Annotated in this window: 92 protein-coding genes and 14 tRNA genes; 19 read left to right on the forward strand and 87 right to left on the reverse strand. The window is 40.8% G+C overall.

The genetic code is table 11. The annotated features are described in order from the left end of the window. Together AC59IL_RS35500 and AC59IL_RS35505 are read left to right on the forward strand one after the other, a co-directional pair. A partial coding sequence (locus AC59IL_RS35500) for a hypothetical protein (protein WP_496557005.1) occupies positions 1–192 on the forward strand: 192 nt, incomplete at its 5' end. A 590-nt stretch (positions 193–782) separates the two neighbouring features. After that, positions 783–1,859, forward strand: coding sequence for a hypothetical protein (locus tag AC59IL_RS35505; protein ID WP_496557006.1), 1,077 nt, complete (start codon positions 783–785; stop codon positions 1,857–1,859). 130 nt (positions 1,860–1,989) lie between these two features. Here AC59IL_RS35505 and AC59IL_RS35510 read toward each other — a convergent pair whose 3' ends face one another. Further along, a complete protein-coding gene (locus AC59IL_RS35510) occupies positions 1,990–2,697 on the reverse strand; it encodes a DNRLRE domain-containing protein (RefSeq protein WP_496557007.1) in 708 nt (235 codons plus the stop codon). A gap of 548 nt (positions 2,698–3,245) precedes the next feature. Here AC59IL_RS35510 and AC59IL_RS35515 point away from each other — a divergent pair. Further along, complete coding sequence (locus AC59IL_RS35515; RefSeq protein WP_496557008.1) at positions 3,246–6,764, forward strand: gliding motility-associated C-terminal domain-containing protein; 3,519 nt, start codon at positions 3,246–3,248, stop codon at positions 6,762–6,764. 4 nt (positions 6,765–6,768) lie between these two features. Beyond that, positions 6,769–7,791 (forward strand): PorP/SprF family type IX secretion system membrane protein, encoded by a 1,023-nt coding sequence (locus AC59IL_RS35520; protein WP_496557009.1) that lies wholly within the window; start codon positions 6,769–6,771, stop codon positions 7,789–7,791. Between the two features lie 7 nt (positions 7,792–7,798). Here the strand turns inward: AC59IL_RS35520 and AC59IL_RS35525 are convergent, their stop codons facing one another. Continuing rightward, positions 7,799–8,005, reverse strand: coding sequence for a hypothetical protein (locus tag AC59IL_RS35525; protein WP_496557010.1), 207 nt, complete (start codon positions 8,003–8,005; stop codon positions 7,799–7,801). 4 nt (positions 8,006–8,009) lie between these two features. Between AC59IL_RS35525 and AC59IL_RS35530 the strand changes: the two genes are divergently transcribed. Next, complete coding sequence (locus AC59IL_RS35530; protein ID WP_496557011.1) at positions 8,010–9,680, forward strand: LamG-like jellyroll fold domain-containing protein; 1,671 nt, start codon at positions 8,010–8,012, stop codon at positions 9,678–9,680. Positions 9,681–9,777: 97 nt separating this feature from the next. On the opposite strand, the gene AC59IL_RS35535 is transcribed toward AC59IL_RS35530, so the two are convergent. Beyond that, positions 9,778–18,198, reverse strand: a complete 8,421-nt coding sequence (locus AC59IL_RS35535) for a LamG-like jellyroll fold domain-containing protein (RefSeq protein ID WP_496557012.1) — start codon at positions 18,196–18,198, stop codon at positions 9,778–9,780. A 618-nt stretch (positions 18,199–18,816) separates the two neighbouring features. On the opposite strand from AC59IL_RS35535, the gene AC59IL_RS35540 reads away from it, so the two are divergent. Then, a complete protein-coding gene (locus tag AC59IL_RS35540) occupies positions 18,817–19,674 on the forward strand; it encodes a hypothetical protein (protein WP_496557013.1) in 858 nt (285 codons plus the stop codon). Positions 19,675–19,676: 2 nt separating this feature from the next. Here the strand turns inward: AC59IL_RS35540 and AC59IL_RS35545 are convergent, their stop codons facing one another. Beyond that, positions 19,677–20,036: an ADP-ribosylation/crystallin J1 gene (locus AC59IL_RS35545; protein ID WP_496557014.1), complete on the reverse strand. Its 360-nt coding sequence runs from the start codon at positions 20,034–20,036 to the stop codon at positions 19,677–19,679. A gap of 195 nt (positions 20,037–20,231) precedes the next feature. On the opposite strand from AC59IL_RS35545, the gene AC59IL_RS35550 reads away from it, so the two are divergent. The 3 genes from AC59IL_RS35550 (at position 20,232) to AC59IL_RS35560 (ending at position 22,470) form a co-directional block, all read left to right on the forward strand. Further along, complete coding sequence (locus AC59IL_RS35550; protein ID WP_496557015.1) at positions 20,232–20,477, forward strand: Atu4866 domain-containing protein; 246 nt, start codon at positions 20,232–20,234, stop codon at positions 20,475–20,477. A gap of 43 nt (positions 20,478–20,520) precedes the next feature. Then, on the forward strand, positions 20,521–21,420 hold the full coding sequence (locus tag AC59IL_RS35555) for a helix-turn-helix domain-containing protein (RefSeq protein WP_496557016.1): 900 nt from the start codon (positions 20,521–20,523) through the stop codon (positions 21,418–21,420). Positions 21,421–21,630: 210 nt separating this feature from the next. Beyond that, a complete protein-coding gene (locus tag AC59IL_RS35560; protein WP_496557017.1) occupies positions 21,631–22,470 on the forward strand; it encodes an SDR family oxidoreductase in 840 nt (279 codons plus the stop codon). Positions 22,471–22,532: 62 nt separating this feature from the next. Here the strand turns inward: AC59IL_RS35560 and AC59IL_RS35565 are convergent, their stop codons facing one another. Both AC59IL_RS35565 and AC59IL_RS35570 read right to left on the reverse strand, forming a co-directional pair. Continuing rightward, positions 22,533–23,225 carry a hypothetical protein gene (locus AC59IL_RS35565; protein WP_496557018.1) on the reverse strand — a complete coding sequence of 231 codons (693 nt, stop codon included), beginning with the start codon at positions 23,223–23,225 and terminating at the stop codon, positions 22,533–22,535. A gap of 60 nt (positions 23,226–23,285) precedes the next feature. Continuing rightward, positions 23,286–24,113, reverse strand: coding sequence for a DUF6597 domain-containing transcriptional factor (locus tag AC59IL_RS35570; protein ID WP_496557019.1), 828 nt, complete (start codon positions 24,111–24,113; stop codon positions 23,286–23,288). 87 nt (positions 24,114–24,200) lie between these two features. Between AC59IL_RS35570 and AC59IL_RS35575 the strand changes: the two genes are divergently transcribed. Next, positions 24,201–24,458, forward strand: a complete 258-nt coding sequence (locus AC59IL_RS35575) for a hypothetical protein (RefSeq protein ID WP_496557020.1) — start codon at positions 24,201–24,203, stop codon at positions 24,456–24,458. Between the two features lie 116 nt (positions 24,459–24,574). Here the strand turns inward: AC59IL_RS35575 and AC59IL_RS35580 are convergent, their stop codons facing one another. From AC59IL_RS35580 to AC59IL_RS35590, 3 genes are all read right to left on the reverse strand, one after another. Continuing rightward, on the reverse strand, positions 24,575–29,386 hold the full coding sequence (locus tag AC59IL_RS35580; protein ID WP_496557021.1) for an FG-GAP-like repeat-containing protein: 4,812 nt from the start codon (positions 29,384–29,386) through the stop codon (positions 24,575–24,577). Positions 29,387–29,734: 348 nt separating this feature from the next. Beyond that, a complete protein-coding gene (locus tag AC59IL_RS35585; RefSeq protein WP_496557022.1) occupies positions 29,735–31,207 on the reverse strand; it encodes a T9SS type A sorting domain-containing protein in 1,473 nt (490 codons plus the stop codon). A gap of 172 nt (positions 31,208–31,379) precedes the next feature. Continuing rightward, positions 31,380–31,877 (reverse strand): Lrp/AsnC family transcriptional regulator, encoded by a 498-nt coding sequence (locus AC59IL_RS35590; RefSeq protein WP_496557023.1) that lies wholly within the window; start codon positions 31,875–31,877, stop codon positions 31,380–31,382. Between the two features lie 123 nt (positions 31,878–32,000). Here AC59IL_RS35590 and AC59IL_RS35595 point away from each other — a divergent pair, with 123 nt between their 5' ends. Next, complete coding sequence (locus AC59IL_RS35595; protein WP_496557024.1) at positions 32,001–33,359, forward strand: MFS transporter; 1,359 nt, start codon at positions 32,001–32,003, stop codon at positions 33,357–33,359. Between the two features lie 48 nt (positions 33,360–33,407). On the opposite strand, the gene AC59IL_RS35600 is transcribed toward AC59IL_RS35595, so the two are convergent. After that, the gene (locus tag AC59IL_RS35600; protein WP_496557025.1) at positions 33,408–36,635 is read right to left on the reverse strand and encodes a TonB-dependent receptor; all 3,228 of its coding nucleotides are present in this window, start codon (positions 36,633–36,635) and stop codon (positions 33,408–33,410) included. 403 nt (positions 36,636–37,038) lie between these two features. Here AC59IL_RS35600 and AC59IL_RS35605 point away from each other — a divergent pair, with 403 nt between their 5' ends. Beyond that, complete coding sequence (locus tag AC59IL_RS35605; protein ID WP_496557026.1) at positions 37,039–37,524, forward strand: hypothetical protein; 486 nt, start codon at positions 37,039–37,041, stop codon at positions 37,522–37,524. A 113-nt stretch (positions 37,525–37,637) separates the two neighbouring features. On the opposite strand, the gene AC59IL_RS35610 is transcribed toward AC59IL_RS35605, so the two are convergent. The 6 genes from AC59IL_RS35610 to AC59IL_RS35635 form a co-directional block, all read right to left on the reverse strand. Next, on the reverse strand, positions 37,638–38,345 hold the full coding sequence (locus AC59IL_RS35610; RefSeq protein ID WP_496557027.1) for a LytR/AlgR family response regulator transcription factor: 708 nt from the start codon (positions 38,343–38,345) through the stop codon (positions 37,638–37,640). Beyond that, positions 38,342–39,379 (reverse strand): sensor histidine kinase, encoded by a 1,038-nt coding sequence (locus AC59IL_RS35615; RefSeq protein ID WP_496557028.1) that lies wholly within the window; start codon positions 39,377–39,379, stop codon positions 38,342–38,344. The genes AC59IL_RS35610 and AC59IL_RS35615 overlap by 4 nt, the downstream gene beginning before the upstream one ends. A 325-nt stretch (positions 39,380–39,704) precedes the next feature. Then, positions 39,705–42,644, reverse strand: a complete 2,940-nt coding sequence (locus tag AC59IL_RS35620; protein WP_496557029.1) for an FAD-binding and (Fe-S)-binding domain-containing protein — start codon at positions 42,642–42,644, stop codon at positions 39,705–39,707. Between the two features lie 325 nt (positions 42,645–42,969). After that, positions 42,970–43,248 carry a GNAT family N-acetyltransferase gene (locus tag AC59IL_RS35625; RefSeq protein ID WP_496557111.1) on the reverse strand — a complete coding sequence of 93 codons (279 nt, stop codon included), beginning with the start codon at positions 43,246–43,248 and terminating at the stop codon, positions 42,970–42,972. Between the two features lie 11 nt (positions 43,249–43,259). Then, complete coding sequence (locus AC59IL_RS35630; RefSeq protein WP_496557030.1) at positions 43,260–43,394, reverse strand: hypothetical protein; 135 nt, start codon at positions 43,392–43,394, stop codon at positions 43,260–43,262. 162 nt (positions 43,395–43,556) lie between these two features. Then, positions 43,557–43,835 (reverse strand): hypothetical protein, encoded by a 279-nt coding sequence (locus AC59IL_RS35635; protein ID WP_496557031.1) that lies wholly within the window; start codon positions 43,833–43,835, stop codon positions 43,557–43,559. Between the two features lie 318 nt (positions 43,836–44,153). On the opposite strand from AC59IL_RS35635, the gene AC59IL_RS35640 reads away from it, so the two are divergent. Further along, positions 44,154–44,372, forward strand: coding sequence for a helix-turn-helix domain-containing protein (locus tag AC59IL_RS35640; RefSeq protein WP_496557032.1), 219 nt, complete (start codon positions 44,154–44,156; stop codon positions 44,370–44,372). A gap of 559 nt (positions 44,373–44,931) precedes the next feature. Here the strand turns inward: AC59IL_RS35640 and idi are convergent. The 41 genes from idi to AC59IL_RS35845 all read right to left on the reverse strand — a co-directional run bounded on the left by idi (position 44,932) and on the right by AC59IL_RS35845 (position 87,989). After that, positions 44,932–45,477: an isopentenyl-diphosphate Delta-isomerase gene (gene idi / locus AC59IL_RS35645; RefSeq protein WP_496557033.1), complete on the reverse strand. Its 546-nt coding sequence runs from the start codon at positions 45,475–45,477 to the stop codon at positions 44,932–44,934. 485 nt (positions 45,478–45,962) lie between these two features. Then, positions 45,963–46,544 (reverse strand): RNA polymerase sigma factor, encoded by a 582-nt coding sequence (locus AC59IL_RS35650; protein ID WP_496557034.1) that lies wholly within the window; start codon positions 46,542–46,544, stop codon positions 45,963–45,965. Between the two features lie 133 nt (positions 46,545–46,677). Beyond that, positions 46,678–47,556: a MerR family transcriptional regulator gene (locus tag AC59IL_RS35655; protein ID WP_496557035.1), complete on the reverse strand. Its 879-nt coding sequence runs from the start codon at positions 47,554–47,556 to the stop codon at positions 46,678–46,680. A gap of 193 nt (positions 47,557–47,749) precedes the next feature. Beyond that, positions 47,750–48,547, reverse strand: coding sequence for a transglutaminase domain-containing protein (locus AC59IL_RS35660; RefSeq protein ID WP_496557036.1), 798 nt, complete (start codon positions 48,545–48,547; stop codon positions 47,750–47,752). A 403-nt stretch (positions 48,548–48,950) separates the two neighbouring features. Further along, positions 48,951–49,691: a tyrosine-protein phosphatase gene (locus tag AC59IL_RS35665; RefSeq protein WP_496557037.1), complete on the reverse strand. Its 741-nt coding sequence runs from the start codon at positions 49,689–49,691 to the stop codon at positions 48,951–48,953. A 45-nt stretch (positions 49,692–49,736) separates the two neighbouring features. After that, positions 49,737–50,675 (reverse strand): GDP-L-fucose synthase, encoded by a 939-nt coding sequence (gene fcl / locus AC59IL_RS35670; RefSeq protein ID WP_496557038.1) that lies wholly within the window; start codon positions 50,673–50,675, stop codon positions 49,737–49,739. A gap of 27 nt (positions 50,676–50,702) precedes the next feature. Beyond that, a complete protein-coding gene (gmd, locus tag AC59IL_RS35675; RefSeq protein ID WP_496557039.1) occupies positions 50,703–51,818 on the reverse strand; it encodes a GDP-mannose 4,6-dehydratase in 1,116 nt (371 codons plus the stop codon). Continuing rightward, complete coding sequence (locus tag AC59IL_RS35680) at positions 51,806–52,567, reverse strand: glycosyltransferase family 2 protein (protein WP_496557040.1); 762 nt, start codon at positions 52,565–52,567, stop codon at positions 51,806–51,808. The genes gmd and AC59IL_RS35680 overlap by 13 nt, the downstream gene beginning before the upstream one ends. A 21-nt stretch (positions 52,568–52,588) precedes the next feature. Then, complete coding sequence (locus AC59IL_RS35685) at positions 52,589–53,326, reverse strand: holo-ACP synthase (RefSeq protein ID WP_496557041.1); 738 nt, start codon at positions 53,324–53,326, stop codon at positions 52,589–52,591. A gap of 4 nt (positions 53,327–53,330) precedes the next feature. Further along, positions 53,331–54,647: a 2-oxo acid dehydrogenase subunit E2 gene (locus AC59IL_RS35690; protein WP_496557042.1), complete on the reverse strand. Its 1,317-nt coding sequence runs from the start codon at positions 54,645–54,647 to the stop codon at positions 53,331–53,333. Then, the gene (locus tag AC59IL_RS35695) at positions 54,647–56,593 is read right to left on the reverse strand and encodes a dehydrogenase E1 component subunit alpha/beta (RefSeq protein WP_496557043.1); all 1,947 of its coding nucleotides are present in this window, start codon (positions 56,591–56,593) and stop codon (positions 54,647–54,649) included. The genes AC59IL_RS35690 and AC59IL_RS35695 overlap by 1 nt, the downstream gene beginning before the upstream one ends. An 18-nt stretch (positions 56,594–56,611) precedes the next feature. Beyond that, positions 56,612–57,205, reverse strand: coding sequence for a TylF/MycF/NovP-related O-methyltransferase (locus AC59IL_RS35700; RefSeq protein ID WP_496557044.1), 594 nt, complete (start codon positions 57,203–57,205; stop codon positions 56,612–56,614). Positions 57,206–57,343: 138 nt separating this feature from the next. Further along, positions 57,344–57,904 carry a WcaF family extracellular polysaccharide biosynthesis acetyltransferase gene (locus tag AC59IL_RS35705; RefSeq protein ID WP_496557045.1) on the reverse strand — a complete coding sequence of 187 codons (561 nt, stop codon included), beginning with the start codon at positions 57,902–57,904 and terminating at the stop codon, positions 57,344–57,346. After that, a complete protein-coding gene (locus tag AC59IL_RS35710; RefSeq protein ID WP_496557046.1) occupies positions 57,901–59,055 on the reverse strand; it encodes a glycosyltransferase family 4 protein in 1,155 nt (384 codons plus the stop codon). Before AC59IL_RS35710 ends, AC59IL_RS35705 begins: the two co-directional genes overlap by 4 nt. Before the next feature lie 45 nt (positions 59,056–59,100). Next, positions 59,101–60,960: an asparagine synthase (glutamine-hydrolyzing) gene (gene asnB, locus AC59IL_RS35715; RefSeq protein ID WP_496557047.1), complete on the reverse strand. Its 1,860-nt coding sequence runs from the start codon at positions 60,958–60,960 to the stop codon at positions 59,101–59,103. Between the two features lie 44 nt (positions 60,961–61,004). Beyond that, entirely contained in the window at positions 61,005–61,802 is a 798-nt protein-coding gene (locus AC59IL_RS35720) for a hypothetical protein (RefSeq protein ID WP_496557048.1), read from the reverse strand. Positions 61,803–62,285: 483 nt separating this feature from the next. Next, positions 62,286–63,272: a glycosyltransferase family 4 protein gene (locus tag AC59IL_RS35725; RefSeq protein ID WP_496557049.1), complete on the reverse strand. Its 987-nt coding sequence runs from the start codon at positions 63,270–63,272 to the stop codon at positions 62,286–62,288. Positions 63,273–63,285: 13 nt separating this feature from the next. Beyond that, complete coding sequence (locus tag AC59IL_RS35730; RefSeq protein ID WP_496557050.1) at positions 63,286–64,710, reverse strand: hypothetical protein; 1,425 nt, start codon at positions 64,708–64,710, stop codon at positions 63,286–63,288. Positions 64,711–64,761: 51 nt separating this feature from the next. Further along, entirely contained in the window at positions 64,762–65,892 is a 1,131-nt protein-coding gene (locus AC59IL_RS35735) for a glycosyltransferase family protein (RefSeq protein ID WP_496557051.1), read from the reverse strand. Continuing rightward, positions 65,864–66,910, reverse strand: a complete 1,047-nt coding sequence (locus AC59IL_RS35740) for a CgeB family protein (protein ID WP_496557052.1) — start codon at positions 66,908–66,910, stop codon at positions 65,864–65,866. The genes AC59IL_RS35735 and AC59IL_RS35740 overlap by 29 nt, the downstream gene beginning before the upstream one ends. Positions 66,911–66,929: 19 nt before the next feature. Continuing rightward, complete coding sequence (locus tag AC59IL_RS35745) at positions 66,930–68,126, reverse strand: glycosyltransferase family 4 protein (RefSeq protein WP_496557053.1); 1,197 nt, start codon at positions 68,124–68,126, stop codon at positions 66,930–66,932. 10 nt (positions 68,127–68,136) lie between these two features. Continuing rightward, positions 68,137–68,904 (reverse strand): FkbM family methyltransferase, encoded by a 768-nt coding sequence (locus AC59IL_RS35750; RefSeq protein ID WP_496557054.1) that lies wholly within the window; start codon positions 68,902–68,904, stop codon positions 68,137–68,139. 3 nt (positions 68,905–68,907) lie between these two features. After that, positions 68,908–70,029, reverse strand: a complete 1,122-nt coding sequence (locus tag AC59IL_RS35755) for an acyltransferase family protein (RefSeq protein ID WP_496557055.1) — start codon at positions 70,027–70,029, stop codon at positions 68,908–68,910. 7 nt (positions 70,030–70,036) lie between these two features. Further along, entirely contained in the window at positions 70,037–71,050 is a 1,014-nt protein-coding gene (locus AC59IL_RS35760; protein ID WP_496557056.1) for a hypothetical protein, read from the reverse strand. Between the two features lie 4 nt (positions 71,051–71,054). Further along, positions 71,055–72,107, reverse strand: a complete 1,053-nt coding sequence (locus AC59IL_RS35765) for an NAD-dependent epimerase/dehydratase family protein (protein ID WP_496557057.1) — start codon at positions 72,105–72,107, stop codon at positions 71,055–71,057. Between the two features lie 3 nt (positions 72,108–72,110). Continuing rightward, positions 72,111–73,097, reverse strand: a complete 987-nt coding sequence (locus AC59IL_RS35770; protein WP_496557058.1) for a glycosyltransferase family 2 protein — start codon at positions 73,095–73,097, stop codon at positions 72,111–72,113. Next, positions 73,094–74,248, reverse strand: coding sequence for a hypothetical protein (locus AC59IL_RS35775; protein WP_496557059.1), 1,155 nt, complete (start codon positions 74,246–74,248; stop codon positions 73,094–73,096). The genes AC59IL_RS35770 and AC59IL_RS35775 overlap by 4 nt, the downstream gene beginning before the upstream one ends. Beyond that, positions 74,245–74,874 (reverse strand): NeuD/PglB/VioB family sugar acetyltransferase, encoded by a 630-nt coding sequence (locus tag AC59IL_RS35780; RefSeq protein WP_496557060.1) that lies wholly within the window; start codon positions 74,872–74,874, stop codon positions 74,245–74,247. The genes AC59IL_RS35775 and AC59IL_RS35780 overlap by 4 nt, the downstream gene beginning before the upstream one ends. A 24-nt stretch (positions 74,875–74,898) precedes the next feature. After that, positions 74,899–75,990 (reverse strand): DegT/DnrJ/EryC1/StrS family aminotransferase, encoded by a 1,092-nt coding sequence (locus AC59IL_RS35785; RefSeq protein ID WP_496557061.1) that lies wholly within the window; start codon positions 75,988–75,990, stop codon positions 74,899–74,901. Between the two features lie 31 nt (positions 75,991–76,021). Beyond that, positions 76,022–77,206 (reverse strand): glycosyltransferase, encoded by a 1,185-nt coding sequence (locus AC59IL_RS35790; RefSeq protein ID WP_496557062.1) that lies wholly within the window; start codon positions 77,204–77,206, stop codon positions 76,022–76,024. A 16-nt stretch (positions 77,207–77,222) separates the two neighbouring features. Then, positions 77,223–78,125 (reverse strand): NAD-dependent epimerase/dehydratase family protein, encoded by a 903-nt coding sequence (locus AC59IL_RS35795; RefSeq protein ID WP_496557063.1) that lies wholly within the window; start codon positions 78,123–78,125, stop codon positions 77,223–77,225. Between the two features lie 5 nt (positions 78,126–78,130). Continuing rightward, on the reverse strand, positions 78,131–78,760 hold the full coding sequence (locus tag AC59IL_RS35800; protein ID WP_496557064.1) for an acyltransferase: 630 nt from the start codon (positions 78,758–78,760) through the stop codon (positions 78,131–78,133). Positions 78,761–78,794: 34 nt separating this feature from the next. After that, positions 78,795–79,415 (reverse strand): acyltransferase, encoded by a 621-nt coding sequence (locus AC59IL_RS35805; RefSeq protein WP_496557065.1) that lies wholly within the window; start codon positions 79,413–79,415, stop codon positions 78,795–78,797. After that, complete coding sequence (locus AC59IL_RS35810) at positions 79,408–80,667, reverse strand: ABC transporter ATP-binding protein (protein WP_496557066.1); 1,260 nt, start codon at positions 80,665–80,667, stop codon at positions 79,408–79,410. Before AC59IL_RS35810 ends, AC59IL_RS35805 begins: the two co-directional genes overlap by 8 nt. 5 nt (positions 80,668–80,672) lie before the next feature. Beyond that, complete coding sequence (locus AC59IL_RS35815; protein ID WP_496557067.1) at positions 80,673–81,491, reverse strand: ABC transporter permease; 819 nt, start codon at positions 81,489–81,491, stop codon at positions 80,673–80,675. A gap of 52 nt (positions 81,492–81,543) precedes the next feature. Beyond that, positions 81,544–83,934, reverse strand: a complete 2,391-nt coding sequence (locus AC59IL_RS35820; RefSeq protein WP_496557068.1) for a GumC family protein — start codon at positions 83,932–83,934, stop codon at positions 81,544–81,546. 4 nt (positions 83,935–83,938) lie between these two features. Next, positions 83,939–84,790, reverse strand: coding sequence for a polysaccharide biosynthesis/export family protein (locus AC59IL_RS35825; protein WP_496557069.1), 852 nt, complete (start codon positions 84,788–84,790; stop codon positions 83,939–83,941). A 68-nt stretch (positions 84,791–84,858) separates the two neighbouring features. After that, positions 84,859–85,923, reverse strand: a complete 1,065-nt coding sequence (locus tag AC59IL_RS35830; RefSeq protein ID WP_496557070.1) for an NAD-dependent epimerase/dehydratase family protein — start codon at positions 85,921–85,923, stop codon at positions 84,859–84,861. Between the two features lie 65 nt (positions 85,924–85,988). Next, positions 85,989–86,450: an acyltransferase gene (locus AC59IL_RS35835; protein WP_496557071.1), complete on the reverse strand. Its 462-nt coding sequence runs from the start codon at positions 86,448–86,450 to the stop codon at positions 85,989–85,991. Beyond that, positions 86,447–87,457: a Gfo/Idh/MocA family protein gene (locus AC59IL_RS35840; RefSeq protein WP_496557072.1), complete on the reverse strand. Its 1,011-nt coding sequence runs from the start codon at positions 87,455–87,457 to the stop codon at positions 86,447–86,449. The genes AC59IL_RS35835 and AC59IL_RS35840 overlap by 4 nt, the downstream gene beginning before the upstream one ends. 22 nt (positions 87,458–87,479) lie before the next feature. Further along, the gene (locus AC59IL_RS35845; protein WP_496557073.1) at positions 87,480–87,989 is read right to left on the reverse strand and encodes a UpxY family transcription antiterminator; all 510 of its coding nucleotides are present in this window, start codon (positions 87,987–87,989) and stop codon (positions 87,480–87,482) included. Between the two features lie 590 nt (positions 87,990–88,579). On the opposite strand from AC59IL_RS35845, the gene AC59IL_RS35850 reads away from it, so the two are divergent. Further along, a complete protein-coding gene (locus AC59IL_RS35850; protein WP_496557074.1) occupies positions 88,580–89,758 on the forward strand; it encodes an acyltransferase family protein in 1,179 nt (392 codons plus the stop codon). A gap of 11 nt (positions 89,759–89,769) precedes the next feature. On the opposite strand, the gene AC59IL_RS35855 is transcribed toward AC59IL_RS35850, so the two are convergent. After that, positions 89,770–90,303 (reverse strand): hypothetical protein, encoded by a 534-nt coding sequence (locus AC59IL_RS35855; protein ID WP_496557075.1) that lies wholly within the window; start codon positions 90,301–90,303, stop codon positions 89,770–89,772. Between the two features lie 238 nt (positions 90,304–90,541). Between AC59IL_RS35855 and AC59IL_RS35860 the strand changes: the two genes are divergently transcribed. After that, positions 90,542–91,645, forward strand: coding sequence for a metallophosphoesterase (locus AC59IL_RS35860; RefSeq protein ID WP_496557076.1), 1,104 nt, complete (start codon positions 90,542–90,544; stop codon positions 91,643–91,645). A 62-nt stretch (positions 91,646–91,707) separates the two neighbouring features. Here AC59IL_RS35860 and AC59IL_RS35865 read toward each other — a convergent pair whose 3' ends face one another. The 23 genes from AC59IL_RS35865 to AC59IL_RS35975 form a co-directional block, all read right to left on the reverse strand. Further along, positions 91,708–93,171, reverse strand: a complete 1,464-nt coding sequence (locus tag AC59IL_RS35865; RefSeq protein WP_496557077.1) for an RtcB family protein — start codon at positions 93,169–93,171, stop codon at positions 91,708–91,710. Positions 93,172–93,213: 42 nt separating this feature from the next. Beyond that, positions 93,214–94,362: an AAA family ATPase gene (locus AC59IL_RS35870; protein ID WP_496557078.1), complete on the reverse strand. Its 1,149-nt coding sequence runs from the start codon at positions 94,360–94,362 to the stop codon at positions 93,214–93,216. Positions 94,363–94,458: 96 nt separating this feature from the next. After that, positions 94,459–95,013, reverse strand: coding sequence for a hypothetical protein (locus AC59IL_RS35875; RefSeq protein ID WP_496557079.1), 555 nt, complete (start codon positions 95,011–95,013; stop codon positions 94,459–94,461). A gap of 448 nt (positions 95,014–95,461) precedes the next feature. Further along, a tRNA-Pro gene (locus tag AC59IL_RS35880) sits at positions 95,462–95,531 on the reverse strand. 458 nt (positions 95,532–95,989) lie between these two features. Then, the gene (locus AC59IL_RS35885) at positions 95,990–97,510 is read right to left on the reverse strand and encodes a TROVE domain-containing protein (protein WP_496557080.1); all 1,521 of its coding nucleotides are present in this window, start codon (positions 97,508–97,510) and stop codon (positions 95,990–95,992) included. A 30-nt stretch (positions 97,511–97,540) separates the two neighbouring features. Further along, a complete protein-coding gene (locus AC59IL_RS35890; protein ID WP_496557081.1) occupies positions 97,541–98,800 on the reverse strand; it encodes a PcfJ domain-containing protein in 1,260 nt (419 codons plus the stop codon). 159 nt (positions 98,801–98,959) lie between these two features. Further along, entirely contained in the window at positions 98,960–99,442 is a 483-nt protein-coding gene (locus AC59IL_RS35895) for a ribonuclease H-like YkuK family protein (protein ID WP_496557082.1), read from the reverse strand. A gap of 26 nt (positions 99,443–99,468) precedes the next feature. Beyond that, positions 99,469–100,542, reverse strand: a complete 1,074-nt coding sequence (locus AC59IL_RS35900; protein ID WP_496557083.1) for an AAA family ATPase — start codon at positions 100,540–100,542, stop codon at positions 99,469–99,471. A 176-nt stretch (positions 100,543–100,718) separates the two neighbouring features. Then, positions 100,719–100,793: transfer RNA gene (locus AC59IL_RS35905), tRNA-Phe, on the reverse strand. Positions 100,794–100,931: 138 nt separating this feature from the next. After that, positions 100,932–101,003, reverse strand: a tRNA-Asn gene (locus AC59IL_RS35910). A gap of 26 nt (positions 101,004–101,029) precedes the next feature. Then, a tRNA-Glu gene (locus AC59IL_RS35915) sits at positions 101,030–101,102 on the reverse strand. Between the two features lie 135 nt (positions 101,103–101,237). After that, positions 101,238–101,309: transfer RNA gene (locus tag AC59IL_RS35920), tRNA-OTHER, on the reverse strand. Positions 101,310–101,325: 16 nt separating this feature from the next. Further along, positions 101,326–101,396, reverse strand: a tRNA-Met gene (locus tag AC59IL_RS35925). 5 nt (positions 101,397–101,401) lie between these two features. Then, positions 101,402–101,474 (reverse strand) — tRNA-Ile (locus tag AC59IL_RS35930). Between the two features lie 4 nt (positions 101,475–101,478). Continuing rightward, positions 101,479–101,551, reverse strand: a tRNA-Ile gene (locus AC59IL_RS35935). 6 nt (positions 101,552–101,557) lie between these two features. Next, positions 101,558–101,629: transfer RNA gene (locus AC59IL_RS35940), tRNA-Val, on the reverse strand. Positions 101,630–101,638: 9 nt separating this feature from the next. Next, positions 101,639–101,710: transfer RNA gene (locus AC59IL_RS35945), tRNA-Arg, on the reverse strand. A 19-nt stretch (positions 101,711–101,729) separates the two neighbouring features. After that, positions 101,730–101,802: transfer RNA gene (locus AC59IL_RS35950), tRNA-His, on the reverse strand. 5 nt (positions 101,803–101,807) lie between these two features. Then, positions 101,808–101,880 (reverse strand) — tRNA-Gln (locus AC59IL_RS35955). A gap of 8 nt (positions 101,881–101,888) precedes the next feature. Then, a tRNA-Asp gene (locus AC59IL_RS35960) sits at positions 101,889–101,960 on the reverse strand. Between the two features lie 4 nt (positions 101,961–101,964). Next, positions 101,965–102,036: transfer RNA gene (locus AC59IL_RS35965), tRNA-Gly, on the reverse strand. Between the two features lie 207 nt (positions 102,037–102,243). After that, the gene (locus AC59IL_RS35970; protein WP_496557084.1) at positions 102,244–103,224 is read right to left on the reverse strand and encodes an RNA ligase (ATP); all 981 of its coding nucleotides are present in this window, start codon (positions 103,222–103,224) and stop codon (positions 102,244–102,246) included. Between the two features lie 84 nt (positions 103,225–103,308). After that, positions 103,309–103,446, reverse strand: a complete 138-nt coding sequence (locus AC59IL_RS35975) for a hypothetical protein (RefSeq protein WP_496557085.1) — start codon at positions 103,444–103,446, stop codon at positions 103,309–103,311. A gap of 1,002 nt (positions 103,447–104,448) precedes the next feature. Between AC59IL_RS35975 and AC59IL_RS35980 the strand changes: the two genes are divergently transcribed. Beyond that, positions 104,449–107,259 carry a TonB-dependent receptor gene (locus AC59IL_RS35980; protein WP_496557086.1) on the forward strand — a complete coding sequence of 937 codons (2,811 nt, stop codon included), beginning with the start codon at positions 104,449–104,451 and terminating at the stop codon, positions 107,257–107,259. Between the two features lie 167 nt (positions 107,260–107,426). Here the strand turns inward: AC59IL_RS35980 and AC59IL_RS35985 are convergent, their stop codons facing one another. From AC59IL_RS35985 to AC59IL_RS35995, 3 genes are all read right to left on the reverse strand, one after another. Then, positions 107,427–108,098, reverse strand: coding sequence for a response regulator (locus tag AC59IL_RS35985; protein ID WP_496557087.1), 672 nt, complete (start codon positions 108,096–108,098; stop codon positions 107,427–107,429). Between the two features lie 26 nt (positions 108,099–108,124). Next, positions 108,125–108,871: a sensor histidine kinase gene (locus AC59IL_RS35990; RefSeq protein ID WP_496557088.1), complete on the reverse strand. Its 747-nt coding sequence runs from the start codon at positions 108,869–108,871 to the stop codon at positions 108,125–108,127. 671 nt (positions 108,872–109,542) lie between these two features. Further along, the gene (locus AC59IL_RS35995; protein WP_496557089.1) at positions 109,543–110,055 is read right to left on the reverse strand and encodes a hypothetical protein; all 513 of its coding nucleotides are present in this window, start codon (positions 110,053–110,055) and stop codon (positions 109,543–109,545) included. A 326-nt stretch (positions 110,056–110,381) separates the two neighbouring features. On the opposite strand from AC59IL_RS35995, the gene AC59IL_RS36000 reads away from it, so the two are divergent. Next, positions 110,382–110,669, forward strand: a complete 288-nt coding sequence (locus tag AC59IL_RS36000; protein WP_496557090.1) for a tudor domain-containing protein — start codon at positions 110,382–110,384, stop codon at positions 110,667–110,669. Here AC59IL_RS36000 and AC59IL_RS36005 read toward each other — a convergent pair. From AC59IL_RS36005 to AC59IL_RS36015, 3 genes are all read right to left on the reverse strand, one after another. Further along, positions 110,658–111,767, reverse strand: a complete 1,110-nt coding sequence (locus AC59IL_RS36005) for a PA0069 family radical SAM protein (RefSeq protein WP_496557091.1) — start codon at positions 111,765–111,767, stop codon at positions 110,658–110,660. The two genes, AC59IL_RS36000 and AC59IL_RS36005, sit on opposite strands and share 12 nt — an antisense overlap. 253 nt (positions 111,768–112,020) lie before the next feature. Beyond that, positions 112,021–112,632, reverse strand: a complete 612-nt coding sequence (locus AC59IL_RS36010; RefSeq protein WP_496557092.1) for a 2'-5' RNA ligase family protein — start codon at positions 112,630–112,632, stop codon at positions 112,021–112,023. 29 nt (positions 112,633–112,661) lie between these two features. Continuing rightward, the gene (locus AC59IL_RS36015) at positions 112,662–113,276 is read right to left on the reverse strand and encodes a 2'-5' RNA ligase family protein (RefSeq protein ID WP_496557093.1); all 615 of its coding nucleotides are present in this window, start codon (positions 113,274–113,276) and stop codon (positions 112,662–112,664) included. 71 nt (positions 113,277–113,347) lie between these two features. Between AC59IL_RS36015 and AC59IL_RS36020 the strand changes: the two genes are divergently transcribed. Further along, positions 113,348–113,782: a LexA family protein gene (locus AC59IL_RS36020; protein ID WP_496557094.1), complete on the forward strand. Its 435-nt coding sequence runs from the start codon at positions 113,348–113,350 to the stop codon at positions 113,780–113,782. Positions 113,783–114,058: 276 nt separating this feature from the next. Next, positions 114,059–115,342: a Y-family DNA polymerase gene (locus AC59IL_RS36025; RefSeq protein WP_496557095.1), complete on the forward strand. Its 1,284-nt coding sequence runs from the start codon at positions 114,059–114,061 to the stop codon at positions 115,340–115,342. Position 115,343 lies beyond the last annotated feature (1 nt).

The following is a 115,343-nucleotide window of genomic DNA, read 5'->3' on the forward strand; positions in this document are numbered from 1 at the left end:
ATACAATTTTTGTTTTATTGTATAGTTATATTAGGACGGGTCAACCTGACCTACAGACGAAGCTTTATTATCCGTATTCATAACATAACCGGTAATGCGCTTAAAGAATTCTTTAATAACTATACCCAAACAGGCTATGAGCGAATTCGCTTTAGCTATGCCTATAACATAACCGGTAACGCTAACAAGTAATTTTGTAAGGCCCGCAACAAAACAGAAGATGGCCTCAACAAATTTGTTTTTTTCAATTTCAAATTAGAAACGGGCATTTCATTTTTAAAATTGGAAATTTTACATCAAAATGAGGACGTCACCTTTCCTAATGAATGTATCACAAACCATATAATGGCCTTTGAAGTACTTATTACTTGAATTTTAGGATACAAAATCGCTAAAACAACTTTACAATGACCGTTACAATTTTAAAAAGTGGTTGTAACCGGTTTGATGGAGAGCATCAGCTTGTTTTCGATGGCTATTGCGTAAAATGTTATGCCCATAAAAGTTTTGCTTTTTGCATTTTCAAATTGTCAATGGCCATAACATGTTTTGCAATCCTGAATTTCAAATTTGAAACGGGAATTTCATTTTTGAAATTTGAAATTTTAAATCAAAATGGGCGCTGTTATAATCTACAAAGAGTGTGCATCAACTGCGTCACAATATTTATGTTGTACAAAAAATAACCATCAGGAAAACAGGCATTTTACACTGTACTCTTGATTAATCAGATCGCTTATAATATATTTACCGCTATTTTGCCCTAATAAAACCAGCAGACATTGAAAAACTATTCACGTTGTTCTTCGTTCCGGTCTTTCGCATTCATTAGCCTTTTATTTTTTCTTCATACAGCGGTAAATGCCCAAACATCAGTTACTGAATTAAAGCTGAAAGGAAAAGTAAAATTTCGTGCCCAAAAACAATATTTTGGCACCTATATCAATGGCAGATTTACCGGCAACCCTGCCACCGAAACCTTCGACAGAATTTATTTTGATACCGCCGGAAATGCCACTGCAAGAACAACTCAAAAACCGGGCAAAACCGATAGCTTCACTTATTCCTATAACAGCGAGGGGAAAATTGTTGCCGAACAGATCTATGCAAACAACAAACTAACAGAAAACACCGTGTATGATTATGATGATACATTACGCACAGAGAAAAAATCAACAACCCGCGATACAGTCCACTACTATACACTTAAAAAATACGACAACTTAAACAACTGTATCTACGAAGAAAGTTTCTATCCTCCATATCCCGTTACTGTAAAAAAACATCAATACAAAGGTAATCTGTTACAATCAACCAGTACCTTTAGAGGCGAACAGCCTGAACTGATAGAACTTTTTTATTACAATAAAGCAGGAAAGCTAACCGAACAAAAAGATCTGGAGCCCGACTCAACATTCAAAACCTCTACATTATATGTGTATGGGCCCGATCAAAAGACCTTACTAAAGGAATACCAGAAAGACCAGGGCGGGAAATACCTAAGCAAAAGCTATGAAGTTAAAGACAATGGCAAAACAATAACTGAAAGAGAATATAACATAGATGGTTCCGTGCATTCTATTTCAATAGTAAGAGTTGATAATTTCAACAATGAAACAGGAGATGAATTTATTAAGCCCAAAGAAAATTATCATTCTAAAGTAACGTTCAAAAACACCTATAACGCCGTCAACCAGTTAATCGAAGTAAGAGACATCACCACCGAATTGCCTTCGAAAAACATCACCTACGATTTTCTGTGGAAATACGTTTATGATAGTCATGGTAACCTGATTAAACAATATAAGATCGCAGGCAACCAGTTTCAGGCCTGGGAATTTGAAATAAAATACTACTGAGGGTAAGAACCGGCTGGAACTTCATTCATTTTTACATGGACCTTTATAACAGGGAAACGACAAGGTGGTTGGCCTTGTCATTTCCTTTGCCGGACGCATTATTTAATTCTGTTTTTCCACTCCACTCAAATCAAAAGTTAATAGTCAATGTGGGGCGTTTTGAAGGATCGGAATAGTAAGCAGAACAGAATATCCTCGAGTTATACTTCACCTCATTCTGCAACTGGATCATAAAACCATCCCCTCCGTAAAGGTACTGGTCCCGCACCAGTTGTGTAACATCAATATTGATCAGATCAAGGAACGAAGAACTGGTATGCGGAATATTTACCTGATTCTGTGTAGTGGTGGCCGGCTGGTTAAACCAGTTGGTAGATGATGCAGACCACAGAGCAGTAACCCGGCGGATATAACATGCATTGTTAGTGCCATAATTTGCATGCACCAGATCGCCGTTGTTGGGTGTAGGATTAGAGTAAAGCGTTAGATAGGCAGATGTTGGAGGCACCTCCCCTCCGTCGGTCGGAACCCCTCCAAACTTAAATAAACCTCTCGTGATAACAGGTTTTCCGCTTATTGTCCAGGCAAGAGCATTCATCTCACCTGTGGTAGAAGAAGAATAGTCTGCACCATTGTAAACACCTAAAATCATTTGCACGTCTGGTGCTGCACGCACCACAACCGTTTTGTGTTCCTGTGAAGTACTGCCGGCTGTAACTGAACTCTTATTTACATCGCCGGAAGAGAGAGAAGCGGCATCTTTTTTACAGCTTGTTACAATAATAAAAAGTGCTAAAGCCAGTAATACCGGCATTCTGAAGAAAAGATAAGGTTTCATAAAATAAACTTTTTTGGTTAACAATAAATACAGATTTTAAACGATGGCATCCGGCATATTTCTGTGATGCAACTGAAGCCTGGGAAAGTCACAAAGCGCGATAATTAATAATTATATAACGATTATTGATTTACGTTACCTTTCAGATCACTAATTTAATAAGGGTCTTTAATACGCCGGCATATTATCTGAGATGAATTGATAACCGCGTAGTTTTGCCAATAAACGCGTTGATTTTTACAATAACCGTGTTATTTTGGTATTAGTCAGAAGCATTATACATTGCTTTGAGCATTTATCGTGGCCAATGCCCGCATTGTAAATAAACGGGGCCCGGACAGCAACCTAAACAACAAACCGCTTATGAAAAGCAGGATCATTAACCGTTTATTAACCCCTGTTCTATATATAGGGAATTTCTCATTTCCGGAAATAAATGGTAAATTACACAGTTAACTGACTGCAGATATCTTCCTGTGTATCTATATAGTTTTTCCCAATATATACCGTGAACTTTTTTGCAGGCGATCCAAACCAACTAATAATCCATGATTACCCGGCTGCGTACAGCGCTTGTAATGATTGCTTTTTGCCTTGGTCCTTGTCTGAATGCTCAGGATTTTTCTAATAAAGGAAAAGACTTTTGGATTGGATATGGCAATCACGTGCGCATGTTTAACGGCACCCCGCCCGAACAAATGCAGTTGTACATTACTTCCGACGTAGCTACCACCGGCAAGGTCACTATTTCAAGCGTTGGCTTTTCGCAAAGTTTTTCAGTTACTCCCAATCAAATTACAACTATAAATATTCCGCGATCGGCAGCATTAACCGACGACGGATTGTTTAACCACGGTATACATGTTACAGCCGATAAGCCGGTAGTAGTTTATAGTTTTATATATGTAAGCGCTATTTCGGGCGCCACCGTTTGCCTGCCTACAGCCACATTGGGCAGAGATTATTATTCGGTGAATTATAAACAGGTATCGAACGAAACGGATTCCTATTCTTACTTTTTTGTAATTGCGGCCGATACCGGAACTACTACGGTAGAAATAACACCATCGGCAAACACCAAAGGCGGCAAACCTGCCAACACTCCCTTTTTGGTCACTTTACAACAAGGCCAGATTTACAATGTTATGGGCACCACTTCGGGCAACACCGGCGATGATCTTACCGGCTCAAGGATCCGTTCAATGAACAATGGTTCAGGATGCAAGCGAATTGCTGTTTTTTGCGGAAGCGGAAAAATCTCCATCGGCTGCGCAGGGGCAGGTACATCCGATAACCTGTATCAGCAAATGTATCCTACAGCCACCTGGGGCAAAAAGTATATTACCGTACCCAGCTTAACCAACAGCAATAATATTTTCCGAATTGTTAAGTCAGATCCTGCAGCCAATGTTACACTCAACGGAACAGCCATACCTGCCACCAGTTTTGTGAACAATTTTTATTACGAATTTTCGAACAACACACCCAATGTAATAGAATCAGATAAGCCGGTTCTTGTAGCACAATATTTAACCACACAAAACTGTAATGGCAACTCGGGTCCCGGCGATCCTGAAATGATTTATTTGAATCCCGTTGAACAAACTATTGCTGCCGTTACATTAAACTCAATGCAGCCGGCGGGTATCAATGTAAATACGCATTACCTGAATATTGTTTTGAAAAACAACGTAGCCGCCATTGGCAGTTTTAAGATCGACGGCGCAGCATTCAAAAATTTTACACCTGTGCCAGGCGATAACAATTATGTTTACGCACAACTGCAAACTGTTGCCGGCACGCATAATATAACCTGCGATACAGGTTTTAATATTATTGCCTATGGTTTTGGCAATGCCGAATCGTACGGATTTTCGGGAGGCACCAATTTGAAAGATCTTTACCAGTTTATTTCTATAAGGAACAAATACTCAATTGTAGATTATCCTGCTACCTGCACCGATGCGCCATTCGAATTTTCCATGACCTTTCCCTATATGCCTGCCAAAGTGCAATGGGTATTTAATGGTTTATATACAGATGAGCTGATCAATTCACCGGTACCCGATTCAACCTGGATAAAGAATGGTAAACAGATTTACCTTTATAAAATTCCAAAAACATATATAGGTCCACCGGCTGGTGTTTACCCGATTAAGATCTTAGCCACCAACCCTACCGTTGATGGTTGTACGGGCGAACAGGAAATCAGTTTCGATTTACAGGTATATCCCAAACCCCTGGCTGGTATTGGTATTGCCACCGGCGGTTGTTTGGGCGACAGTACACTCTTCACCGATGAATCGGTAACAGGAGGCAACGTGCCTATTAAATGGTTCTGGAACCTGGGCGATGGTACCTTGTCATCAGATAAAAATCCTCCTTACCTGTACAAAAACACCGGCTCCTATACAGTTTCTTTAACTGCTATAACCATGGTGGGCTGTATTACCGATACGGCAACAAAAGTAGTAGAGATTAGTCCTTTGCCTGTTGCTTCGTTTCAATTGCCCGCACCTTATTGTGTGGGCCGCGATATTATCGTGAAAGATGCATCTTCGATATCCTCCGGCGCCATCACTAAATGGACATGGGACATGGGCGACGGACAAACACTTTCCAAAACAACCGGTAGTGAATTTAATTATCAATATGACTCAACAGGAAATTACACCATAAGCCTGATTACCGAAAGCGATAAAGCCTGCAAAAGCAAACCGGTGAGCCAGTCAATTGATATAAGCGCTATTCCTGTAGCAGGATTTACATTGCCCGAAAACTGTTTGGCAGATCCATACTCGAAATTTACCGATACCAGCACCATTGCCGATGGCACGCAAAATTTACTTCAGTATAAATGGAACTTTGGCGACCCCAATGCTACACCTGCCAATAATATATCGAACGCAAAAGACCCGCAGCACAAGTATACAGCCACCGGCAATTATAATGTATCATTACTGGTTACATCCAATAAGGGTTGTGCCGATTCGGTAAAACAGGTATTTACCATAAACGGTTCTGTACCGCAATCGATATTTGTCATTGACAATGGTACTGAAGCATGCAGCAACAAAACCATTGCCTGCACCAATAATTCAACAGTTGATTACGGTAAAATTGTTCAGCTCGAAATTTTCTGGGATTACACCAACGATCCTACCAACAAAACGATAGACGAAAATCCAATGCCCGGAAAAAAATACGATCATCAATATCCTGTATTGTACAGTCCGGTTTCAAAAAACTATACCGTGCAGGTGGTGGCATATTCAGGCGAAAATTGCCTGAGCACTTCTACCAAAATAATCACTATAAAAGCGATACCGCAGTTGCAGTTCACTGCCGTTGATCCCGTTTGTGCCGATGTGACTCCTTTTCAGCTTACACAGGCTTCGGTTGTAAACGGTCTTCCCGGCACTGGTGTTTTTACAGGTAATGGCGTAACCGGAACAGGATTGTTTTCTCCTGCCCTGGCAGGCGCAGGCATCGATTCGATACAATTTACTTTTACTGCTGCCGATAATTGTGTGGGATCAATAAAACAGGGCATTGAGGTGTATGCCTTACCGGTAGTTAATGCGGGGCCCGACAGTTATTTGCTCGAAGGTAATGTACTTACCTTACCAGCTACTGCCACCGGCAATAACCTGGGCTATGCCTGGTCACCCGCCACTGCTTTAAACAACACGGCCATATTACAGCCACAGGCTTCGCCTGTTGATGATATCACCTATAAATTAACGGTAACCACCGGGGATGGATGCAAAGCTTCCGATGCAGTTGCAATTACCGTATTAAAAATGCCGCGCATACCCAATGCCTTTTCGCCAAACGGCGATGGCATTCACGATCGCTGGGAAATTAAATACCTCAATACCTATCCGGGCGCTACCGTAGAAGTGTATAACCGGTATGGTCAGCTGGTGTATAAGTCGGCCGGCTATTCGCAGGCATGGGATGGTACGTTCAATGGAAATCCGCTGCCGGTGGGCACGTATTATTATATCATCAATCCGAAAAACGGCCGCGGGCAGATGTCGGGTTATGTAGATATTATTCGTTAGTTATATGAAAAAACTGTACGCACTTTTGTTGTTGGTGTTTAGTATACCGGTTGTGCAGGCACAGCAAAAGCCCCATTATACCCAATACATACTCAATAACTATATTTTAAATCCTGCGCTCACCGGTATTGAAAATTATTACGACCTTAAAATAAGCGGCAGAGATCAGTGGGTAGGTTTATCCGGCGCACCACGAACAACCTATTTAACCATACACGGACCCATAGGTAAAGAAGATACCAAAACCACTCCTACTTCATTCGACATACCAGGCGGTAACCCACGTGGCGAAGCCTATTGGGAAAGCTATACTCCTTCAAAACCACATCATGGTATAGGATTGATGGTAGTAAATGATCATACGGGCAATTTTAATAATCTTACTGCCAATGTTACCTATGCCTATCACATAGGATTAACGCCCACCACCAACCTTGCTGCAGGTTTTGGTGCAGGTATAAATCAATTGCACAGAGACCTTTCAAAAACCGATTTCGGCGACGGCGTTACAACCGACCCTGCTCAAACCAGTAGTAACGTAAACCAGTTAAAGCCCGACTTCAATGCGGGACTGTGGCTGTATTCACGCGATTTTTTTGTTGGACTTTCAGCACAACAGATCATTCCGCAAACCATTAGTTATGGCAATAGCACCGCGCCGGTACAGGGCAAAGAAGTTCCACATTTTTTTGCTACTGCCGGATATCGTTTTTTGCTGAACGATGATATAAATGCCTTACCCTCAGTGATGGTAAAATATATTTCGGGTACACCCACCAATCCGCAATTTGATTTTAATATAAAGCTGCAATACCTCGATCTGTTATGGGCAGGCGCCAGCTACCGCTGGCAGGATGGCTATGCAGGTATGGTAGGATTAAACGTTGGCAACACCTTTAACTTCGGGTACGCGTACGATTATACCAAAACAGCCCTGAACACTACCAGCAAAGGCACTCACGAACTCATCATCGGTTTTTTGATCGGCAACCGGTATAAAGACACATGTCCCAGAAATGTTTGGTAGGCTGCACTCACATACAAAATAATTTAATATCGGCAACAGAGATAACTACTCCCGCATCTTCATCAAAAACAGCTCCTTTTTCTTTTAGCCATAATAGCTCCATACAGTGTAACGTTTGTAAAGACATAGGTAAAGCAACCCGGCTACACACCCTTATTATACATACTTTATAAACGTTATCTTTCATTTTAATCACCATTAAAATCTGACTCATGACAATGCAACGTACTCTTTACTGTATGGCTATTGTTGTATCAGTTACCGGTTGCCTAAGGAATATCGAAATTCAGGATAGCAAAACCGAAAATGCTGAAACAACTGCCACCGGCAATAAAGGCATGTTCACTTATTCGATGAATGCAGCGCTAAGTCCTTACGACAATATGGTGCTGGCCGATCAGCCGGCTGCCTTCTTCAACGATGCATTGGCAACTGATATTTCGGGCCATACACATACTGCAGCTGCGTTAAATAATCCCTTGGCCACCGCATTACCTAATGGCGATCGTTCATGGTTGTTCAATGGCACCAACCAGTATGTTGAAGTAAACAATGCAGCCGATCTTTCGGTTACTGCTACCGGTATAATTACCCTCGAAGCATGGATTCGGCCCGATGTGCTCGACTTTCCCGATATGGATGGAACAGGATATGTGAACTGGATGGGCAAAGGCGAAAGCGATCAGCATGAATATGTTTGCAGAATGTTTGGAGAATCCCCTACCGGCAATGATGCAGGCCGGGGTAACCGTATTTCGGGTACCGTTTTTACGCTGAGCGGACAAACAGCCGGAGGATCTTATTATCAACCCACATCCGAATGGCCGGTAACTGCCGGTGAATGGCTACATTATGTTTTTGTTATAAACACCACAGCAGTTTCTATACTTTATCCGCACGGTTATACAAAACTATATGTTCAAAGAAGAAACAGCAACGGCTCGCTGATTACTTTCGAAAATCAATATTTGCTGAATGCAAATACACTTGCCGCAGGCACTGCACCTTTTCGTATAGGCACCCGCAACTTCGGTTCGTATTTCAAAGGGGCAATCGGTAAAGTAGCAATTTATAATCATGAACTGGATAGTAACACCATTGCAGCGCATGGTAATAAAATGTTCGACTACGACTACCTTGTTTTATCTGCCAATCCCATTGCTTACTGGAACACAGCAGCCACAGATATTACCGGTAATAACCACCCGGGAACTATTTATAACAATCCAGCTGTAACTACTATGCCCAATGGCGACGCATCGTGGGTATTTAACGGCACTACACAATATATTGAAGTGGCCGATAAACCTGAGTTATCAATTCCTGCTACCGGTATTCTTACACTCGAAGCATGGATACGTCCCGATGTGCTTGACTTTGAAAAAATGGATGGAACCGGTTATGTACACTGGATGGGTAAATGCACGAACGGACAATCTGAATACGTTTCAAGAATGTACGGCACTAACCCGGTGCGGGATGATACAGGACGTACCAACAGAATATCGGGCTATGCTTTTAATTTACAAGGCGGCAAAGGAGCAGGATCCTATTATCAGGCAGCCGCTGACTGGCCCATACAAACCGGCGAATGGATTCACTATACGCTGGTACTAAATACTGTTGACGTATCATCTGGTTACCCAACCGGGTATACGAAATTATATATACATCGCAAAAACAGCAGTGGAACCATTGTTACCTTCCAGGATAAGGATGCATTGATCAATTATTCCATTATTCCGCAGGATGGCACAGCGCCCTTCAGAATTGCCACAGCCGACGGCGGTTCCTTTTTTCATGGCAGCATTGGTAAAGTAGCTATGTATAATTATGAGCTAAGCGCCGAACAATCGCTGAAACATGCGCAGAAAATTTTAAATCCCTGATCAAAAACATTTACACCTGATTAAATACAAAAAAGTCCCGCAAAAATGCGGGACTTAACATTACAATGGTTTAATAGTCTAACGATTTCCTTTTGACCTATCTTTTAATAATCAGCTTTTCAGTTTTCGATTTACCATTTGTAATTATTTTAAGAATATATACACCTGTTGCGCAATTGTCGAGGCTTATGTGCTCAGTTTGTTTATCAGCCGAAACAACAATTGATTTTTGCAGCAATAGTCTTCCGTTTCCATCCATAACAATTATGGCAGCTTTGCCGGCATTGAATCCCTGCAGTTTAACTACAAACTGACCGGCAGAAGGATTCGGATATATCGAAATTTCCGGTGTAACTGTAACTGTTTGTCCGTCGGTAGCATTCGTAGCCATTCTGGCGTTGCAGGCACCAAGATGATCGCCATGGCCCAGGTGATCCTGAACCGCAGCTGAGGCCACGCAAATGGTATGGTTGTTATGGCAAACAGCAACCTTATCGTTGTTATTGCCACATCTTACATCCAGCACTTTAATTATAATAGACGCTGACCTTGTACAACCCTTTGCATCTGTAACTACTACCGTATAGGTGCCTGCCGAACTTACACATATTGATGCGGTGGTTGCTGCTGTATTCCAGCTATATGTGTAGGGCGCGGTGCCACCGGCAACTGTTGCCGTTATTGTAAGTGTTGCCGGACCATAACCAAGGTAAATGGTGTTCTTCGCATCTACAGCCGGGTTCATGGCATATACATCGGCAATGGTCGCCGTAACCGGTGTATTAATGGTAACTACTGTGCTTGCAGTTGTTTGATTTCCGTGCACATCCGTTACTACCCATGTTACGGTAGAAGCGCCTGTGTTAAACAAGCCACTTGCATCGGCGCCTGTTCCGCTACGTGATGTAACGCCTGTTACGGTATAGGTAACAGAAGCAATACCACAATTATCATAGGCAGCAATGGCCGGAATAGTATAACTGGCGCCATTGTAACAGAAGAATTGGGTTGATGCAACATTTACAACCGGTGCTTGAATATCAACTACAGTTATTGTAGCTATAGCAGTACCCGAATATCCTTTGGCATCGGTACCTGTAAGTGTTACGGTAACCGGTGAGCCGATATCAGAACAACTGAATTGGGTTCTGTCGAGCGTTAATGTCAATGCTCCATTGTAGCTTATCGAACCATTATTCACCTGTGCAGTGGTAATAGTAGCGTTGCCGGCACTATCAAGTTGTATCTGCAGATTTTGTGCTGTTACAACCGGAGGAATGAACACACTCAGTTGCTGGTTCACCGAAGCAGCTGCAGCATAAACATTGTTTCCTGCCTGCGAAGCGGTAATGGTAGCCACACCTCCGCCAACAATATGAACGTTTCCATCCTGCGAAACCTCTACAACTGTAGAATCTGATGTGCTGAATGTAACAGGTAAACCCGAAGATGATGAAGCGCTTAGCTGGAAGTCGGCATCACCCGTTTTTTTATCGGGCAGTGCACCGAACGTAATGGTTTGCACTTTTTTCACTACGGTGAGGGTTTGTGCAACCGGTGCAGCAGCATTATAAATACCATTACCTTCCTGTGAAGCGGTGATAGTTACAGTACCTGCAGCTACTATGTGAATGTTTCCATTTATTATGGTAGCAACCCCTTCATTTGAACTGCTGTACGTAACAGCAAGACCTGATGAACTGGTAGCGCCTGCGGCGAAGTCGCTATCGTCAACTAATTTATCGGGCAGTGCACCAAACGTAATGGTTTGTTCTTTTTTCACCACAGTTAAAGTTTGTGCAACCGGTACAGCTGCATTACAGGTATCATTACCGGCCTGTGATGCGGTGATAACAGAAGTACCTGCTCCAACTATATGAATGTTGCCATTTACTATGGTAGCGACTGATGCATTGGAACTGATGTAGCTAACAGCCAGACCCGCTGAGCTGGTGGCTCCTGCAGCGAAGTCGCTGTCGCCCGGGTTCTTTTGTGTAAACGCAGGGAAAGTAATTACCTGGTTACGTTTGATGGCGATTTTTACTGAATCTGTTACTGTACCCATGGCATTGGTAGCCGTAATTACCACGGTAAATGTTCCTGTAACAGCAGGAGCGCCTGAAATTACACCACTGCCAGTATTTACCGATAAACCATTGGGTAATCCCGTAGCGGTAAACCGGTAGGCCGAATTGGTGGCAGTGATCTTATAATTAAATGATGAATCGGTAATAGCCGTTGTGTTCTTAACACTTGTAATAGCCGGCAGCGCCGTAGCAAAGCTAACTGTATCGAACACAGCCTGTGTAATTACGCTGGTGTTATGGCTGCAAACTGCCAGACCAATATACACATTCGAGGCAAGCGTTGTATAGGTTTGCGAGCCAATGCTTGTCCAGGTAACGCCATCGGCACTACGGTAAGCAGTAAGTATATTACCCGACCGCACCATTTTTACCCAATGAGGAGCGGTAATACCTGTGTTGGAAGTCGATGAGCTTGATCCGTTAACGGCGGTTCTGCGTAAAAACTCAACACCTACCGAAGGCGTTACATCCACTACTCCATGACGCCCACCGGCTGCAAGCGTTTCGCGCACCATAACACCTGCTTTTGCATTGCCACTGATAGCTGTAGTGGTACCATAGTTTAACAAGCTGGCAACGCGGGCCACAATGGCGCCATCGCCGCTTAAAGTCTGATATGTATAATGAAATGCATCGGCATTGCCCCAGATATCGGCGCCTGAACCGTATTGTGTAATACCATTGGCATAACCGGCATTACCACTTATTACGGTTGAACCGATATCGGCGTGCGACCACATGTTTACAACTGGCGTGCTGATGGGTGTAGCAGTAACAACTGTTCCCGATACACCTGTACCTGCTGTATTGATCGCCTGAACCATATATGAATAAGCAACTCCATTTGTAAGCGCCGTATCGCTGTACGTAGTGCCGGTAATGGTTGCCACTGTTGCTGTATCAGTTCCTTTTATTCGCTTCAGTATATAACTGGTTGCACCTGTTGATGCTCCCCAGCTTACATCAACCCGGTTGTTCCAGCTGGTAGCGATGATATTCACCGGCGCAAAGGGTGGCAGCAAGGCAGATACTTCGTTCGAAGGAGCGCTTTCGAACAATCCTGAACGCGCTGTTACAATATAATAATAAGGACCGCCTGAGCTGATGGTGGTATCGGTATAAGTAACAGCAGTAACACCGCTTGCTACGTTTGTATAAGAGCTACCGCTTACGATTGAACGTTTAATGGTATAGGAAGCGCCTGCAGTGCCTGTCCAGTTTAATTGAACATTTTTAGGCGCTGCTGTTATGGTTAAGCTGGTCGGCGCAGCCGGAGCAGTGGCATTCACGATAGCAACAATTTCTGATGCGCTCAGTTTGCGGTTGTATATTCTGATATCATCCAAAGTACCGGTTAATCTTGGGTCGGCTGAATATTGTGAACGGCCGAACCAGTTTTGGGTGGTACTGCCCAGGCTCGATGGCTTCAGCGTCATGCTGGTGTTGCGACCAACTTCTACCCCATTCATATATAATATACCGGTATTACCACTCCAGGTTACAGCAACGTGCGTCCACACGCCGGTTGAAATGGCAATGTTACTGTTGATGCCCTGTTCGCCCGAGCCGCCGCCGGTAGTAATGGCATAGCGCAGGAGGCCGGTGTTGTTTCGTGCCAGGAACATATAACTGGTAGTGCTGCTTCCGAAATCGAATATCCTTGCCCAGTTGGCAGCTACATCCAGTTTTACCCAACCCGAAAAAGTAAAGTCGGCCAGTGAGCTTACAGCACCTGTAGGCAATGTTGCATAGCCATTGGTGGTACCATCTAACTTAATGCCGGTTTTAATGGCACCTGTTGCGCGTGTAATGCCTGAACTCAGTGTGGCATTACGGCTGCCCCAAACGTCGATCGCCGTTGTGCTGCTGGTGTCGTTAAAGTCCCAGTAGCTGTAAGCACCGGTAGTAGCAACAGCCGCTACAGGCGTACTGCCCGCAAACTCACCAGTGCTGTCTGCTGCAGCAACAACATAGTAATATGTTGTGCCGCTGGTTATCGCAGTATCGGTGAAATAAGTAATTGTTGTATTAGCAATAGTAGTAAACGGACCTGCCACTGCAGTTGACCGTTTTACGCGATAGCTAAGATTCAATACAGGGTTCCATTCAATGGTATTTTTATTGGTACCGGCAATGGCAACAACACTATCTACTACGGTTTTCTGTATTATCAGGTTCAGGGTAGCAGTACCTGTGCTGGTATCGTTGTACGCTTTCAAAGCAACAGCATAGGAACCCGCTGTTGTTGGTACACCTGAAATTTGTGCGGTTGAAGCATTGAAGGTTAAACCTGCCGGCAAACCGGTAGCCGCAAAACCGGTGGGCGATTTAATGGCAGTTATTGTATAGCTATATGACCTGCCAACAAGCGCCGTATCTGTTAATTTGCTGCTGATAGTTACAGGCATTGTGCGTTCATCTATCAGTACCACATCATTACCTGTACCACCTCTATAGGTAATACGGAAATTATAACCGCTCACGGTAACCTGTGCCAGTTCGGGCAGGTTTTTAAATGTTCCGGTTACGTTATCGCTGCCGGTATTATTAATGATTACAAATGAAGCACCTGAAACCAATGCCCCCGAATCTACATCGGTAATTGCCAGCACCGGATTGTTAAGAGTTACACTGGTTGCGTTGATAGCATCAGCAGTATCTTTATTGCTGCTCATCTCCAGTTTATATGTTCCATTGGCGTTCATGGTAAGAGCGCCTGCTGTTATGGTACCAATACCGTTGTTTCCGGGCTCCAGCGTTGCGCCTGTGCCCGATCCGGTACCAATGGTAACCGATCCGGTACTTCTTCCTGTTCCGCCAAAAGCACCTGATTCGGCTATCACCGCACTGGGGAATGAACCGGTAGAAGAATTGTTGTTCAGCTGGAATTTTCCGGCTTTGATAGTGGTTGTTCCTCCGTAGGTATGGTTACCGGTAAATGTTAATGTTCCGGTACCTACTTTTATTACGTTTACATAATTAACAATGGTTCCGCCAAAACTGGTAGACATATTGAGCGCGCCAATACTGATAGTGGGTGAACCACCTGCATCGTTACGGATATAACCCCGGCCCATAAGCGCTCCAAAATGAATGGTGCCCGAGCTGAACTGAAGGCTTTGGCAATCCACCCCATTTGCATCGAGGTTCCAGATGGCATTGGCGCTTCCTGCTTCGGGTACTTCAAAACGTAACCGGTTATTACCGCTGCGTAGTTTTGAAACAAAGGTGCCGGTAAAGCCGCTGTTATCGCCAAACAAATGCAAACCGGCGTACGTATTTCCATCCTGCCAGATGGCACCACTACCTGTAAGGTGGCCCATTAAATAAATGGCATTCGATGTTTGATATATATAGCTCGTGGTGCCGGCTACTGCTTCAATATCGTTGTATAAAGTAGCATCGGAGCCTGAAGAGAATAACGCACCTCCGTTCATCATGATCTTACCGGTTCCCAATGGTCCCGATGTAGGTGCACCTGAAGTACCAGTTCCGGCGCCGCCAATGGCAATAGCTCTTACCGGCGGCCAGCTTTGAACCGTTCCGTTAATAGTGGTATTGCCCGAATAAGTATTGGTTCCTGTAATATATAATATACCATTACCGGTTTTCAGTAAGCTACCGGTTCCACTGATAGTACCCGAAAGTGAAACACCTGCTGTATTTGTATTCACATTCAACTGCTCATTTAATACCACTGGTGTGCTCACCGTTTGGAAATTTGATGAATTGTTCACCAGATCACTCTTCATGGTAACACTATTGCCGCTAATGGTATAGGCGCCGGCAGTAGTATCAAACAGCATCCTCGATACTTCCAAACCGGTCATATCGTTTGTGATAACCGTATCGGCAGATTCTTTGAAAGTGATAATCGCCGGACTTGCAGGCACACTTCCTTCAACCCAGTTGGCAGCATCATTAAATACGGCTGTTGGTGCGCTGGTATTCCAGGTAACACCGGTTGAACCAGGCACACCAAATGCTTCAATAGAATTGGCGCTCTCGAGTGTGTTGCCTACCGAAGACAAAACATAATAATAGCCGGTTCCATTTACAACACCAGTATCGGAGTAACTTGTTGTTGAAACCTGCGCAATAACAGTATACGGACCGCCGCTCACTAAAGCGCGCTTAACCTTATATGTTAAAGCACCTGAAGCAGCGGGCCAGCTGAGAACAATTTTATTATTGCCGTTTACTACAACTGGTTTGGCAGGAACATCGGGCGGCACCGATTTAAATACTTCATTCGACACACCGCTTTCGAGTGAACCTGTTAATGCAGTTACTACGTAATAATTGCTTGCTTCGGGTACAGGACTTGCATCAGTAAAAGTAGTGCCCGTTACGCCAGCCATAATAGTGGTATAAGGTCCGCCGGATGTTAACGAACGTTTTACTGTATAACTGGTAGCGTTGGCAGCGGCAGTCCACGAAAGACTTATCTGCGTATTGTTTACAACCGCAGCCGTTAACGCAGTTGGCGCCGCAGGGCTTGTGTTGCCGTTCACGGTTATAATCAGCGTAGCGCGGCCTGTTCCGTTGGCATTGGTGGCGCTTATTGTAACAATTGATGTGTCCTGTGCAGTAGGTGTACCCGAAATTATGCCGGTAGCCCCGTCAATACTCAAACCATCGGGCAAACCGGTTGCACTGTACGAGGCAGGACTTGCCGTTGCTGTAATGGCATAATTAAATGCCGTACCAACAGTACCTGTAACCGAAGTGGCACTGGTTATGGCCGGTGCGCCTGTTCCGGCGGTATTGGTAATTGATACATTGCTGAATATGGTGGTGTTTAAGGCAGAAGTATTGCCTGAAAGTGTGAATAAGCCAACATATGCATCAGTAGCAATGGAAGTAATAATGCACGAATGATTGCTCCAGCTTACGCCATCAACCGAATGATAGGAGAATACCCTGTTACCAATACGTTCTATTTTCAGCCACCAGGGTGTTTTGGGGGCATAATGCGTATAACCTGAAACGTTTCCATTTACCGATGTATTCACCGATCCATTGTACAAATTCACCGCAATATTATTGGCGCCGGTAGCAAGCGTTTCGCGCAACATCAATCCGGCAATAGCCGAACTAATAGAATTGCTTTCTACTTTGGCAATAATCATGAAGTCGCCGCTCACCGGTTTAAAAGTATAGTTCACCGCATTCGACACCGAATTACCGGCGCCGGTTTGCGTCCACACGCCATTATTATAGCTGGCGCTACCAGCGATACCAAGATTGCCGATATCCAAATTAGTCAACAAACTAACAGGTTCGGTAGTGGGAAATGTTATCGCTGTTGGAGGAACTGCTGTAGATATATCGGAAGATTTCAAATACAAAAACGAAAAACCGCCTTCGCCTACAGCTGCACGCATTTGCTCGGTATATGGCGTGGCAATGCCTTTGCGCAGTGAATAAGCGGCTTTTATAATATTGTTGAAGGGATCCTGTTTACGCGTACCGGGTGCAATGCCCCAGTTCGTCCAATAATTGGCGTAACCGCCAAAGGGAATAAACTTCATGGTGTCGCCAACAAAAGCATATTTATTGTACAGCTCACCTATGGCCAATAAACGATTGCCATATTCTGAATATAAATCAACCCCTTGTTTAAAGGCAACTTCGGCGCCCCACATTAATGCCTGCGCCTGTACAAACCAGTGGTCGTCGCGACCGGCATCACCAACTTCACCATTGGGCAGGCTGCAACGCAAACCGGCGCCGGCATCGAGGCGATACTCTTCAATAGCCTGGTCCCATTTTGTTTTATCATCTAAAAAGGCTGCTACGCTTAACGCTATTCTTAATTGAAGCGCGCCTTTGTTATTATCTCTTGGAACCCAGGGTACCCATGAAGTTGGATAAATAACGTTGGCAAAATAATTTTTTACATGGATGGTGTTTGAGTCGGACCAGCCCGGGAAAGTTCCGCGCAGGATATCGGCGCCTGTAACAAAATAAGGTACATAGTCGCCAATGTCGAGCATGTTTTCACCACCCGACCATACGGTATTGGTAACGGCCCATGCATCTAATATATTAGTTGCTTTGCGGGCATAGGCACTGTCGCCTGTAAATATCCACATGAATGCCAGGTTATGAATGGCAATCATATCATTCTTCCACGGACCGCGATTTAAATCTGGTGCACGGCCCACCTCGGTAAAGGGCCCCTGCATTGAATAAGTTGATTGTGATCTGTAATCGCCTTTTAAGGCATTATACCCGGTTAACCAGGGCTCCTGGGTAATATTTGCCTTTAACTGATCAAGATCATACTTTGTAAATGGTATCGACGGGTGTACAAACCGTTGCGCCTGTACATGTGCCGTAAACAGCATACAAAGCAGTACGGCGAATAAAACACAAATCCTTTTTCTCCTTAAGCATAGGGAGCAGTTAGTCAGGATTTTTTTCATGTGGCAAATTTTGGTTGATTTAAAAAGATCAGGAACAGAATGTTATCGTTAGATAACCTATCAGATTATGAACAACAAAGCTTTTTGGAGGAAGCCACCAGCAGGCAATCGTTTTCATAGTTGGCACCGTTAATAGTACCTGACCAAACGAAGCTGTAATGGAGCTTTATAAAAATTGAGATAATAAAAGAGGTGTGTAAAAATGAAGTGCATCATACGGCAGTTTAAATCGTTATAAATCAAATTAGGTTCTCCCAAAATGGAGAGGATATGCAAAATACTCCCTGTTATAAATCAGCAAAGGGGGGTGAAATTTCAAAAAAGGGGGGCAAACAGGTCAATAAATGATTTATGGAGATATAGTTGAAGCTTCTGTTTAAAAATCAGGGGTCATCATTCAAAACAGGCGATTTTAATAACCCAATAAAACAGTTATGTATCACATATGGTTAGTGTAAACTTATTCACAATCTAAAAAAAAGCATTTTAAAAAAGCAACAAAGTGTTATTTTAGAGAAGATTCATTTCGCAGCACATTGCAACCTCCCTTACCTCTCCGAACCGGAAACAAACTGCAATAAGAAATCAAACATATTCCAGAGTTTTTAAATTCAGCTAATGGGCACTATTTTAAAAAGTTTATTAGCCGACAGTAAAAATGAACACATCTGGCAGGCTATTGCAGACAAACGGCTTGAATATGCAAGAACTTCCATTTTGAACAGGATGCTTGTTCAGCACAAACCGTTTTGGGGATTTTTAAAGAAGCCCCAAACAAACGACGATCATACTTTATTGCAGCTGGCCCTTGATATACTTTCTTCGGGCCCCGATACAAAACCACCTCAAATAAAGTTATTGCTGAATAAAAACGGTAGCGACCATTTTGCCGAACTGATACGATTGTTATTCGTATTTCACTACAACGGGTATTTTGGTTCGCAGGTAGCTACTGTAAAACAAATGACACTCGATATATTAAGCGATCTCACCAAACAGGTAAGCAGCGGCGCAGGCAATTATCCCAATAATAGTATTGCGGGATATGTTTGGACAGGCGGCGCTTCGATACGGGAATGGTGCGAACCGCTTGCTTTGTTTTTTGAACAAACCAATGATTTAACACGCAAAGCCGAAGTGCTGGAATACAAATGCGGCATTACGCTTTCGATCATGAATCATTATCCCTACACGCTGGGGCCCGATATGATAGAAACCGGCCGGGCCAAAGAAGCCGCCGGGCAAACCAGTCATGCAAAGCGATATTACGCCGCAGTGATCAAATGCCTTGAGCAAATTGTAAGTGAAATTCAACGATACCCCGAAGAAGAGGTTTGGGAAGAACAAATTGTTTGTTTGCAATCGCTCAGGCAGGCATACGAAAATACCGACAGGCTCAATAATACCACCCAATACATCAGTCAGATTTTAGCAGTTGAGAATATTATTAAAAGAGGGGTGAGCACTGTAGTGTAGGATTATTTTTCAGCGGCAGGATAAAACGACTTTGTTACTTCAATCAATCCTACAATATAACTATTAAATTCTTCCAACTCTTCGGCCGGCACCCACAGTTCGTTATGAATTTCACCACCCACATTTTGCACTTCGAATTTTTTCAAATAGTCGGCATTGACCGAAAACCGGGTCACAAAACCTGAACCTGATGCCGGTACATTCCAGTCGCGGGCAATCTGAATGGCATATTCTTCATTCATTACCGGATAAAATATTGGTTGCCAGGAAAGCCGTGGAGGAAATTTTTTCCATCCCAATTGTTCAATTAAAGCCAGTTCTTTAGGACCTACAGGTCTGAATAAGGTAATAGTGTTTGTCATGGGTTACTTTATTGTTGAAAAATACAAAGAATGCCCGAAAACCGTCATGGGACACTTCGGAAAATATTCCCGTAATTCTCTATTGTTTGAATTTTGCAAGTTTCCGTTTGATTCGTATAAACAAACCAGGGTATTTGGGCAGTAAATTTGGTAAATAAATAGGGGCGGCAGCGCCTGATTCAAAACAACATTAATATGAACCAGCATAAATACACAGGAATGTGGGTAACAGCCGACGGATACATCAGGCAGCAATTGTTGCCAAATGGCCGGTACGATGAAGCGCGGGGTACAAAAAAAAGCGCCTACACCGGCCGTTATGAAATTACAGGCGAAGCAATTAAATACTGGGATGATACAGGATTTACAGCCACCGGTGACTTTATGGGCCACGACACACTTTTTCATGGAGGTTATATTTTTTACAGGGAACAGCAGTAACCACCAGGTAGTGTAAATTAAACAATCATTAAAATTCAGTTTTATGGCAAAAGTTGAAACCCTCGAGGATTTTTATCGGCAAAAGATGAACTGGTTGCCAGAAAACCTCAAGAAAGATATTGGCCATTTCAATGTGTTCAGACTCGAAGATTGCGTTGGTCCCGGAAAAACCCCTGTAGAATATACCCGCAGGGATTATTACAAGATTTCATTAATGCGGGGATCATACCTGTACCATTATGCCGACAAAACAATTGAAGTATCAGGAACAACGCTGATATTCTTTAATCCTAATGTACCCTATACGTTTCAAACATTAACCGAAAACCCATCAGGGTTTTTCTGCATATTTAAAGAGGCCTTTTTTACTGAACGCATTCGCGGAGGTATAAAAGATCTTCCCATGTTTGTTCCGGGTAATAAACCCAGCTATTCGTTGAACAAAGAGCAGGATAAATATGTAACCCAGGTATTTGAAAAAATGTTCAGCGAAATAAGGTCAGATTATATGTATAAATATGACCTGATTCGGAATTTTATAATGGAGATGGTGCATTATACCTTAAAAATGCAACCTACTGAAACACTTTATCAGCATACCGATGCCAATGCAAGAATAACGGCTGTTTTTACCGAATTGCTCGAACGGCAATTTCCTATTGAATCACCCTTGCAACGGTTTACGCTCCGCTCGGCAAGCGATTTTGCCAAACAGCTTTCGGTTCATGTAAATCATTTAAACCGCGCTATTCGAACTACTACCGGTAAAACCACTACCGAACATATTTTCGAGCGGTTAGCGAGTGAAGCAAAAGCATTGCTAAAACATACCAACTGGAATATTTCAGAAATCAGTTATTGTTTGGGTTTTGAAGAGCCGGCCCATTTCAACCACTTCTTTAAAAAACAAACCAGCATGACCCCTTCGGCATTCAGAAATTAATAATTGGCTTATACAAATCATTACAGGCGGTTTTGAAAAAGCCGCCTGTTTTATTTTTAACCAATCCATCAAACAATCAAACCATCGAGTCATCGCAGTGTATTTGAATTATACAAGTATCTGTTTGAAAGTGATAACAATACAGGCTAATCGCACCCGTAACTTTGAGTTATCAAAATCAAACAGTATTCATTTAAAAAATTAAATAAAATGCAAAGTAAAGTATGGCTCGTTACAGGCGCTTCAAAAGGACTTGGATTGTCGCTTGTTAAAAAATTATTGAAAGAAGGATACCAGGTAGCTGCCACCTCCAGAAATAAACAGGAGCTGGAAAAAGCAGTAGGTACCAATACTGCATTGCTGTCGCTGGCTGTTGATCTTAAAAATGAAAGCAGTGTTGAAAAAGCCATTAAAGAAACTGTTGCCCGTTTTGGCGCCATTGACGTAGTGGTTAACAATGCCGGCTATGGTTTAACGGGTAGCTTAGAAGAACTAAGCGATGAGGAAGTAAGGCAAAATTTCGATATCAATGTATTCGGCGTATTGAATGTAATTCGTAAAGTATTGCCTTATATGCGCAAACAAAAATCAGGACATATATTCAACATAGCCTCCATCGGTGGATTTACCGGTTTATTTCCGGGCTTTGGAAGTTATACGGCTACCAAATTTGCCATGCATGGATTTTCGGAATCATTATCGGCCGAAGTAAAACCTTTTGGTATTAAAGTAACCATTGTTTCGCCCGGTTATTTCAGAACGCAGTTCTTAGACGCAGGATCGCTGGGTGTTCCTAAAAATCAAATTGCCGATTATCAACTCGTACGTGAAATTGAACAGGTTCACCAGAATACTATTCATGGCACCCAGGCCGGCGACCCCGATAAAGCATCTGCCGTAATGATTGAAGTGGCCGAACAGAAAGAACCCCCACTTCACTTATTTCTCGGAAAAGATGCCTATCAGCTGGCAGACACCAAAATAAAATCAGTGCAACATGATTTGAATGCCGTAAGAGAACTGGCAACATCAACCGACTTCGATCAATAATAAATAAGTTAAACAGGCGAAGGGTGAGTCATCCGCCAGCTGGCAGATGACTCACCCTTTTTTTAATGCGCCAACAAACTCATTCCGGGTTGAAATAATAACGTTTCGGAAATGATGCCGGTTACTACTTTTATCTTTAATGAATTTTCAACAGCTCCTATATCTTCCTGCAAATGTTCTGTCTTACCATATTCGTTATAATCAGCAAACCCAAGCAGTATTATCAATTCATTTATAGGACCGCCATCAATAATTTTATACGTTTGAAAATTTTTAATGCCGGATTGTATGTAATTGTTTTTTAGTTTTTCCGCTACTTTCAGTGCGGCCGGCACATCATTCACCGAAAGAGTTATCATTCGCAAAAACTTCGATCGCAATCCTGTACTGTCTGCCGAACTCAGTTCTGGTAATTTTTCAATTTTATAAGCAGTTTGAAATTCGCCAAAAGGCACGGTATGTAAATCGTTATCGGCTCTGTCGCCGGCCGGGTTTACCGGGGTATTCCAGTCGTTCCAGCTGTGGTCAAAAGTAGCGTCAATAAAATAGCCGAAATGGGGCCCCGATATAATGTACCAGCCATACCAGCTCCAGGTATCGCCATTTGTTTTATGCCATTGCAAATGTTGTTTATAACCATTTTCAAATTGCTTATTGAAACCATCTTTGGGTTTCCATACAGCGAATTGGGCAATATTGTTTTGTGCTATAACAGCGTTGCTCAATAAAATAAGGGCGGCCAAAAAAGCTTTCATTCTTTTTTGCAACAAAATTAATCTGCCCGCATATCGTAAAATTGTAAAAAACTGAACTGCTTATAACTGAGCAAAGAAACCATTTAGGCTACCGGCCTTTTTAAAAAATTCCGACGGAGAAGTATTGGTAAAACTGCGGAACGACTTTATTAAATGCGCCTGATCGTAATAACCTGCCTCGTACGAACTTTCGGTTAAGGTTTTATGCGGCCGGCTTGTTTTATAAGATATGAAATGATTCAACTGAACAATTCTGCTGATGGTTTTCGGTCCCAGGCCAACATACTTTTCAAATAAATTATCGAGATGTTTTCCTGAAATACCGGTTCTTTTGATCAGCTCATCAACCGCAATATTTCCATGTTGAGCTAATATGGCTGAAATGGCTGCCTGAACATAGATATAGCTTGCTGAATGATAATTAGCAGAGGATAGTTTTTTAACCAGCAATTGCTCGAATTTCAAAAAGGTTTGCTGCGCATCTTCGGTAATGCACCGGTGAAACTCAGCTTTTTTAAAAACATCGTTTACTGAAAATAATTTATCATTTAAAAAATGACAAGGAGTGCCTGACAAGGCATACAATGTATGGGGATAAAACCTGATACCATATAACTTTGCTCCCTGTTGTAACCGGAGTTTATAACTTGTTACCGTTTGCCCGGCAATAAAAGCACCGGGTTCCTTAATCCATACCTCATCGGCCGATTGCCTTTTTGCCTCACGGCCGTTTACATGAAAAATAATTTCATGATGCGCATCGGGAATGATGTCCTCTTCATACCATTCGCCACCGGTGTTAAAACTACCCGTATTAACCTGCAACAACCACATCGATTTGACAATATGTTTTATTTTTTGCGGCGTATAGGTTGTAAGCGAAATCATACTTTGACCAGCTTTATCTATAGGAATTTATATTTTATGTTTATATATTTAATGCCCTATGTGAAATTACACAAAACCATCGTTCAAATGTTATCTGCAATAAAATATACAACCATAATTATTTCAGCAGCAATAATGTTGTATATGGCTGCAACAGGATTTTCGGGTGAAGATGTCTCATTCCCAATAGGGGTTATCTTATTTTATACAGCTATTTTAGTTTTCCTGAAGTATAGTAGTGATAAAAACTACAAGCCGGGCTACTGGATCGCTTTTGCATTGGCAATGCTTCCGGTTGCAGGTGTATTGGTTCTTTTGATTATGTTTAGCGGTGTTCAATGTTAAACTAACAATTTTTTATTTGTGTTCATGTGAACGCTTTTTCATTAAAACGATAAATGCCCCGCTAAATTTGTTCAGCGGGGCATTAAATTATAAAAGCTATCTATTTCACCCAATTATTATTTAACCAGTAACGTACGGGTAAGCGTTCTTGCGCCATCGCTCCATACCAGTTTGTACACACCGGGAACAAGGCCCTGCACATCTACTTTGGTTTGCACGGCATTTTTGCCCGGGATAATGGTTCTAACCAGGCGGCCCGTAACATCAACCAGCTGCACCTGTGCATTGGTGTTTGTTACAGGATGCTTCACTAAAGTAAACTGCGACGCAGGGTTTGGATACACCGTGAACAAATCATTGGCGGCATTTGCATCAGCAGTTGTAAATAACCGCGACATAATTGCTGCCGAATCTGAAAGCAGGTTTCTGAATATCGAAAGTGTATTTGAAATACTGTTCACAGTAACCATTTCAGGCTTACCGTCGCCATCAAGATCACCAGCCACCACCGTACGCGGCAAAGTACCGGTTACGAAATCAACCTTTGACGCCAGTGCAATTGTTCCGTTGCTGCCGGTATTTTTATACACCGAAACCGTGCTTGAATGAAAGTTTGCCACTGCCACATCGGGTTTGCCATCACCATCGAGGTTGGCTATTGAAACATACACCGGCGTGGTGCCTGTTGCATAATCAACTTTTGGCGCCAATACAATTCCACTGCTATCGCTGTTATTCCCGAAAACCGAAATTGAGGCTGAGGCGCTGTTGGCAACTATAACTTCGGGCTTACCGTCGCCATTTAAATCGCCCGTGCATACGTGAAACGGATTTATGCCTACTGTATAATTTACTTTGGTGGCAAATGAAATTGTTGTTGCTGTACTTGTATTTTTCAATACCGAAATGGAACTATCGTTATAATTCGGAGCAATGATATCGGGTTTGCCATCATTATCCAAATCACTAACAGTTCCGATGAAAGGCCAGTTGCCTACCGCAAAATCAACCTTCGCAGCAAAAGAAATATAGGCAGCAGTACTGTTGTTTTTAAATACAGATACATTGTTGCCGTTATTGTTTACAGTTACGATCTCAGGTTTTCCATCACCATTCAGATCACGTACCGAAATAGATTCAGGATTTGCGGCGGTAATCAGGCCAAGCTGTGTATTAAGCCGGATGGTTCCAACGGTACTGTTATTTTTATAAATGAAAACTAAATTATTGCTATAACCAGATACAATAACCTCTGGTTTACCATCTCCGTTGAGGTCTGCAATCGTTGCATAAAAAGGAGTTGCATTTATTTTATAATTAACCCTCGGAGCAAATGAAAACACTCCTGCTGATCCGGTATTTCTGTATACAGAAATGGTGCTGTCGTTGTTATTCACAACAACCAGGTCTGATTTTCCATCGCCATCGAGGTCGCCCATTGCAACATGTCGGGGATAAGCACCTGTTGCAAAATCAACTTTCGAAGCAAAAGAATTTGCATTAAATCCTGTTCCGGCAAAAATTACATTAAACGGATAGGCTGAATACCCCATCAGGTTATTGGTGGTAACCGTAACCGGTACATAGGTTGTTCCGTTAGGCACAATGGCCGTTATTACCGTATCGGATGCAGAAGTTACAACAGCCTGTACAGCTCCAAAATAAACGATGTTGCTGTCGGCTGCCGGTTTAAAATTGCGGCCAAAGATTGTAACAGTAGCTCCCACCGGGCCTGAAGCAGGCGTTACCAGAGTGATCACCGGCGGCACAATAAAGGTAAATCCTCCCAATGTGGCGGTATCATACCTTTTTATAACCGATACATTGCCGCTTGCACCCGATCCTATCGTTGCTGAAATGGTTGAATCGTTTATAACCGAAAATGCAGCAGCAGCTATATTTCCAAAACGAACGCCCAGCGTACCGGTAAAATTAGCACCCAAAATAGTTACTGTTGTTCCGGTACTACCACTGAGTGGTGTAAACGAACTTATAACCGGAGGAATAGAATCTACGTTAATATACGTAAAGCCGGGTTTTGTTGCGGTACCAAAAGGAGTAGTAACAGTTACATTACCGCTTGCACCTGAGTTTACCCGGGCGTAGATCAGCGAGTCGGAAGCAATTGTAAAGCTATAGGCCGGAACGCCGCCAAAACGAACCGAAGTTGCTGTTTTAAAGTGGCTGCCGAAAATATTCACAAGGGCAGTTCTGCCTGCCGCTGTTGGCGTAAAGTAACTGATAACAGGCGGTGCTGAATCGCTTTGGATATACGTAAAGCCCGGTTTTACAGCAGTGCCGAATAAGGTGGTTACTTTAACATCGCCACTGGCCCCTGCGCCTACCGTTGCATAAATCAGGGAGTCGCCCAACACCGAAAAGCTGATCGCATTTACATTTCCAAAACTAACATACCGTACACGGTTAAAGTGCGATCCGAAAATGGTAACCCGTGCAGCGGCTGATGCACTTGTTGGTGTAAAGTAACTAATCACAGGCGGAGTGGTATCTGTTGGTATATAGGTAAAGCCCGATTTTGTGGCAATACCATGCGGCGTAGTAACGGTTACATTACCGCTGCTTCCAATACCTACAATGGCGCCAATAGCTGTATCAGACAGCACTGTAAAACTGGTAGCAGATGTACCGCCAAAACTAACCTGCGTTGTTCCGGTAAAATGTACGCCGAAAATAACCACTCCAAATCCAACCTGCTGACTGGTTGGGTTAAACCTGGTAATAACCGGTTGAAGGGAATCATTATTAATAAATGTAAAGCCCGGCTTCGTTGCAGTGCCATAAGGCGTGGTTACAATCACGTTGCCACTTGATCCTGATCCAACAACTGCATCGATCGTTGAATCATTAACAACTACAAACGAATCGGCCACGGTAACTCCGAAGTTAACAAACGTTGCCCCGGTAAAATGTGTGCCGTATATCGATACGTGATCTCCGGTTTTCGCACTGGTTGGTGTAAAATAATTTATTACCGGAATAGTGGTAGAATCTATTGGAATAAATGTAAAACCCGCTTTGGAGGCGGTACCAAATGGTGTAGTTACCGTTACATCGCCGCTGGCTCCATTTGCTATAACTGCCAGAATATTTGTGTCGGACAAAATTAAGAATGTATCGGCCAGTGTACCGCCAAAACGAACAGCTGTAGCTCCCGTGAAATGGGAACCCAGTATTGTTATATTAGCTCCAGGGTCTCCGCTTGTGGGTGTAAAACTGGTTATAACAGGAATCGCAGGTGCAATATAGGTAAAGCCAGATTTGCTGACAGTACCATTAGGAGTAACTACGGTAACATCGCCGCTTGCTCCGGTTCCCACAGTTGCGCTAATCACCGTATCGGAATTAATTATAAATGAAGATGCAGGTACACCGCCAAAGCTAACAGCAGTAGCGCCGGTAAATTTATTTCCCCTGATGACCACCACTTTTCCACTATCTGCAGTAGCCGGAGCAAAAGAAGTTATGTACGCTTTATTTCCTGCATTTTTAAACACCGATATCAACGAATAGTTATTGCCTGCGGTTAAATCAGCATAGCCGTCACCATCAAGATCGCCAATAGCCGCGCTGGTTGGGTCATAGCCAACTACATAGTCAACCCGGTTATCAAAGGCAAGCGTGTCGCCCGAACTGATGTTTCTGAATACCGAAGCGGCGCTTGGTGAATTAGCGGGAATAACAATTTCAGGTTTATTATCACCATTTAAATCACCGGCGCTGATACTACGTGGATTTGTACCCGTAACATAATCAATTTTGGCAGCAAAAGAAATATTCCCGGTGGTGCTGAGGTTTTTGAATAACGAAACGGTTGAGGAACCATAGTTGGCTACAGCAATATCAGGCTTGCCATCTGCATCAAAATCACCTATAGCGGCGCCTGTAGGATTGGTACCTGCGGTATAGCTTATAGCAGCCGCCAAAGAAAGATTACCGGCTGTACTTGTATTTCGTAAAACCGACATACTGCCACCTGAGAAATTAGCAAGCACTACATCAGGTTTTCCATCTGCATCGAGATCGCCAACAACTATCTCGCCATGATTCAGATTGCTGAAATCAACTTTGGGAGCAAATGCAACAGAATCGCCGCTGCTGTTATTAAGGAAAACAGAAATAATGCCTGAATTACCGGTTGAAACTATTACATCGGGTTTGCCGTCGACGTTCATGTCGGCTACACTCACTGTGGTTGATCCGTTACCGGTTGGCAAATCTATTCGTTGTGCAAATGAAATTGCATTGCCTGTACTGGTGTTCTTTAAAATCGAAATAGAACTGGCATTACCGCTGTTAAAATTTGTAACAACTACATCGGGTTTACCATCGCCATTAAAATCGCCGGTGGCTACACCATAGGGGTTTGAACCCAAAACAACCATTTCACTATAAAAAGAGATGGTTCCCGGTGAACCGGTGTTTCTGAAAACAGTGGCCGTGGAATCGCCCTGGTTAGTTTCAAACACATCGGGTTTACCATCGCCATTCAGATCTGCGATGGCAATACTGCGAGGATTATTGCCCGCATAAAAATCTGTTTTAGAAGAAAAAGAAGTTGCATATAAAGCATATCCTCCGCCGGCAAATGTTACACTAAACGGTAACTGCGAATAAGCTGTAAGATGGTTAGTGGTTACAGTAACCGGCTTATAGGTAGCACCCAAAGGCACCGTAACAGTTAATGACGTTGAAGACGCGGCTGTTACAACAGCCCTCACCGCTCCAAAATAAACAATGTTACTGTCGGCCATTGTGTTAAAACCGGTGCCGGTAATGATAACACTTGTTCCAATAGGGCCCGATGTTGGATTAAATGAATTAATTACCGGTTGGGCAAAAAGAGAATGTGACAAAAAAAGAGCAATCAGAAAAAGATTTTTTTTGAGGAAGCGATAGAAATGATTCATGGAATAGGTTTTTACGTTGTTAGGTACTATCAGTAAGTAAACAGCAAAAGAATCCCCTTACGGCATTTGCCATATAGGTATACTTTCTGAACCAATATTTCCCTTGTTACTTTCTGGTTGCCTGGAGGAGAGAATTGCTGTTCCTTTACAAAGTGTTTCGGTTAACCACCCGGCAGGGTGAATTATTTGTAATATTAGCAAATAGAAAAGAAATTATATCAAAAAATATAAAAAATTAAAAGTCACATAATCCTGCGTTCACATTGCAACACACATATGGTACCAAATAAAAAATCCCGCTTTACAGCGGGACGTTTGTATAACCGGTTCCTTTTATTATTTAACTTATTATTTAATCAGTAGAGTTTGTGTTACGCTTTTGGCGCCATTGTTCCATATCACTTTATATATGCCCGCTACCAAACCGGTTGTGTTGATTTTTGTTTGACCCGTATTACTGCCTATATTAACCGTTCGCACTACTTTACCTGTTAAATCAACCAATTGTACCCTTGCCGGATGCGGTGTTGCAGGATGCGTAATAATAGACCAGGCCGATGCTGGATTGGGATATAATGAAACAGTTGTTTTGGAAATTACCGCCTCATTAATATTACCTTTTGCGTTGATGGCAAAAGCCCGCAATGCTGTATCGGTTATAGTTGAATCGCGTATAAAGGTAAAGCCCGATTTGCTGGCAGTGCCATAAGGCGTGGTAACAGATACATTACCGGTTGAACCAGTATCTACAATTGCAAATAGCACAGAATCAGATTGAATGGCAAAGGAATCGGCTGGGATGCCGCCAAACCGAACAGCGGTTGTTTGTGTAAAATGTGAACCAAAAATAGTCACCACAGTCCCTTTGCTGCCAAAGGTTGGAGTAAATGACACAATAACCGGCGCCGCAGTGTCAACGATGGTTGTGTCGCGAATAAATGTAAAGCCGGGCTTACTTGCTGTACCATTGAGTGCGGTAACAGATATGCTTCCGGTTGAACCGGTATCTATAACCGCCAATATCACCGAATCAGATTGAATGGCAAATGTTTTGGCCGGCGTGCCGCCAAAGCGAACTGCTGTGGTTTTCGTAAAACGTGTACCAACAATGGTTACCACAGTTCCATTACGGCCGCTTGCAGGTGTAAAATTATAAATAGCCGGCGCTGCAGTATCGGTACCCGTTGTATCTCTTATAAATGTAAAGCCGGGTTTGCTGCCGGTTCCCAAACGAGTAGTAACGGCTACACTTCCGCTTGAGCCTGCCCCTACCCGCGCAAATATGGCTGAATCGGATACAACGAAAAATGTATCGGCTAATGTACCACCAAATCGAACGGCTGTTGTTCCGTTAAAATGTGAACCGATAATGACAACGGGAGTACCTCTGCGACCACTGGTTGGCGTAAAGAAGCTGATTACCGGCGATGAAGTATCGGTAGCAATAAATACAAAGCCGGCTTTTGATGCCGTGCCATTCGGTGTTGTTACCGAAACATTGCCGCTTGACCCCGATCCAACAGATGCAAAAATGGCCGTGTCGGATAACACGGCAAATGATGCGGCCAATGTACCGCCAAAACGAACGGCCGTTGTACCCGTAAAACGCGAACCAAAAATAACTACCCTGGTTCCTTTGGTACCACTGGCAGGTGTGAAAGAAAAAATAACAGGCCCCAACGCTGTATCCTTTACAGCAGTAGTAGTCCGGCCAGGCTCAGGCATACCTGCATAACCCGCAAATGAACTGATGATCAATTGTGCAAATAACAGGGAAAAAAGAAACAGGCTTCTTTTTATCCGGTGGTAAACATGATTCATAGAAAAGGTTTTACATGTTAAAAATTATAATACCGGTTAAACAAACTATTATAGATACCCATGCATGAGACATGCATTATGTTCTATACAGCTTACATAACAATAACCCTTATGCCGGTTTACTTTTTAACAGTAAAAAAACACCGGATCGTATTACAGAAATGAAGATAATTTATAATAACTCATGTGTATCCTTTAATATTCCCATTACAAAAATGCTTTGCATCTGGCTGATCCCTTTCACCTCACTCAATTTGTTCACATAAAAATCATGATAAGCTTCCATGCTTTCTGCCACAATCTTCAGCATAAAATCAAATTGTCCCGATACATTGTAACATTCCAGCACTTCTTTAAAACCGGTTACCGCTTCAATAAACGTCATGCCTATTTTATGGCTATGCTCTTTAAGCGATACATAGCAAATGACCATAATGCTTTTTTTCACTTTACGATGATCTAACAAGGTGGCGTATTGCTTAATTACGCCGGTTGCCTCCATGCGTTTAATGCGCTCGTGAACGGGCGTTGCGCTTAAATGAACTTTAGCCGCGATTTCCCGAACGGTTAACCTTGCATTCTGTTGCAATAATCGCAGAATGGCAAAATCTTTTTCATCCAGTGAAAATGACGTTCCTGCCGCTTGTTCTGTTTTCGATTGCGCTCCCATATCAAAAGATTGAATTTGTTCTATTTTATGCTATAAATTTAATCATTTGTTCTATTTTATTTTATTTAAATAGTACAAAATATCATTTAATTAGATTTGTATAGAACAAAAGCAGAGGTCCCGATGAGCAGGAAACAGGTCATTTTAATAGTAGCATCAACAGCCATTTTTTTCGAGGCGCTTGATATCGCCATCCTAAACCTGGCCATCCCTTTAATGCAACAGCAATTTCATCTCGAAGCCGAAAGCATTCAATGGGTACAAACCGTGTACGTTTTATTCTACGGAGGTTTTTTGATCATAGGTGGAAAGATGTGCGATACTATCGGCCGTAAAAAAATATTCATGGCCGGTTGCGGCCTCTTTTTATTTACCTCTCTCGGTGCAGGGCTTTCGTGGAATTTTATTGTTTTAACTATTTTCAGAGCGTTGCAGGGTTTGGCAGCGGCTATGGTAATGCCTTCGGCACTGTCGATCATTACCAATACATTTACCGAACCCAAAGAACGCAACCGCTCATTAAGTATATTCAGTTCTTTTGCTGCCATTGGTTCAGGATGCGGTCTCGCGCTGGGCGGTGTAGTGGCTACTTACCTTGGCTGGCAGTGGATCTTTTTCATAAATGTACCGGTTATTACGCTTGCGCTGATTTTGGCTTACCGTTACATCGATAAAGATATCATCAGCAGTCACCAGCATTTACCCGACTTCGTTTCAGGCGTTTTACTTACGTTAATTATTGTATTAGTATCGTATGTGGTGCATCGCCTGCCCGATTTTTCAAACAACTATAAGTTGTTATTATTCTTTGTAATTGTTATTGCAACCGGCAGTTGGTTATTCATTCGCAGGGAGCGGCAACAGCAACAACCATTGATTGAGGTATCGATGTTTCGCAATACAGGCACTATAACCGGTAACGCGATCACTATTTTGTTAGGCGCGTTTTTCCTAAGCTACCTGTTTTTGCTGTCGCTGGTATTACAGCAAAATATGCACTACAGCGCTGCCAAAGCGGGTTTGCTTTTATTTCCGTTTAGCATGCTTTCTTTTTTAGTGTCGCGCTATGTTGTGCCGGCGTTGTTCAAAAAAATGACGGTTTTACAAACAGGCATCCTGGGCATGGGCCTTATGCTTACCGGCGCGCTGTTGCTGATGACGGCCATAATATATCACCATAATATCTGGCTGGTTTTGTTATCAATAGCCTGTGTTACCGGCAGCGGCATGTCGGTTTGTTATCCCAGTTTAACGGCTTTGGCTATTCGTGATATCCCCGTTACACAGCAGGGCGTAGCAGCGGGTATATGTACCACGTCGTATTTCCTGGGTGCAGGTTTAGGTCTTTCGTTGCTGGCGCTTGCCATGCAGTTGCTGAATGCAGTGACGAATAAAGTTGATTATGCAACAGTATTATTTATTAGCGGGTTCGCTTTACCGGGGTTGATTTGGTTGTGGCGGGTGAGAAAAAAAATAAGCTAAGAGCCGTTTATGCTCTTAGCTATCTCCTTTTTTCTTTTGTGCTCTTAGCTAAAAAATAAACCTTAAACCAACCTGCATCTGCCACCGTGATGGCAAATCAGGACTGGCCGTGAAAGTTGATTTAAGTGAAGGATCGAACTGGTAAGTGGGTGCATTGCCATTATAGGCAACCGACAAAGGTTGAAAATATCCCGAAGTAGTAGCATATTTAACAATGCCCCAGTTGCTGTTTAACAAATTACCAATATTTACAAAATCAATACTTAGCTGAACGATTTTATCTTTTTTCTTTGTCAGCAATAAATCCTGCAGAATACGAAAATCAACCTGGCTAAGCCATGGATTTTGCCCGGCATATTTTTCAGTGTACTCTCCGCGGTGTTTGCTGAGGTATTTTTCGTTTGCGATATATTCTTTCAATGCCTGTCGTTGTGCTGCAGCATTCTGCACATTTCCATTTACATCGGTTAAAGGTGTAAACTGCATATTATTTATTTCTGCATCGGTTGGCACATACAGCAGGTCGTTGGTAGAAGTACCGTCGTTGTTTATATCGCCGCCGTATACATAGGCGAACCGGTTGCCCGAGTTCCATGAGCCAAATAATGAAATTGTAGTGGCATATCTTTCGGCATAATTGAATTTTTTTGAAAAAGCCGCCACAAACCGATGGGTATTGCCGTACAATGAACGAGACAGCACTGCTTTATTTGAATTGTTTAAAATGGGGTTGCGGTCAAAGGCATCGCTTGATATTTCGGCAGAAATAGAGCTGGCATCTTTTGCAATTAAAAAGTTATAGCCGAACATGGCATAAAAACCTCTCCCAAAATTTTGCTGCGCCTGAAAAGTAGCATTGAACTGATACCCCACGCTGGTATTGGTAAATGCATACGTATTGTTAGCACCCTGATCGCCGGCAAGGTATACTTTACGTGTATCACCGGTGCCCGAATTCAATGTGCCTGTAGGCGTTCCCAGCTTATAATTGCGTACCATCATGCCCTTAACATCTTTGGTGTACGCGACATCTACTGTAAAGATCGTTCCGGAAGGAACCTTAATATCAGTACCAATATTTGAACGCCATACCTGCGGCCATTTAAAATTTTTGGCGGTTACATTATAAAAAAAACTGAACGGGTTGCCAATGTGATTGCCTAACCACACAAACGGAAAACGGCCGGTAAACAAACCCGAGCCGCCACGTATCTGAATGGTTTTATCGCCTTTTACATCCCAGTTAAATCCCACACGTGGAGAAAGCAACGGTTTTTTAGAAGGCAGACGGGTGTTATCCACATCTTTACCGGGACCGTTGGTTAATGACTTACCGTTTTCATCAAACAAAACCAGATTGTCTTTATTGGCAACAGTTGGTTCTCCTTCAGTGAATGTACCGCTGAATGTACCATCAGCATTTATATTTGGCGTACGGTAACTGGCATTAAAGTAAAAAGGAATATCCATGCGCAAACCAACCGTTAAACGAACGTTATCGGTAGCCTGCCATTCATCCTGTAAATAGCCCGAAAGTTGCCCTACGGTTAAATAATACCAGGTCCATTGGTCGGCTATGCCTCTGTTTTTTGCATAAGCAACATCTACATCCAATGGATAAGCGCCAAAAACATAATTACCGCCAACCGGCACACTGTCGATAAATGTTTTTATATCTGCCTCAGAAAAAAGTGTAGCGCCATAGCCTGTTAAATTAAATGAGTTGGCAAATTTGAACGATTCAAAAGAAGCGCCGGCAGTAATCGTATGTTTCTTAAAAAATAAATTGAAATTATCAGTTGCCTGAAATGCATCCTGGTTTAAACGGTTGTTGATCGAAAACGGCTCATGGCCTGCAATGATATAGCGTATTCCGTTTTTGGTAATATTGATAACAGGAAACGGCGTCGAAAAAGGATTGCGTTTATCTCGGAATGTAGTGTATACTACGCGGAGTTTATTGGCATAGCTATTACCAAAGTTTGATTTAAGTTCAGCACCAAACGACTGTAGTTTATTTACGATCTCGTACCCTGAGTTTTGAAATTGAAGCGTGGTAAAGTCGGGGCCGCGGCGACCAATAGCACTTGGGTGGGCGGGTTTATCTTTATGCGCATCCAATCCGTTATAAGTAAATGACAAGCGGTGAGCCGAGGTGATATTCCAATCGGCTTTTATCAACCATTTATAATTGGTTTGATCGAGAGTATAATGCTGATAAGGCCCGGTATTGTAATTAAACCGCTTGGCCAAAATTGAACTTACCGACTGCAGGTCCGACTCAAGCACCCTGCTTGTATTGGCTTTACCAACGTTGCTGCTGTTTTGCGCAACGTACGATGATGCTTCATCACTCCTTTGCTCGGTTTCAAAATTTACGAAATAAAACAACTTGTTCTTTATAACCGGGCCGCCCAGCGAAAAGCCCGTTTGCAATTGTTTCAGATCGGGCAGCACCAGTTTGTTCTTTTCGATTTTTGAACCGGTCAGCGATTCGTTCCTGTAAAAAGCATATGCGGTACCTGAAAAATTATTATTACCCGATTTGGTTACCGTATTTATACCGGCGCCGGTAAAACCGGCCTGGGTTACATCATAGGGGGCAATATTCACCTGTATCTGATCAATGGCATCGAGCGATATAGGCTGTGCATTTGTTTGTCCGCCCGGCGTTGGTGCATCGAGCCCAAACGGGTTATTAAAAACAGCGCCATCGAGTGAAAAATTATTATACTGTCCGTTACGACCGGCGAACGACAAACCATTATAGGTAAATGAAGCCGACGGTGTTAAGCGAAGATAGTCATCGGCAGAGCGTGAAATGGTAGGCAAAGATCGTATCAACCGGCTACTGATGTTTACAGAAGCGCCGGTTCGTTTATTATCAATAATACCTGAGCGGCCGGTTACCGTTACTTTTTCCAATTCGGCCGACTTTTCGGCTAATTGAATGTCAACGGAATTGTTTTGCCCTAACTCAAGAAAAACATTATCAATAACAGTTTGCTGAAAATTTACAAACGTAGCGGTTATCTTATAAGGACCGCCAACCCGCAAATTTGGAACTGTAAAACGACCATCACCTTTTGTTGCCAGCACCTGTTTAATACCGGCATCGGGAAACTCAATTACAACAGTAGCCCCATGTAATGCATTTCCTTTTGGATCTATTACAATGCCACTGAGCGTTGCTGTAGTAACCTGGGCCCATACAGCGGGTGAACATAATAAAAAAAAGAGCAGGTTAAAAATGTAGTTTCTGTTTGATCCTTTCATAGCAGTTATTTTAGGTTATAAATAGCAGTATGCATACGGCTGCATAGCAGTACAGAAAGGGGGGGATTCTGGCTTCAGCCATTAAGTTTTTTCATGTGGCAAGTCAAAATGAGATACAGATTATAAGCCCGTGGATCAGTTATAGAAGGTAGTTGCCGGACTTAAAGTATGGATAAAGAGGAAGTTCAGGCGGTTGCTAACAGTATTCTAATTTAAGTAAAATTAATTGATTGTATACTCCATTTTTTTATATACGAAAGCCGGCAATAACACAATAAAAAAATTCCTTCAAAAACCCGCAGTTTGGGCGGTTTGAACCGGTAAAAATCTATTTTTAGCAAGGATTTTGTATATGTATAAGTAATACCCGTATCCCTACGGGCTATACCCAAAAAAAATTTACATGAAAAAAATCAGTTTAATTATTGGTTGCCTTTGCCTGGCATCTGTTTCTATGGCCCAGTTAAGAGCCTCTGTAACCTGCCCCGCCTTTGAGGTTGACATTATTGACGGAAAAGTGAATGGGTTTAGACCAAATGTGGTTGCCGGACAAATAAAAAGCAAATTTCCCTGCTTTACCAGCACCACTACCGATAGTACCAAATGCGGCGAAGGTATATTTTATAAAGACAAGGGCATTTCGTTTTACACGACAAGAGATTATGTTGAGATCAACGAAAGCTTTAAAGGTAAGCTCAGCGTACCTTTAATAGGCGCCGTTCGAGGAAGCTTATTTAAAGTATTGGGGAACCCGAAAATGAAAGATGCCACCTGGGATGCGTATCAAATGTCCTATGGCACACTGGTACTACATTTCAATAAAGCCAATAAAGTTCGGTTAATACAATTCAGCACCAATAGCACAGATCTGCTAAGCCTGTGCGAGTAAAGCCCGAAAGACCGAAAAGACCGAAAGTCCGAAAGAAAGATGCCTTATGACATCTTTCTTTCGGACTTTCCGACTTTCAGGCTTTTCTGACTTCAGACTTCCACTTTCCGACCTCACTCTACCAATTTCAAAAACTGTTGCTTATAGTTTCTTCCTATTGGTAATGAAAACGATTGTACATGTACTTCTTCATTATTGTAGCTAACGATCTTATCAACCGATACGATATAAGATTTATGAATACGCACAAACCTGTTCTCGGGTAATTTTTCTTCCATATAACCTATACGCTGATAAGTAATAACCGAGCGGCCGGCGGTTACGATTTTCACATAATCCTTAATGCTTTCGATATAAATGATCTCTTTCAGGAATATTTTAATCAGGTCTTTATTCACCTTAAAATACATATAGGCTTTTTCAAAAGCTTCTTCGTTATTTTCACTGGCAGGCGGTTGCTTTAATACATTGTACTGGTGATATTTTGAAATGGATTTTAAAAAACGTTCGAAGGAGATAGGTTTTACGAGGTAATCGAGCACATCGAGTTCAAAACCTTCTACGGCAAATTCACGAAAGGCGGTGGTGAGTATAATACGGGGTCGGTCCTGAAGCGATTTAATCAGCTCAAGCCCGTTCATTCGCGGCATTTGTATATCCAGAAAAAGAATATTAACCTTATGCTTTTGAATAAAAGCAAATGCGTCGAGGGCATTGCTACATTGCCCAAGAATTTCCAGATCGTCCATTTTTTCAATGTATGAAGCAAGCAACTCTCTGGCAGGAGGTTCATCATCAACTATCAGGCATTGTATTTTCACCTTACCGCTTTTTTAATTTTTAATACGGTTAAAAACGACTGACCTTCACTCAGGTATTTAAATTCATGCCTGTCGGGATATAATATTTCCAGCCGCTTTTTAACATTCTCCAAACCGATACCCTTATATACGGCATGCCCGTTCAGCGATTCTGCCACCCGGCTGTTTTCGATTTTCACCGTCAGCCAGTCTTCTTTAACTGTAAGGTCTATGCGTATCCAGCTATTGCCCACATTATTACTGATACCGTGTTTAAAACTATTTTCAACCAGCGGTAAAATTAAAAATGGCGGAATACTAAAAGAATCAACTGCATCGAAACAGTTCACGGCCACATCCAATCTTTCGCCATACCTTATTTTTTCCAATTCAATATAGTTGTGTATGTATTCCATTTCTTTACTCACAGGGATATACTCCTGCTTACTATCGTATAACATGTAACTCAGCAACGACGACAACCGGTAAATAAGGTCAGAAGTTTTTGGATTGTTTTTGAGCGATAGTGAATAGATGTTATTAAGCGTATTGAAAATAAAATGGGGCTGTACCTGGCTCTTTAATAATTCAAGCTGCGCCTCGGCCTTATCGCGTTGCAGCTCCTGTGCCAGCCGTTGCTGTTCGTACCAGGCACGCCGAAAATAAAACATGGTATACAAAGCAACGATCAGATAAATATTTACGGCTTCGATAATAATTTTCGGAATAAACAAAAACGGCATCGAATTGCCTTCAGGATAATAAGTAGGATATGTATAATAGTAATTGAACGAACGGCGAATGAGTGTAAACACTATCGCACTAACAATAAAGCCGATCCAGAAGGCGGTTTTTCTTTTTTTTAAAAAATACCGTTTTATCAACACCTGTGTAGTGAACCAGGTAGCCAAACCGGCAATAGGAACAATTACCGATGCATTGATCAGGTAACGGTGATATTCATTGGCAATAGAAGCAACTCCTATCCATTCGTACAAAAAGTACAGCAGCCAGAACAAAACCGTTAACCTTACATTGCCTTTGTTGTAGTTCATGCCCACATAATTCTCTTCGAAATTACCTCTTAATCAGGATAAGGCCGGCGGTTCTTAGACAAACGACGGTTTAGCACCACAAACGGCAAGTCGCTGTGCCAGCGCCCTGAATATCCCGCAAGGCTGGACTTAAAAAGAATATCCTTCGACCTTACTCAGGAGGAAAAGATCCATTGATATATTTAAAAATTATGGTCTGTCTGTGAACAATGAGTTTTTGGTAAACTATCTTCTCTCCGACGGAAGGCTTCTATACCTTTTCGCTAAAATGAAAAAGTCCCGCAAAGCGGGACAAATAACGTAAATGAAAATTTTTATTAATCTCTTAAACCAGGGCTTCATACAACACCTCAACCGGATGCAGCGCCTTACGACCCGTACCATCTTTTACCTGATGGCGGCAACTGGTGCCGGGGGCCGCAATAATTACATCGTCGGACTGCCGGCGAACGGTTGGAAATAACACCAACTCCCCTATTTTCATCGATAAATCGTAGTGCTCTTTTTCATACCCAAATGAACCCGCCATACCGCAACAGCCCGAAGGAATGTTTTGTACAGTATAATTCACCGGCAACGACATCATTTTTGCAGAATGGGTTACCGACGACAATGCTTTTTGCTGACAATGCCCGTGCAATTGAATAACCCGTTTTTCGGTAGTGAACTGCTCCTTACGTATGGCGCCTTTTTCAATTTCACGGGCAATAAATTCTTCAACAGTAAAAACATGTTGAGCCAGCTGCCTTGCTTTTTCAAGCTGTTCATCGGTAGCAAGGTCAATATATTCATCGCGAAAAGTAAGAATGGCCGAGGGTTCAATGCCTATCAGCGGTGTTTCATCGGTAATAACAGAATGTAACAGGGCTATATTTTTATTGGCAATTTCTTTTGCTTTTCGCAACAGGCCCTTTGATAGCCAGGCACGCCCGCTTTCGATATGATTGGGAATAACTACTTCGTATCCCAGCTTCTGCAACAACAAAACGGCTTTAATACCAATTTCGGTATCATTATAATTGGTAAACTCATCGCAAAACAGGTATACCCGGTTACCGGTTGCCGGTTTTCCGTTTCCGTTTTTTTGTTCGCCTGCCAACCCCTTTTGCCTTTTAAACCAGCTATGTAAAGTGGTTTTATACATCGTTGGCATGCTGCGCTTCACTGCAAAACCCGAAAACTGTTTTATCCATTTGCTCACAACCTTATTGGTCATGGCAAAATTGTATAAACCGGGAACCAGTGCGCCCAGCTTTGCCGAAGCCGAAAAACCGGCAATCAGTTTTGCTCTGAAGGGAACCCCATTGGCATCGTAATAGTGTTGTAAAAATTCAGCTTTCAGCTTAGCCACATCTACGTTCGAGGGGCATTCTGATTTACAACCTTTACAGCTCAGGCACAGGTCCATCACCTCATAAATTTCTTTATGATCAAAGCGATTCACCTTATCGGAACGGGTGAGCATTTCGCGCAAAATATTAGCACGGGCACGTGTGGTATCTTTTTCATTTCGGGTAGCCATAAAAGATGGACACATGGTTCCACCCGATAAATGTGTTTTACGGCAATCGCCCGATCCATTGCATTGTTCGGCATGCTGCAACACATCCTGATTATGAAAACGGAATACCGTTTTAAATGGAGGAGTTTGTTGCCCCGGTGTATACCGAAGCATGCTGTTCATAGATGGCGTATCTACGATTTTATTGGGATTGAAAATATTATGCGGGTCCCAGGTATATTTGATCTGCTTTAACAGCTGATAATTTTTTTCGCCAACCATTTGCGGTATAAACTCTCCCCGCAGGCGGCCATCGCCGTGCTCACCGCTTAATGAGCCGGAATATTTTTTAACCAGCGTGGCAATTTCTTCGGCAATGGTGCGAAATAATTCGTTGCCTTCTTTGGTTTTTAAATTAATGATGGGCCGCAAATGTATTTCGCCCGAACCGGCATGGGCATAATGCACCGAATACAGGTTGTATTTTTTCAGAATTTCATTAAAATCGCGAATGTATGCGGGCAAATCGTTCACATCTACGGCAGTATCTTCAATAACAGGTACCGCCTTTTCATCACCGGGTAAATTGCCCAGCAAACCAAGACCGGCTTTGCGTAAAGTCCATATTTTTTTGGTGTCATCGCCAAATAATAACGGGAAGTGATATCCTAAGCCGGCAGCCCGCATATCGGCTTCTACCTTTTTAGCAATTTCAGTGATCTCTTCGCGGTTGTTACGGGCAAACTCAATAACCAAAATGGCACCGGGGTCGCCCTGTACAAAAAACCGGTTTTTGCGTTGCTCAATATTGTCTTTGGTGCATTCAAGAATGTAATGATCAATCAGTTCACTGGCGCTGGGATTGTATTGCAGGGCAATTAAATTGGCGCGCAGCGATTCATCTATCGAATTAAAATGAACGCACAGCAGGCCGGTTTCTTTCGGCGGCAGCGGTACCACATTCAACTTAATTTCTGTAATAAATGCCAGGGTGCCTTCTGAACCCGCAATCAGTTTACAGAAATTAAAATCGGGCCCGCCGGCTGTAAATGGCGCTGATTCGAGCAAAACATCTACGGCATAGCCTGTATTTCTTCTTTCAACACTTTTCTTGGGAAATTCTTTTCGTATTTCAACCTGGTTGTTATAATCACTCAACAGGCTGCGAACGGTTTTATAAATATTCGCTTCGAGCGTTGTGCCTTCGCACCGGGCATGAAACTCATCGATATTTATTGTAGAGAAGGTGGTTTCGGAACCATCGCTCAGCAACGCTTTCACTTCGAGCAAATGTTCGCGCGTGCTGCGGTAAACCACCGAATTGGATCCGCATGAATTGTTGCCCACCATACCGCCGATCATTGCCCTGTTGGCAGTAGAGGTTTCAGGACCAAAAAACAGGCCGTGCGGCTTCAGGAACATGTTCAGTTCGTCGCGGATAACGCCGGGCTGAACCCGTACCCAATTTTCGGCCGTATTTAATTCAAGTATCTGGTTCAGGTTTTTCGAAACATCTACCACAATACCATTGCCCACCACCTGGCCGGCCAGCGAAGTTCCTGCTGTTCGGGGTATCAGGGAAGTTTTTTGGGCATGTGCAAAGGCAATCAGCTTCTTAATATCATTTACCGACCTGGGAATAGCAACAGCAAGGGGCATTTCGCGGTAGGCCGAGGCGTCTGTGGCATATAAAACCCGCATGGTTTTATCAAAATACAACTCTCCTTCGAGGTCCGCGGCCAACTGCTGTAAAGAATTGTTCATGAATCTATTTCTTTGATTGGGCGACCGCAAATTTACTGGCTTTACAGGTGGTTTGGCGCAGAGATGGAAAATATTAGAAAATTTCAAAAAATCGATTCAAGAGGCATTAACGGTGCATACCGCGCTGACCAGATTAATCAAAGGAAAGCAGCCCGGCGCTGGCTCTTTGATCCTTAAAGAGTAATATGGGCCGCTCTTTTTTAAACCAGCCGTTCCATTTTAACCCAATCGTGGGGTACGCCGTTTAAATCGAAAGTTTCGATGTACTGCAGCCGTTTTTAGCAAAACATTTCGCGAAGCCATATTTTGAATGTCGGCCATAGCATTATATCACCGGCAGGTTTAACGTAGTAAAGCCATATTCAAGCACTGCTTTTGCCGATTCGGTGGCATATCCCTTTTGCCAGTGTTTTTTCAGCAGCCGGTAACCCAGGTCGTAGTAATTAATGTGGCCGTTGGTAAGCTCTTTCACCAGCTTCAATCCCGACCAGCCCACAAAATCACCGGTTGCCTTTTCAATAACGGCCCATCGTCCAATGCCATTTTGAACATACTGGTCGCGAATAAAGGCAATTACCTGCCGGGCTTCATCTATTGTTGCAATGGGTTTGTTGCCTAAATATCTAGGACTTCTGCATTGGCATCCAGTTCAAACATACCTGTTGCATCGGAAGGCATCAGCTCCCGTAATATCAACCGGTTTGTTTCGATAAATACCTGCATGATTTGCATGCCGTTTAATTTACGCAAACAGCATAGCTTTGGAAGATAAAGAATTTTAGTTGTTCAGAATTAAGTTTGTAATTCGGGTAAACAGATTAAAAACGGGCAGTAATGAAAGCGCTTTACTAAGTGTGTGTAGTGTTGTGAACTAAAAGCATAAGAGGCGCAGGGATCAAAAGGGCCTGCCATTTAAATCTCAGTTCGTTGATTGATCAAAAAGGCCGCTTCAACCAATGCTTCCATCTTTTCGTAAAAATAAATATGGTCATTGCGTTGTTTGCCTTCCTGAGAAATACTGCGGCTGCTGCTAACAATTTCCACCATCCACTTCCATAAAATTTCGCGTACTTCCTGTAAATGATACGATTCAAAAAAGGTTTCGATAACCAGTCGTGGATTCTGGCGTTCCTCTTCAGTTAATCGCAGGGGTTGATTATACCAGTCAGGATGTTTGTTAAGAGCCCGCATAACAAATTAGTTAAAATGTGAAGGAATAAACATACAAACAACAGCTACCGGCTTAAAAAAAGTATAGGTATAACCGTTGTTTTCCCTGTTACTGGCATGTAGTGACCAATCAACAAAACCAATGTATAAACATAGATTTATGCTGCCCCTGTTGCCTGATACTGCCGGTTTTTGGGAAACCCGGGCTTGCAAATTGCGTTTATTGCAACCCGCAAAGTAAATGTGTAAACGAAGATAATAAAAATTTTAATATGATGTAGTATAGCCCAGCTAAAAAATTAAAAAAAAATTTCATCTTGACATTAAATAAATCATCCATTGGTTGCTAACCACCAGATATTAAAAACCTTTGGCGCCAATTTGCGCCGCATACGCAATGAGAAAGGCTTAAGCCAGCGCGATTTATACGCTCTTTGCAATATTGATAATGCCGAAATAAGCAGAATGGAAAATGGCGAAGTAAATGTTACCCTCAATACACTTGCTCAGCTATCAGAGGCCCTTGATATTCCTGCCTGGATGTTACTGCAGCAATAATAATATAACGATCCGTTACAAACGCCAAAGAAAGTATCATAATAAAAAAACCCCCTGAATCGGGGGCTTTAGGTCATTTAACGAAGGTTGTTCGTATTTGATCTTTCATATTATTGGATATTCATAACCTTTTAAAGGTTCTGGGTAAGCGCTCTGGTTTATAGGATATCGGAAAAAAACGGGGCTTGTTTTAAGGTCATTGGATTTTATATATCAAAATTAGTTTCGCAAATGCAGGTTTCTAAGCATTCGCTTAAAGAATTTGGCAAAATGATCAATTTGCTTACCGGCTTCTAAGGGTGTTTTTGTAATAAGAGCAAAAATTACACTTAAACCGTTGTTGATACGGTATCCCTGATTTAAGTTATTCACATTCAGCAGCAGCTATTAACTGCTGCAGCAGCCATTATTATAATGAACAGCAACAAGTTTTATTGCAATACCGGAAAGATGTTTATTCGATGGGAAAATTATTTCAAATCACGTTGAATTGGTAAAACGGCCGCACGATGCGCAACATATGTACGAAGCGCCGTTTATCAGGTGATAAAATTTTTATTTATTGCAAAACTTTTTTCTCAAGATTTTCCATAGCCCATTGCTGTACTTTGGGAAAAGCAATGCCAAACCAGGTTGTATATTTTTGGGGATGTGAAAGCAGGGTGGTATTTATTTCTTCAAGACTTTTATAGCAGTAATCTTTTACTTCTGCGGGGTCGGGTAGCATTTTACCCTCATAAATGCCTACAAAAACATGGTCAAATTCATATTCGGTCAATCCATGTTCAAATTCGCACTGGTAAACAAAATCAAATATTTTTTCGAGCGATGTGGTAAAGCCCATTTCTTCATGCAAACGGCGTGTAGCGGCATCAAGCGTGTCTTCGCCCGGCGCAGGGTGGCTGCAGCAGGCATTCGTCCATAAGCCACCGCTGTGATATTTGCCCAGGGCCCGCTGTTGCAATAACATTTCGCCTTTGTTATTAAAAATAAATATGCTAAAGGCGCGGTGCAACACGGCTTTGCGGTGGGCTTCCATTTTTTCCATCACGCCCATCGGTTCGTCGTGCTCATTCACCAATATCACGTCGGTTGCTTTAATCATAATACAAAGTTGCTAAATTAAATTTAATTGAAAACATTCCCTGCCTGCAACCCTGCACTTGTTTTTCAATATATGTATGAAATCAATACGGGCGGTATTTGCATTGGCTTTCTGGCTTTACTCAACTAAGCTGCCTTTGTGTTTTAAAGCAACATATAAGCCAGACTGGGATATTGATAGGGCAAACCCCACCGGGTAATTATATCAACCGGCTTTTTAACTTTCATTTATCAATACAGGGTAACCGAAATAATTGATGTGCCGGGCTAAAAAGGGAATCAAACTAATATTGTGAAGGAAAAGAAAGCTAACAATAATTTATCCGGCATAGAAGTTCACCACCCGGTGTGTGTACCGTGCTGCTGCACGTGCAACCGGTTAATGAGGTTGGTTTTGAAGGCGCACAAGGCTTTTTTGCTGCTCCGGAGCAGTTACTTCTTACAAATTCCCCTCCCTTTACGGCATAAACGGGTTCAGGCTAATCTTTAATAGCGTTCAATTTGCGTTTTCAATAATTTACGCGCAAAGTGAATACGGCTTTTAATAGTTCCCAAAGGTTCGCCAAGCATGTCTGCTATTTCATGGTATTTAAAGCCATCAAAATACAGCAGAAAAGGATTTCTGAATATTTGAGGCAAATTATGAATAGCTTCCTGGATATCTTTTAAACGCAAAGTTGATTCAGCATTGTTTGCTACAACACTTTGGTTTTGGTTAATCAGAAAATCATTAGGAGTACTATCAAAAATAGTATTCTGTTTAACTTTTCTCCGATAATTATTAATAAAGATATTTCGCATGATAGTATACAGCCACGCCTTGATATTGGTGCCTACACTATACTTGTCTTTGTTGGACAATGCACGAAACAACGTTTCCTGGAACAGGTCTTTCGCTGCTTCAGAGTCTCTCGTCAGCGTTATAGCAAACGGTTTTAAAAACTCCGCATTGTTCACCAGCATTTGATTGAATTCCACCGTCGACATAAAAAAGTTGTTTAAATATATACAGTACAAATTTAAACAGATATTGGATAATGGAAAAATTCCCGGGATTAATAATTCCATAATAAAATATTACACCAGCCCGGGTATGACATTACAGAAAGAATTATCCCCTATTAAGGTTGACGTTTGTTAGGCAGAAATATTTGTTAATAAATTACAAAAGCGGCTCTCAGTTAACATATTATGAATTTTCCTAAAGCACCGCAATAAATTCCAATACTTCGGGAAGCGACCTTTTAAGCACTACCCCGGCGGGCAATTTTTTGAGGTTGCATTGGGTTAACTGGCCCGAAACAATGATCTGTACGCGGGGAACGTGGTACCTTATTTTAAGGAGGAATTTTTCAAAATTAAAATTACCCGCTATGCAGGTGAGGTGGGTATACAGGTAGTCGGGCTGCTTGCAGTTAATGATAAATTCGAGGTCGTGAAAAGGCACATTGGCGCCCAGGTAAATGACCTGTACGCCCCGGCTTTTCAGCAAATAATAGGTATACAATAATCCTAATTCGTGGTATTCGCCTTCGGGCAAAAAGAGGATCACTTTTTTATTTACGCTTATGTGCGATACAACGCTTTCGATACCAACGATCAGCTTTTGCCTGATAATATTGGTAACAACATGCTCCTGAGAGGGGTGAATATGGCTGGCCTGCCACAGTATGCCGATTTTATCGAGGAAGGGAAAGATCAAAAAACTGATGGTTTTATCAATGCCTTTTGCCATGATGTAATTATCGAGCACATCCTCGAATTTTTCAAGGTCGAGATCGATCATGTATTGCAAAAGGTCATTTACCAGGCGTTCCTGCTGCGCCTCGGCATGAGAAAGGGAAACTATTTTTTCCCTCACCTCCTGTGAACTCATTCTGTCTATATGGGAAATTTTATACCCGTATTTGTTCAACAAGGCGATATTCAGCACAATTTTCAGCTCTTCATTGGTGTAGTACCTGATATTTGTGGAGGTTCGCTGGGGACGTAAAAACGAATAGCGCTGTTCCCATATACGGATCGTGTGAGCTTTAATGCCCGACAGATTCTCCAGATCCTTTATAGTGAACGCATTCATATATAATTAACTACAAAGTGCAATATTAAATTGTTTAAGTAAAACAGAAGAAACTTTAAACCAATATGTTAAATGGCTAATGGGATTGGCAGGCTACAGGTAAAACTGAACCGGGGAATGATTCAGACAAAACTATCTGAATCATTCCCCGGTTCCGACTGTCAAATAATGTGCTTATTTGTAACAAAAAACGTTATACTCTATTGGCGACTGTTTTGCCAGCTATCACTGAAGGAATGCTTTTTTCATGAAACAAATCGGGAAAATAAATGGTAAATAAACTCCGGTTCCTCTGAAAAGACCTTCGCATCATCATTATAACAAGCGTGAGATATAAAATGGCTGTTATTTGAAATAATACATTAAACTTTCTTAAGAGATAAGTTCGTACAGAAAAATTTTCCGCTTCCTCCCGGCCTATAAATACCGATAAAATATTTTTTATCAATGGCATTACCAAAGGAATTTTATTCCAGTTGGTATATCGTACTCCCTGGTAGTTATAATTTGAATTGTAATTGCCGGGTACCTGGTTTTTATAAAAATCCCAGTTACTCATAACATCAGCAAAGCTGGCCAAGTCGCCATTCGGCTTTTTAAAATGCAAATCATAAGAACCATCCAGCACTACCCACCCTTTCGATGTTTTTGCTTCTACAAGAATGTGTCCGCCGTACCTTCCATTCACTTTCATTTGTGCAATGCGATTCGGAATATTTAATTCTTTCAGTATAGCGCTTAAAATATAAGCATAACTTCCACAAGCGCCTTTGGTAGTCATTAAATCAACCGTAACAGGATGAATCAGAGACGATTCTATAGAACTTATTTCCTTATTCTGAAAAATAAATGAGCGGGTTTGTCCAAGGTACCAGGTAAGATGTAAACTCTTCAGTAAAAGATCTTCTTCCCTATTGGCGGTTATTTGCGCTTTATCACTTATATAACCGGCCATAGCTTTAACAAGCTGTTTCTCATAACTGTCTTCCATATAAAAGTATAATAGACAAGCTAACAGGAAACCATTCAAAAAAAACAGACTATACCTACTACGCAGTACTTTACGAATAAAGTGTGCGAAAATTCTTCGCGATAGTTTCAAAGATTTCAGATTTAGAGGGTAAACAAATAGGGGCAATCCGTTCACATATATACAAAATCATAACCTTCTCATTATTTAGCTACTGATTATGTATAATGTGGCTGTAAGACTTTTAGTCGGCTGCAAAGTTTATTTAAATTTTTAATTTTTATTACTCTTTAACAGTTTTTTAATCCAGCAAACACAATAATTATCATATAATATATAATACATATAAGTGTTTATATGTATTTACAACACCCAACCTGTTAGTTGTATACGAAATCGAACGATTAAGTAAAGAGAAAAATAATTACAGAGAAGGATTTAAAAGCTGGCCACTATCGAGTAGAAATTGTACCGGCTCTAAATGGGACCCGGCCGACTGCAGTGCATGTAGGTGGCGAAAGTGATGGCAATCGGTGCCCAGTAGATTTATATATTGCTTATTGATGAGGTAATGGGCCAGTTGCAGCGAAGCTTTTCCATAATAGCCCGTAAGTGATAAGATATTCAGCTGAAAATAACATCCGGCATTTTTGAGCTCATCGTACCACTTTTTATCGGCCATAAAGTACAGATAACGTTCGGGATGTGCCAATACCGGCTGATATCCCTTCATCTGCATATTAAACAGCTTGTCTTTAAAGTTAAGCGGGGTAGTAACAAACGAAAATTCAACCAATACCCAGTTTTTGTGTAGGGTTAGCAGCGGTGCATTGCTTTGCAGTAATTCATCGAAATGATCGTCTAAAAAATATTCAGCAGCCGATTTAACCGGAACATCTATATTATTTTGCTTTAATGCCTGTTGCAATTGTTGATGGGCAGTAAAAATGGTTCCTACATCATTTTTATACATATCCCACAGAATATGTGGAGTAGTGATAAATTTTTTATACCCCAGCTCCTGCAAACCGGCAATTAGTTCCAGTGAGGTTTCTGTATCGGGCGAACCGTCGTCGATGCCCGGCAACAAATGCGAGTGCATATCGGTTCCGACACCACTCAGGTCAACGGGCGTTCTTTTCTTTTTTTTGAAAATAGAAAACATGCAATAGGTTCCCCCCTTTTAAAAACAGTAAAGATTCACCTAAAATTAAGCAACCGGCGAATATAATTGCGAAAACTCCTTGTACACTTTTTCGATTCCCTCACGTAAATCAATCCGGGCTTTCCAACCCAGTTTATGCAATTTTTGTACATCCATCAGTTTGCGCGGCGTACCATCGGGTTTATTTAAATCATGTTCGATGGTTCCTTTATAATCCACTACATCCTTAATTAATAAAGCAAGATCTTTTATTGTAATATCTTCACCCGTACCAATATTCACGAATCCCGGTTCATTGTAGTTTTGCATTAAAAAATAACAGGCATCTGCCAGGTCATCGGCATGCAAAAACTCCCGCCGGGGTTGCCCCGTTCCCCACATTACCACAGCCGGATCATTTTTTAGTTTTGCTTCATGAAACTTTCTGATCAGGGCCGGCAATACGTGCGAGGTTTCAAGACTGTAATTATCATTCGGACCGTATAAATTGGTAGGCATTACCGAAATAAAATTACATCCGTATTGCGAACGGTAAGCATCGCACATTTTAATACCGGTTATTTTTGCTATAGCATAGGGTTCATTGGTAGATTCCAGTTCACCTGTAAGCAAATAATCTTCCTTCAATGGCTGAGGAGCCAGCTTTGGATAAATACACGACGAACCAAGGAACATGAGCTTTTTAACACCATTCTCGTAAGAAGCATGAATGATGTTGGTTTGTATCATAATATTATCGTAAATAAACTCTGCACGATAGGTATTATTTGCCAGTATACCGCCCACTTTAGCAGCCGCCACAAATACATAATCAGGCTTTTCGTGTTGCGTAAAATCCTGTACAGCCTGCTGATTACGCAGGTCGAGCTCAGCCGATGTACGCAGCAATAAGTTATTAAATCCTTCCTTTTGTAACTTCCTTACAATAGCCGAGCCTACCATGCCCCGGTGGCCGGCAACATATATTTTAGCTGTTTTTTCCACGATAACAAATGTTAATTGTGTAACTATCTATTCAAACTGATTGCGAACATAATATCCTGAATCCTGCAACAACTTTTCTTTTTTGAACAATTCAACATCGTTGGCTACCATTTCTTTTACCAGCGCAGCGAGGTCATATTTAGGTTTCCAACCCAGTTGATTTTGTGCTTTTGAAGGGTCGCCTATCAACAGGTCTACTTCGGTAGGTCGGTAATATCTTTTATCAACCGCCACTACTTCCTTACCGATCTCTAATTTAAAGTCGGGATTGTTGCAGGCTTTTACTACTGCGATTTCATTTTCGTTCTTTCCTTTAAACTCCAGCTCAATGCCCACTTCGGAAAATGCCATTCTTACAAATTCACGAACCGGCGTTGTAACCCCTGTAGCTATAACATAATCTTCGGGTTTTGGTTGTTGCAAAATAAGCCACATGGCTTCAACATAATCTTTTGCATGGCCCCAGTCGCGCTGTGCATCCAGATTTCCCAAATAAATTTTATCCTGCAGGCCCAGGGCTATTTTAGCCACTCCACGGGTAATTTTTCGGGTTACAAATGTTTCGCCACGCAAAGGCGATTCGTGATTGAAAAGAATTCCGTTTACAGCATACATATTATATGCCTCGCGATAGTTAACGGTAATCCAGTAAGCATACAATTTAGCAACCGCATACGGCGAACGTGGATAGAAAGGCGTTGTTTCAGACTGGGGTACAGCCTGTACCAAACCATATAGTTCAGAAGTAGAAGCCTGATAAACCTTTGTTTTTTGTGTTAATCCCAGTAATCTTACGGCTTCCAGTATACGTAACGTGCCTATACCATCGGCATTGGCAGTATATTCGGGCGTTTCAAAGCTCACATGCACATGGCTCATGGCAGCGAGGTTATAAATTTCATCGGGCTGTGTTTCCTGAATAATGCGAATGAGGTTGGTTGAATCGGTCAGATCACCATAATGAAGTGTTAAATGCACATTTTTTTCATGGGGATCCTGGTATAAATGATCAATCCGTTCGGTATTGAATAAGGAACTTCTACGTTTAATGCCATGTACAATATATCCTTTCTTTAATAACAGATCGGTTAAATAAGCTCCATCCTGTCCGGTTACACCAGTAACCAATGCTACTTTTGCCATATGTTAATCGGGTTGAATTGTAAAACTTTTCGCAATGGTTTTAACCACGTTGTAAAAAAATAAGGTTTTAAATTATTCAATTTCCAGGCCATTTGATCTTCATGGTTTGCTTTGAGCCTGTTTTTCAGTGAAGCATTGCTCATGCCACCTGCTCGCATTTTCACCAACACTTCGGGAATGTACTTTACACAGGCGTTGTGCTTTAACAAAAAACGCAACATCAATTCGTAATCGGCCGCTGATCGCAGTGTAGTGTTGAACAGCCCATATTTTTCATACATATGCCGGCGCACAAAAAAGGTAGGATGTGGGGGCATCCAACCGTAATACAAATATTTTTGCTGAAAGGTGCCTGACCGCCAGGTACGAGTAATTACTTCCACATTTTCTGATTTCACGTATTGCAAATCCCCATATACTGCTTCAACAGAAGGATCTTCAAAAGCAGTGGCAACCTTTGAAAGAATAGCTGGCCCCGTATAAAAATCATCTGAATTTAAAATACCAATTACCTCCCCGGTTGCCTGTTTTACGCCTTTATTCATGGCATCGTAAATGCCATTATCTTTTTCAGAAATCACTTTTGCAACATGCCCGAATTCCTGAACTATTTGTAAAGTATTGTCTTTTGATAAACCGTCCACAACAATATGTTCAACAAAAGGATATTGCTGACCGGCAATACACGACAAAGTATCGCGAACGGTTGCGGCACTGTTGTAGGTTGCTGTAATGATTGAGATTTTCATTTACTCCGCTATTGAGCGCATTCACTTCTGCAAAGCAACAAAAAGTGCAACTAAAGCAATCAGAAAAGAAATTAAAAATAGCCAAACCACTTTATTGGAGCGGGCAGCAGTTTGTTGCATAATAATCTGATCCTGAACTTTTTTCATTAAAGGCTCAGAGCCGGTTTGTAACGCAACTGCAATGGCCAGCCCTCCCGAGTGCGATATGGATAAATAAAAACCGGGATGGGCGGGCCTTCCTTCGGCCTGGTGATCAATTACAATAGCATTAAATGGTTTATTGCTATTTATATTGTTCGCTTTTACAATAGCTTCCTTGGCGGCAAATAAACCGGCAAATGACGCATATGGATCGGGTTGTAAAATACAATACGCTATTTCAGATGAAGAAAAATTCATTTTGTAAAATTCATCTTCCCTGAAGTCGTTTGTTTTTGGCATGGCATCAATCTGCTCTATATCAATTCCTACGGCAGGTCCGGCTTCATTGCCTGATACAAAATAGCCGTTTGCCTTAACATCTGCTGCTACAACAAATGATGTACTCCCATTTCCATTTACCCTTTGTAACAGATCGCCAAATCTTTTTACGCTCCAGTAATCTTCAACAATAATTCCTTCTTCGGCCAGTTTTGCATACATTCTATGCAAGGTAATAGAGCTGCTTACCGATGAGCGGTCGATGACTGTATCGACCGAAATTTGCTCAGCAGGAAAATTTATAAACCCGGAAAGTATATTCTTTATTTTTTCCTCCATAAACTTAAAAACCTTTCAGACAACTTTGGCAAATATAGCCCTCCTTCCCTTGAGGTGTAATACTTTTTACAAAGCCTACATCACCCAATTCATCCTGCAGCGATTTGCTGCATTTATAGCAAATGATATCTTTTACCGGATAACCATGATGTTTTGCGGTATAAGACTCCAGCCTGTTTGCAAGTTCTTTCAAAAAAACAGCGACCAGTTTGCCTTCTGTTACCCGATGGTCGAATGTGCAGGTAAGTATGCAGCGCTGCAATTTTTCATCAATAGCCGAAACGCCTAAAATACCACTGTTCATCATGTTTACCAGCGGTCTGAAAAAAGCAACACCTTCTGATGAAAGATCTGTTATAGTAAAAGTGATATCGGTGAGATCATCAATTTGCAGGGTTTCATCGAGGTACCTGTTCGAAAGGCTCATGATATCCTGTTCAATATCTGCAATGCCCTTTTCTGCTGCCCGATTAACCTTTAATACCTTTAACCCTTTATCGATATCAACCGCAAAACCAATGTTCACGTTTTTATAGTAGGCAATTCCGTCGCCCGTGAAATACCCATTCAGCGCAGGAAATTTTTGTAACAACCGGGCCGTTTCATAAATAATTATTGGCAACAGCGAATTCTTAAGATATTTCAACGACCGGTTCAGATGCACGAATATACCCTCGGTATTTACGGCAACATTAATAGTGCTTGTAAGTCCGGGTGCCTGCACCTGGCTCAAAAATTCAATTTCCCGCTTCTTATTCGAAGAAAGCTTTTCTACAATAACTTGTGTATTGTCAACAGGCAGCAACACTTTACTTTGTTGAGTAGTTACCTGTGGGGTTGTAATTTTCTTATTAGGAGCTCCATTTAATCCCTTCAATTCTTCCACATCTTGACGACTTACAAAATCCTTCCCTTTAAAAACCGATTTGTCGATATTCAATGATTCGATCAGGCGAATAGCTTCGAGAGAAAATAACGTATTGCCTTCCCAATTTGTAACCGTTGCCACTTTTTGTTGAGCAACACTATGCTGTATATCGTTCCCTTTTGCAATAACCGGTTTCTTTTCAATTTCTGTTTCAGAACTGAATATCTTCGCAACTATCTGATTAACCTCATAATCGCGCCCCGCCTCGCATAAATATTGAATATAGCCGTTTGTTTCGGCCAATACTTCGTACGTTGTTTTGGATGTTTCAAAAACCAGCACAATGTCATTCTTCTTAACATACAGGCCGTTTGTAAAAACAACATCCACAACCGTAAGGGTTGTATCGTTTACAGCCAGTAAAGGAACTTTTATATCCTGGAGCAATCCCATTAACAAAATTTTTCTTTAATCTCCTTTATAATACGTTGTTTTCCGGGCAGTACAGCATTTTCAAGCGACTTTACAGCTGGTATGGGCACAGGATAAGCAGCAATGCGTTTCACTTTTACCGGGCTGCTTATTTTTTCTGTTACACTCGCTACAAGTTCGCTACCAATGCCTGCGAATCCGCTGCCCTCTTCAATCACTACCAGCCTGCCCGTATTCGATACAGACTGAGCTATGATATCAACGGGCAATTGTGATATCAGCGAGGGTACAATGAGTTCGGGTTTCAGATCAGTTTCCAAAAAGATGGCTTCTAATAAACCCAACACTTCATCGGCCATGCCGCCATATGCTACAATTGTAACGGTTGGTTCTGAAACTGCAGGCCTTACCCGAACCACCGGGTAAGCATCCCGGTTTCGTTCGTATATAAAATTGTTTAACTGACTGGTAAGAATTCTTTTACCATAATCAGTTTTATTTTCAATTATTAAAACAGGATGTTCTTCGCTAAAAACACTCTCATAAATAACTGCAGGATCAAAAAAAGTGTTTAAGGCAACTGTTTTAACATTATCAATGCCTACCAAAAATTTATCGAGTGTTTGCGAATGAGTTGGGCCATATCCCCTGCGGCCACCCATGGGCGTTCGAATTACCACAGGGCATTTTGCCTTTTTATTGAACATATGGTAAAACTTAGAGGCATGATTAACGATCTGGTCAAATGCCAGGGTCATAAAATCGCCAAACATGATCTCTCCTACCGGTTTAAATCCATTCAAAGCCAGGCCATTTGAAATACCGGTTATAGCCGATTCAGAAATAGGCGTTGAAAAAACCCGGTCGGGCCGAAGCACCGACAGTTCTTTTGTTACTTTGAATGCGCCTCCGTACGGCGATAAAATATCCTCGCCCAGGAATACAGCGCGATCGTCTGTAACAATCTTATCTCTGAAAAATTTATTAATCAATTCAACCTGCCTCTTATGAATTGATTCCAGTGGGGTCCAGTCGGCATCTGAAACAACTTCCTGTTCCTGGTAATAGCTTTCAATGGGTAATTCAGGCTCCTCTAAAATTTCATCAACCAACTCATCAATTTCACGATTAACGGCTTCAAGGTACCTGTTGTAATAGGCCGTTGATTCACGGCTGAAAATATTCAGGAAATCTTTTTCTCTGTAACGTTCTACTTCTTCTTTTTCACGATCATCATCACCCTTTGAGTGAGCATTCAGCCGGTAGGTATTTACCAAAAAGAAAGCCGGCTTTATAGAAGTGCGCACATGATCAATAGCACCACGGGCATTATTGATCAGCAATTCAGGATTCCATGTATCGCCTTCGAAGGTTTGAATACCAAATGCAGCGGCTCGCGACAACACATCACCGGCAAGATTTATGTGTTGAGGAGTTGATTGTGCATAATAGTTATTTTCACATACAATAAGCAATGGTATTTCCCATTTGGAAATAATATTCATGGTTTCGTATAAGGCTCCTTCGCCCAGTGTACCATCACCAATGAATACTATGCCTATTGCGCCATTTGCTTTTAATTTGTTGCCGAGTGCATAACCAGCTGCCACAGGAACAATACCTCCCTGTATGCCGTTTGAATAAAAATTTTTATTACATAAATGCTGGCTGCTGCCTATTCCACCCGAAACTCCTGATGCTTTGCCCAGCAATTCGGCCAGCAATCCACGCACATCGCCGGTAAATGCAATATAATGACCGTGACAGCGGTGATTAGAAAAAACAAAATCCTTTTTTTTGAGTTGACCGGCAAAAGCAACTGCCGAAAACTCCTGCCCAACGCAGGTATGCACCGTACCATTCAGTTTTCCGGCCGAAAATAGTTCAAGGAACTTTTCTTCGACCCTTCGAATACGTAAGGCTTCTTTTATAATCCTGTGACTAATGGTTAACGGAACTGGTTGCATACGCAGGTAGCTGTTTGATTACTGAATTTCAATCACGTATTGTCCACGCCTACATTTGAGCAAAGGTTTATACGAAATGTTATAAAGAGATAAAAAATCGTAAAAAGCCTTAAACTCGTGAGCTGCCTTGGTAAAAGTGAAAAAATCGTCGAAAATTATTATATCTCCTTTTTCAAGAAAAGGTTGAAGATAGATCAATGTAATTAAAGAAGCATTGTACAAATCAACATCAATATGGATGACCTTACGAATACCTTTTTTAAGGCTTTTAACATAATCAGGCAATGTATCCTGTATTAAACCTACACAAAATTTAACCCGTGGATCGGATATATCAGGTAGTTTGCCCTTTGCCGAATAACTGCCTTTTTTTTCATTTCCCCAATCCTCTGGCAATCCGATAAATGTATCGAAACCTGCAAAAACCGAACGCGGGTTTTTATTATTGGCAACCCATATGGCAAAAGTTTGGCCTTTATAAACACCAAATTCAAGAAATGTGATCTCGTCGTTCGGCTGAATATTTTTTTCCGACAGCATCTTGTGCATATCTATTCTGTCGTCAAGGACCAAAACATTTGATCTGTTGTAAAGCGCTTCGCCTTTGATCACATACCCCCAGTTAATCAGGAACCCAGAAAATTTCGTGGATTTTAAGCTGGTAAAAACTTTAAAAAGAAAATAAAAGAGGTTTTTGAAGATTTCTTTCATACTGATTAATAGAATAGACAGGTATTGTTTACCAATTGTTTAAAAAATATTCCTGGTCAAAACAGGAACCGATGGATTTCCTTTATTAATGGTATAAGGTTTAAGATCTTTCTCTGCAACAGAGTTTATTCCTAAAATACTGTGTGTTTTGCAGGTAACGCCACCAAAAACGGTAGCCCTTGCCCCTATCCATACTCCATCTTCGAGATAAATAGGAAAAGAAATAAAATCGAAGGTTACCCTTGTATGATCGTGACTGCCGGTAAGCAATAAAGCTCCCTGCGATAAGGTTACATTATCACCAATAAACACATTTGATAAATTATCGATCCAAACTTCCTCGCCTATCCAGCTGTGATCGCCAATTTGAAGCTTCCAGGGATATTTAATGTTAATGGCAGGCTTAATAACCACGCCTTTGCCAATTTTAGCCCCGAACATTTTCAACAAAGCAACTTTTAACGAAGAAAGTATATTGAACGGATTTTTGAAAAAAATAATATTTATAAAATACCAAAGTACCTGTTTAAATTTTGAAGCACCAATACTTATCGTGGATTTATATAATGCGTTGTTAACCTGTTTTACCGGAGGTTTCATTGAAATAAATTAAAGTACTTCTTTTTCAATTCTGGATTTTCAATGAACAAACGGGCAAACTGCCATGCCCCTTTAGCCCATTCATCAAAACGGTTTTGATCCCATTGGGCCATATCGTCGATTGTATTGGCAAACTTTTGCGGTTCATTTAAAGGAAGATCCCATCCTGCATTTTTACTGCTTAACTGTAACCACGGCGTTTGATCGCTAATTAAAACCGGCCGGCCGGCTAAAAAAGCCTCAAAAATAGAATGACCGAAATTTTCACCCTGTGTTGGCAGTATAAATAAATGATTAAGTGATATTATGCTTTTTACCTTTTCATTGCTTATTGCCCCCAGGTAATTTACCTGTATGTGATCAGGCAACTGCTGAATGGCAGTTTCGCAGGCTTTCCAGTATTCGGCATCTTCAACCGGACCAGCAACAGATAAAATAACCCGGCTTTTTACCTGTTTCAGCGCCTCCAATAAAAACAACAGATTTTTAATCGGTACAATTCGGGCGATAAACACGCACTTAAGTGTACCAGATTCTTTTGTACAACCTGTAAGCTCAGGCTGATCTGATTCAGGTAAATTATCGGCTATCGTTACACGGCTACCGGGGAAAAAATCAATGATGGCATTTTTTTCCCGTTCATTGGTAGCATGGAACGTGATCATTTTATGTATTCGTAATATTTTGAATAGGGCGATGAATGGCTTCTTTTTTATAGGTTTAACTGCCAGGGCGCTATCATATAGGGCACCCCGTGGACATAACACTATTTTACTTTTAATTTTCCCGGTATATTTCAACCACAAGGGATATATTACAAATTTTGGAGAAAACAAATGATTGAGGTATACATAATCTGCGTTTGCATTGATTATCTCCCGCTTTAACTGACTCAACGTTAACGTAGCCTTCCTTGCGTAATAAACTTGTATATCAGGCCCTAAGTTGGTATTCCATTCATTGGCAACGATATCGGGGTAAGGCTTTTGTTCCCCATGATCGGTATCGGTAGTTAATACGTGAATATCAAAATCACTTTTTAAGGCATACGCAAAATTGGTACATGATCTGATGGGCCCTCCCGCTTTATAGCCTGGTTTAAACCAATCTACCAGTACCAGGATCTTTTTTTTGTCTTTTTTCGATACCATCAACAACCTCGTTAATAAATTCCTTAAAACTGCTTATAATTTTCATTACTCAATTCCATTCTTCTCCATCCAGTATTCCAAAATCACAAACAACCATATTTCCATCCAGCGAACCGAATTATCGTTGTTCAAAAATCGTTTCCAGTATGCCAGCAGAGTATTCCCGTTTATAAAATCGCGTTGGGCAATACGATGTAGATGGGTTTCACAAAAAGACCGAAGTTCTTTTTTCATCCAAACGCTCCACGGAAATAAAAAGCCCTGCTTTTTTCGATACACAATTTCATCGGGCAGTAATCCCTGTAACGAATCAACCAATAAACGTTTGGGGTAGTCAGGAAATTTTAAATGATCGGGTATGGCCAGCACAAATTCTACCAGGTCGTGATCAAAAAACGGTTCCCGCGCCTCGAGCGAAACAGCCATACTAAACTGGTCAGTATCTTTTAAAAGGGTATGCTGCGTATAGCCAAAGTACTCAGCAATCGATACCTGGCTTAACAATGGAAATTGTTCCAGTGATGAAGGCAGGTTAACCAGTTGTTTTTCGAGCAGGGTATGTTCATTTGCACTAAACCGGGTAAATGAAGATAGCAGATCAGGTGCAATAATTCGCCTGAATTCGGGATAAAAGTACCTGATCGAAGCAGCAGGTGCTTTCAACAGTTGCTTCATACGAAGGGCTTTGCTCGAATTGCCTAAAGCCAGGCCGGCTCCCTGACGTAACCATTTGGTTCCACGCCACAATGGTTCATATTTCTTCAACTGCAGATATTGTTTAAAGAATGGATATCCGGCAAATAGCTCATCGCCCCCAACACCTGATAACGCCACGGTAAGACCGCTTTGTTTAATGGCTTTCGACACAACATATGTATTAACACCGTCGCCGCTGGGGGTATCCATAGCATTAAGAGCGTTGGCCAATTCGTCGAGGAATACATTTGGCTTTAACAACACCTGATTATGGCAGGTATTGAACTTGCGTGAAATGATACCGGCGTAATCCGATTCATCAAATTCTTTTTCTTCAAATCCTGCCGTAAAGGTATTAACAGGTGTTGCGCTTACTTCGGCCATTAACCCAACTACAGCACTTGAATCAATTCCTCCCGATAAAAATGCACCAAGGGGAACATCGCTAACGAGCCTGCGTTCTACGGCATTGCGCAGCAACAATCTAACCTGTTGCTCAACCTGCGTTTTGTTGTTAAAATCGAAGTCAACAGATGGCTTAGCGGTAATATCCCAATATTTGTGAATGTTGTGCTTGTTATTTTTAATAGTAACGGCGCTGCCGGCTTCGAGCTGATGAATATCCTGTATAGCCGATTCAGGAAAACCAACGGATTGATAACTGAGGAATTCTCTGATGGCGGTTGTATTTGCCTTTTTGCTCATCAGGCCACTTGCCAATACACCTCTAATTTCAGAAGCAAATAAAAAAGCCTGGTCATTTACAAAATAGTACACGGGTTTTACGCCCATCCTGTCTCTTGCAATAAATAACGACTGCTCCACCTCATCCCAGATAGCAAAGGCAAACATACCTTTTAATAACGGCAAACATTCGGGTCCCCACTTACTGTAAGCAGCCAGCAAAACCTCGGTATCACCATTACTGCTAAATGGATACTCAGGCAGTAATTTTTTTACTTCGCGAAAATTGTAAATCTCACCATTAAAAATAATCTGGTAACGACCTGTATAATCTGCAATCGGCTGGTTAGCCACTACAGATAAATCAATGATCGATAGCCTCCGGTGACCTAAAGCAATGGTATCATTGGTGTAAAAACCATCTGCATCAGGGCCACGGTGGGCCATAGCATCAGTCATACGCCGGATGGTAACCGGCAGATTGATGTTTTTTGAAAACGATACAATGCCGGCTATACCGCACATAATAGAAACAGTCTTTTAAAATAAGTGAGCAGAGTAGAAAAAAGTTATGCCCGCTTTTGTATTATTCCGTTAACTACCGTTGAAGGAATTCGTTTGGCGGAAAATAAGCCGGGCAGATAAACCGTTAACGCCTTCCGGTTCTTACGTATGTAGCGCCTGATAACAGCCAGAACGATCATAAGATATATAAAACAGGTGGCTAAAAACAATACATGAAACTTTCTTAAAAAAAGAATTCGCAAAGAAAAGTTCTCGGTTCGTTCTTTACCTAAAAAAAACGAAAATGCCTTTTTCATTAAAGGCATTATAACCGGAATTTTTTCCCAGTTCGTATATCGTACGTCTTCGTACCGGTAATTGAAATTATAATTGGCCGGAACCTGGCTACGATAATATTGCCAGTTTGACTGTACATCAGCAAAACTTGCCAGGTTGCCATCGGGTTTTTTAAAAAACAAATCATAAGAGCCATCTAATACAACCCATCCCCGCGAACTTTGGGCTTCAACAAGAATATGTCCTCCGTATTCTCCATTTACTTTCATTTGGGCAATGCGATTAGGGACATTAAGTTGTTTTAACAAGTTACTTAAAATATAAGCATAGCTACCGCATGCTCCTTTAGCTGTCATTAAATCAAAGGTAACAGGATGTATGATAGAAGATTCGATTGAACGTACGTCTCTGTTATTGAAAATAAAAGACCGGCTTTGGCCAAGATAGTGTGTAAGGTGAAGACTTTGTAATAGCAGGGCGTCGGTGGCATTTTTTGAACCTTGTGTTTTTTCCTTTATATAATCGCCCATGGCTTCAAACAGCTTTTTCTCGTAGTTATCTTCCATATAAAAATATAGAATTGATGCCATCAGAAACCCATAAACAAAAAGCAGAATATATCTGCTGTGCATTTTCTTAAGAATAAGATTTGCGAACTCCTTCCGAAAAATTTTCACAGATTGAGATTTAGAATGAATAAAAAGAGAAGGGTACGCGCATATTTACTTATTGACAAACTACATTAATTCAATTTCGAATAAGTATAAATATGATTTATGGATACGAAACTTTGCAAAAGTTAAAAATAAAAATATGCTTATTAAATACTTGTGCAAAGCACGGAACTTCGTTTAACAATCAAAGTCCCCGTTTTGTCTACCTGAATTCACTTTTTATTCCCGCTTTTCCTGAAATTACCAATTCTTATAATTTTATCTTATGCCTGACTGTTGCAAAGGTAATGCGTTCAAATTTTTTTTTCATGTCACAGCAACAGATATTAATCAAGCTTTAATGTCACCTTAAGCTTCTGTTAATATTTTTATACGTTAGGAATTATGCAAGCGTTGGTATAAATCAGCATATAACCCGGCTATTTTTTCGGGTTTATATTGCTGAACGTTTAGCAAACCTTTTTCAATAATATTTTCACGGTACAGCTCATCCTGTATAACATTAATAATTGCTGCCCGTATAGATTCTACCGAAAAGGGATCTACGAGGCAGGCCCCTTCACCGGCTACTTCTTTCATCGGGCTAATGTTTGAAGTAATCACCGGCCGTCCGGTTTGCTGGGCTTCAATGATTGGCAAACCAAAACCTTCATAGGTTGAAGGGAATAACATCATATCACATGCAATGTATTTTTTAACCAACTGCTCGTTAGTCAGGCCCGCTGATTGCTGATATTGAATCCCTCCCTCTTCCAATACTTTTTGCAGATCGGTTGGTATATTGCCAACAATATCGAGCAGGCAGTTAATGCCTTTAATCGCTTCGATAACTCTTTGCAGGTTTTTATTAGGCGTTGAACCAATAAATAGAATAACCGGATAACCGCCATTAAACTTTTTTTCTGAAAAATAAAATCCTGCATCGAGGGGATTTGGAATTATAACCACTTTATCCGGCTTACAATCTGTATATCGAATAATATCAAGTCGTGATTTTTCTGAAATAGTTGTAACAACTGAACAATACTTCACAGGCCATTTAAGCAATACATATTTTAGAACCATCCGTTTTACTGAGTTTGGATGATTCATAAATACGCAATCATGAATAGTTAGCACTGTTTTTTTACCCAATAATCCCAGTACAGCATAATGCACATCGCCTGTAACATGAAAGATTGTTTCGGGCCGCTTTCTGATAAACAATATATTTCTGATAATAGCCCCGATACCAGTAGTGTATAACGGAAGCTCAATTTGTTTAACCTGAATACCTTTTAACCAGGGCAAAATGATTGCAAACACCCGCTCAATGCTAAAAAACACAGGGTCTTTTCTACGAAAAATAAAACACAGCCTCATTTAATTATTATTTCTACAAAGGAGCTTTAAAGAAATGTTTAGAAGCCAAAAAAAGAATGAATACAAATAAAGAACCTTTTACAAAAGAATTTAAAGTTGAAAGTATATCTGTTTCTACTGACAACGTATAATAAAACAGCAATGGAGCCCAAAGCAACAAAGTGGGACGATGTATGCAATTGTCAAGAAGTAGTTTAAATAAAAAAGAAAGAAAGAGGCCATATGCAAATATGAAAATTATTCCATACTGAGGGCCAAAATTACCGTAGGCTTCTCCATATGGACCAATATTCATACTATAATTAAGCTTTTTCTTAATCCCAACAAATCTGGCCAAATTTTCGCGTCCTCCCGATTCAGGCTTATCCGGCCAAAATAAACGAGGAACGATGATCGCTCCTATTGTACGTATAATAGTTTCTCCGTTTGCAAAAGGCTCCACTCTTGGAACGTAATCCATTGCACGGGAAATCAGATACCCCTGATTCATTCGCATATACAGCATAAAGCTTGATCGTTCATCAAAAAGTCTTTCATGGTTTACTATTTTATCGGTAAAAAGTGACCCGAAAATTTCAACTTTCGAAGATTTTCCGACAGACAATCCATTTATGGTTTTTCCCGACCATGTAATGCCCCGATAGGTACCTTTAATACTTTGTAATATAATAATCAAAAAAAGACCAACTGAAAAAGTCAATAATTTGGTTATAAATCTAAATTCAAATTTTAAAGCTAAAACTATCAGTGCCAGAATTAAATACATTACAAACTCACCAAACATTCCATTCAAAATAGCCTGAACCAAAAAAGCCCCAAATGATAATATAAGTACTACTCTTTTAAAGGGCAGATCTGAAAAATAAATGTAGAGAGGTCCTACATATTTTAACATGGAAAATAAATGAAAAACATAAGAGCCGGATGCACTGTTTTCTATGAATGTAGCTACAAATCCGATAGCTGTTAAAACAATACCTGTTTTACCCTTGTTTTTTGTTATCTCTGGTAATAGGTTAATAAGATCTTTAAAATATAATGGTGTGTATTTCCTTAAAAAAAAACTTACCCCAAGAAAAAGGGCCAGATTGGCCGGAATTAAAAATGAATAGTAGGTTTCTTCCGGCACCCTCATATACCATCCCCATAAAAATGCCAATGGATTATTAATATTATACACTTTATAACCTATTAATGGCATTATAAGTGTATTCATGGCGGAATAAAAAAATAAAAAATCAAAAAAACATATAGTATATCCGAAGTTATTGATGAACCTTAAAACAAGATAAACCTGATATGCAATAATAAAAGATTCCTGAAAAGTAAATTCAGAATCTACTAACAGGTAAATCAAAATTATAAGCGAAACTGTTAACAGATAAATTCCCCTTACTCTTCCTGAATTTTCTCTATTGATTGTTATTAAGGTATCCATTATTCAATCTATTATATTATCCCGCACCTCTTTTTTTCTACCCTTTGCATTTTAATTAAGCGAACCGGCTATGCTAATCCATAATTTCAGGAAAACCTGCTCACAGCAATATGGAGATGCTTCAAACGCAAGGTTCGACCGATCAATAACCTCGGATAAATTCAACTTTTCGAGAGTGCCAAAATTTACCGGTATTATTTTCGGATAAATTCCCCTGGTTACATGCTGCATGCTGCTGATCATTATATCAGGGAACCATACATCAAGGCCGCATGCGAAATATTCAAACAATTTATTGGGCGCATTATAAATATAATTGTCTATATGCCCCTTGTATAAAACAACTCCTATATCGTATTTTTTTAATACATGCGGAATAGAGAAATATTCAATACTATCACAAAATCGCATTATGTTTTTATCGAACGAATCAAGATATGCTTTTGCATCTGCAGTAATATTCGATGAATAAATATCACATTGTATATTACCATTTTGAGACGTTAGCCAATCTCCCAATTCCCGGGTAAACATTGTTTCCATACTTAAGGCGCCAATGTATACCATTTTAACCGGTACCTGCAATTTGTGTTTTTGTTCTCTTTCTATCCAGGCCGATGGTGGATAATTTGGCAACATATAAGTTTGAGAAGGGCGAACTGTGGTATTATCCTGCATAAATCTGTCAAGTCGGTCCTGATTTGTATGAGATACCCACTCACACAACGGAAATATTTTTTTTTCTAACTTATGCGACAACCGATTAAGAATCATACCCTGTTTGTATTCGAGGGGCGACGTATATTCATGATAATGTATAAACAAGCGGCATTTGCGATTGAACCATTTTTTATAAATAATGGCCGGGAACGCCGATAAAGTTTCGTAATATAAAACTGTGTCAGGACGATTCTTTAAAAGTCCTAAAAGCGTGACTATATAAAATTTTAAATAATTCCAGTATCTGACAATAAAAAAAGTAGTTGAAAACGATGCTACACGCATTATTTTTATTACGGGCTTATAGGGTATAAATGCGTTTTCAGCATTTTTAGTACCACTTGTATAAACACTTATCCTGGTTCCTTCAGGAACAGGTTGTACAGCCAGAAAATTTAGCCAGTTCATAACCGGCGGGTACATTTCCAGCGGACTAAAATGAATGATGCATAACCGGCGCATATATATGTTGTAAGATCTGCAGCACAACAACAGCCCGGTCTTTATAGCTATACCCTGATTGCAAAGATCGCTGACGTGCCCGTTGCCTTATAGTATCTGCTTCTTCTTTACTAAAGCTAATGATTTTTTGTATTTGATTTATACAGTCATCAATATCTGAAAACAGGAAAACTTCTTTCTCATTTGTAAAAAACATCCTATGTTCGGGTGTATCGGGAGCCAACAAGATTCCCCCAACACCAGGTACTTCAAAGGTTCTCATGTTATGGGAATCCTCGTTATGCATACGCATCAGATTCAACTGAATTCTGTACTTACGCAAAACTTTCCACTGCTCTTCTGCATAAACTGGTTTAAACACGGTAATATTATCATGCTGTACAAACCTATTCCAGTCGTTGCCATATACATCTAATTCAATTCCCTGCTCTGCCAGTTTCATAATAAACCCGGCACGTTGTTTATCAGGGTTGCCCAAAAAACATGTTTTAACAATTTCAGGAACCTTTTCGCAGTCTAAAAGCACCTTTTCTTCGAGGTTAAACCCAAAAGGCAGCAGAGCTGTTCTGACAGTAAACGTTTCTTCAAGCTTTCGTTTTACAGCCAGGTTATATGTAAAGTGCATATCATATAAACTGATTGATTCTGTTATATTCCGGTTGCCACTACCCTTCCCTGTGAAAATAAAAGGATTATCAGGATTATAATTTACAAGAATTATACCCTGTTGCTTTGCCCATTGCAAAGATTCAGGGTAAATTTCCATTCCTTTAAAAACCCAGATAATTGCAGGCTTATACTCCTGTACAATTTGTTTGAACTTTTCATTGATCAAATTTATTATGCCAGAAAACCCTGCTCGATATAAGATCTTATTTATAATACTGCTTTGATAATAATCATAAAAGATACTTTGAGCTGTAAATAGTTTAACCTCGATTCCCTTTTCACGTATATATTTTACATAAAAATTCTCAATAGCATATATTTTATCTGATCCTATGATTAATAGCCGCATGTACTATTATTATAATTAATTATTGGTTATCGAAATGGTTTGTGATTTTTTCTGTTAATTTTTCCAATGTTTTATAATGAGAGTTTTGCTGAAATTCAACCCCTATATTATGAGAATGGTTTGAAAAAGCCTCCCGCGTTAATTTATCTTTACTAAGTTGCTCAATTTTTTTTGCCAATTCTTCAATATTACCAAACTCATATACCCAACCGTTCTTATTTTCCTGTACATCATCATTAGGCCCATAACTGCCGCAATGGTCGCTCATAATTACAGGGCATCCCATATAAATTGCTTCGCTTACAGCAATGGAATGTGGCTCAACAGAAGCAGGATGGACATAGATATCCGTAGCGGCATAATAAGCCGGTAATGAGTCAATATTAGTGAACCCTGTAAAATATACTTTGCTTTTTGTAAGGGCCTTTGCCTGCTGCTCCCAGCTTTGTTGCAAGTCACCTGATCCTATAAGAAAAAGATGCGCATGGATACCACGTTTTTCCAATAATTGAAGCGCGCTGATAATATGATCCTGATTTTTCCACGCAACCAGTTTGCCTACCACACTCAAAACTATATCACCTGGAGGAATGTTATACTTTAACCGGATGGCCGTTCTTAATTCATTACGGGCCGCATAAGATTGTTCATAGCATTTAAGATCAATCGGGAAATGCATACGAAGTATTTTTCCTGCAGGAACACCATACTTTTTATAATAATCTTCATTGGCATCTCCTACAGATAGAAAATAACTGATATTGGAAAAATACCATTTTATAAAAGGCCATTTCAGGATCTCCTTTAACCTGTTTCTTTTTTGACGTAACTCACTATCTGATATATATGCAATAGGAATATGCTGCCTCTTTGCCCACTGGTAAGCCCTACGCTGCAGTTTCTGAAAATACCCGTAACATATAATAACATCAGGATTGAAATCGGCTAAAGCTTTCTCCAATGAAAAAGCATCCAGCTCTTTATCCGGTTGTATTACCAGTTCACCATTCAGGAACTCATGTTGAAATTTATTCAAATTCAGATTCCCCCATGATATTTCCTGTTTAAAATTGGGATCCATGTATTTTTTTAACCCCAGCATGGAGCCAAAAAATACTTTAAATACAACATTCTTATTTTCAGCAAAACTTACATATTGAGGGCAAAAATGTTGAATAGGATGCGATACAATCAGGGCAATACGAATACCATGCATAAATAACTTATTATCTTTTCAAAAAACACACCGGGCCTTGCCTGTCTACAAGGCGAAACCCTATCCTGTCAGTTAATATACTCAGAACATCATTTACACTATATTTTACATGATTATACCAGGTATCATGCAATTCAATAAATATGCTTACACAATTATTCAATGCATCAGGCTCTTCGAATAAAAATTGTATTTCTGCCCCTTCTATATCACACACCAGGGTGTATTCGTTTATACCAAATCTGTCAATAATATTTTTCAATGTTAGTGTATTGACAATAACAGATTTGCCCTGACTGTTATTACCACCAATCCTTGTTTCGGTATTATCACCTGTAACCGACAATTGTACAGTAGAGCCGGTATAGTCAATAGCATAGTTCAATACTTCATAATTTATACCCGAAGCAACTAAAGTGCTGATGTTCTTTTTTATTGAATTAATTAAAGCAGGATTTGCTTCAACAGTAAAAAATCTTTTTCCGGGCTTCAATTTTGAGGCTATATGACCGGACACAACCCCCAAACTTCCTCCCAGCTCAATAATATCAGTATCGCCGGTAAGACCTTTCTGAATCATCCTGATTTCTGCACTTTCATAAAATCCCCAAAAGATTGCTGCAATGTTTGTGTAGCTGACACCTTTCTCAGGTATCCGGAAGCGGTATCCCTTCCAACGTATATCCGGAATGGAATGTTTAAATATTTTACTGATGACAAGTCCCGTCATCTCATTGCATAATAACCGGCGTATGAAAAACTTAATGCGGATAATCATGATTTAATATTTAAACTGCTTTCCCCACTTTACAAACGGCGTTTCAAGTATTTTGTAAATCAGCCATGAAATCAACAATGAAGTTATAAAAGCTGCAATGGTTAGCACAATATCCCTCCCATTGGCAATAACCAGCCCACCTTTATTTCCTGCAAAATGCTGAAACAATCCTAAAATAATATAATGAAACAGGTATAATGAATAAGAAATAGTACCTATCCAAACCAGCAGTTTATTTTGCAAAACTTTTATATATAAAGAATTACTGCCGACCAGGCTAAAGATCAGACAGATGGCAAAAAACAAAGCAAATAAACTATGCTTTATGGCTCCCAGATCATTAAATCGCCAAAATAAAAAAGCACATACTGATATATCCAATAACAGTATGGCGATAAAATAATTAAAATGTTTACGAACAAAGTCAGCAAAATCTATACGCTGATTATAATAAGCCACTAAAATACCAAAGGCCATGGCATCCATTCTGCAAGGCAATAATACATACGCAGGAATCCAGGTATCAAACTGCAGGCGTATTAAACAGGCAGCAATTATTACCAATACCAGCAAAAAGGGCAGCCATCTATCTTTTAAAAAGTATATTATAAAAGGAAAAATAATATAAAACTGTTCCTCAATACCTATTGACCATGTAATTGACATGGCGTTGTTTCCCATGCTATTGAGGCGCGCCATATAAATATTGTGAAGCATGGTTAAATATGACCACCATGGCAACACGTTATCTCCTGTTAAAAACTTATTATCTGAAAAAAACGGGATGGTACATATAATAAGGAATAATGCTACTGCCAGGTAATAATTAGGGATAATTCGAACAATCCTTCTTATATAAAAGGTAGAAAAATAATTTTTTGAACCTTTATTCTTTATCAAAATAGTTCCAATTAAAAAACCTGACAATACGAAAAACAAATCAACTCCTACCCAGCCAAATGAGGTTGCTTTACATAAAAATTTACCTAAAACAGATTGCGCATGTAAAAGCTGATTATTTATGTAATGAAAAGAAATCACTAATAATATAGCTATACCTCTTAAGCCATCTAATTCAGTAATACGCCGGCTCCCATTTACAGGTTTCAATTTACTATCAGCCACTACAGTATTATTTTATTTCAGCTAACAGATCAAGAATAGTATTTACCCGATGGTCCCAACTCCACCTGTACACATTGTTGTTCCTTAACTGACTACTTTTTTCAAATAAAGTTTTCCGGTTTTGCCATAAATCATCTAACCGGCGAAAAATATTTTGCTTAGATTGAAACGGATCCATTTCATGCACAATGTCTTTACACAGTTCATCATGAAACTTTGAATTATCAGGCCCTTTACCAACAATAATGCAATTACTTAACCCAGCCTCGAACCATCGGGGCGTGATTGGCCGCAGATAACCTGCCCTTTGCGGATTTGTTAATTCAACAGGCCACGAAACATTAAATAAGCTGTTCGACAAATGCCAGGCGTATTGTTTATATAATTCCCGCGCGTCGGCAGTCGGATGCCGGCCGTCATGCGTTGTATAGTCGTAATAAAGATTATTTTGCCGGCAAAAATCTATTAATGCTTCATGAGATACCGGGAAACGCCTTCCATAAGCAGAAAAGTGTATTTTTCTTTCCTCGAAGGGAGTAGCTACAAAAAGTTCTGTTGGCGCTGCCTGTACAATGCCATGCCACTTTCGTTGTGTAACCTTTTCAAGTTGTGGAACGGCTTCTTCAAAGGCGGTTATACACAGGTCAAAATTATTGTTTGAAAACAGCCGTTTGATCGTTTCCATTTGAAACGGCAATGTATCGCACAAATACACGATTTTTTTGGCGGCGCTTTTTTCCCATCCTTTATACAGGTCAAGCTCATAATTTTCGGGCCCCATCAATATTACCCAAAGAACATCTGTTTCAGGCGCAAAGGCGGCTTTGGGTAAAAATCTTCTGTATTTGCCTTTATTCATACCCTGCCCCACTCTTTGCATGATTGCCGGATGAATATGGCGTTCGGGATACTGAATAATTTTTGCTCCGGTTATTCTTGCAATAGCATCTTCAAAAGCCCTTACGATGCCATATTCCCATCCGTTCACCCACTGATTTTGCAATACTAAATGCTTCGCCATCTTATTATTTATTCAATCTTTTATGCCAGCTTTCGACAATTTCTTCAAAAGTTGCTTTCAGGTCTCTTGTGATACCCCATGAAGGATAATGTGCGTGCATTTTACGCAGATCGCTGTAGTAGCATATATGATCACCTATCCTGTTTTCATTTACATAAGAATACTTCTGCGGAATGCCGGTAACCGATTCAACCAGCTTAAACGCTTCAAGTATACTCACTGAATTATCTTTTCCTCCACCCAGGTTATAAACCTCTGCTATCCGTGGCGCATTCAAAAAAGCTTCGATAAACCGGGCAACATCCAGCGAATGAATGTTATCGCGCACCTGTTTGCCTTTATAACCAAATATTTTATACTCTTTACCTTCCAGGTTACATCTGATCAGGTAACTTAAAAACCCATGCAACTCAACCCCCGAATGATTAGGACCAGTTAAACAACCACCCCGCAAACAACAGGTAGGAATATTAAAATACCTGCCATATTCCTGAACCATAATATCCGCAGCTACTTTCGACGCCCCAAAGAGGGAGTGTTTTGACTGATCTATTGTAAAGCTTTCGGCAATGCCTTCGGCATATTGCGGATCGGCATAATCCCACCGTGTTTCCTTTTCAACAAGTGCAATTGAATTAGGCGCATCGCCATATACCTTATTTGTTGACATGTGAACAAAAGGCGATTCGGGACAGTAACGGCGTACGGCTTCCAGCAAATTATGGGTACCTACGGCATTTGTATCAAAATCCTCAAAAGGAATTGCAGCCGCCCTGTCGTGACTTGGTTGTGCAGCAGTGTGCACAATAGCATCAGGTTTAATATTTTCTAATAACGACAGTACTCCATTGCGGTCACGAATATCTAATTCAACATGCTGATATCCTTTTAATGTTGTTTCAAGCCGTTGTTGATTCCAGCGTGTATCTCCCTGCGGGCCAAAAAAAACAGCCCGCTGGTTATTGTCAACACCTATTATCTTATGTCCCTGTTGGGCAAAATATACACATACTTCAGAACCAATTAATCCGGATGAACCTGTAACAAGAATTTTCATATTTTATTTAACAACTTTTTTTACAGAAGCGATAGCCGTATGCAATGGTTGATCACCTGTAATGTTTTTAAAAAAATCATGTCGCGACGGTATAAAAACACATTTGTAATAACGTAATGGAACATGAACTTTTTTAACCAGAAATAAAACCATTGACCATTTAAGCCGAAAGAGCATTCTTATCAACCGCCGCAGATACTGCCCATACAAATTAATTTTAGCATGTTCTTTTTCTGCTTCAGGCAGAGGACACCCTTCATTTAACAGGGTAATGCGGTAGTTTACTGCTTCGGCTATATAGCGATCATCTTTAAATAAATTTTCAGTTGCATTCCCTTTTCGTCGGCGCCACCACGTTAAGCCATCCGGAATAACAACCCCCGAAAATTTCCGGGCAATCAGTAATTGAATATATGTATCGCCCGATTTGATGTCTGCAGGAAAAGAATAGGTTTTCAGAATAGCAGATTTAAAAAGCACTTTTGTAAAATTCCCGCCTGTTATGCCATTATCGAGAAATTCAAAACGATAAATGTCTATAGGATCAACCCTGTAGGGATGTATAATTCTGTGGTCCCATTCCCTCGAAAAAAACATAGCACATTCCGGAAACATCAATATAAAACGGGCATAAACTTCAAGCGCATTGGGATAAATGATATCATCCCCATCGATAAAAATCAGATATTCCCCGGTTGCCTCATGTATTGCTTTTGTGCGGTTATTATATTCTCCAATGTTGGTGCTATTACGATACCTTTTAATTCTTGCATCATTAAATTTTTCAACAATTTTCCAGGTATCATCCTGCGAACAATCATCACCAATTATATATTCAAAGTCTTCATATTGTTGTGCAAGCACACTTTGAATTGTTTGTTCAAGAAATTTAGCTGAATTATAGGTGATCGTTATAATAGTAAAGAGGGGCACTGTTTTGCTTATTGTATCCGGTACTGATTGCCTTAACCAATCCAAATCCTTTTTCACGCAAAAGTGTATTGCTTTTGGTAAAATGCTTTTATATTATTCCGGTATTGATCAATATTATAATACTTTGCGCATAAAGCGTATTGTTGCTGTTGACAGGTCAAATATCTGCCAGACTCATCTAATAATTTCAGGTCCTGTTCAATGTTTTCCTGCAATAGGTTATAAGTAGAATATACAGCTGTAACATCTTTAAAATCGGGAGTAAAAAATTCTTCATTATACACCGCAAAAGCTATAGCGCCGCTAAAAACAGGTTCTATAAAATACCCATCCAATCCTTCGCCAAATGTTAAGGCCCATTTGGCCCGGCACACCAGTGATTTATATTGTTCGTACGTCAGATTTTGAATAATCTGTACTGTTAATCCTTTTATTTTACGCAATTGTTCCAAAATTGCTTCTTTCATTGGATGTTCATCCGGCGAAACCACCAAAAGCTCTTCTTTTTCGGTCCATTTTACATATCGGTATTGCTCAGGACTTATCCATACCGAAAATTTATGAATGGGTACTCCATAATAATCCCTGTAATATGGCGAGCAATACTTTTGATGTGCAGTAGTTATTGTAATTGTATGTGCCGCTTTACTCAATAATGCAATTTTATCAGGGGTGGGCATTAACCGAATGTTCTGATTCATGATATTGAAATGCACATGCTGCATTAGTTGCAGCCATCCTAAATCAGCCGCAGATAGTGAACCTGGGAAGTGTTCAACCAGGTATTCGGGTAAATGAATGAGTATGCTGGTAGTATTTTTAAAATAAGCAGCCAGTTGCTCAAAACGATACACATTTGTATTATTGGCAAACATTTGGTGCTTCAACAACAGGTGATCATCGTTCATGGTGCACATAATTGTTTGCGCGCCATGTACATCTTTCATTCCGGCCGTTTGCTCACAAATAGAAACAATGGAAATAGTTCCACCTGATATTTTTTCTTTTCCCGATGCCCAGTCACTGCCCGGTATTATAAAAACGATCAGGTTTGTATGTGCCGGATCAAATTCCTTCCGGATATTTATATCCTGCATTTTTTTGATATCCCGTTCACGCAAAAACTTACGCCGTTCGTTCCTATACCGCGCCAGGCGATATATTTTTTTTATAAACTTTGGGGAATATTTACCTATTTGTTCTCTCATGATTTTTTGCGTATACGTGCCGGTACTCCCACAACTGTAGTGCCTCCGGCAACATTTTTAGTTACCACGGCGCCTGCGCCAATTACTGCGTGCTCACCCACATGAATACCCGGTAGTATTACAGCTCCCGCTCCTACTGATGCAAAGGAACCAATATGAACATGCCCCAAAATACGGCAACCAGGAGATAACTCGCAAAACTCACCAATTATGGTATCGTGATGCACACTGCAGTGAACATGTATAAGGCTTCCTTTTCCAATGACCGATCTTGCCGTGATCACTGCTCCCGTCATTATATTTAAACCTTCGCCCAGCTCAACCTGTTGTTTTCCGATATGGGCATTGCATGAAATAACCGATTGTAAGCGGCCACCAGCCTGAACAAATTTATCGTGCAATAACTTTCTTATGACAGGCTTGCCAACGCCTATTATGAAGTCAGGATCGTTTAAAAATATTTGCCGTACCTCATCGATGTTGGTAAGTATTTCATACCGATCGAATAGTTTGCTTCCGGCGATTGCCTTTACATCATCAAAAAAATAAACAGGGCCCTGAAAATTATTTTCTTCAAGAATACCTGATATTTCTACTGCATGTCCACCTGCACCGGCAATGATCATGATTAAATTTTAACCTGTATATTTTTATTTATACTTAAGTACTTCGGCAATTATTGTACAAATACGCCGGATGTTTTCGATTGACAAATCATGATACAAGGGTAGGCACAAAACCCGCGATGAAATGCTTTCTGCCACGGGTACTTTACCGGGTTGTTGTAAATAAGGCAATGTGTTCAGTGAAGGATAAAAATATCTTCGCGGATAAATATAAGCAGCATTCAGGCTGTCTTTTACCATCAGCAGTTGCGCTTCACTATCGAATACAACCGGATAGTAAGCATAATTGTAATAACAATGTTTATCTGCCTGTGGACGCATCAATTTAACGCCAAGCTCAATAAAATTTTTATCATAAGAGTCTGATAAAGATTTGCGAACGGCTATAATATCTTCAACATGCGGAAACATGCATAATCCCATGGCAGCATGGAACTCTGAACTTTTGCCATTAATGCCCATACCCCAGAAATCTTCCTGACCCTTATGACCAAAGTTGCGCATATAACCTATCCGATGGGCCAATTCATCGTCATTTGTAATAATGGCGCCTCCCTCAACGGTATGAAAAAGTTTGGTGGCATGAAAGCTAAGCGTTGAAATATCGCCGAAATTTAAAATGCCTTTATCGAAACACTTCACTCCAAAAGCATGAGCAGCATCATAAATAACTTTCACCCCGTGCTTTTTTGCTATTTTATCAATGGCTTTTACATCGCAGGGTATACCATAAACATGGGTAGCCAGTATAGCGGTAGTTCTTTCGGTAATGGCATCTTCAATTTTTGAAGCATCTATAGTAAATGTTTCAGGATCGATGTCTACAAATACCGGGCTGCATTTTTCCCATACAATGGAAGAGGTGGTAGCCACATAAGAAAAGGGAGTAGTAATTACCTCTCCTGTAAGCTCCATTGCTTTAATAGCTATTTGGATGGCAATCGTACCATTATTTACAAAAAACAGGTGCTTTACGTCGAGATAAGCCTTTAATTTTTCTTCGAGTTCATTAACCAGGGGGCCGTGATTTGTTAGATGCCCACGTTCCCAAATACCTTCAAGGTATTTGGTATATTGTTCCAGTGAGGGAAGAAAAGCTTTGGTAACGTTTATCAAGCAATATATGTTTTAAGGATTTAACAGGCTTTTATGCGGCAGCAATATCAAGAAACTTTTTACCAAAGGTTTTAACCTGATGCTCATATTGAGCATACGATTGTTGCTCTATGTTTATATCAGGGAATGTAGTACTATGGGTTCGTGCCAGTACATTTTTGATTTTTTTTGCCAGGTCTTTTGCATCCAGCGCATCAAAAAAATCCGGATTTTCGGGATATTGCTCTTTATGCAGTTCAATATTCGATAATAATAATATTTTACCCAGCACCTTTGCCTCTTCAACACATGTACTCCATCCTTCGTTTACTGAAGGCTGTACCATCGCTGTTGCCATTCTGAATATTGCTACCTGGTGTTCACGTGGGATCAGGCCCAGTAAATGTACCTGATCGCGAATTTTATTTTTGGTTAGTATTTGCAAAACCTCATTGCCAAATCCCAGATTTCTATAATCGACAATATTGCCGGTACAAACCAGATCAACCCTTATGCCCTCTCTCTTTAATATGCCTAACGCATTGAACAATGTAATATGATTTTTGGTAGGCGCAAACAAATTGGCAACTACCATAAATTTAGCAGGCAGAGAATACATTGTACGAATGTGATCAAAGTCATTAAACGCCAACGTTGCTTTATCGATATAAACGGCAAACGGCATCACAAAAGTCTTTTGTTTTGTGATCGGGAAAAAATTATGACAATCCCTTTCGCAAAACCAGCTGCTCAAAATAAGTTTATTTGATTGTTGTGCAATTCTTGCAAGATACTTTCTGGTATTTTCATTGAACTCGCGGTCGGCTCCATCGGGATAATGAAAACTTTGAAAATCGGTTATCCAGGCGCCGGAGTTCAGTTTTTTGTTAACACCAGAGAAAACGCCGGGATAAACGAAATCATATTTATTCTTAATAAAATACTCCTCCAGCCGGGGGTTTATGCGATTCATGATCTTTCGCTGTAATAGCCATTTGGCCCTGTTGTATATTGAGAATGGAGCGAACGCTGAATCAACATCAATCACCTTAATTTTTACATTGGTAAATTTCTCCAGATTTAAAAATTTTTGACCTGTATGCTTAAACAAATGAATTTGTAAATCGGCATTTGCTACACTGTTTAAGGCATTTAAAAGGTTTAAAATATACTGTATTCCTCCCTGCCACCCGTCGTCTCCAACAGCCATCAAAGCAATCTTTCTAATAATACGCATTTATTCAAATTCTTCTTTATTGAAATTGAGTCATCCACCCGGCAGTTTCTTTCAACCCGTCTTCGAGGTTTACCGAAGTGGTAAATCCTAAACGGGCTAATTTATCGATATTGGCCTTCCAGTTAAGAGGGTCGCCCTCCCGAACGATGTGATTGAAATTAACATGAGTGCCGGGTGACAGATATTTAAGAAAAAGCTCTACAGCTTTTTTAATAGAAGTTTCCATGCCTGAAGCAACATTATATGTTTCTCCCTTCATTTCACCATATTTAAGCACATATTCAATTGCCACTACGAGGTCGTGCACATGAATAAAATCCCGGCTTTCGTTGCCGGTTCCAAACAATTGAATGGAGTTGCCCGACCGATCTAATTTTTGATTAATATCCCAGAACAATTGCTTTTTCAGACCCGGACCATATACCGAAAACGGCCTGAGTGTTGCAGTTCGAAGCTTATAAATGGTTGTATATTCTTTACATAACTGCTCTGCCATTAATTTATGCCATCCGTAAGGCGATAAAGGAACGCATTCATCCGTTTCATACACGGGTAATTCAGCAGGATTTCCATACACTGCGGCGCTCGACAAGTGAATATACCTGGCTTGTATCTGGTGTTTACGTATTACGTCGAGTATTCTGATCGTATCCAATACGTTTGCCTCAAAATCAATTACGGGGTGCGACATTGAATAAGATACATTGCCGCTTCCGGCCGCGTTTATTACAGCATCGAAATAATCATTGGTAAAAATCTCATCTAATTCGGGCGAAAGCCGGCTTACTTTTTTATAATGATATTTTTTCGAAGGGTACTCATGAATGTCAACACCAACAACTTCATTTTGATGCGCAAGAAAAAAATCAATACAATGGCTTCCAATAAATCCTTCAGAACCTAATACAAGAATTTTCACAACAATTAGCTATTTAAATTAAAATCCGGTGCCTCAAGTTTTTCAACACACCGTAAAGGATTACCTACATTAATCGTCCAGGGTTCAACATCTTTTAAAACCACAGATCCTGCACCGATTATGGCGCCTTTTCCGATTTTTACACCCTTTAAAATAATCGAGTTAAATCCAATCCAAACATCATCTTCTATAACTATTTCCTTTGCATCCAAATCGTATTGCTTCATTTCGCCATTATAATTGCTAATAAAGTCTTCGTGTCTTAAAATGGCATTTTTGGGATGAGAGTTGTTATCGAGGATGTTTACATTATGGGCAATCATAACCCTGTTGCCTATTACAATTTTTTTACCTGAAACGATCCTTGAATACTCGCTTACAGAACAGTTATTTCCTATTGTAATAGATCCGGCATAATTATAAACAAGCAACAATCCGTAAATATGACAGTTTTGCCCTATAACAATATTATCTTTTTTGCCTGATGGATTTGAAATATTTGCGCCCGGGTAAAATTTGGTTTGTTGCCCTACAATGGAATTCGCTTTAAGATTTTGCTCAAAACGGTTAAAGTATTCTATACTTCCTGTACTATAAATTTTTAAACAAACATTTTTAAAAAAATTGCTCAACATATGGCAAATTAAATAAACGTAGCAAATGTTAAAGTCAGGTGGTATACTTAATAATTTGAGCGGGATTACCTATTACTACCGCATATTCAGGGACCGATTTTGTAATCACTGTATTGGCGCCGATGATTGATCCTTTTCCAAGTACAACCCCTTTAAGAATAGTTGAATTAAAACCAATCCAAACATCGTCCTCTATTATTATTTCCTTTTCATTCAAATCGGTATAGGTTAAATAACCACCTTCTGTAAAATTTTTGAAATCAATGTGTCTTTGATCGCTGTTAAGAGGATGAGAAATATTATCGTGAATATTTACATTATGTGCAATTAATACTCTGTCTCCGATAGCTATTTTCCTGGCTGACCATATTTTTGAGTTTTCACCTATAAAGCAGTATTCACCAATCTTTATTTCACCATCATGCGGAAAAAGCAGCAATTCACCCAGGATACGTGAATGCTGACCTATTTTCAACCTATTTTTACTTTTACTATTATTTACAAGATTTGCCTTTTCGCCCAAAAAAACATCATTATGCAATTCGGCAATTTCATTAAATAATTTTTGCCTCCTGATGTATTCCAACCTTAAATCTTCATACTTACCAATAGTATAAGCTTTATGAAATAAGGTCTTTAAGAAAGATTTAATCATAGTGCCAGGTGGGAGTAAGTATTACATTGCCATAATCAAAACCTTCATAAGGAGCAAACTCTGTTCCGTTATCATGAATTTTTACCCTGCAAATGTTTTCAACATTATCATATACGGCAATATCCCTTGCCCAAATTTGAAAAGAAAATGAATAAGTATTCGGAGCTATTATTGATGAAGGAATTTCTACAGAACCAGCATAATTATTGCCTTCATAATTTTTAAATAAAGATGCCTCTTTTAAAATCGTAAATATCCTATTCTGTAGTTTATCCTGAAATCCGATATTGATCAGCAAATTCGGAATCATTTCATTTATAGTAAAATTGAATTTGACTTTTATGTTTTCATCAAAAGAAAAATCAGATGCCATTTCATTTGATGAATTTACAGTACATACTTTATTAATATAATTCTTTTTGCCTTTTATAAATTCATCCTTTGCAACATAGCCATGGTCATCGTCGGTGCTGCTATTGCTTATATATCTGTCGAGAACTGTATTTACAGGCCCTTTAATTTCAATACTTCCTTTATTTAATAATATTCCCTTATTGCATAATTGAGTTATTACGCCCATGTTATGGCTAACGAATAATACGGTTCGCCCTTCATTTTTGCTTACATCCTCCATTTTGCCTAAACACTTTTTCTGAAACTGGGCGTCACCAACCGCCAGTACTTCATCTACAATCAATATCTCAGGTTCGAGATGGGCAGCTACGGCAAATGCCAGTCGTACATACATACCACTGCTATAGCGCTTCACAGGGGTATCGAGGAATTTTTCGACTTCCGCAAAATTTACAATTTCATCAAATTTCTTTCTGATCTCAACACGATTCATACCAAGTATAGCTCCATTCAGGTAAATATTTTCCCTACCCGTTAATTCAGGATGAAAACCAGTGCCAACTTCAAGCAAACTGGCTACACGTCCCCTGATCGTAATACGTCCCGAACTTGGTTCAGTTATACGGCTAAGTACTTTTAACAGGGTGCTTTTTCCAGCCCCGTTCCGGCCTATAATGCCTACCCGGTCGCCCTGTTGAATGTCGAAGCTTATATCCTTTAAAGCCCAAAACTCTTCGCGGGTATAAATAGTTTTTGATTTTCCTAATTTGAACGGAAATGAGAAAATTTTTCTTGCCTTACGAACCATTACATCACGAAGTGCAGTATACTTTTCCTGCTCCTCATGTTGAATAATGAATTTTTTAGAAAGATGCTCAACTTTAATTACAGCCCCCATTTGCTTTAAATATTATCCGCGAAACTTTTTTCAGTTTTCCTGAAGTAACTTATTCCAATAAAAAGAAAAAGAAAAATAACGGCAGTAGACACTATAAATCCGGGCCAATAAATTGGTTCCCCTAAAATGCTCCATCGGAATCCATCTATAATACCTGTAACCGGATTAATTGAATATGGTATTCGCCAGTTTGGCGGTATTCTGCTACTTGTCCAGCCAACCGGTGAAACAAACAGGCCGAATTGTACAATAAAAGGAATAATATATCTGAAATCGCGGTATTTCACATTCAGGGCTGTAAGGTATAAGCCAAACCCAAAAGATGCGAGGAAAGAAAGCGCTATAAAAAAAGGCAAGAATATAATTTGCCATGGTGGAACAAACCTGTAAATAAACAGCATTACAACCAATATACCGAACGAAATAAAGAAGTCAATAAAACTGGTTATTACCGAACTGACAGGGATGATCAATCGGGGAAAATAAACCTTTGATACCAGATTGGTATTACTTATCAGGCTGTTACTGGCTTCTGAAATTGCTGCAGAAAAAAACTGCCAGGGCAGCATACCTGCAAGAACCAACAGCGCATAAGGAACGGTAGTTTGTTTTTGCATGCCGGCTACCCGGCCAAAAATAACTGTAAAAATAATCATTGTCAACAGCGGACGCACAACAGCCCAGGCCGCTCCAATTACAGTTTGCTTATACCGTACTTTTATATCGCGCCAACTTAGTATATAAAACAATTCTCTGTAACGCCAAATGTCTTTCCAATAATTCTTTTCAGAAGCCCCCGCTTCAATTATCAGTTCATCCTGCATATATTATAAAAGCTCTCTTTTAATAATCCTCTAATTGCAACATGGATTTCGATTACTGATTTTTTGCTGAGCCCGATAACCATTTGCGCCAACCCTTTCGTTTAGGCGTGCCATTTTCAAAATACCCCCCCGAACCATTTACATCATATCCATAGCCATAACCATAGCCATATCCGCCATACCCATAATAACCGCCATATCCTCTTCGGTTATCGACATCATTAATAATCAGGGAAAGATGAGGCAGTTTGCTATTCCGGTACAAATCTTCAATTAATTGAATTTGCTTTTTTAGGGTATAATTATGTCGCACTATATAAATGGTACCATCTGCAAAGCGGCCGAGTGTTGCAGCATCACTTACCAGCCCTACCGGCGCTGTATCTATAATAATTGCATCAAATTGCGCTTTTAACTCCTTGAACAACTGCGTTACCTTTTCATGTAACAACATTTCGGCCGGGTTTGGTGGAACAGGTCCACAGGGTATAACAAATAAATTCTCTACGTCGGGAACAGGATGTATCACTTCATGCAAGTCAATGCTACCTACAATATAATTGGTGATTCCTTTTCTTTCATGTAAACCCAGCCCTTTCATGATCTTGGGTTTTCGTATATCAAACTCAAGTATTACCGTACGCTTTCCCGATAAGGCTAATACCGAACCAAGATTAGTGCTGATAAATGATTTACCTTCCCCACTAAACGAAGAAGTTACCAGCAACACCGGTTTCGAAATGTTCGGCAAAATGTATTGCATGTTTGACCGCACAATTCGAAATTGTTCTGCCAGGAACCTTCGGTTATTCCGTGTTACTACCAGTGCGCTACTCTCATCTGCATGGCCTATTTCACCTAAAATAGGAGCCTGGGTCAATTGCTGGATCTCAGTTTTGCTTTTTACTTTATCATTCAGATATTCCAGCAGAAATATAATACCAGCCGGAATAGCTATGCCTATAAAAAAGGCCAGCATATAAATCGAACTTTTGTTGGGACTAACAAGCCCTCCCCCCAACGCTGGTTCCATAACCTTAATATTCGAAATAGTAGAGGCAGAGGCTATGGCCGTTTCGAGCTTCTTCTGTAACAGGTACGAATACAATTCCTGCAAAATACTTTGCTGCCGGGTAACTTCCCTGATTTGTTTTTCCTTCGATGGGATGGAGCTTATCAGCCCTTCGGCTTCTTTATTTTTTTTGCCCAGCTCATTCATCGCCAGTATATGGGTTTGCCTAACATTATTGAGCGTTTCCAACATATCCTTCCGCAACTTTTCTATTCCCGTTTCCATGGTTATAATCCGGGGATTGTTGGGTGCTGTTGTTTTCGAGGCAGTTTCCCTTTCAAGTTGCAACCTGTTAAATTCAGTAACCTGTTGCAGTAACGCTGGTTCCTGAATACCTAACATAGAAGGAATGACCTTATATTGATTTTGGTCGGCAGACAAATAATTGGTCAGGTACTCAGCAACTTTCATACTGATGCCGTGCTCGGCCAATTGTTTATTGGTTTCCGACAATTCATCAAAAACCAGGCTTGATTGTGCTTCGGGGTTAAAAACCCGGTGTTTTTCACGATAATTCTGAAGATTGTTCTCAACTCCCCCCAATTCCTTGAAAACCGCTTTTAACTGTTCTTCTATAAAGTCAAGCGTTTTGGCAGCTATTTCACGTTTATCTTCCAGCCTGCTTTGCTGGTATTCTTTCATGTATTGGTTCACAATATCTACACCCATCCTAACATTTTCTGTTTGATAGGAAAGGGCTAATACATTGGTATTGTCATTTACCCTGACTACCCCAATCCCTGCGCTCAAACTATTTGCAAGATCATCCACAGGCTGCCATGTAACTACAAATTCGTTGCTCCCAAATATTTGCCAGCTTCTGTTATTATTTAAAATTCGAAAACTAACATTGGGAAGAGTAATAGTTTGATTAAAGTAATATTTCTTTGGCGATTCATTTATAGTAAACTCCGAATTATTTAACAGGGTTATCAGTACACTAAAGTTCTGTAAAGTATCAGCCTGAGAAATTATTTCAAAATTAAAAGGAACTTCACTGGGATATATAACGGATGATCTGATCTTACCTTTACTATATACCTGTTTTTGCAATCCGAGTGAACGTACTACCCGCGCAGCCAGTGACCGGGACTTGATGATCTCAATTTCATCATAAATCTTATCACTTTTTTGCATCATGAAAATGTCATCAAATTTTTCACCTCCACCACCAGGTTGTTGGTTTGTAACGAGTAGCCTGCCCGATACGCTATATACATTTGGAGAATATCGCAACTTTATATAAGCAAGCACCAATAAGATGGCTACCGAAATAGCCAGCCAGGGTAGATAACGTATGTATTTAAAAATGATCTCGCGTGGGCTCATTACAGATTTCGCACGCTGATTTACAATAGTTTCTTCTGACATAATTTTATCTTCTGAATATACTGATAAATACTGCGGTTATTGAAAGCAAACTGGCTCCTAAAGAAAAAAACTGGAATGTTGACTGGTTGTTTACCATTGCTTTATTTTTGCCTACATCTACTAACACCAGATCATTTTGTTGCAAATAATAATAGGGCGATAAAAACACATTGGGGTCTTTTAAATTCAACCGGCCAAACTGTCGAACGCCATTGATTTCACGTACAACCAGCACATTATCGCGCCGGCCGTACACTGTAATATCACCAGCGAGACCAATAGCTTCAAACGCACTAAGTTTATCGGTAGGGATCGAAAATGTACCCGGATGATTTACCTCGCCTACAATCGTTACCTTATAATTTAAAAATCGTATTTCCACATAAGGATTCTTTAACAACCCCTGACTGGCATACATTAAAGCGAGGGAATCGGCCAGTTGCTTTTTTGTTTTGCCCTCAACATGAATAGTTCCAAGTTTATATAACTGAATTTCACCCGACTGGCTTACAACAAACCCCTGCAATGTAGAAGCACCTGTGGGGGAGGCTGCTGATCCGCTGCTTAAACTATTCGCTCCTATAGTAGTACTTAAAGCCAAACCTGAAGTATTGGTCGTGGGATTTGTTACTGCTGCTGTTGCCAGCGGATCGTCGCTATAAACCGTTATGCCCAATAAATCGCCTATCTGTATTACCGGTTCCTGAACGTGTATTTTGCTTAAACGTGTTGTATCGAACGAGCCCTGCAGGTATTGTAAATTTTTTACATTGCCACAGGATGATGTAAGAATAGTAATGAAAAGAGCAATAACGACAACCGGAAAATATTTCATGCGGTGTTTTAACGTTCGCAATGGGCTATTTTTCAAGAAGTACAATTTTTGATTTATTATAAAGAATGTAAAAACAAATCCACTGTGCTTTATTTCCTGATATCCCTCAGCATCTGCAAATTCTTCTTTCCATATTCAATGATCTGCCCCATGATCTGCTCTGCAGTAAACGAAGGTTGCCAGTTCCAGTGTTGTAAAGCCTGCCTGTTATCTGTTATGTACAATGGTATATCAAAACCACGGGTTTCAGCCACACTGTTAATAACTTTATCGATCTGTAATGTTTGTTTACAAAATTTATCCAGTTGTAATAAGCTCCAGGCACAGTTGATACCGCCTCCTATATTAATGGTGCGGGGAGCTTTTGTTGTTGGTTGCTCAATCTGCTGCTGCACCAACCGAAACACATCAAACGGATGTAAAAAATCACGCACCTGCTTGCCTTTACCACCAAAACCTATAAACGAAATTGGCAAATCGAGCAGATACTGGTATACCCAAAATGAAAATATTCCCTGATCAATTTTACCAAATTGTCCGGGACCGGCAATTACACCACAACGATTGATCCATACCGGAAACCCAAATGTATAATGGTACTCCAACGCCAATACTTCCGAAGCCAACTTGGTAGCGCCATACAACGAAACAGGCGCTGCAGTGCTGAATGCTTCCGCCACACCGTATTCAGAAAAACCATGAGGCAGGGCAACCCCTTCTTTAATTGCGAAATGGTCTTCTTTTTCTGTAAGAGGAATACCGGTAAGGGCTTCAATGCTATAAACACGACTGGTGCTTAATATTATAAAACCGCTGTTGTCTCTCCGGCATTTTTCAAGCAGGTAAATAGTTCCGGTGAGGTTATTATTAATCAGTTGATGCGTACCTCCGTCAACACCGGCAGTTACAGTAGGAATAGCCGCACAATCAATTATCCAGTCGGCTTTTGGCAAGTCATCAATATCTTCCTTGCAACGTATATCGCCATGAACAAACTTACAACCCAGTTGTTGTAACAGTGAAATATTGTATTCACTGCCCCTGCGCGAAAGGTTGTCAATGCCAATCAGTTCTGCATTGGTGTAATGCTCCCTTAAGTAACGTATTATGCTCGACCCTACAAATCCTGCCGCACCGGTAATAATTATTCTCATTGAATTGCTGATTTTGGAATTAGCGATTTATTGATTTCATAAGAAAGCTAATCTCCAAAGTAAATCTATAATCGTCGTATAAGTTTGGCCGGGTTACCGGCATAAATTCCTTTTTCTGTAATATCCTTTGTAACTACCGCACCGGCGCCAATAACGGCTCCATCACATACACTTACCGGCAACAAAGTTGCATTTGAACCAATCGAAACCCTGTTACCTATTTGAGTATTTTTCCAGCCGGCTCTGTCACCAGCGGGGCCACCTGTAGCAAATACATCATTTATAAACATCACTCCATGACCTATAAAACAATCTTCACCTATGCTTACTCCTTCACAAATAAAACTATGCGATTGCACGCGGGTACGGTTACCAATCACTGCATTGCATTGTATTTCTACAAACGGACCAATAAAACAATTGTCGCCAATGTTGCACTCATACAAATTCACCGGTTGCACCACCTTTACATCTGTTCCAAAATTTACATCCCGTATTTGAGATGATAATATCTGGGGCTGGTTCATAGGCGAACTGCTGTACCGTACATTTTTTCGATCAATGAAACCGTTTTTAATCCTTCCATTGCACTGGTCGTCATGATTCCGTTATGCTGCAATACTTCTATAAGATTATCATATACCTTGTCATGATTACTCATCGACCCTTCGTAACTGCCATATTGATTGGCAATATTGCCGGCCGGCAAATTGCCAATGGTATAATCTTTTATGTTCTGATATTCCAGCTCATTCAGATATTGGCCGCCGATCTTTACAGTTCCTTTTTCGCCAAAGATGGTCAACGACCCTTCCATGTTTTTTGCATGGCTGTTTACCGTATAATTGATGGTGCCAATAGCGCCATTCACAAACTGCAGCATCACCACACCAGTGTCTTCAAACTCAATGATATTCCGGTGTGCATAATTGGCCGTCATCGATTGTACCTGGCTTACATCACCAATCATCCACAATAAAAGATCAATAAAATGACTGAACTGGGTATATAAAGTACCTCCATCCAGTTTCAGCGTTCCCTTCCAGGTGTTGGCGTAATAGTCAGCATTTCTGTTCCAGAAGCAATTGAGCTGAATACTATAAATTTTGCCAAGCCTACCCTCTTCCAATGCTTTTTTTACAGCTACCACCGGTGGGTTATACCGGTTCTGTTTTATTATGAATAACCGCTTCCCTGCATCATCCGCCTCTTTGATCATTCGCTCGCATTCTCCGGTACTCAGCGCCATCGGTTTTTCGCACAACACATGAAACCCGGCCTGTAATGCTTTGATGGAATGTTCGCCATGCAATCCATTGGGGGTGCATACACTCACAACATCCAAACCAGCTTCTTCTTTTAACAGATCATCTATATTATAATAACTCCGGGCTTTGTATTCTTTGGCCAGTTTATCGGCCTTATCTTTTACCACATCACAAACAGCTACTAAAATACCCCTGTTACTGATATGTCCGGCATGCCTTTGTGCAATTCGACCGCAACCTATAATAGCAAACCGGATTTTGTTCATATAGCTCTGCTGTACCAGGTGACTATTTATCGATCAAAATAACTTTCGATTTATCGATATAGGCCGTGAGAATAAAACCTATGCTTTCAATTACCACTTCTACCTTTTTATGCAGCACTTTTTTTACTGTTCCCTCCTTACCCATAAGAATACCACTTTGTACCATTACTTTTTTACCGGTTGTAATATCAACGGGCCGAACTTCTACATCGTGATGTTCGTTTAAAAACCTTTTGATAATTTCAATTTCCTTTTCTTTAATAATCGCCGGTTTTCCAAGCCAGTAAATAAAGTTTACCACCCCATCGGTCATTCGTACCGGCGTTTTTTCATCTTCGTTCACTTTTACGAACAGGTAAGATTTAAACAGCGGCTCTTCAACAATTTTTACCCGGTCGCTCCATTTGCGATGTACTTTATTGAGCGGACAATAACATTCAATGCCTTTTTCCTGCAAAAGCTTGTGCACTTTTTTTTCCCAGCGGGGCCGGGTGTACACAGCAAACCATTTTTTTGTGGCAGGTGCAGGCATTAGATGGTTGGTTATAAGTTCTAAGTTTTAAGTTCTCTGATGGGGTTTAAGGCTCTGAGTTCCGGGGTTTAAGTTGCGCATGGCTTCGCCTCGTCAGTCACACGATTTTTCGCGCAACTAACTGATTTTAAATAGAATACAACTATTCAGGTATCGCAATAAAGAATAATAAAAGGGCATAAGAGAGCACTTCCCTGAAGTACTCCTTATACCCTTCCACTATAAAATATATTTAAAGTAACAATTAGCTCTTCCACAGGAATTCTTTCCATGTTTTTATTCTAAAGCATGGAAGTTTTAACCATTCGGTACTTCCATCGGCAAAAGCCTGCAATGCTACCTGAACGGGTGCAAATATAGGTGTTTTTTAATGTGTATAAACATGTGCAAAAAAACTTAAACCATTATTTTTCAACTAAAAAAGTCGTTTGCTCAGTCACAGGCCTTTATCAATAATTGAAAAATATATTAAACCAGATTATAACCCCCGTTTGGCCAGCAAATGCCGCAAGGTAAATAATCCTTTTTATAATGACCGTTTTCCCAGGCGGCGTTTTGTATCTTGAGCCTTGTACTTTAAACATACGCAAGTGCAAAAACGCTTTTATTCCCTCGATGTATTCTGTGGCGCCACTGTGGCTTTTATGATACTGGTTAATAACCCCGGCAACTGGGGGTACCTGTATGCGCCGCTTGAACATGCTCCCTGGCATGGCTGTACGCCTACCGACCTGGTATTTCCCTTCTTTTTATTTGCAGTTGGCAATGCCTTGTCGTTCGTAATGCCCCGGTTAGAAGCAGCCGGCACCGCCGCCTTTCTCAAAAAAGTGGTCATCCGTAGCTGTCTGATATTTGCGATTGGCTTTTTTCTGAACTGGTCGCCTTTTATCAGGTGGGATGATGACCACCTGGTGTTTAAAGCCTGGGAATATACCAATGCAAGCGGTACCATTGTGGGCATTCGAATTTTAGGGGTTCTGCAACGTATTGCGCTTAGCTATTTTTTTGCTTCGCTCATCGTTTATTTTTTCAAAATACGCGGCGCCTTTGTTTCGGCCGTTGTTCTTTTGTTAGGATACTGGATGTTGTGTTTACTGCTGGGCAACCCGGCCGATCCGTACAGCCTCAATGGATATTTCGGATTAGGAGTTGATAAAGCCGTATTAGGCGAATCGCATATGTATCATGGTGAAGGGATGGCATTCGATCCTGAAGGCATTACCAGCACCCTTACCTCCATTGTTCAGGTGATCTTTGGCTATTTTGTTGGCTTTTATATTCAGCAAAAAGGGAAAACCTATGATATGCTGGCGCATTTGTTTGTAGCAGGATGCATATTAATTTTTACCGGTTATGCGTGGGACATGGTATTTCCTATAAACAAAAAAATATGGACGAGCTCCTATGTGTTTTATACCACAGGTCTTGCTATACTGGTACTGTCGATTTGTATCTTTTTAATTGAGTTTAAAGAAATAAAAGGTGCCCTGAGCCGCTTTTTCGATGTATTTGGTAAGAATGCCCTGTTCATTTTTTTCCTGAGTGGATTTTTACCCCGCATAATTGCCCTGTTGCGCTGGACAGACCATATTGATGAGAATGGCAAAAAAGTATATACGAGTGCGTTCCCATGGTTTTACCAGCATGTCTGCAAACCGGTTTCAGACAATCTTAAAAACGGATCTTTACTGTATGCGATTTGCATGATCATTTTCTACTGGCTGATTGTGTATTTTATGGATAAGAAGAAGATTTATATTAAGGTATAAGTACATGCTGGTTACAACACCACTTTCCGCAATAACCTGAACACCAAACAAACAGCAATAAATAAAGCACTCAGTATAACAATCGAAAATTTGGTGGTAGCCATATCGTACGCCAGCAATACCGACCATTTGGTGGCCGTGCCATGAAGGCTTTTTAACATTGTAATGTTTTCAATAACATCACAAATGCCCGCCCCAATTAAAAGGTAGGTGAAAAATTTACCGGTGCGCATTAATATTTCATGCTGGCTTAAACGGCCAACATACACACAGGTTACAGCAAGGCCCGAAGTATATAAAGCAATAAATAAAAAATCGAGGTATACGCTGATAATGGCATGATTCAGCTTTCCGTAAGTACTCCAGTCCTGAATGATTCTATCAGCAACTGATAGTTCTTTGGCCAGCTCAAAACGAACAATTTCGCCTGTTGCCAAAGGTTGCATGTACCATTTTGACGCAATAATGAACAGGCAATTAATGGCGAGTAATAACCAAAACCAGCGTTGCAAATTGGAAGGTGTGGCAAACGATAGTTGTTTCATTTGAATGTATTTTATTCACAGGCAGTTGTGCTCATTTTGTGCAGTGCCTGAATAACTTTGCCGGGCAGGATTCCGTGTGGGGAAAATCGATATATTATAGCCAAAAATTCAAACCATGCTATAAATGATATCGATTTGCTATATTACTAAAGTAATAAATTCCGTACAGAAATGAAAAATAAAAAATTAAGAACGATAAATGAAGAGGTAAGAATTTCCAACTGAAGAATGTCAAATTATGAAAAAGTTGCTACAATGGCTGTTTAGAAAACCGGTTACCTGGCTGGCCGAAAAAATATCTTCTTCACCTAAAAAAGATAAGGTTTTTCAGTCGTTAACCGAATTACTGAAAGAAATTCGTAATCAAAAGGAAAACAGTGGTATCATCGTGCCTTTTGAACTTTCAACAGGTAAGTTCATTATTCTTTCTGATGAACATAAAGGCGCCCGCGATGCAGCAGATGATTTTCGCCTGTCAGAAAAAAACTATATCGCAGCGCTCGACTATTATTACAACAACGGTTTTCAATTCATAAATCTGGGCGATTGTGAAGAATTGTGGGAGAACAAACCTGATATTGTGATGGAAAAGAACCAGACCGATCTGCGGGCAGAGCTACGCTTTCTTGAACAGGACCGCTACTATCGCATTTTTGGCAATCACGATCTGCAATGGAAATTTGATCTTCCCCGTACCCGTTACCTGAAACCTGTTTTTGGTAACAAACTGAAAATATATGAAGGCATTTTGTTAACTACATCTTACAACAATCAGCAATATTCCGTTTTTTGTACACATGGCCACCAGGGCGATCAAAAGAGTGATGGCAACGCCTTCAGCACCTGGTTTGTTGCCGCCATCTGGACACCCATTCAACGTTTTCTTGAAATAAGCATTAATTCAACCTCCGATTCGTTTGAACTGGTAGATAAACATAACGTGATCATGTACGAATGGAGCGCTACGCAACAAAACCTCGTATTTATCTCGGGTCACACACATAAACCGGTTTTCGCTTCGCTCGATCATATTGAACGGCTAACCAAACAATTGGAAAAAGCAAAAGCACAGCACGATACCGCAGCCATGCAGAGCATCGAGGCCGAACTGGAAAAAAGAAAAGCGGAATATGCCGGTAAGCAATTTCATAAAACAATGGTAACTCCTTCTTACTTTAACAGCGGTTGCTGTTGCTTCAACGATGGTGATATTACCGGTATCGAAATAGATGGTGATAATATACGGCTTATAAAATGGAAAGAAGATGGCCATCAAAGCCAACGTATTGTTTTGGAACAAAGCCCTCTTTCGTATATTTTTGATAAACTATCCTCCAAATGATAAATGTCGAATTTCGAAGTATGCCTTTACTTCTACATTCGACATTTAATATTCAACATTCGTTATTCTCCAGAGAGTTCGCCTTTTTTCTTCCAGGGCTTGGGTGCAGTGCCATCCATTTTTACAATTTTTGGCATGAATTTACCCACCACATCAACCAACGCCTGCTGACTCTTCATCACCACTTCAATATCTTTATACGCATGCGGTGCTTCATCTAATCCGCCTCCCAGTAGCTTTACACCATACTTTTGCAATTGATCTTTCAGGTCTTTATGGGTGATGGCTGCCAACGCTTTTGTACGGCTCATCTTTCTTCCGGCGCCATGCGATGCCGAAAAAACCGAAGCGGTCTGCCCTTTTCCTTTTACTATAAAACCGGGCGCTGTCATAGAACCGGGAATAATACCTAATACATCTTTACCAGCGGGTGTAGCACCTTTACGATGAACGATCACCTCTTTTTGTTCACCATTATCAACAGTCAGCATTTCTTTCCATGCAAAATTGTGGTGATTTTCAACCCGTGCCATTGGTTTTTCGCCAATGGCTTTTGATAATTTCTGATGAATGATATGATGACATGCCGATGCATAATCACCCGCCAGGTTCATGGCCAGCCAATACTCAATACCTTCGGGTTCATCGAGGTTCAGCCATGCAAGATTCGCTGCTTCGCCGGGCAACCGTCTTTTTTCCCTTGCTATTTTAGTATAATGAGTGGCGATATTGGCACCCAACGCACGCGAACCCGAATGTGTTAACAAACCAACATATACACCCGCATCAATACCAGGGATGGTATCTTTTTCACCAATTTCAACCACACCAAATTCAGCAAAGTGATTACCCGAACCACTTGACCCAAGTTGCTTCCAGGCCCTTGTTTGCAACCCTTTTAATAAAGGCAGTTCGTCGAACTCGGTCCGCTCCATCACTTCGTGATCAACTGCTGCTTCAAATATGGCCCCGCTTCCAAATAAAGTAGCTTCCTGCAATTCACGGGTGAAAAAATGTTCGCGCTGCACCAGTTCTTTCGGACTAATATCAAACACGCTTAAACACATGCGGCAACCGATATCAACTCCTACCCCATAGGGTATCACTGCATTTTCGGTAGCCAACACACCTCCGATAGGCAAGCCATAACCAGCATGCGCATCCGGCATCAAAGCGCCTGCTACAGAAACCGGCAAGCGGGCCGCCAGGTTCATCTGATGCATCGCTTCTTTTTCAATATGCTCGCCTCCGAATACATTAAAGGGAATACCTGTATCATTCAATGAAATCACTTCCCCCGATTCTACTATTTTCTTTGGTATAAGCTGTTGTGCAATTAAACCCAGCACCGCATCATTTTCATATTCTACCGGCGCACTCAATATTTTTTGTAACAATTCCATCACCTCCTCCTTTTTCTCATACTTATAATTCTTCTCCATTACATTCATCGCTATACTTATCACCGGTCCTTCGGGATAACCTAAAGCTCTTAATTCTTTTCCTGATATCTTTAATTTCGACATATTTCTTTTTTAAAGCTGCCGTTTTTGTTAACGGCAGCCTGTTTAATTTTCAGCAATCTCTTTTCTAAAACCTATTGAAGTCATTTTCTTTACTTCAAAATCCTTATCATCGGGGTTGGCAACTTCGGCCAGGGTCATTGGTTTTACAATTACCTGCTTTAAGCCGAGGTGGTCCGATAGCAGCTGTGCCTTTGAAACCGATAATTTACCAAATTCATACCGGGCAATTAAACGGCCTTTACGCATAAGGGCAGAATCTATCAGGTTCAGCGCACTATTAAAAGTACAAATGATCTGCACATTTAAACAGTCGCTCAATAATCCATCGCTGATATTCAGCAAATTTGAAACGGATGAGTTATTGTTATATTTTCTGTCCATTATAATATTTTCAGCATCTTCGATTACCAGCACCGCATTTGGATTATCGATCAGTAAATCAATAAATTCAGGGTTCATTAAATTACCAGCCACAGAGGGCGATACAAACAAAACCCTTTTGTTTAAACCTCCGATCAGGTGCCGCAGATAGGTTGTTTTACCTGTTCCGGGCAAACCGTGTAGCAATACGATACCTTTATCGTTCGATTGGTTTAAACGGTTGCGAATGATTGTATCAACATCTTTAAAGTCATCATTATAATATAAACCAATATCAAGATTTGTTGGTTTAATGGCCAGCTGTTTTAATTCAAGTCCTGTGCTGCTTAATGTAATGATATTGATTTCATAGTCAGCCTGCTTTTCGGGCAGTTTAAATTCGTTCAGATTCTTTAACAGCCTATCTGCAAAAGCATATTTGCTGTTAGAATATAAAATACCTGCATGCTGACCGTACAATTCAACAATAACTTTATCGTTCAATATGAATAATGTTTTGTTGAACTGTTGCCTTCCTGCTTCCCTGTTAAAAAACGAGGATTGATAAATATCCACGATCCTTTCATTGAAGTTATTGTTAATAAAGGCAAATGCTTTTGATACATCAATACCATCAACAAATGTTACGCAGGGTATATTTCTGAACCGATACAAATAAAATGCCTTGCTATCAATATAATGATGCTCAAAAATACCGGCGGTTCGTTTATTATTCATTACACGCACCGTTCTTTGCAGCCCAACCATTATTTTCGGAGCTAATTTTAATAAAAAAAGCCCGCCCAAAACCAGTAGTATAAATATACCCATACTAAATTCATTTTAATTTTTCAGAAAGGTGCGCTACACATTACTCTTCGACCAGCCTACAGCTCGCAGGCTTCGCTCAGAGGTGCAGCACACCTTTTATATGCCAAGGTTGAACTCAATTTCCACCCTTTCCATTTGGGTGATATGTCTTTTTGCATGCTGCACCAGAAAATTTATATTTTGGTATACATCCTCCGGTTTTTTTAACATGCCTTCTTCAAGCTGCAACTGGATTAAGAGGTTGGTACATTGCTTTAATTGCTTCTGCAGCTTTAACTGAATATCAGCAACCGGCTTTTTACTTTCCATTTGCCTGCGCCAGGCCTCAACCAATGCTCCGGATGAAGAGGCGAATCGAAACATTTTTTGCGGTCCAATTACATTCACTCTTGGCATATCCATCTCACAATTCACCCAATGAGAAGTTTGGCCAGCTTTTTTAGATTTTTGCACGCCTTTTATAGTTCCTTTACAAATCGAGGTCAGCAAATTATCATTCGTTAAAGAAATATGTTCAAGGATTTTTCTTATGCTGCATGCGTTTTTTGGCGAATAATGCATAAGATCACTACCAATATCAAACCATTTGAATATTTCATCAAAGGTTACTATGAGTTCTGTTTCAATAGTGTTGATTACATCCGTCATCATAAAAATCATTTTAAAGCATACTAAAATAATAAACAGGGTAACAGATTGAAAAGGGCACAAGCTGCTCTACCACTGAGCTATCCCTATAGCAAGGGAACAGGATTCGAACCTGCGACCTGCCGATCCTTAATCGAAGTATCCCTTCTCTACGACACCTGTTTAAGCGATTTAATGAACAAAAGGGTAACAAAGCAAAAAGAGTCTTATTCATTTGTTCTGACCGCTGAACTACCCGGGGTTCTATGACTCCCGGAGCCGGATTCGAACCGGCGACCCAATGATTAACACGAAGTATCTCTTTTTTACGACACCTGTTGTACAAGTTTTTTAATAAGCAGCGGTTACAATCAGATAGTGCCGTTGATTTTCAAGGTCGAAGTATCACTATCCTACGACACGCTGCATATTTTTAACAAAATTGAATGAGCAACAAACAAACAGAGATAGTTAGTTAAACGGGGATCGAACCCGCCTTCTTTCCGTTCCTAACGGAATGTTCTACCACATGAACTATAACTCCGAAGTATCCCTGCTTTACGGCATCATTCAATATTTTTGAAAGGGTAATAAGCAATAAGAGCTTTCGCCCCCGATACGAGTGGAGGCGGTTAGATTCGAACTAACGGTTACCACGAAGTATCTCTTATTTACGACACCTTTCAATAATTTAAGGAGTAATAGGCGAGTTGAGAAACGGGGCGCTGTCAGGCTGAGGATTTGCACCTCGTCTGGTTTTCACCGGATTTCTACCCCATTCATTGGAGACGAAGTATCTCATCTCTACGACATCCCTAAATATTGTTAATAATTTTCAATAACCGGTTCAAGTGAGCCTACTGCCATGTGACAGATGATCCATTTTAACCGATAGTTCAAAGATCTTTTTTGAAAAAGTAGCCCCGACAGACTTTTCATGTCGGGAAACTACTTTTCGTTTCAAGGCTATAACTTACAACAAGAGCTATGTGGGAACGGATTACAGACTTATTTCTTCAATCATCTTTATTGCGTTACCTCCGTTTTCAATGGCCTGCAGCACATTGAAAATTTTATCGCTCCATCCGGCAATTAAAAACACATCATCGCGCATTACATTCAATGGCGTATTTCCGTATCCTGCCAGATCGAACAGATATAGTTTTGCATCCGGCGCCAGCTGTTTGTATCGCTTCCAAAGAACGGCTATATTTTCACCGGTACCGTTACTATTCCACAGCTGACAGTCGGTAAACAGCATTACTTTATCTACTTTACTTTTTCGCTCAAGCAGGTCCTTTATTACCAGGTATCCATTGGTGCTGTAACCCACTTCTCCTTCACGACGGTAGAACTCGTTTACATTAGCCAGAATATTTTTATTCGACACATTGATCACTTTCCACTTATCCCCAAACATTCCGGTAATTACATGTTCACAACGATTCTGCAACAGCATAGCCAGCATCAGACCAATGTCGAAATTCAGCACCTTGCTTTTAGCACTTACAGGCTTTTGCATGCTGCCACTAACATCGGCTGCAATAACCACTTTTGTATTTTCGTTATACCCGGCTATGTTCGAAGCGGTATGCAATACGGCTTCTTCCAGCGCATTCAGCACTTTGCTTACACGTCCATTATTCAACTCCTTCAATTCACGGTAAGCACTCAAAAAACGGAATGGCAATTGTTTGCTATTTGCTACTGCATTTGCGTTGGCAATGTAGCTGCATACTTTATTCAGGGCTTCGCCGCTTACTTCGGATTCCAGTATATTACGCAGGTTACGCAGCGTAGCCATGTAACCCATTTTGTTACTGAAAATCAGTTCTTCCCATTTAGCACGGATAGCCGATTGTTTCTGTTCAACCCTTTCAAATTTTTGCTGTCCCAATACACTCAACTCAGTTTCCCAGGTATATGGGGTTTGCAATTCATCGTTCACTATTTTATCGAACAACAGTTGCTGGTTTTGGTCTTTTGCTTTTGGGTGAACAAGGAACAACGCATCTTTCAACTTCACCTTTGCATCGCGATTGTATTTGGCAAACTGGTATTCATCAAATTTGTTGAATGCATCTGCCAAACCCTTTTGCAATTGCTTGCTTAGCTTATTCAGCTGTTTCTGTTCCTTACGTTCATTGGCCATGGCATAGTAAGCCAGCAGCTCGGTAATTTCATCAGCACGCTGTACTACCCGGTTAACCAGTTTATTTATTATGCTGTCGCCATTATGCGTTTTAGAAAGTTCAACAGACAGCACCAGCGGAATACTACGCAGGTACATTTGTTCACGCGTATATATAGCCAGTTTTGCCACAAAGGCGGCATCGTTTTTTGCGATCAGCTCACGGATTCGTTGCAAACAGTCTCCAGCCTTTTCATAAAACTGATCGCTGAGTGCAGCAGTAGCCACAGTTGTATACAGCTCTATCTGAGGAGTTAATACGAAAGCCTTTTCACCTTCGTAATTAACTGTTTCACGGGCTTTGCTTTTCAGTCTTAAATTAAATTTCATTTTATACCTCCTTTATCCGGGTCAACACCTTTACAAATAAGTACTAACCGTTAATTCCTGGTTTCTGGCCCATAACTCCATATATTTTCTTACTTCATCCGATATGGCCTTATTCATCTTCCCTTTTGCCTGAACAATTCTTCTTAAAGAAATATTCACTTCAATAGTGGCCATTACTTCCTGTAAAAAGCCTGATGAATACTTCCTGAAAGAAAAAATGGCTGATTTTCCTTTGGCACACGAATGTGCATAGGAGCCTACGCAATGCTTCATCACTTTACCTTCGGCGATTAATTCTTTTGATGAAATCAGTTCTTCCAATGCGATCTGTTCTTTCTCTTTTTTAATTTTCATGCCCGAAATACCGCACGACTTCCAGTATTGCAACGTCACAGCGTGAGGAGATTGCTTATGCCATTCATCGCTTTGCTTTAATAATGATTGCAGGGTTCTTCCTTTAAGCGAATAAGCAACATTCAATCTTTTTGCCTCGCGCACATAATCTATCAACTCACCAATTTTGGCATGATTGAACATACCGCCTGCAATCAGTATTTGTAAAAATCTTTCCCAGAAGTTTTCTTCTTCAAAAGACTTGTTCCCCAGCCATGAGTAAGCAATGCGTTCTGCTATTTTCTCATCCCCGCCCAGGCCCCGCACCTGTGCCCATCGCAAAGCTTCGGGTATCGTCATCTTAGCGGGAGCCTGCAAAAAATAGTGTCCCATCTTTTGCGTGAAAGGAATAGGAACCTTTTTCAGTTCTTTTACTTTTTTACCTGTTCCAAGATGTATAAACCATTCAATAAAAAGCAGTTTATTGGTTTCATAAAATGCTTTATACAAAAAATCAGGCACCTTGTATATACAGAATAAATAAGCGGTTAATTCTTTCAGTTGAACAATTGGCTGCTTTGATTTAGGTTTCCATTCAGAAAGATCGTTTCTCCAATATGCTTTAAATTGAACCACATTATGAACCGCCTGAATAAAAGCATCATCAGTAACCAAATCAGAATACTTATCTAAATAAATAAGCGTTTCTTTCATCAACTTTTTTTCAGCAGGGTTCTTTTTAGTCGGCAACTTATTAAAGCACTCACTGATTTTCAGGATCCTTACATCTGTATGAAAGAACCGGCTTAAATTTTCACCGGCATACAACTCATCAATTATTTCATCAAACTTTTTGAATCGTCTTTTCGAAAAGCGCAGGGCATCTTCAATCAGCTGATCCCTTTGCTGCTCCAAAAGCAGTTGCTCTTCTCTTTGACTTTTATGTTTTTTTGCCATAACAGTAAAATTTATCATCAGTTAATTCGCTGACATAACATTTCCTGAGATATACAAACAGTTTCCTGCCTGTACTTTTACTGCGACTTAATACTTTTTTCATGATGAATATTTTTTAATGGATGCTGTGATATTAAAACACAGCATCCCTGTTTGTAATTATTGAACAATTTTATTAGCACAACTTGAGCTGGCAAAGGCATGTGGTTTGGCTTTGAACACAAAACCCATTCCCATGATATAGCCCATGGCTTCTTTCAACGCATCATTACTTTTAAAGTTGGGGTTGGTATTGATATCGGCATGTACTTCCATATCTACATTGTAAATAGTAAACAATCGACACAGTACATATGCTATCTCAATACTTTTTGAAACTTCGGTAAGCATACGTTGTTTAATGCTCATCTTTTGCAGGGTAGTTTCATTATGTATATACATGAAACCTCCTTTACCTTTACGAATGAACACAATTACCGTTGCGAATTCAGTTTCTTTACCCTTAACCTGGCTGTCGGTACCGATACATACTTTCAATTCATGACCCATTTCCTTTTCACGAACCAGTACGGCCCTTACTTCGTCTTCGATAGGTCTTTTGATTCGCGTACCATCCAGCCGTCTCCAATGCTGTTGTTCCATGGCATACCTTCCTTCTCATTTATTGTTTAATTTTGAATCAGGTTTCTTCTAAAGCCAATCACTTCTACCTTATTTACCATTTGCTCTTTTTCATGCGGGTTGGCAATTTCTGCTATTGTCATTGGTTCACTAATAGTATTGCTGTACCCAAAATGATCGCTTAACCGCTGTGCTTTTGTTACACCTAATTTTCCAAACTCATACTTTGCTATTAATCTGCCTTTGCGCATCAGCGCACTATCTATCATAGTGAGCGAACTGTTAAATGTGCAAATGAGTTGTACATTCAGAAAATCGGCCATCAATCCATCCGAAATATTCAACAGGTTCGATACAGATGATCCTGCATTGTATTTACGATCCATGATAATATTCTCAGCATCTTCAATAATCACCACGGTATCCGGATTATCTACCAGCAACTCAATAAATTCAGGGTTCATCAGATTGCCGGCTACTGAAGGCGATAAAATCAATACCTTCTTTTTGATCTTTCCTATCAGGTATCGCAGGTAAGTTGTTTTACCCGTTCCCGGTAATCCATGCAACAAAACAATTCCTTTATCATTCGTTTTATTAAGCCTATTCCGAATAATTTCATCCGTTTCTTTAAAATCATCTTCATAAAAAAGGTCGATATCCAGTTTTGTACGTTTAATTTCCATTGCTTTCAAACTTAACCGGTTTCTACCCTGTACAATGAGATTAATTTCAAGCGGCTGTCTTCGCTGCTTTTGTTTAAACGGTGTTGCCATATTGGTAACTGCCTGTACAAACTCTGACTGCGTACCATTGTGCAAAATTTCACAGTAACCGGTATCCAGTTCAACAATGCAATTGTTTTTTAAAACGATCACTGTTTTATCAAACTGGTATTTTTTTCGCTTTGATTGATACCACCGGTACTGATGTATATGCGCAATCAACTCACTAAATTGTTCCTTAAATGCCTCAAAAGTTTTTTCGCCATCTATATGCTTAACAAAACAAACACCGGGCAATACATTAAAACAATACAGGTATAAGATCTTCGTGTTCAGAAAGTAGTCATCAAATACATCATTTGCACTGATCACTTTCTGACTATATAAATTCTCCATTATAATTTTTAAAATAGTTTACAGATACATAGTTTCTTTATCAACAAAGACTATATCATCAACTATTTAAAGACACGAGTACGCATATACTATTTTTTTGCACGGACACTTCGACTCGAACGAAGACTGAAAGTTTTGGAGACTTTTATGCTGCCATTACATCATGCCCGTAATTGTGGTGCCCCGAAGAATCGAACTTCGATAATCCCGGCTTCAACGGGATGCAATAGAACCATCTCTGCCAAAGCACCCAGGAAATCAGAAATGAGAAATTAGAAATGTTAAATGAAAAAATTGAAACCACAGCTCAATGGTAACTACCAGAGGAATGTCTGAACCTTCTGTTTTTTCATTTTTTAATTTCACATTCTTCATTTTTAATTTCTCTGCGGATGAAGAAAGATTCGAACTTTCAACCCCTCCCTTAACAGGGGAGCGCTCTACCGTTGAGCTATTCATCCTTTTTTACTTTTTCATTTTCTCCTGATAGTCTGTATGGGGATCGAACCCATTCGCCTGGTTCGAAAGACCAGTACCCTAACCAATTAGGCGAACAGACCGATTGCGGATGAATCACGCCAAGGCGGGAGAACTTTCAATCCCTCCCTTAATCCCGCAGTTGCGGGACGCTTTGCCGTTGAGCTATTCATCCATTGTTTTTTACTTTTTCAGTTCTAATTCTACATTTCTCTTCGTTGGCCCGACGAGATTCGAACTCATACTCCTCCCGCTATAGCGGGATACTTTGCCAGTTAAGCTACGAGCCGTTTTGTTGCGCTTTTGTTGCGACCCCGGAATCGAACCGGGATGCTCACCTTATGAGAGTGGCGTGTTAGCCGTTACACCAGGTCGCAATTAGTGATGACTGACAGACTCGAACTGTCAACCGGTACCGTATCAGAGTACTGCTCTACCAATTGAGCTAAGTCATCATTGTTGGCCTAACGGGATTCGAACCCATAACCTTGTGCGTATAAGGCACCTGCTCTTACCATTGAGCTACAGGCCATTGTTGTTGGTCTGAAGGGACTCGAACCCCTAACCGATTGCATGTAAGGCAACCACTCTTCCATTGAGCTACAGACCATTTTGTATGTTGGCTTGAAGAGATTCGAACTCTTACCTCCCACGTTCGTAGCGTGGCACTCTTCCGTTAAGCTACAAGCCAGTTAGTCTCCATTTTCTTCGGTTGTCTCCGGGGCTCGAACCCTGTTCTCCTCATTCACAGTGAGACGCTTTACCAGTTAAGCTAAAGACAACATCTGTTGTTGAGGCTGGATTTGAACCAACACCATCAGTGTCAAAGACTGATATGCTTAACCATTACACCACTCAACAATTAAACGCGGTTCGTATGAAAATCGAACTCATAGTCCCGGATCGACAATCCGGCGTGTTAGCCGTTACACCAACGAACCTTTGAGCAGTACCAGAGATTCGAACTCTGTCATCCTGATTGGAAGTCAGGCACGCCGCCATCAACGCTTGTACTGCATTTTGTATAGGAGGTCCCGCCTTGCGGCGGGACACCCTCCCCGATCCAAACGGGGTATCCAACCAATTGGAATGCTCCTATATTTAGTAGCGAAGAACCAACTACTCCGCTACTGTTATGGAAGGTTTAATGGTAATCTGCTTTACAATTTTTTAGATGCGGCCCGGCAAGCCGGGACCGCTTATCTTACTTACTATGGATCCGCACTATTCACCATATTTCAATAAGAACTCATTACTGATAGCTTTGAAAGAAACCATTTCTTTACTTTCCTTCAGCCTGATAACAATACCTTCGGCCATTACACTTAGATTAACCAGCGAAAAGGTTTCTGACATACTTAAAATGTTACTGATATTGCTTTCCAACCGGTAATTGCCGGTTATTACAGGCACAGTTGTTATATCCAGCTCTTCCATCATTCTGGTCCATTCATGAAACATAGCGTATCTATATTCATCAATTAAAAACACACTAAAAACAAACACGTGTTGTCCTTTCAGCTTCAGCTTGTTTCCCTGAATACCTTCACCAACCAGTTCACCCTGTATGGCGATATTGCGACCAAGGCTTCTGAGCTTTTGCTCAATATTGAATTGACGCGCAGTTTTCCAGTACAAATTGCTTTCATTTTCTTCGAGCTCCATATTACGGCTGCATACACCAAACACACCATCCTTTACAAAATAGGTTACAGAGGTACCATCCAGCTTTTCAGTGATGTAACACAATGCACCTTTATGTTCATTCAACAAATCCTGTAATACCTGAACCCTGGTTTCATCTGTTTTAGGAATAAAAGAAGGAAACGGTCCTTTCATAATTCCAAGCATATTCAACGGAACAGGCGGTTCGTACTTTATAATGCTTAAAACATCAGTAACATCTGCACCTTCCTCAACCTGTATGTTGTTCGGAAGAATATGCAGCGGAAAGCAAATCCCCTGTGATACCTGTCCGCGCATTTTGAGTGTACGTATTCTGAAATTCTTATTTCGAAGAAATTCAAACTCAGGTTTCTCAGGCAGTATGCTGTCTATTTCAACGTACACGCACAGATCGCCAGGTTTAAACTCATCTTTCTTTATTACCAGCTGCCATCCCAATACGGTTGCTTTCATAATGGAATCGGCATTTGCTATGTGTTCAATACTTTTTATTCTTTGTATACTTGCCAGTTTTCTCATAGTGGTAATTTTTTTTGGAAAAGCAGTCCCGATACACCGGGAACTGCTTATTTTCCTCCTTTTAGACCCCAATAACTTTTTTATTTATCGTATCCTGAATGCTGCAGGATGTTTTGTTATATGCTGATCGGCATCTTCTTTATTCAGCCTGTTTGCTTTTGTTTTATCCATAAAAGCAACAATGAAACGGATCACATAAACTGCCATTAATAATTTCATCACATACCTTCCTTTATCGCACCCCCATCCCTAAAGAGGTGTTGTTATTAATTGGGCTTAATTCTGTGGGAACCAGTCCGCCTTCGCTTCCCGGCTCAGCCGGGACGGCGGATAATAAAAAAGCCCGGTCGTTTTTCGACCGGGCCTGTTATTCAGATATCTGTTTGCACAGTATTTGTTTAAACACAACACGGTCGTATGGGTATATTATCTTCCTGCATGCCGCCACTATTATCTACCACTGCCTTCGTATTCGCACACCAAATCCGTTCGGCTGATACCTTCGTATCGCACGGCATGGTAAATCGTATATGTCGCAATTGTCTTATCATCAATTTTTATCTGCTTATTTAGATGTTGTTATTGTAAAGATTTCATAAGTTGATTTAATATTTTTTAGAACCCTCTCCAAACACTAACGCCAATACACATATGAACATTAAATACCCGTTCAGGAGCTAACTCCTGGTATTCTATCCGCCGCTAAAGCTTCAGTGACACGCGGACGGCGGATAAAACAAAAAACCCCGCAATCTCTTGCGGGGCCTGTGTTATATCGAATTCGTTTATTCAACTTATTCCTTCGCGTAACACGCCCCGCAAGCTGTAAAGTCACTAATCGGCGTCCAGCCGTTCAGTACTTCTATGTGTGATTGTTTGCGTAACATGTTTTTTGTGTTTGTTGATTTGTATTGCAAAGGTGTCAATAATTTTTCAATTACACCAAATATTTTGTAAAGTTTTTTTAAAAAAAATTAAAAATCTTTTTTTGAGGGCCATAAACTTCGTTTGTGCCTGCCATATGTACTTCAAAAGAAAGCTCCTGCAAGAATCACATAACAATGTTCCAAACACACGTAGATATTCCCTTTCCTGGTTACCAGTTATTTGGAACAAATCACCACTTACTACTTACTATCCGCTTCCTGCATAATTATCGTGTTCACCAATTAAATGAATACTATTTTACAAACTAATGCTTTAAATTTATAGTAAATACTGCTTATGTCCTCAATAACTAAAACAAGCTGGCTAATGCTGCTTCTTATTAGCCCGCTCATGCTACTTGCTCAAAAACAAACCATCACCGGAAAAATATCCGATTCAAAAAACAACATGCCTTTATTAGGGGTATCGGTAAAAATCAAAGGTTCAGGTACCGGAACCACTACCAATCAGGAAGGCAACTTCACGCTGCAGGCGAAAGCCGGTGATGTGCTCGAAATTAGTATGGTGGGTTATAATAGTACAACCATTACTGTTGATAATCAATCGCAAATAACCCTTCGCCTCGAACCGTCGAGTACCGAATTATCACAAATTGTGCTGGTAGGTACACGCCGCGCCGGACGCATCAAAACCGAAACACCTGTTCCGGTCGATGTGGTAAATGTGGGTCAGGTAGCTTTACCAACAGGGCGTACCGATATTACTTCACTTATCAATTACTCGGCCCCCTCCTTTAATTACAATAAACAAAGCGGCAGCGACGGGGCCGACCATATTGATCTGGCTACCTTGCGTGGTTTGGGCCCCGATCAAACACTGGTGTTGATCAATGGCAAGCGCCGGCATCAAACAGCCTTTGTAGCTGTATTCGGTACAAGAGGCCGTGGTAATTCGGGCACCGACCTGAGCGCCATACCCGTTAGTGCCATTGACCGCGTTGAAATATTACGCGATGGCGCTTCGGCCCAATATGGTTCCGATGCAATCGCCGGTGTAATAAACCTGGTACTGAAAAAAAATGTAAAGCAACTTACCGGCAATATCGGTTATTCAGGTTACTACGATAAAAAATACAATCCGCATTTTAAAAGCAGCTATGGACAATATGTATATGATGGCGCTATTGATGGCAAAGCCCTTTCGATTAACGCCAACTATGGTTTGCCGGTAGGCAAAAGAGGCGGCTTTATAAATTTAACCGGCAGCTATATTAACCAGGGCAAAACATTCAGGCAGGCGTTAGATACCAATAAAAAAAATTACGATTTCATGTACACGAACATATACAGGCGTGCACATGGCGACGGATCGGTTGAAAACTTCAGCGGATTTTTGAATGCCGAAATACCCTTCTCAACTAATAATGCCAGCTTTTATGCATTTGGCGGTTATAATTACAAGGCTTCTGACGCCTATGCATTTACCAGAAATTTTTCAGCACGGCCCGACAGGTTCCCAACCGATAACAGCGGCAACCTGATCGATGTACCGGGTATTATTCAAACAACCTCTGATGGAGAAAAATATTTTAATCCCCATATTCAAACATTAATTACCGATGTTTCCCTGGCAACCGGTGTAAAAGGCGAAATGCGCAGCGGCTGGCTATGGGATGTAAGCAATGCCATTGGTACCAATAACTTTCATTTTTTTGGCGATAAAACATTCAATGCTTCGAAAGGCGCCACACAAACACATTTCGATGATGGCGGTTTTAATTTCCTGCAGAACACGGTGAATGCAAATTTCAGTAAGCAAATACCAGGTATTGCCAACGACTTTAACCTGGCATTTGGCGCCGAATACCGGTATGAACGATATAAACTGTTTGCAGGTGAAGAAGCCTCATATAAAAACTATGATGCTACCGGCGATAAAGCAACCGGCTCTCAGGGCTTTCCGGGTTATCAACCTAACGATGAAGTAAATGCGAACCGTTCGACCATTGGCGCTTATGTCGATGCTGAAATAGACTTCAACCGGCAATTTTTACTGGACCTGGCAGTGCGTGCTGAAAATTATAGCGATTTTGGGTTTACACACAATTACAAACTGGCAACCCGGTATAAGCTAACACACGATTTTAATATACGCGGCTCCGTTAGTACAGGTTTCAGAGCGCCTTCGTTACAACAAATTAATTTCAGCTCAACCTTCACTACTGTGCAGGGTGGCACTATTGCCGAAGTGAAGATAGCCCCCAACTACAGCCCCATCACCAAAGCAGCCGGCATACCCGAGCTGAAGCAGGAAAAATCGGTAAATGCCAGTTTAGGTTTTGCCTGGCATCCGGCGGGTAATCTGAACATAACGGTCGACGGATATTGGGTTAAAATAAAAGACAGGGTAGTTTTATCGGGTCAGTTCAGTGTAGATGATCCCACACTCGACCCGCAATTGATCTCTGCCATGCAGCAGTTGCATGTTAGCCTGGCGCAGTTCTTTGCCAATGCTGTGAATACCACCAACCGCGGAATAGATGTGGTGGTTGAATACAATGCCAAAGCAGGAGCCGGTAATTTAAAAGCATTGCTTACCGGCAATGTACAGTCGATGGATATTGATAAAATAAATGTACCGGCCAAACTTAACAATACTAAAGACCTGCAGACTACTTTTCTGTCGGAAAGAGAACAGAAATTCATTCTTGCTTCGGCCCCCAAATCAAAATTCGGATTGAACCTTGAATACAGCATCAAAAAATTCACTGCAGGCACCCGCTTCACGTATTTTGGCAAAATGATTATACTGGGTTATGGCGATGGCACCAGCTCAGATTTTACGCCGTCTTTTGACCGGGGTGATCTATATGCCTATGTGCCTGCCGATTCGGATGGCCGGCCGGTAAAGGACCAATATAATTACTATGGCAAGGTGATAAGCGATCTGTATTTTTCTTACAAAATATCAAAAGCATTTACCGCTTTTATAGGGGCTGATAATATCTTCAATGTACATCCCGACCTGGGTATTAACCGCGAAGCGAGGTCATGGGCATTTAACAATGAAACCGGTGGTCCCTGGGATGCTGTTCAAATGGGTGGTAACGGCATCAGGTTATTTGCGAAAGTTGGATTTAGTTTTTAGACGGGCGCCTTCGGCACCACGATAATATAACTTTGCCACAGATGAACACAGATAAGTTCCTGTTCAAACTCCAAAACTAATAGACGAGATATATTTAAGCTTAGTCGTGCTGAATTACACAGATAAATAAACATTCAATGGCCCGGTGTTTTAAAACCCGGGCCATTTTATATATTCCCCGTGTTGTACAGGTTATTTTTGATGGCGTAGATGATTATGCCGGCAGTATTTTTTACTTCCATTTTTTCCATGATCTTCAGGCGCAGGCCTTCTACAGTGCGTACACTTAAAAAGATCTTTTCGGCAATTTGTTTACTGGTAAACCCGTTGCATATGTCGGCAATGATATCAATTTCCCGTTCATTAAAATCGGGTTTTTGTTTTTGCTTATACGGGTTGAATTTGCTTTTGGCCACCATCTGGGCCAGTCTGTTACTGGTATGCCTGCAATAATAAGGCTGTTGCTGATAAACCGATTTAATGGCTTCCACAATTTCATGTTTATCGGCATTCTTCAACAGGTAACCCCGGGCGCCTGCTTCGAGCATTTCGATAATCAGGTCTTCTTCATCGAACATGGTAAGGGCGATTATACCTATATGGGGATAGTTTTCGCTTAGGTGGCGGGTAGCGGCGGCGCCGTCCATCAATGGCATCTTTACATCGCTGATCACAATATCAGGTTCGTGAGCTTTTACCTGTTCTATCAACTCTTTGCCGTTAGCAGCTTCTGCTACCAGCAAAATATCCTGTTGTTTTTGCAACATTGCCCGCAACCCATCGCGGAAGATTTCGTGGTCGTCTGCAATAGCAACTTTAATATTGCCCAAAATTTTCATAACACCTGGTTCTGGTCAAGTACTGGTCAAATAGGAATTTCAATCGTATACGTGGTGCCCTTACCTGGCTCAGACTGACAGGTAAGCTCACCCCCCATCACCTCGGCTCTGCTTTGCAAGTTACGAAGTCCAAGGCCTGGATTATCTTTTACTTTAGCAAAATAATCAAATCCTTTACCATTATCGGCCGTCATTAACAAAAGACGTCCTCCTTCGACCACAATTTTGATGATCAGCAGGGATGCCTCGGCGTGTTTTATGGTGTTATGTAGAATTTCCTGAATGATCCGGTAGATGTTTACTTCTTTATGCTGGTTCAGGTGAAGTTCGTATTCACATATGAATCTTATTTCTAATCCGTATGCCCCGCGGTTGTTATCGATAAACTCGCTGATGGCTTTGGATAGCCCTTTCCGTACCAGCGTATTGGGCATGAGGTTATTTGAAATTTCGCGAAGTTTTCGAATGATGCTGTCGAGGTAAGCGCTCGACTTGCTGATCACCTCCTCATCAGATGGGTCGGTGGTGTTCAAACTATTGATATGCAGTTTAACGGCCGATAGCAGGGGGCCCAGTTCATCGTGCAGGTCTGAGGCTATGCGGCGGCGTTCTTTTTCGAGGGTATCAATTTCGGCCTGTATCTTCTCCTTATGCAGTCGTAAACTGCGTCGTTGATAGCGTATAATGGTGATAATGAAATAAATCAGCGTTATTCCAACAACACCAACAACTATCAAAACAACGTTGTATATTTCTTTTTCGCTGGTATCCATAATACTGCAACTGCATACAGGAGGTTAACCAAAACATTTGAAAATAGAGTAATCTCATGTAATTTATGCCAAAATGCCAAACTCATATTGTGCTTGATAAGAATTATAAATCTGCTGGCATTTAACACAGTAAAAAATGAATAAAAGATAATGACCCCCAAACATATCCAGAATTGCGCATTCCGATATATGCTGCTACGCGCATGAACAATTACTTTATTAAAGGTATTAACACTGAAAAAAATAAGCGCAAATGAATAGATGATGGCAAAGTATATGTTCAGGCCCCTGCTAAATTGGCTATAAATCACGTTGGTTAATAACCAGATAACAAAAAATATACTCACAACGGTTATAAAAACCGATCTTTTCCGGTTAAATAAACCCCAGTTATGGAACAACCAGGTAAACAGGAAAAAATCCAGAAAACCATATACATTCAACACTGCCACTAAAGGATGGCTATAGCCGTTGCTCATTAAAATCTGATGCGTTATTTCGATGAGCAACGCAAGGCAAATGTTATATATAAAGGGATAGTAAGATGGATCCATTTTTCTAAATCTTACTATCCCGATTATAACAGCGAAAATTATGCTGAGACTAAAAATAAACTGCTGAAAAGGAGTTAGCATTCGTAAAACCTCACCTGATATTAATTAAATAAGATATCATTCCTGGGCTCCGCTGACACATGGGGGCGGACATTGGCCATACTCTAACCCACCTTGTTCTCCATTGGCTTCTGTTGCAAGGCCTGATCCTTTCTGAATGTACACGTCGTGGCCGTCTTTGTCTACACCTACTATCATAACCCGTAACTGCTTCTTTTGGCCGGGTTTAATACCATAATATATTTTAAGACCAACAACATTATCGAGCTTAAGCACATCTACAAGGGCCGCTTTATTGAACACTTCGGCCTGGGGCAAATACACATTGGGGAACGACCTTGAAAAGCTGTCGCGAACGTTGTTAAAGTCCTCTTTAAACCGTTTGATGGTATTCAAAGGAATAAAGTGATCGATACGCCCGAGATCAGAAGTGTCTTTTGGTACGTGGATACATACCTGATCTTTTCCGGGTTTTGGTTCTCCTTTACAGGAACCGATCAACAAAGCTCCCAAAAGGATGATTAGTGCATGAGGGTTAGTCAGTAACGACTTTTTTAAGTTGGCTGCCATATAAACTAATTTTGGTTAAAACGGGCGCTAAAGATATAGGGTAATGTCTGCTGGCAAATCAGTAGAACTACTTAATTTCCATACAACTACTACTTTCAAATTTTGGTACTTCAACGCTTGTTAAAAGATATTGTAAAAAGGAACTTTGAAGCAACAACCCCAAAAAAAATGAAAAATGACAAATGAAGAATTAGAAATAAAAAAGTACCCCCCGATTTCGCCTTTCTCATTTTTAATTTTTCATTCCTGATTTCTCATTTCCCTTTATAACCGTGGAAGAGATTCGGCCCAACTGAACATTTATAACTTTTTAATTCCTTAATCTCATGAGACAGCAAAACTCTGCCATTGAAAGCACATTGACCGGTGTTTCATCCATTGAAGAAAACACTGAAGCCTTTCAAATGATCCTGGCCGATTCAGTAGAAGTGATGGAATATTATTACCGGGGAAAAATACAGGAACTGGAACAATCGCTGTCGCGGTTAACCATACTTGAAGATGCCCGGGAAGTGACTTGCCTTTGTAAAGATATTATGCGCGCCAAAGAAATGCTATATAAAATAATCAGGAAAAAAGGGGCCCGGTGCTCCATTCAAATTTCAGTCAAATAGCCTTCCCTGTGCACCAGGCCGCCTGAAATTGGTTGTATCCAAATCCATCTCCTCTGCGTTCAGTCCATACAGTTTACCGTATTTGCGATATTGCTGGGCAACCATCTCGGCAATATCGCCTTCGCCACGCATTCGTACGCCCCAGCGTGAGTCGTTAACCTGGCCATTATGGCTCTGTTCAATGAAATGCCAGACTTTGTCGGCCCTGTCGGGAAAGTTCTTATACAACCAATCGTGAAACAATAATTTAACTGACCCATTTAGTCTGATAAAGGTATAAGCGCTGAAGGAAGCGCCATGTTCCCTGGCCGCTTTCATAATTCGTTGCATTTCATGTTCATTTAAACCGGGGATCATGGGGCCCATCATTACGCCCATGCGTATGCCTTCGTCGCTTAATTCCTTTATCAGTCTTAACCGTTGCATAGATGTGGTAGTGCGGGGTTCCATCACCCGGCGCAGGTCTTCGTTCAGTGAAGTAACAGATACCAGAACTGAAACCAGTTTCTTTTTGGCCATTTCTTTCAATATATCCTTATCACGCACCATGCCACCATTTTTGGTAATCAACCCTACCGGCTGATTAAATTCATTGCACACTTCGAGCAACCGGCGCGTTAACCGGTATTTTTGTTCGGCGGGCTGATAACAATCTGTATTTCCGCTTATGCTTATAGGTACCGGCTCCCATTTCGGATGCATTAAAAATTTACGCAACAGCTGGGGAGCATTTACTTTCACGATGATCTTTCGTTCAAAATCCAAACCGGCGCTATAGCCCCAGTATTCATGTGTGTTGCGGGCATAACAATATATGCAGCCATGTTCACAACCTGCGTATGGGTTCATGCTGTACCACATACCCACATCGGGACTATCTACCTTATTTACCAGACTTTTGGCTTCCTGCTCAATATATTGGGTGGCTTCCTGCTTTTCGGTCCAGTCATCAATTCCTTCAACATGTTCCTGCACACGCTGATCTTTTAAAAAACGGTTTTTTGTATTGATCTGGGCGCCCCGGCCTTTTTGGTAATTATCCCCTTCTTCGGTTTTTTTGGGTGAAACGCGATAGTGGTCCTGTTTAAATTCTTTCATAATAAAAGCTGGTTTGAAAAGGTCACAATTTCATATCTCACCCTGTAGAATATCGAATATCGAATGTTCAATGTCGAATGTCGAAATCAAATTACTAATGTTGAATGCTTAGTAATAATTATTCGACATTCATCATTCAAAATTCATTATTCAATATTTTCAGAGTCCCGTTCGACGCTCCTGCTCCGCAAATGCGGAACAGGAGTAGCTTACTTTAGTAGAAAAAGGCTGAAACGGTACAACTATAAGCAGGCTATAAAAACAACTCCCCTTGTTTTGTCGTAACGGGCAAATTCATAAAATCGAACCGTTGTGCTATCTGCCACGATCTATCGCCCAACCGTCGCTTCAGCAACAACATTTTATCGGCAATAAAGCGGCCGGTAAAATGGCGGTGCGAATATTCGAGCCAGCCCTTTTCATATTGCCAGGGTACCAGCTTGCGGCCAATGGCAATAAATGGTTCATCGATAAAATGTGGCTTATGTTCATTATCCGGTTTCATTAACCGTTGTGCTTCCCGTATTTCGCGTACGAGATGCTGAACAGGCACTTTGGTAATAACATTGATAAATATGGTGTGCGACGGAAAACTTCCGTAATCTTTTAATTCAACTTTAAATGGCCTGAATCCCATGCCAACAACCTTCAACCTGTTTACGATTCTTTCTTCCATCATTTCGAGCTGTGTAAACCGAACCAGCGCAATATGCGGCTTACTCCCTGCTGCCATATTGTTGTGGTACGTTTCACTAAACTCACTCTTGATCTTCATGATCTTATTACGCAACTCTTCATGCGGATTCAACACCAACTGGTATTCGTTGATACGGCAACCGGGTATAGATTGAATATTGAGCTTCATAATTTTCTTTTTTAAGATGAATGAATGATTCAGGCCACTTCGCTATAAGATTTATGATTAGCAGGTAAAAAACGGAATACGGTTATTGGTTTACAGGCGGCAAAAGGATGGTCGCGCCCCAATAGCACCACTTCATTTGCCAGGAACGAATCATGAAAGCTTTTACGTGAATACGCCGGCATCGCTTTTTCGTACACCTGTTCAGGTAGTTCACCGGCAAAAATTAAATGGGGTGTACGTTCCCCGGCAAAACCACTCATGGCCAATACATGACTATCCAGCGTTTTTAACTGAAGGGCAAGCTGTTGTACCGGCTGGGGATTTTGAATGCGCAGGTAAATGGCATGTTGCGGAAACCCGCCAAAATTATTGAGTGTAATATCAAAGCAATTGTGCTGGCTGCAGATCCGCTGAATCCACCGGATTAATGTTTCTTCCATTCCTTCACCGGCATAAAAACCAGCCACCAATACATATGGAAAGGATTTAGCCACACTTTCAACACCATAATTCATAGCAAAGTGCTGCTTTTCATCCATGATCTTGTCGTATACAACCGTATCAGGATGTATTACCAGCCTGTACTCCCGTTGCCCGCCACCCTTCCAGGCAAATGGTGTGTTTTTTACTAACCCGGTATTCATAAAACTTTTTTTATTGGATCATAAATTTAGTATAAATTTACTAAATATTTTAGTACAGCAAAATATTTTATATGGAGGGGGATCTTTTTCACGGAACATCGTACCGGGGATCAAAACAGTTCTCGCAACAGGATGTTAAAACTGCCGATGCTACAGGTTTCGGAGCTGCAGCCGATGATTACATGGAACGTGGCATCGATCTGAACGAACAACTGGTTCGCAATAAACCGGCTACTTTCTTTTTGCGAGTGCGAGGCGATGCCATGGCCGGCGCCGGCATTTTCGATGGCGATACTATAATTGTAGATCGAAGTATAAAAGCGGTGAGCGGTAAGGTAGTAATAGCCAGTTTAAATGGCGAAATGCTTATCAGGCGTTTTGAAAAAACATTCAATAAAATGCGGTTAATACCCGAAACACCTAAGCTGGCGCCTATTGAAATTGATGCGTCATGCGATTCGTTCAGCATCTGGGGCGTGGTAACTTATAGTATACATCCTGTGTAGTTATTTTTTGCATCACCTGTTGTACTACTATGAAGCTTCGTTGTGTCACTCACTTCAACGCCTTTTTCACTAATCAACAAAAACAACAACATAATTAACCATTCCATTAAGCCATCCTATGTTCAAATGAGTAGCTCCGGTTTGCGGAGCTACTCCAAACCCGAAGTAGCCTGTAGATTTAGGAACTTTAAAATTTAGCAGAGTCCGAATGAATTTCTAAATAAAACAGGTTTCGAAAATCATAAGGTTCACTAACGCAACCAAATAATTGATCAAATGAAAGCTATCGTTGATTGTAATAGTTTCTATTGTTCGTGCGAACGGTTGTTCAGGCCCGATCTGCTGCATCAGCCGGTAGTGGTATTAAGCAACAACGATGGCTGTATTGTTTCGCGCAGCGATGAAGCCAGAACTGCAGGCGTGGGCATGGCGGTTCCTTACTTCGAAGCCAAAGCATTGATTCAGCAACATAATATTTCGGTGTTTTCGTCGAACTATAACCTGTATGGCGATTTAAGCTGGCGGGTAATGGAAACATTAAGGCATTTTGCAGGTGATGCCGGCAAGGTAGAAGTATATTCGGTTGACGAAGCCTTTGTTGATTTAAGCGATGTGCCCGAAGAGCAGTTGTATGATACTGCCATGAACATCCGAAAAATAGTTGAACAATGGACCGGCATTTCGGTATCGATAGGAGTAGCGCCAACCAAAACACTGGCCAAGCTGGCCAATTACCTCGCTAAAAAAAATAAACAGGCCACCCAATGCGTAAAAGTGCTGGCCACGCGCGAAGAACAGGTGGCTGCTTTACGGCAAACCCGTGTAACCAACATCTGGGGTGTTGGATATGCCTATGCGCAAAAACTCATTAACCAGGGAATTACCAGCGCCTGGGAGCTAAGCACCATGCCCGAAGAATGGGCACACACGCATATGGGCGGCGTTACCGGCGCGCGGCTGATCAGGGAGCTGAAAGGCATACCGTCGCGCGAAATGGAAAAACCGCTGGTAAATAAAAAAATGATAGCCACTACCCGCATGTTCGGTCACCCGGTAACCGACATCAACGATATTAAAGAGGCCATTGCTACCTATACTTCGCGGGCAGCTGAAAAACTACGCCGGCAACATAGTGCCGCCAAAGTGATCAGTGTTTTTATTGTACCTAAAGAACAGAACTATGAAGTAAGTTTCCGCCGGGGCGCCAGCGTAAGCTCGCATGTTACGCTGCCCGCCGCTACCAGCAGCACCAATGAACTGATTAAGCCGGCTGTGCAACTGGTAGAAGCCCTGTACGAAAACGGAAAATCATACAAAAAAGCCGGTGTTATGCTGGCCGGACTTGAGCCTGATGAATCGATTCAGGGCAACTTATTTTCACAGGGCACCCAAAAATATCAGCGGCTGTTAATGGATATGATGGATAACATCAACTTCAGCATGCGCGACGATGTATTGAAATTTGCCACCTCGGGCCTTACCCGAAACTGGAAGATGCGGCAGGAACTGCGCAGCAAGCGGTATACTACAAGATGGGAGGAATTGTTTGAAGTAAAGTGAA

The sequence above is a fragment of the Niastella sp. sgz303648 genome (assembly GCF_059587045.1).

What these genes read in the sequence shown, in the direction of transcription:
- AC59IL_RS35510 (WP_496557007.1), bottom strand. Translation starts at nt 2,697, where the DNA reads ATGAAACCTTATCTTTTCTTCAGAATGCCGGTATTACTGGCTTTAGCA.
- AC59IL_RS35515 (WP_496557008.1), top strand. Translation starts at nt 3,246, where the DNA reads ATGATTACCCGGCTGCGTACAGCGCTTGTAATGATTGCTTTTTGCCTT.
- AC59IL_RS35520 (WP_496557009.1), top strand. Translation starts at nt 6,769, where the DNA reads ATGAAAAAACTGTACGCACTTTTGTTGTTGGTGTTTAGTATACCGGTT.
- AC59IL_RS35525 (WP_496557010.1), bottom strand. Translation starts at nt 8,005, where the DNA reads ATGAGTCAGATTTTAATGGTGATTAAAATGAAAGATAACGTTTATAAA.
- AC59IL_RS35530 (WP_496557011.1), top strand. Translation starts at nt 8,010, where the DNA reads ATGCAACGTACTCTTTACTGTATGGCTATTGTTGTATCAGTTACCGGT.
- AC59IL_RS35535 (WP_496557012.1), bottom strand. Translation starts at nt 18,198, where the DNA reads ATGAAAAAAATCCTGACTAACTGCTCCCTATGCTTAAGGAGAAAAAGG.
- AC59IL_RS35540 (WP_496557013.1), top strand. Translation starts at nt 18,817, where the DNA reads ATGGGCACTATTTTAAAAAGTTTATTAGCCGACAGTAAAAATGAACAC.
- AC59IL_RS35545 (WP_496557014.1), bottom strand. Translation starts at nt 20,036, where the DNA reads ATGACAAACACTATTACCTTATTCAGACCTGTAGGTCCTAAAGAACTG.
- AC59IL_RS35550 (WP_496557015.1), top strand. Translation starts at nt 20,232, where the DNA reads ATGAACCAGCATAAATACACAGGAATGTGGGTAACAGCCGACGGATAC.
- AC59IL_RS35555 (WP_496557016.1), top strand. Translation starts at nt 20,521, where the DNA reads ATGGCAAAAGTTGAAACCCTCGAGGATTTTTATCGGCAAAAGATGAAC.
- AC59IL_RS35560 (WP_496557017.1), top strand. Translation starts at nt 21,631, where the DNA reads ATGCAAAGTAAAGTATGGCTCGTTACAGGCGCTTCAAAAGGACTTGGA.
- AC59IL_RS35565 (WP_496557018.1), bottom strand. Translation starts at nt 23,225, where the DNA reads ATGAAAGCTTTTTTGGCCGCCCTTATTTTATTGAGCAACGCTGTTATA.
- AC59IL_RS35570 (WP_496557019.1), bottom strand. Translation starts at nt 24,113, where the DNA reads ATGATTTCGCTTACAACCTATACGCCGCAAAAAATAAAACATATTGTC.
- AC59IL_RS35575 (WP_496557020.1), top strand. Translation starts at nt 24,201, where the DNA reads ATGTTATCTGCAATAAAATATACAACCATAATTATTTCAGCAGCAATA.
- AC59IL_RS35580 (WP_496557021.1), bottom strand. Translation starts at nt 29,386, where the DNA reads ATGAATCATTTCTATCGCTTCCTCAAAAAAAATCTTTTTCTGATTGCT.
- AC59IL_RS35585 (WP_496557022.1), bottom strand. Translation starts at nt 31,207, where the DNA reads ATGAATCATGTTTACCACCGGATAAAAAGAAGCCTGTTTCTTTTTTCC.
- AC59IL_RS35590 (WP_496557023.1), bottom strand. Translation starts at nt 31,877, where the DNA reads ATGGGAGCGCAATCGAAAACAGAACAAGCGGCAGGAACGTCATTTTCA.
- AC59IL_RS35595 (WP_496557024.1), top strand. Translation starts at nt 32,001, where the DNA reads ATGAGCAGGAAACAGGTCATTTTAATAGTAGCATCAACAGCCATTTTT.
- AC59IL_RS35600 (WP_496557025.1), bottom strand. Translation starts at nt 36,635, where the DNA reads ATGAAAGGATCAAACAGAAACTACATTTTTAACCTGCTCTTTTTTTTA.
- AC59IL_RS35605 (WP_496557026.1), top strand. Translation starts at nt 37,039, where the DNA reads ATGAAAAAAATCAGTTTAATTATTGGTTGCCTTTGCCTGGCATCTGTT.
- AC59IL_RS35615 (WP_496557028.1), bottom strand. Translation starts at nt 39,379, where the DNA reads ATGAACTACAACAAAGGCAATGTAAGGTTAACGGTTTTGTTCTGGCTG.
- AC59IL_RS35620 (WP_496557029.1), bottom strand. Translation starts at nt 42,644, where the DNA reads ATGAACAATTCTTTACAGCAGTTGGCCGCGGACCTCGAAGGAGAGTTG.
- AC59IL_RS35635 (WP_496557031.1), bottom strand. Translation starts at nt 43,835, where the DNA reads ATGCGGGCTCTTAACAAACATCCTGACTGGTATAATCAACCCCTGCGA.
- idi (WP_496557033.1), bottom strand. Translation starts at nt 45,477, where the DNA reads ATGATTAAAGCAACCGACGTGATATTGGTGAATGAGCACGACGAACCG.
- AC59IL_RS35650 (WP_496557034.1), bottom strand. Translation starts at nt 46,544, where the DNA reads ATGGAATTATTAATCCCGGGAATTTTTCCATTATCCAATATCTGTTTA.
- AC59IL_RS35655 (WP_496557035.1), bottom strand. Translation starts at nt 47,556, where the DNA reads ATGAATGCGTTCACTATAAAGGATCTGGAGAATCTGTCGGGCATTAAA.
- AC59IL_RS35660 (WP_496557036.1), bottom strand. Translation starts at nt 48,547, where the DNA reads ATGGAAGACAGTTATGAGAAACAGCTTGTTAAAGCTATGGCCGGTTAT.
- AC59IL_RS35665 (WP_496557037.1), bottom strand. Translation starts at nt 49,691, where the DNA reads ATGTTTTCTATTTTCAAAAAAAAGAAAAGAACGCCCGTTGACCTGAGT.
- gmd (WP_496557039.1), bottom strand. Translation starts at nt 51,818, where the DNA reads ATGGCAAAAGTAGCATTGGTTACTGGTGTAACCGGACAGGATGGAGCT.
- AC59IL_RS35680 (WP_496557040.1), bottom strand. Translation starts at nt 52,567, where the DNA reads ATGAAAATCTCAATCATTACAGCAACCTACAACAGTGCCGCAACCGTT.
- AC59IL_RS35685 (WP_496557041.1), bottom strand. Translation starts at nt 53,326, where the DNA reads ATGGAGGAAAAAATAAAGAATATACTTTCCGGGTTTATAAATTTTCCT.
- AC59IL_RS35690 (WP_496557042.1), bottom strand. Translation starts at nt 54,647, where the DNA reads ATGGGATTGCTCCAGGATATAAAAGTTCCTTTACTGGCTGTAAACGAT.
- AC59IL_RS35695 (WP_496557043.1), bottom strand. Translation starts at nt 56,593, where the DNA reads ATGCAACCAGTTCCGTTAACCATTAGTCACAGGATTATAAAAGAAGCC.
- AC59IL_RS35705 (WP_496557045.1), bottom strand. Translation starts at nt 57,904, where the DNA reads ATGAAACCTCCGGTAAAACAGGTTAACAACGCATTATATAAATCCACG.
- AC59IL_RS35710 (WP_496557046.1), bottom strand. Translation starts at nt 59,055, where the DNA reads ATGGTATCGAAAAAAGACAAAAAAAAGATCCTGGTACTGGTAGATTGG.
- asnB (WP_496557047.1), bottom strand. Translation starts at nt 60,960, where the DNA reads ATGTGCGGTATAGCCGGCATTGTATCGTTTTCAAAAAACATCAATCTG.
- AC59IL_RS35720 (WP_496557048.1), bottom strand. Translation starts at nt 61,802, where the DNA reads ATGGAAGATAACTACGAGAAAAAGCTGTTTGAAGCCATGGGCGATTAT.
- AC59IL_RS35725 (WP_496557049.1), bottom strand. Translation starts at nt 63,272, where the DNA reads ATGAGGCTGTGTTTTATTTTTCGTAGAAAAGACCCTGTGTTTTTTAGC.
- AC59IL_RS35730 (WP_496557050.1), bottom strand. Translation starts at nt 64,710, where the DNA reads ATGGATACCTTAATAACAATCAATAGAGAAAATTCAGGAAGAGTAAGG.
- AC59IL_RS35735 (WP_496557051.1), bottom strand. Translation starts at nt 65,892, where the DNA reads ATGCGCCGGTTATGCATCATTCATTTTAGTCCGCTGGAAATGTACCCG.
- AC59IL_RS35740 (WP_496557052.1), bottom strand. Translation starts at nt 66,910, where the DNA reads ATGCGGCTATTAATCATAGGATCAGATAAAATATATGCTATTGAGAAT.
- AC59IL_RS35745 (WP_496557053.1), bottom strand. Translation starts at nt 68,126, where the DNA reads ATGCATGGTATTCGTATTGCCCTGATTGTATCGCATCCTATTCAACAT.
- AC59IL_RS35750 (WP_496557054.1), bottom strand. Translation starts at nt 68,904, where the DNA reads ATGATTATCCGCATTAAGTTTTTCATACGCCGGTTATTATGCAATGAG.
- AC59IL_RS35760 (WP_496557056.1), bottom strand. Translation starts at nt 71,050, where the DNA reads ATGGCGAAGCATTTAGTATTGCAAAATCAGTGGGTGAACGGATGGGAA.
- AC59IL_RS35765 (WP_496557057.1), bottom strand. Translation starts at nt 72,107, where the DNA reads ATGAAAATTCTTGTTACAGGTTCATCCGGATTAATTGGTTCTGAAGTA.
- AC59IL_RS35775 (WP_496557059.1), bottom strand. Translation starts at nt 74,248, where the DNA reads ATGAGAGAACAAATAGGTAAATATTCCCCAAAGTTTATAAAAAAAATA.
- AC59IL_RS35780 (WP_496557060.1), bottom strand. Translation starts at nt 74,874, where the DNA reads ATGATCATTGCCGGTGCAGGTGGACATGCAGTAGAAATATCAGGTATT.
- AC59IL_RS35790 (WP_496557062.1), bottom strand. Translation starts at nt 77,206, where the DNA reads ATGCGTATTATTAGAAAGATTGCTTTGATGGCTGTTGGAGACGACGGG.
- AC59IL_RS35800 (WP_496557064.1), bottom strand. Translation starts at nt 78,760, where the DNA reads ATGTTGAGCAATTTTTTTAAAAATGTTTGTTTAAAAATTTATAGTACA.
- AC59IL_RS35805 (WP_496557065.1), bottom strand. Translation starts at nt 79,415, where the DNA reads ATGATTAAATCTTTCTTAAAGACCTTATTTCATAAAGCTTATACTATT.
- AC59IL_RS35810 (WP_496557066.1), bottom strand. Translation starts at nt 80,667, where the DNA reads ATGGGGGCTGTAATTAAAGTTGAGCATCTTTCTAAAAAATTCATTATT.
- AC59IL_RS35815 (WP_496557067.1), bottom strand. Translation starts at nt 81,491, where the DNA reads ATGCAGGATGAACTGATAATTGAAGCGGGGGCTTCTGAAAAGAATTAT.
- AC59IL_RS35820 (WP_496557068.1), bottom strand. Translation starts at nt 83,934, where the DNA reads ATGTCAGAAGAAACTATTGTAAATCAGCGTGCGAAATCTGTAATGAGC.
- AC59IL_RS35830 (WP_496557070.1), bottom strand. Translation starts at nt 85,923, where the DNA reads ATGAGAATAATTATTACCGGTGCGGCAGGATTTGTAGGGTCGAGCATA.
- AC59IL_RS35835 (WP_496557071.1), bottom strand. Translation starts at nt 86,450, where the DNA reads ATGAACCAGCCCCAGATATTATCATCTCAAATACGGGATGTAAATTTT.
- AC59IL_RS35840 (WP_496557072.1), bottom strand. Translation starts at nt 87,457, where the DNA reads ATGAACAAAATCCGGTTTGCTATTATAGGTTGCGGTCGAATTGCACAA.
- AC59IL_RS35845 (WP_496557073.1), bottom strand. Translation starts at nt 87,989, where the DNA reads ATGCCTGCACCTGCCACAAAAAAATGGTTTGCTGTGTACACCCGGCCC.
- AC59IL_RS35855 (WP_496557075.1), bottom strand. Translation starts at nt 90,303, where the DNA reads ATGAAACAACTATCGTTTGCCACACCTTCCAATTTGCAACGCTGGTTT.
- AC59IL_RS35860 (WP_496557076.1), top strand. Translation starts at nt 90,542, where the DNA reads ATGAAAAAGTTGCTACAATGGCTGTTTAGAAAACCGGTTACCTGGCTG.
- AC59IL_RS35865 (WP_496557077.1), bottom strand. Translation starts at nt 93,171, where the DNA reads ATGTCGAAATTAAAGATATCAGGAAAAGAATTAAGAGCTTTAGGTTAT.
- AC59IL_RS35870 (WP_496557078.1), bottom strand. Translation starts at nt 94,362, where the DNA reads ATGGGTATATTTATACTACTGGTTTTGGGCGGGCTTTTTTTATTAAAA.
- AC59IL_RS35875 (WP_496557079.1), bottom strand. Translation starts at nt 95,013, where the DNA reads ATGATGACGGATGTAATCAACACTATTGAAACAGAACTCATAGTAACC.
- AC59IL_RS35885 (WP_496557080.1), bottom strand. Translation starts at nt 97,510, where the DNA reads ATGAAATTTAATTTAAGACTGAAAAGCAAAGCCCGTGAAACAGTTAAT.
- AC59IL_RS35890 (WP_496557081.1), bottom strand. Translation starts at nt 98,800, where the DNA reads ATGGCAAAAAAACATAAAAGTCAAAGAGAAGAGCAACTGCTTTTGGAG.
- AC59IL_RS35895 (WP_496557082.1), bottom strand. Translation starts at nt 99,442, where the DNA reads ATGGAACAACAGCATTGGAGACGGCTGGATGGTACGCGAATCAAAAGA.
- AC59IL_RS35900 (WP_496557083.1), bottom strand. Translation starts at nt 100,542, where the DNA reads ATGGAGAATTTATATAGTCAGAAAGTGATCAGTGCAAATGATGTATTT.
- AC59IL_RS35970 (WP_496557084.1), bottom strand. Translation starts at nt 103,224, where the DNA reads ATGAGAAAACTGGCAAGTATACAAAGAATAAAAAGTATTGAACACATA.
- AC59IL_RS35980 (WP_496557086.1), top strand. Translation starts at nt 104,449, where the DNA reads ATGTCCTCAATAACTAAAACAAGCTGGCTAATGCTGCTTCTTATTAGC.
- AC59IL_RS35985 (WP_496557087.1), bottom strand. Translation starts at nt 108,098, where the DNA reads ATGAAAATTTTGGGCAATATTAAAGTTGCTATTGCAGACGACCACGAA.
- AC59IL_RS35990 (WP_496557088.1), bottom strand. Translation starts at nt 108,871, where the DNA reads ATGGATACCAGCGAAAAAGAAATATACAACGTTGTTTTGATAGTTGTT.
- AC59IL_RS35995 (WP_496557089.1), bottom strand. Translation starts at nt 110,055, where the DNA reads ATGGCAGCCAACTTAAAAAAGTCGTTACTGACTAACCCTCATGCACTA.
- AC59IL_RS36000 (WP_496557090.1), top strand. Translation starts at nt 110,382, where the DNA reads ATGAGACAGCAAAACTCTGCCATTGAAAGCACATTGACCGGTGTTTCA.
- AC59IL_RS36005 (WP_496557091.1), bottom strand. Translation starts at nt 111,767, where the DNA reads ATGAAAGAATTTAAACAGGACCACTATCGCGTTTCACCCAAAAAAACC.
- AC59IL_RS36010 (WP_496557092.1), bottom strand. Translation starts at nt 112,632, where the DNA reads ATGAAGCTCAATATTCAATCTATACCCGGTTGCCGTATCAACGAATAC.
- AC59IL_RS36015 (WP_496557093.1), bottom strand. Translation starts at nt 113,276, where the DNA reads ATGAATACCGGGTTAGTAAAAAACACACCATTTGCCTGGAAGGGTGGC.
- AC59IL_RS36020 (WP_496557094.1), top strand. Translation starts at nt 113,348, where the DNA reads ATGGAGGGGGATCTTTTTCACGGAACATCGTACCGGGGATCAAAACAG.
- AC59IL_RS36025 (WP_496557095.1), top strand. Translation starts at nt 114,059, where the DNA reads ATGAAAGCTATCGTTGATTGTAATAGTTTCTATTGTTCGTGCGAACGG.